Here is an 89,662-nt window from a genome sequence, read left to right on the forward strand (position 1 = left end):
GGTCAGCCGCGCAGCATGCCGCGCAGGACGTACTGCATGATCCCGCCGTTGCGGTAGTAGTCGGCCTCGCCGGGGGTGTCGATCCGGACGGTGGCCTCGAACTCCACCTTCTCGCCGTTCTCCTTGGTGGCGCTCACGTGCACGGTCCGGGGCGTCGATCCGTCGTTCAGCGCGGTGACGCCGGAGATGTCGAACGTCTCGGTGCCGTCCAGCTTGAGCGATGCCGCCGACTCGCCCTGCGGGAACTGCAGGGGCAGGACGCCCATGCCGATCAGGTTGGAGCGGTGGATCCGCTCGTAGCTCTCCACGATCACGGCCTTGACGCCGAGCAGCGCGGTGCCCTTGGCCGCCCAGTCGCGCGAGGAGCCGGAGCCGTACTCCTTGCCACCGAGCACCACCAGCGGTGTGCCCGCGGCGGCGTAGTTCTCCGAGGCGTCGTAGATGAACGCCTGCGGGCCACCCTCCTGCGTGAAGTCGCGGGTGTATCCGCCGGACACGCCGTCCAGGAGCTGGTTGCGCAGCCGGATGTTGGCGAACGTGCCGCGGATCATCACCTCGTGGTTGCCGCGGCGGGATCCGTAGGAGTTGAAGTCCTTCTTCTCCACGCCGTGCTCACGCAGGTACTGCCCGGCGGGGGTGTCCTCCTTGATGGAGCCTGCGGGGGAGATGTGGTCGGTGGTCACGGAGTCGCCGAGCAACGCCAGGACGCGCGCCCCGGAGATGTCCTGCACCGGTGCCGGGTCGGGCTCCATGCCCTCGAAGTACGGGGGCTTGCGGACGTAGGTCGACTCCGGGTCCCAGGCGAAGGTGCTGCCCTCGGGCGTCGGGAGCGAGCGCCAGCGCTCGTCGCCCGCGAAGACGTCGGCGTAGTCCTTGGTGAACATCTCCTGGCTGATCGCGCCGTCGATCGTCGTCTGCACGTCCTGGCCCGACGGCCAGATGTCGCGCAGGAACACGTTGTTGCCCTGGGGGTCCTGGCCGAGGGGCTGGGCCTCGAAGTCGAAGTCCATCGTGCCGGCGAGCGCGTAGGCGATCACCAGCGGCGGGGACGCCAGGTAGTTCATCTTGACGTCGGGGTTGATCCGGCCCTCGAAGTTGCGGTTGCCCGAGAGCACCGAGACGACCGAGAGGTCGGCCTCGTTGACCGCGGCGGAGATCTCCTCGGACAGCGGCCCCGAGTTGCCGATGCACGTGGTGCAGCCGTAACCGACCAGGTGGTAGCCGAGCTTCTCGAGGTACGGCCAGAGGCCCGCCTTCTCGTAGTAGTCGGTGACGACCTTCGAGCCCGGTGCCATCGACGTCTTCACCCACGGCTTGACGGCCAGGCCCTTGTCGACGGCGTTCTTCGCCAGGAGCGCGGCGCCCAGCATCACCGACGGGTTCGACGTGTTGGTGCACGAGGTGATCGAGGCGATCACGACGGCACCGTGGTCGAGCACGAACTCGCCGCGGTCGGAGGTCTTGACCGTGGTCGGGCGGGACGGACGGCCCTCCCCGCCGTTCGCGGCCGAGTGCACCACCGGCTGGTCGTCATCGTCGTCGGAGAAGGCGAGCGCGGGCGCGTCACTCGCCGGGAAGGACTCCCGGCCGGCCTCGTCCACGTGGTTGTGCGCGAGGGGCTGCGGCTCCGCATCGTCGGTGTAGTCGTGCACCGACTTGCGGAACGAGGACTTCGCGTCGGTCAGCTCGATGCGGTCCTGCGGGCGCTTCGGCCCGGCGATGGACGGGACGACCGTGGACAGGTCGAGCTCGAGGGTCTCGGAGAAGACCGGCTCCCGGGACGGGTCGTGCCAGAGGCCCTGCTCCTTGGCGTAGGTCTCGACGAGGTCGATCTGCTCGTCGGAACGGCCGGTGAGCTTGAGGTAGCGGACGGTCTCCTCGTCGATCGGGAAGATCGCCGCGGTGGAGCCGAACTCCGGGCTCATGTTGCCGATGGTTGCGCGGTTGGCCAGCGGGACCGCGCCGACGCCTTCGCCGTAGAACTCGACGAACTTGCCCACCACGCCGTGGCGACGCAGCATCTCGGTGATCGTCAGCACGACGTCGGTGGCGGTGGCACCGGCCGGGATCTCACCGGTGAGCTTGAAGCCGACCACGCGGGGGATGAGCATCGAGACGGGCTGGCCGAGCATGGCCGCCTCGGCCTCGATGCCGCCGACGCCCCAGCCCAGCACGCCGAGGCCGTTGACCATCGTGGTGTGGGAGTCGGTGCCCACGAGGGTGTCGGGGTAGGCCTGGCCGCCCCGGGTCATGACCACGCGCGCGAGGTGCTCGATGTTGACCTGGTGCACGATGCCCGTGCCCGGCGGGACGACCTTGAACTCGTCGAACGCGCCCTGGCCCCAGCGCAGGAACTGGTAGCGCTCCTTGTTGCGCTGGTACTCGAAGTCGACGTTGCGCTCGAAGGCGTCCGGGCGGCCGAAGATGTCGATGATCACCGAGTGGTCGATCACCAGCTCGGCGGGAGCGAGCGGGTTGACCTTGGCAGGGTCGCCGCCCAGCTCGGTCACGGCCTCGCGCATGGTCGCCAGGTCGACGACGCAGGGGACGCCGGTGAAGTCCTGCATCACCACGCGGGCGGGGGTGAACTGGATCTCGGTGTCGGGCTCGGCGGCGGGATCCCAGTTCGCCAGCGCCCGTACGTGATCGGCGGTGACGTTGGCGCCGTCCTCGGTCCGCAGCAGGTTCTCCAGCAGAACCTTGAGGCTGAACGGGAGGCGGTCGGCACCCTCCACCGCCGCGAGCCGGAAGATCTCGTGATCCGCCCCGCCTGCGTGGATCGTCCCTTTCGCTCCGAAGCTGTCCGTGCTGGCCACGTCGTTGTCCTCCTGCGGTGGTGGGCGCTTGGGATCTCGCGCTGGATATCTCTGTGCCTCGGGTTGTCCGGAGTCTCGCGCACCGACAGGTCCTCGGCGCAGCGACCCCGCTCGCCGCAAACAGTACGCTTGTCCTGCTAGCCGGTCGAGTCGCGGGGTTCGTCGCTCGACCGGGTGAGTTTCCGGGATCGTCGCGCCCTGAGCGTGCCGTCCTGTTCCTCCGTGTGGTCGTTGTTCGTGGCGATGCGCGTGTGGCTACCCGTTTCTGGGCCGTTCGGGTGGCACAGTGCGCTCGCTTCTGGAGCACGACGACGGAACGGGGGCGGCTGCCGTGCGGTACCGATGTGCGCCGCGCCCGTGCTCGGCGCGGGACGAGGGCCGCAGGCCGTCGCGGTGGCGGAGCCGTGCCGTCGTCCTCGTCGTGTTGCTGGCCCTGGTCGGCGGTGGCACGTCCACAGCGATGGCCCAGCCCACCCCGCCGCCACCGCCCAACCCGAGCGACGACGAGCTTCAGCGCAGCCGGAGCTCGGTCGCCGAACGGGCGGGTGAGGTCGGCCGACTGACGGCCCAGCTCGCGGATATCGACAGCCGGACCGACGACCTCCAGGCCGCGCTGGCCGCCCAGCGTGAGACCGCCGAGGCCGCGCTCGTCGTCCTGCAGACCGCGCAGGACGCGGCGGCGGCTGCGTCGCGGCGCGCTGACGCGGCACGGATCGAGACCCAGGCCGCGTCCTCCGCGATCGATCAGGCACGCGCCCGGCTCGACGAGTTCGTCACCGCGACGTACCAGCAGGGACTCGACGTCGGACCGCTCGGCCTGCTCACCGACTCCACGAGTCCCGAGGATCTCGTCGCGCGGGCCGAGTTCAACGACCTGATCGCCCGGTCGCAGCTCGCAGCACGGGACGGGCTGGAACGCGCCCGGGTCGCCAAGGCGAACGCGGACTCCGCTGCCCGGGCTGCGCTCGACGAGGCGCGCGCCCGTGAGTCCGAGGCACAGACGGCGAAGGCGGCCGCCGACGCAGCCTTCGCCGCTGCTACGGCGGCCGCGCGGGAGCAGGCGGCGCAGCTCGCGGCGGTAGCAGCGGAGCGCGCGGAGGTGCAGCGCCGCCTCGATGCCGCCGAGTCGGCGGACGCCGGACTGCGTCAGCAACGTGCCCGGTTCGACGAGTGGCAGCGGCGGCTGGCGCAGGAGCAGGCCGCGCGGGACCGGGCTGAGCGCAATGCCGCCACGGCCAGGCTCGGGGGCGCCGGCCCGGCCGTCGGGGGCAGCGCCGCGGTGCGGCGCGTGATCGACCGCGCGATGTCGCAGATCGGCGTGCAGTACGTCTGGGGCGGTGGCACCGGGCGCGGCCCCAGCAGGGGGATTCCCGACGGTCTGGGCTCACCGCTCGATCGGGTCGGGTTCGACTGCTCAGGCCTGATGCTCTACGCGTTCAACGGCGCGGGGGTGTCGTTGCCGCGGGTGAGCCGCAACCAGTTCAACGCGGGCCGGAAGGTGCCGATCTCCGACCTGCAACCCGGCGACATGGTCTTCTTCCAGAACCCGGGCGCACCGATTCACCATGTGGCCCTGTACATCGGCAACGGGAAGATGATCGAGGCCCCGTACACGGGGGCGAGCGTCCGGGTGGTGCCATTGCGCACCAGAGGCCTGCTGCCGCAGGCCACGCGAGTGTTCTGAAGCGGCGGGGGAGTCGGCGATGACGATCGTTGTTCGGGCGGAGCTACGTATCCGTTCGGGAAGGCGTGAGGAGTTCGTCAGGGCTGCGGCGGCGCTGGCCGTCGCAGCGGGGGAGGAGGGCGAGACCCTCCGCTACGACTGGTACGGCTGTCCCGACCCGCACGAGTTCGTGGTCATCGAGGAGTACACGGACGCGGACGCGGCCGTGGTGCACAACCAGCACTGCGCGGTGCTGCTGGCGGGGATCGCGGAGCTCGCGGACATGACCGCTGTCCATCTCCACGGCGAGGTGGGGCCCGATCTCGAGAAATGGGCGCTGGAGCGCCCCTTCGCGCACGTTCATCGCCCGCTGCGGCTGGTGCCGTAGGGCTCACGAGAACGCACGAGCGCGCTGGTTGGAGCCCTTATGTCAATGAAACATTGACGCCAGCAAATCGTCCTTCTTTCATTGACCACCCGAAAAGCCCAGCTCAGACCCGAAACGCCGACGCAGGCCTGCGTCGGGTCACGGACTGTCGTGGGGGAGAACCGCGTGGCAGGATCGATCGGCCCACCGGGCGGCCGGGGGAGCCTCAGCGCTTGCTGCCGGACTCGTAGGGCGGTGCGCGCCGGACGTCCGGGTTCACCGTCGTCTCACGCACGCCGGAGTGGGATGGCGTGGTGAGTGTGCAGGAGTCCGTCCCCAGCCCCGCCCACGAAGGTGAGCGGCTCGAACGCGTCGTCTTCGAGATCAAGCGCGTGATCGTCGGCCAGGACCGGCTCGTCGAGCGGATGCTCGTCGGCCTTCTGGCCAAGGGCCATCTGCTGCTCGAGGGTGTTCCGGGCGTCGCGAAGACGCTCGCGGTCGAGACCGTCGCCAAGGTCGTCGGCGGCACGTTCGCCCGGTTGCAGTTCACCCCCGACCTCGTGCCCGCCGACATCCTCGGCACGCGCATCTACCGGCAGGGCCGCGAGGAGTTCGACGTCGAGCTCGGGCCTGTCGTGGCCAACTTCGTGCTCGCCGACGAGATCAACCGCGCGCCGGCGAAGGTGCAGTCGGCGATGCTCGAGGTGATGGCGGAGCGGCATCTCTCGATCGGTGGCAAGACGTTCCCGATGCCCGATCCGTTCCTCGTGCTGGCCACGCAGAACCCGATCGAGAACGAGGGCGTCTATCCGCTTCCGGAGGCGCAGCGCGACCGGTTCCTCTTCAAGATCATCGTCGAGTACCCGGGTGTCGAGGAGGAGCGGGAGATCGTCTACCGGATGGGCGCGGAGCCGCCCGTCGCGCACCAGGTGATCGACCCCACGGAGCTCCAGCGGCTGCAGAAAGTGGCCTCGCGGGTGTTCGTGCACCACGCGCTCGTGGACTACGTCGTGCGGCTCGTGGTGGCCACCCGGATCCCCGCCGAGCACGGCCTCACCGACATCGCCGGCTGGGTGTCCTACGGTGCCTCGCCGCGCGCCACCCTGGGCATCGTGGCCGGGGCGCGCGCTCTCGCGCTGGTGCGCGGCCGTGACTACGTGCTCCCGCAGGACATCCTGGACGTCGCCCCCGACGTGCTGCGCCACCGGCTGGTGCTGTCCTACGACGCCGTCGCCGACGGCGTTCCGATGGACCACATCATCTCCCGGGTGCTGGCCACCGTTCCGTTGCCGCAGGTCACCGCCCGGCCGCAGCACGATCCGGGTGCTCCGTCGGCGCCGTACAGCCCGGCCGGCAGCTCGACGTGACAGCTGCGCAGCCCACCGCCGAGCCGACGCGGCGGCCGCCGATCGCGCCGCCGTCGTTCCGTGACGGGCGGATCGAGGCGGCGCTGCGGACGCTGGAGCTGGCCGTACGGGGGCGGCTCGACGGGCTGCTGCAGGGCAACCACCTCGGCCTGGTCCCCGGGCCGGGCAGCGAGCCGGGAGAGGCACGCAACTACCAGCCCGGCGACGACGTCCGGCGCATGGACTGGGCCGTCACCGCCCGCACCACGGTGCCGCACGTCCGCGAGACGGTGGCCGATCGAGAGCTGGAGACCTGGGTCGTCCTCGACCTGTCCCCGAGCCTGGACTTCGGCACGGCGGCGTGCGAGAAGCGCGACCTCGCGATCGCGGCGCTCGCCGCCGTCACCCACCTCACCCGAGGTGGCGGCAACCGGATCGGAGTGCTCGTCAGCACGGGGGAGCAGACGGTCCGCATCCCCGCTCGCGGCGGACTCGGCCACGCCCGCGCGATGCTGCGTCGCGTCGCCCGCACCGAACGAGCCCCCGAGGGCACGCGTGGCGACCTGGCGGCCGCGATCGAGCAGCTGCGGCGTCCGCCGCGACGCCGTGGCCTGGCCGTCGTCATCTCCGACTTCCTCGGCGAACCTGATTGGGAACGTGCGCTGCGTGCGCTCTCGAACCGACACGACCTGCTGGCCGTCGAGGTGCTGGATCCACGCGAGCTGGAGCTGCCCGACGTCGGCACGGTGGTGCTCGCCGACCCCGAGACCGGACGTCAGCGTGAGGTCGTGACCAGCCCACTGCTGTGCCGGGAGTTCGCGGCAGCGGCGGCCGAGCATCGGGAACGGGTGGCGGCTGCACTGCGCCGTTGCGGCGCCGCGCATCTCACGCTGCGCACCGACTCGGACTGGATCGCGGACATCGTGCGGTTCGTCCTGGCCCGGAAACGTGCCTGGTCGGGGGGTGGACGGTAGATGTTCACCCACCCCTGGTGGCTGCTGCTGCTCATCGTTGTGGGCGCGCTCGCCGCCGGTTACGTGCTGCTGCTGCGCCGGCGCCGGCGCGACACCGTCCGGTTCACCAACCTGGAACTGCTCGACCGAGTGGCCCCGAAACGCCCGGGCTGGTACCGGCACGTCCCGGCCGCGGCGATGATCCTGGCGCTGGCGGTTCTCACCATCGCGCTTGCGGGGCCCCAGGCCGAGGCGCGAGTGCCTCGTAACCGGGCCACGGTGGTGCTGGTGATCGACGTTTCGCTGTCGATGCAGGCCACGGACGTCGAGCCGAGCAGGCTCGCCGCGGCGCAGGCAGCCGCGAAGGCGTTCGCCGATCAGCTGACACCCGGGATCAACCTCGGGCTGGTGTCGTTCGCGGGCACGGCCGCGGTGCTCGTCTCGCCGACGGTGGACCGGGAGCCGGTCAAGCGCGCGGTGGACGGGTTGAAGCTCTCGGAGTCGACTGCCACCGGCGAGGCGATCTTCGCCGCGATGCAGTCGGTGGAGACGTTCTCACAGGCCATCGCCGGTGCGGCGGCGGATGGTCCGCCGCCTGCGCGGATCGTGCTGATGAGTGACGGCAAGCAGACGGTGCCGGGTGGCGTGATGCCGGAGGAGGAGCCACGCGGCTCGTTCACGGCGGCGCGCGCGGCCGCGGAGGCCGGGATCCCGGTCTCCACGATCTCCTTCGGCACCGACTACGGCTCGATCGAGATCAACCCCGGCGAGCGCACGCCGGTGGCAGTGGACGACGCGTCGATGCGGAAGATCGCCGAACTGTCCGGCGGACAGTTCTTCACGGCGGCCACCGAGGACGAGCTACGGCAGGTGTACGCCGAGCTCGGCGAGCAGATCGGTTACGAGGTGCGGCGGGTCGACACGAGCAGACCGTGGCTCGCCGGGGGAGCGTTGCTGCTGTTCGCCGGTGTGGGCAGCGGCCTGGCCCTGGGCCGTCGCTTCCCGTGAGCCTCGCCCGCGACGAAGTGGCGGCTCGCGCACGTGACCGGGGGCCTCGCGGAACCTCCGCGAGGCCCCCGGTTCCGACGCGCCAGTCGCCCGGTTTCCGCGGGTCGGGGCACTGCCCATAGGGTGACCATCCGTGGGACGCAGCGTGCTGGTGACCGGAGGCAACCGCGGTATCGGGCTCGCGATCGCGACGGCGTTCGCGGCGCAGGGCGACCAGGTGGCGGTGACGCACCGCAGCCCCGTCGAGGGGTTGCCGGGGGAACTGCTCCCCGTCCAGTGCGACGTCACCGACGCGGCTGCGGTGGACGCGGCGTTCACCGAGATCGAGGACAAGCACGGCCCCGTCCAGGTGCTCGTCTCGAACGCCGGGATCACCGACGACGGGCTGCTCATGCGGATGAGCGAGGAGTCGTTCACACGGGTCGTCGACGCCAACCTCACCGCCGCCTACCGCGTCGCCAAGCGCGCCTCCCGCGGCATGCTCAAGGCGAAGAGCGGCCGCATGGTCTTCGTCTCGAGCGTCGTCGGCCTCTCCGGAGGCGCCGGGCAGGTCAACTACGCCGCATCCAAGGCCGGTCTCGTCGGGCTCGCCCGGTCCGTCGCGCGTGAGCTGGGTTCGCGCGGCATCACGGCCAACGTGGTGGCGCCGGGGTTCGTCGACACCGATATGACCCGCGCCCTGTCCGACGTGCGGCGTGCCGAGATCCTCGGCCAGATTCCCCTCGGGCGTTACGCCAGCGCCGAGGAGGTGGCCGCCACCGTCACCTGGCTGGGCTCGGAGAACGCCGGATACATCACCGGCGCTGTGATCCCGGTCGACGGCGGCCTCGGCATGGGCCACTGAGCCCACCCGCTCCCCGAAACACGGAAAGGCTGCCATGGGACTGCTCGAGGGCAAGCGCCTCCTGATCACCGGTGTGATCACCGATGCGTCGCTGGCGTTCCACGCCGCGAAGATCGCCCAGGAACAAGGCGCAGAAGTTGTGCTCACCGGCTTCGGACGGATGCGGCTGGTGGAGCGGATCGCGCAGCGGCTGCCGAAGCCTGCGCCGGTGGTCGAGCTCGACGTGTCGGACCAGTCGCAGCTCGACAGCCTTGTCGAGCGGGTGTCGCCGTATCTCGGTGAGTCGTCCGAAGTGGACGGTCCGAAGCTCGACGGCGTGCTCCACTCCATCGGCTTCGCCCCGGCCTCGTGCCTGGGGGAGGGCGCGTTCATGAACGCGCCCTGGGAGGACGTGGCCGCGACGATCCAGGTGAGCGCCTACTCGTTCAAGTCGCTGTCCACTGCTCTGCTGCCGCTGCTGGGGCCGGGCAGTTCGATCGTCGGAATGGACTTCGACAACAGGCAGGCCTGGCCCGCCTACGACTGGATGGGCGTGGCCAAGTCCACCCTCGAGTCGGTCACCCGGTACCTGGCGCGCGACCTCGGGCCGAAGGGCATCCGCGTCAACCTCGTGGCCGCCGGACCGGTGCGCACCATGGCCGCGAAGTCCATCCCCGGCTTCTCCGCGTTCGAGGACGCCTGGGACGGCCGTGCGCCGCTGGGCTGGGACGTCAACGACCCGGTCCCCGTCGCGAAGACCGTCTGCGCCGTGCTGTCGGACTGGCTGCCGGTCACCACCGGGTCGATGGTGTGGGCGGACGGCGGGTTCCACGCCATCGGTGTGTAATCGGAGCGTGCGAGAACAAGCGGACGCGCTGCTGGTCCTGAGCTTCGGCGGCCCCGAGGGGCCCGACGAGGTGCGGCCCTTCCTGGAGAACGTGGTGCGTGGCCGTGGTGTCCCGCCCGAGCGCCTCGACGCCGTCGAGGAGCACTACCGGCACTTCGGCGGCGTGAGCCCACTCAACGCCCGTAACCGCGAGATCATCGCGGCGCTCCGGCAGCGCACCGACCTGCCGGTCTACTTCGGCAACCGTAACTGGCATCCGCTGGTCGAGGACACGGTCGCCGAGATGGCGCGTGCGGGAGTTCGTCGCGCGCTCGTTTTCGCCACCAGCGCCTACGGGGGGTACTCGGCGTGCCGACAGTACGACGAGGACATCGAGCGGGCGCGCAAGGCGGTGGGAGAAGGGGCACCGGAGATGGTGAAGCTGCGTCAGTTCTTCGACCACCCCGACTTCATCGCCGCCAATGCCGACGCCGTTCGGTCGGCGGCCGCGAGCCTGCCCGCCGACGTCCGTGACGCCGCTCGGCTCGTCTTCACCGCCCACTCCGTGCCGGTCGCCGCCGACGTCGCGGCAGGGCCGCCGGAGGAGGGCGGGCACCGGTACTCGCGGCAGGTCGGCGAGGCCGCCCGGTTGGTCGCGGCGGAGCTGGGGGTCGAGGAGTTCGACGTGGTGTGGCAGTCGCGGTCCGGTCCGCCGCAGGTGCCGTGGTTGGAGCCGGACATCGTCGACCACATCGAGGCGTTGCACGACCGTGGCGTGCCCGCGGTGATCGTGTCTCCGGTCGGGTTCGTGTCCGACCACGTCGAGGTGGTGTGGGACCTGGACACGGAGGCGAAGGAACGCGCCGCCGAGCTGGGTATGGCTTTCGCCCGGGCGGCGACGGCCGGACCGGACCCACGGTTCGCCGACATGGTGGTGGAGCTGATGGCGGAGCGCCTGCACGAGGCTGCTCCGCGGCACCTGGGCGAGGTGTCAGGGGGTGGGTGCACGGTCAACGGGGCCCCGTGCGCGGTCGACTGCTGCGTTCCGACCCGGAGGCCGGCGCGCCCGGCGTGAACGAGCCGCGTACGAAGGGTCCGCTCGGCCGATAGGTCGGGGCGAACGCGCCACTCGTCCGAGTGCGGCGCGGGAGTCTCAGGCCTGCTCGGGCACGGCGGTGTAGGCGGCGCCCGAGCGGTCGGCCATTCCTCTGGCCACGCCGGCGTCGGCGCCACCCGCGATGTCGGCAGCGCACCAGGCGTCAGCGGCCGACATCAGGAACCGTCTGCCGTCGTCCGTGGCGAACCAGGCCTCGACCTGCGCGGGGTCGGCGCTGCCGCCCGACGAGAGGTACAGGAAGAGCCCCAGGAACGACATGTCCCAGCCGATGCCGGCGGCTCCAGGGCCGAACTCGGTCCAGTGGTCGTTGCCGATGTGGAAGACGTGCTCGAGCTCGAACCGCGTGGATGCCTCGGAGACCGCCGTGAGCCGGACCTCGATCCAGCTCACGGAACCCTCGTACTCCCAGGTGGCGGAGAACCCGTGGGGCGGGTCGCAGCGCTCGACGGTGCCACCGGCGTTGCCCTCCAGCTGGTAGCGCCCGCCCAGACGCAACTCGCCGGTCACCGGGAGGAACCACCGCGCCAGGCGCTCCGCGGTGGTGCAGGCGTCCCACAGGTCGTCGAGGTCGGTGGCGTAGGTCTGGCTGATGGTGGTAGCGCGGCCCTCGCCCTTGTCGAGCATCCGCGCGCTGACCGTGCGATCCACGGCCTTGATCTGCTGGGTGGCGTCGATCATCGAGTAGTCCTCTCTGCAACGCGGAGACAGATCAGGCCTGGTCGGGCACCGCGGTGTAAAAGGCCGTGGCGCGGTCGGCGGCGGCGCGGGCGGCTGCGGCGTCGGTACCTGCCGCTGTGCTCGCCGCGTACCAGGCGTCACTGGCCGATGTGAAGAACCGCCTGCCCTCGTCCGTGGCGGACCAGGCCTCGAACTCCGACGCGTCCACCTGCTCGCCTGACGCGAGGTGCAGCGCGAGCCCCATGACCGCCCCGTCCCAGCCGATGCCGACCGCGCCCGGGCCGAACTCGGCCCAGCGTTCGTCGTCGACGTGGGCGATGTGCTCCAGCTCGAACCGGGTGCGGCCGTCGGGCACCTCGGTGAGCCGGACCTCGATCCAGCTCACCTCGCCGGCGAACTCCCAGGTGGCCGCGAAACCGTGCGGGGGATCGCAGCGCTCCACGGTGCCGCCTGCGTTGCCCTGCAACTGGTAGCGACCGCCCACGCGCAGGTCCCCGGTAACCGGCAGGAACCACCGGGGGATGCGCTCGGCGTTGGTGCAGGCGTCCCAGAGATCGTCCAGATCGGCGTTGTAGGTCTGGCTGATGGCGACGACGCGGGCCTCGCCCGCCTCGAGCGTGCGCGTGCCGACCGTGCGCTTCACGGCGTTGATCTGGTGGGTGACGTCGATCATGGGTCGGTCCTCTCGTCGGCCTCGCGGATGCGGCGCTCGCGCCGCCCACGGGCCAGTTCGGTGGCGAGCGCGTCCAGGTGGGGAGTCCAGAAGCGCCGGAAGTGGTCGAGCCAGGTGTCGACGTCACGCAGCGGCTCGGGCCGCACACGGTAGAGCCGGCGTGTCCCTTCGGGACGGACCGAGGCGAACCCGTTGTCTCGCAGTACCCGCAGGTGCTGGGAGACGGCGGGCTGGGAGATGCCGAACTCCTCCTGGATCGCGGCGCTCACCGCTCCGGAGGTCATCTCACCCCCGGCGAGCAGCTCCAGGATCCGCCGGCGGACCGGGTCGCCGAGGACGTCGAACGCGTGCACGCCGGGAAAGATAGCAGCGACCACTTATATAAGCAACGGCCGATAAAGCCTTGATCGAGTGGTTCTACGCCGACGGTGTGCTGACGTAGGTGAGGAAGGCGGATCCGCTCGCCAGGACGGTGTGGTTCGCGAGCTGCCAGTGACGGGGATCGAATGCGGTGTCCCGCGAGAAGAGCGGGATCCCCGTACCGATGGTCAGCGGTCCGAGTTTGATGATCAACCGGTCGATCTCCGGGTACAGCGCTCCGGCGAGCTCGCTCCCGCCGCTCAGCCAGATGTCCTTCCCGTCCTCCTGCTTGAGTTCCCGCACCTTCGCCACCGGGTCGGTCGCGACCACCTCGACGTTCGGGTCGGGGCTCGCGGCGAGCGTCCGGGAGAACACCAGGTGGCGCAGGTGTGGGTACGCGTCGGTGATCCCGGCCTTCAGCCCGATCTCGTAGGTCCGGCGCCCCTCGAGGACGGTGTCGAAATGCGTGCCGTCGGCGGTGATGGACAGCGCCGTGCGGGCCGGCCCGGGGAGGATCTCCGGGAGTTCGGTGGCGAGGTGCTGGATGTAGTCCTGGGCGATCGGCCAGAAGCCGTCGGGGCCGGTGGGGTCGCTTCCGTCCGGTCCGGCGATGAACCTGTCGATGGTGGACGCGATGCAGTACACGAGCTGGCGCAAGGTTCTCCCTCTGTATCACTACGGATGATGTACTCTGCTTGCAGTGATTCGAGTTTGCACTGCACCTGCAGTGGTGTCAAATCGCCGTCCTGGAGACCTCATGCGCCAGAACCCCGCTCGCCGGGTTGCCCTGCTCGATGCCTCGATCGAGGTCCTGGCCCGCGAAGGGTCGCGCGGGCTGACCTTGCGGGCCGTCGACAAGGAGGCCGGTGTCCCCACCGGTACGGCCTCCAACTACTTCGCCAACCGCGCCGAGCTGCTCGGTCAGGTACTGAGACGCACGCGGGAGCGCTTGACTCCCGACCCGGCGGACCTGGCGGACACCATGAAGACAGCGCCGTCGCGAGAACTCGTGAAGACGTTGCTGTGCCAGCTCGTGGAGCGCATGCGCCGGGAACGCAACACCCACCTGGCCATGATGGAACTGCGCCTCGAGGCCACGCGACGCCCCGAGCTGCAGGAGGAGCTGACCCACTTCTCCATCGCCGAGCTCGACGCCAACATCGGCTTCCATCTCGACAACGGCCTGCCCGGCGACCGCACCGGAGTGGTCCTGCTGTACCTGGCCATGCTCGGACTGATCGTCGACGACCTGACCGTCCCCGACCTTCTCACGCCCCACGGTCTCGACGCCCTGATCGACGCGATGGCGACGCGTCTGCTCCCCGAGCGCTGACGGGCGGGGCGCGCCTCAGGAGGGGGCGGGCGCGGCCGCGATCGCGGCGGCCACCAGGTCGGCCGCGGTGCTCGCCCGGGTGCGCCTGCCGCGGTCGTAGTGCTGGGTGGTGGCGATCGTGGCGTGTCCGACGTCGGCCTGGACGTACTGGATGCGGGCGTCCTGCTCCAGCGCGATCGTCACGTAGGCGTGCCGCAGCGCGTGCGGGTGCACGCGGTCGGCGACACCGTCGAACGCCGGGCCGGCCTGGGCCGCGATGCGGCGCAGCAGCGTATAGAGGTCGACACGCGAGCAGCGGCCCTCCTCACGCGTTGCGAGCATGGGCGCGTCACCGGCGCCGGTGCGGCCACGCCGGGCGGGCACGGCGGCGTCACGGACGCGGTCGCGCTCCGTCAGATAGGCGGTCAGCGCGTCGCGCACGAGGTCGGTGACGTAGACCTCCCGGTGCAGGCCGCCCTTGCCGAGCACCCGGAGCACGTCGTCTCCTCCGCTGCGGTAGAGATCGCCCCGGTCGAGCCCGACCACCTCGGAGATCCGGAGTCCAAGCGTCAGCAGCGCCACCATCGCCACGGCCCGCAGGGCGTAGAGACGAGCGAGCCGCGGGCTGCGCGAGTACGGCAAGCGGGCCGCCGTGAGGAGCAATGCCTTGAGCTGCTCGGCTGTGAGCCGCACGGTCGGGGAGGCGTCCCGGGCGGTGGACGACAGCCCCAGCCGGGCCCGGTTGAGCGCTGCCGGATTCGCCGCGACGACGCCCGTCTCGGCCAGATGCCCGTAGAGCGCCGACAGCGTCGAGAGCATCCGCTGCCGGGTGCGTCGCTGCGCGCCCGCGGCGTCGAGCGCGTGGAGCCAGGCCTTGACGTGCCGGGCCGTGGCGTCGCGGGGGTCGAGGGCCTGCCGGGCGCACCAGCGGAACCAGGCCAGGTCGTGGAGCGGTCCCGCCTGCGCCGGAGGTGGCGCGCCACGGCCGGCCTCGCGGGTCGGTGCGCCGCCGATCGCGTCGACCCAGGCGATGGGCAGGCCGAGCGCATAGGCGTACGTCCGGCGGGTGCCGGCGTTCGCGTACTGCCCGAGCCAGTCGACGAGCTGGGCGCGCAGCACCTCGGGATCGGCGACGCCGGGCCAGTCGGTGGCATCCGGCGTGACGAGCGCCGGGACGAAGCGATGGCCGGCGAGTGCTTCCAGGACGACCAACGGCTCCGACGCTGCCACCGGTGGAGAGTAGCGGCGCGAGCGTCAGGCCGGTTCGACGGTGATCTCCAGCCAGCCGTGGTCGGTGCGCCGGAACCCGTCGGCCGTGTCGGTGAGGTCGCGGCCCCGCACCTTCCCGGAGGGGGTGCGGGGGAGCGCGTCGACGAAGGCGATCACGCGGGGCACCTTGTAGCCGGCGAGCTCGGCCCGGCAGCGTTGCTCGATGTCCGCCGGGGTGAGGCGTACGGCGTCCTCGGCCACCACGACGGCCTTGACGCTCTCGCCCCACTCGTCGTCGGGCACCCCGACGACGGCGACCTCGCGCACGCCGGTGAGCCCGCGGATCGCCTCCTCGATCTCGGCGGGATAGACGTTGATCCCGCCGCTGACGATCACGTCCTTCAGCCGCCCGACGATGTACACGTAGCCGTCCTCGTCCTGGTAGCCCAGGTCGCCGGTGCGGAACCAGCCGTCGCGGAAGGCTTCTTCGGTGCGTGTCGGGTCACCGAGGTAGATCGGTCCGCTCAGGAGTCCGCGCTTGGCGATCTCCCCGACCTCGCCCTGGGGCCGGAACCCGCCGTCCGGGTCGAGGATGGCCACCTCGGCCCGGAAGAATGCGCGGCCGCAGGACTCCGCCTTCGGCCCGCACGGGTCCTGCATGTTGACGGTGACGTAGGCCATCTCGGTGCCTGCCAGGAACTCGCCGATGCGGGCATGGGGGAACGACTTGGCGAGGCGGCGCTTGAGGGTGCCGCCCGCCCGCGCGCCGGAGGTGAGCACCAGCCGCAGGGAGTTGGTGTCGACGTCGCCGTCTGCGCTCTCCAGTGCGTCGGCGAGCCGGTCGAAGATCACGGGCGCGCCGGGGAGCACGGTGGGCCGGTCGCGGCTGATCGATTCGAGCGTCCGGCGCGGGTCGAACCGGCGATGGATGTTCAGCGTGCCGCCGACGTAGAGCTGCTGGAGCGCGAAGGTGAACCCGAGGCCGTGGAAGAGCGGCCCGACCACCAGTTCGACGTCGTCGGGGCCGATGCCGAACTCGACGCTCATGTCCGCCCAGCCCTGCACGGTGGCGCGGTGAGGGATGACGCAGATCTTCGGCGATCCGGTAGTGCCGCTGGTGAGCGCGAGCCGGAACGGCGCGCTCTCGTCCACATCGGGCAGAGCCGCACCTGCCGGGTCGACCACGACGTCCTCGTAGCGCCGGACGTCCTCGGCGAGCGCGTCCAGCGGAAGATCGGGCTCGCCGCGCAGTCGAGCCACCGCCAGATCTCCGGCCGGCACGCCGTTCCCTGCCGGGCCGAGCGCGTCGAGGACGTCGGTGACGAGCGCCTTCGCCCCGGTCACCCGCACGGCCCGCGCCACCTCCCCGGGAACGAACCGTGGGCTGATCGGCACGATCGGGCATCCGGCCATGCCCAGCCCGTACATCAGCTCGACGTACTCGATCCGGTTGCCCGCGTAGAGCGCCACCGGGTCACCGCTGCGCAGGCCGGAGCGTGCCAGCCCGGCGGCCAGTCCTGTGGCGCGGTCGTCGAGCTCGCTCCACGTGAGGCTGCGTTCCCCCTCGACCACGGCGACCCGATCTCGGGTTCTCGGGTTGGTCGCGTGCAGCCGCGGCACGTCGCCCACCCGGAGCGCCTGCTGGTACGGGTCCGTCAGGATGGCCACTCGTTCCTCCCCGCTAGCCGTGGAAGTCGGGCGCTCGCTTCTCCAGGAACGCCGAGAGGCCCTCCCAGGAGTCGTCGCTCTGGGCCAGCCAGGACTGGCCGAGCCGCTCGACGTCTCGTCCGGTGTGGGGGTCGGTGCCCTCACACATGTTGATCACGTGCTTCGCGAGCCCGATCGCCCTCGGCGCGCCCTTCATCAGGTCGACCGCCAGTGACTCCACCTCGGCGGCGAGCGCGTCCGCGGGCACCACCCGCGAGACCAGCCCCATCGACCCGGCCTGCTCGGCGGTGTACCCCCGGCCGGTCATGACCATCTCCTTGAGCCGTTCGACCCCGATGAGACGGCTCATGCGCGAACACGCGCCGGATGCCGGAATGACCCCGATCCTGATTTCAGGGAGGACGAACGTCGCGTTCTGTGCGGCGATACGGAAATCGCACGACACCGCGAGTTCCACGCCCCCGCCCGCACACGGCCCGTTGATCGCCGCGATCACGGGCTTCTCGAGGTTCTCGACGTCGTCGAAGGTGGCGTGGTTGGTCCGCACATAGGAGCGGTAGCTGTTGCCCGGCAGTCCTCGCTGCCACCGCAGGTCGTTGATGTCGCGCCCGGCGCAGAACCCACGTCCCGCCCCGGTGATGACGACCACCCGTACCTCGTCGTCGAACGTCGCCTGCCACACCGCAGCCCGGAGTTCCACCAGCATGCGCCAGTCGAACGCGTTGAGCCGCTCGGGCCGGTCCAGCGTGATCCAGCAGATCCCGGCGGTGCCGCCGGTGTGCATGCGGACCCGCTCGAACTGCTCAGGGGTCACGTAGAAGGGGGACCGGGGGATCTGTGATCCACGGTGGCCATTACCTGAGGTCACGTGATCGCCCGGGCGAGTTGCAGAACGTATTGATCACGGGACGGACGCTAACCGCATTTCGCAAGGTCGGCACCGCACGGTGGGGAATGGCACACGATCGGCCGAGTCGACGATATGCACGGCGGCGCGTGACGTGCGGGAGTCGCGCAACTTGCGATTGGCGTGAAAATGTAAACATCCGATGCGCCGCTTTTGTGGATTGTCGGGCTCGGGACCCGTCATCCGGAGTTGCGGTCTCCGTGCGGGTCGAGCAGGTCGGTCGGCACCGGCGTGGACCGGCGCCACCTGGCGAGCACGGCGTCAGGTGCGCCGATGTGGGCGAGTTTGCGCAACGCCACCGCGAGGGCGGCGCGGCCGGGCGGATCGGTGGGGTGTGGCCCGGCCGCAGGCCCGTGACCGGCCCGGACAGCGGCCCGCACCGCCGTGGCGATCTCTTCCTGGGCGGGGTCGCCGTAGCGGGCCAGCAGGGCCTCGAAGGCGGCGAGCCGCGCAGGGTCGAACGGCCGCGGCAGCCCGGCGCGGTCGGTGAGCGGGTGCGGCGGATAGAGGTACGCGCACGGCACCCACCCGTCCGGGACCGGGACCGTCGCGCCGTGCGATCGCCCGGCCCGCATCAGCGCGGGCAGCAGGTGGGTGTGCGGGCCGTCGGGGGAACTGCCGCTCGGCTGCGGGATCGCGGCGTACACCTCGACCCTTCCGAGCGCGGTGTCGAACACGCGATGCGGCCCCACCGCGACGAGCGTGGCCGCGAGCGCCGAGCCGGGCTCGAACAGCGGACGGCCGCAGCCGGCGCGCAGGATCTCGAGCAGGTCGGGGTCGGCCGTGCGGACGCAGGCGTCCACGGTCGGCGTGCCGAGGCCGAGGTCGAACACCACGGCACCCGCATCCTGCGACCGCAGCGGCTCGGGGTCGGCGCCGAGTTCGGTGACCACCCGCCTGCCGGCGCGGTAGGCCCGTTCGACCGGCAGGCACAGGGCAACGGCGTGGTTCCAGTGGTCGTCGGGACCTGCCGGTGTCTCGTAAGCGAGGGGGCGGCACCCCGGCGGAACGGTGATGCGGATACCGCCACGATCCGTGGCAACAGCGCCCGGGGTGCGCACGGCGGGCTCGTCCGGCGAGCGCACGAACTCGGCGAGTGCGCCCGGCGTGCCCATGCTCCAGCCGGACTCGGCATCGTCCAAGTACTGCTCGACCACTGCGTGTACGTCCGGTTCGGCACGTTCCTGCATGTACCGAGGATGCCACCCCGTCGTCCGTCGCGGGGCGGTCTTGCGCAGAACCGGTTTGTGTGGCGGGCTGACGACTCGCGGGGGAGATGTGTCAGAAGCTCCTGATCAGTTCTATTCAGCCTCGACCACGACGAAGGCACTCGTCCGCGAATGGTAAAGATTTCCCCTTTTATTGCCATGAGTCCCGCACCCTTTCTTCCGATGATCACAGTGCGGAAAGGGGAACGAACGTAGGAATCTTGTTAACATCGGCTCCATGCCGAGCACAGTCGTTTCGCCGGACGGTACGGAAATCGGATTCGAGACCGTCGGCGATGGGCCGCCGATGCTGCTCGTCCACGGCGCGGCCGCCGACCGGAACCGGTGGGCGCCGGTCCGGGAACAACTGGCGCGCCACTACCGCGTCCACATGCTCGACCGGCGCGGCCGGGGGCTCAGTACCCGGGAGGCGCCCGCGTACGACATCTGGCGGGAGGCCGAGGACATCGCCGCGGTCGCGGAGTCCCTCGGCGGGGACGTCTTCGTCGTCGCGCACTCCTACGGCGCGCTCTGCTCCCTGCACGCGGCCCAGATCACCGGCGCGTTCGGCAAGCTGGTGGCCTATGAGCCGCCGCGGCCCGAGCCCGGCGGATTCGTGGTCCCGCCCGAAACCCTGGCCCGGATGCGGGCCGCCGGCGACGCGGAGGAGATCCTGACGATCTTCCTGCGCGAGGCGCTCCAGCTGCCGCAGTCCACTGTGGACGGGATGCGGGAAACGGACATCTGGCGGGCGCGGGTGGCCGCGGCGCACACGATCCCACGCGAGCTCGAGAGCGTCGAGGCCTTCGTCGCCGACGAGCGGCTGGGCAAGATCTCGGTGCCGGTGCGGCTCTTCGCCGGTACGGAAAGCCCGGTCTACCTCCGGCTGGCGGTGGACGCGGTTGCCGAGCGGGTGCCCGGCGCGGACGTCGTGCCGATGCGGGGCCAGGCGCACCAGGCGATGGACTTCGATCCGGAGCAGTTCGTCGCGGCGGTGCGGGCCTTCGAAGCGGCCTGAGCGCCTGCAGCCCGCCGGGATCCTGCAGTACGTTCTCGAAACCGCCGAGCAAGTGTTCCGTGAAGAGTCGGACGACGAGCTCGCCACGGCTGCAATGGCCTTCGTCGTGGACCCTCGGCTCCCGGGCATTCCGCGCATCATCCGCCCACAACGTTGTGACACATCGACGCGGCGGGGCCTTCGCTGGTGAGACCCGTCCTTCGAACGAGAATCAACCGAGGGAGACGGATGGCACGACGAATGACGGGCAAGGTCGCGCTGATCTCCGGCGCGGCCCGCGGGCAGGGACGCAATCACGCTGTGCGTCTCGCCGCGGAAGGCGCGGACATCATCGCCTTCGACATCGCGGCCCCGGTCCACGCCCAGGGTGCACCAGCGGCGTCCCCGGCCGACCTGGCCGAGACGGTGCGCCTGGTGGAGGAGCTGGACCGCCGCATCATCGCCACCCAGGCCGATGTCCGCGACGCGGACGCCGTCGACGGGCTCGTCGAGCGCGGCGTCGCCGAACTCGGGGGCCTTGACGTCGTGGTTGCCAACGCCGGCATCCAGGGCATTCCGGGTCCCGTGGCCCGCATGACCTCCGCGGCCTGGCAGACGGTGATCGACACCAATCTGACCGGGGTGTTCCACACGGTCCGTCCCGCGATCCCCCACCTCATCTCGCGCGGGAGTGGAGCGATCATCATCACCAGCTCCTCCATCGGACTCCGGTCGGTACCGAACCTGGCTCCCTACGGCGCCGCGAAGGCAGGCCTCACCGGGTTGATGCGCACACTCGCGCTCGAGCTGGCGGAGCACTCGATCCGGGTGAACTCGATCAACCCGACCACTGTCGGCACGCCGATGCTGCTCAACCCGATCAACTTCACGCTCTTCCGACCTGATCTGGAGAACCCGACGGAGGAGGACCTCCGCCCCATCTACCAGTCCCTCAACGCATTGCCGGTCGCCTACGTCGATCCCGACGACATCAGCAACGCCGTCCTCTTCCTCGCCTCGGATGAAGGGCGCTACATCACCGGCGTCGCACTTCCTGTTGACGCTGGGTACGCCGTGAAGTAGCCCGTGACTGCCGAGCACCGATCGTCACGATGTGGGTGGGCCGCCGGGATCGTCGATTCCGGCGGTGCGACGGATCGTGGCCAACAGGGCCGCGGTCGCCGCGCTGAGGCGTCGGCCCGCTGGCACGGCCACCGATGTCTCGTAGTACGGAACGTGCCGGCGCACAGGGACGAGAACGATCCCGGGTGCCCCGTCAACCACCGACGCCATGATCATCCCCGCGGCCAGCCCGTTGCGGACGAGGTCGAGCACGGTGGTGGCGTCGTTGATCTCGTAGGTCACCTCGCGCGACACTCCGGCCGAGGCGAAGGCCTGGTCGTTCGCATCACGCACACCCCAGCCTGGCGGGAAGTCGACGAACACCTCGTCCCGCAGCTCCGTGAGATCCACCGACTCGCGGTTGCTCAGACGATGCGAGGTCGCCACGGCCAGCAGGATGGGCTCGCGCGTCAGGTGCGTGACGGTGAGGCCGGGCACCCGGCGCGTCGGCAACGAGACGAAGGCCAGGTCGAACCGGCCGTCCCGCACCCGCTCGGCGTTTCCGGGCGAGCCGCCTGCGTACCGAATCTCGATCGTGACGTGCGGGTACTGGGACCGGAACGAGGCGAGCACCTCCGGCAGGCTCAGCACGCGCATTGCCTGCAGGACCCCCAGCGTGACGGTGCCCCGCAGGCCGCCGGAGACCTGCTCCACCGCCTCTCGCGCCGCCGCAGCGGCCGCGAGCGTGGCGCGAGCCTCGGGCAGCAGCGCACGCCCGGCCTCCGAGAGCTTCACACCGTGGTGGGTGCGCTCGAAGAGAACGGCTGCCAGCTCCTTCTCCAGACTCCGCACGGCGGCCGAGACGGCCGACTGCACGATGTGCAGCCGTGAGGCCGCGCGGGTGAAGCTCGCCTCGTCCGCAACGGCCACGAAGGCACCGAGGTGTCGCAGTTCCACGCCCTCGACCGTATCTCGATTCGCGATCGCGACCAGCGTGCTCGTTCGTTGCTGCGGCTGGCCTCAGGCTCGCACGCTGGACTTATGACCTCTGATCGCATGGAAGTTCCGGTTGCGGGGCGCGCGATGAGCCGGCCCAGCTCGCCCGATGTGGTTGTGGTCGGGGCCGGACTCGCGGGTCTCTACCAGATGCACCGCCTGCGGAGACTTGGGCTGAGCTACCGGGTGTTCGAGGCCGGAAGCGGCATCGGGGGCACGTGGTTCTGGAACCGCTACCCCGGCGCCCGCTGCGACGTGGAGAGCCTGCAGTACTCCTACTCCTTCTCCGAAGAACTCGAGCAGGAATGGAAATGGACCGAGCGCTACCCCACCCAGCCGGAGATCCTGCGCTACATCGAACATGTCGCACAGCGCTACGACCTCCACCGGGACGTCGAGCTCGACACCCGGGTGACGTCGGCGGTGTGGGACGGCGAGCGCTGGGCGATCACCACGGACCGGCCCGAGACCGTCTCGGCCCGCTACGTCATCTACGCCACCGGCTGCCTGTCCCAGCCCAGGGAGATCGACATCCCCGGGCTGGACAACTTCCGCGGAAACGTCTGGTCGACAGCCCGCTGGCCACACGACGACGTCGACTTCACCGGCCGCCGGGTCGCGGTGATCGGCACCGGCTCCTCCGGGGTCCAGTTGATCCCGGTGATCGCGCAGCAGGCCGCCGAGCTCACCGTCTTCCAGCGCACGGCCAACTACATCATCCCCGCACGCAACGCACCCCTGTCCCCGCAAGCGCAGCAGGAACACAAGGCGAACTACCCCACCCACCGCCGGCTCGCCCGCGAATCGCCCGCCGGCCTCCTGGGTGTACAGGGCCAGACCTCGGCACTGGACGCCACCGCCGAGGAGCGTCGGCAGGCGTTCGAGCAGGCCTGGAGCACCGGTGGGCTCACCGCGCTGCGCGCCGACTACCACGATCTCAGCCTCGACCCGGCCGCCAACCGGACCGTCTCCGACTTCCTCCGCGACAAGATCCGCAGCATCGTGTGCGACCCCGAGACCGCGGAGGCGCTGGCGCCGTCGGACCATCCGTTCGGCACCAAACGGCCCTGCCTGGACACCGGCTACTTCCAGACCTACAACCTCGACCACGTCCGACTCGTCGACCTGCGCACCACCCCGATCACCACCATCACCACCCACGGCATCCAAACCACCGACCAACACATCGAGATCGACGACCTCGTCCTCGCCACCGGCTTCGACGCCATGACCGGAGCCCTCCTCGCCATCGACATCCGCGGCAGGCACGGACTGCGACTGGCCGACGCCTGGGCCGACGGCCCCACGACCTACCTCGGACTGCAGATCGCCGGCTTCCCCAACATGTTCACCATCACCGGACCCGGCAGCCCCTCAGTCCTCAGCAACATGATCGTCTCGATCGAACAACACGTCGACTGGATCAGTGACTGCCTCACCCACCTCAACGGTCAGGTGATCGAAGCCTCCCCACATGCCCAGCAGCGCTGGGTCGCCCACGTGGCCGAAACGGCCGACCAGACCCTGATGAACCACGCCAACTCCTGGTACGTCGGCGCCAACATCCCCGGCAAACCACGCGTCGTCATGCCCTATGTCGGCGGGGTCGGCCGGTACCGCGCGATCTGCGACAAGGTCGCCGCCGCAGGGTACGAGGGCTTCGTGCTGACACCGCCCGAGTAGGACCGCCACCGGAAAAGTTGAAACCGAAGGTGCCTCGCCGGTGTTCCTTTCGCTGTATCGCCCGCTCGTGGCGGTCAAGCCGGGCACACCAGGAAGGACCACATCATGAACACCGACGCTTCGACACCCGTCGTGTCTCCGCTCGCTCCTGAGCAGACGACCGACCCTGCCGATCGGACGCCGCCGCTCACCGCGGAGGCCATGGCGGCAGCGCTGCATGCTGCCCACTACGCCGTGCTGACCTACGAAGGTCCGATCGGCGAGCTCATCAGCAGGGAGCTGCGCAACTACTCGGAGAGCGGGGTGCAGCAGCCCCCGACGGCCATGGGTCCTCGACTCGTCGCGGCGATGCAGCGACAGGAAGCACGTCAACCGCTGCCTCCGGCGCCCAGCTGGACCCATCTTCCGGCGCAGTACATCCCCGGTAGCGGCCTGAGGTGGCGCTATCGCTCGGTCGCTGATCTCGGCCAGCCGGCCACCGACGCACGGCGAAGCCTCGGCGGGTAATGCTGATCCTGCCTCGGGCGCGGCGGGTCCGAGCGTCGATGCGGGCATGCCTCCGAGCGGACTCACAACCGCAATCCGGGGCTTGACCATGCCGTAGCGGCACAGTGTGAGGTGGCGCTGCAGTCGAGGAAGGAGACGGCGTGGCCTGGAGTACCCGCGAGATCGCCGAGTTGGCGGGCACCAGCCTCCGGGCGGTGCGCCACTACCACGAGGTCGGGCTGCTCTCCGAGCCCGAGCGGCGCGCCAACGGCTACAAGCAGTACGGCGTCACGCACCTTGTCCGGCTGCTCCGGATCAAGCGGCTGGTCGACCTCGGTTTCTCCCTCTCCCAGATCGCCGCCATGGGCAATGACGACGACCACCCGGAGAAAGCCCTGCGCACCCTCGATGCCGAACTCGCCGCCACCATCGAGCGCCTGCAACGGGTCCGGGTCGAGCTCGGGCTCATCCTGAAGCGGGGCACACCGACCGACCTGCCAGCGGAGTTCGCCTCGGCCGCCGCCGGAGCGGCGATGTCCGACGCCGACCGCTCGCTCGTCGTCGTCATGACCCGCGTTCTGGGACCACAGAGCCTTCAGGCCTACGCGGACATGCTGCAGGACACGCCTACCGATCCGACGGATCGCGAGTTCGACGACCTGCCCGCCGACTCCGACGAACGGACGCGCCAGAACCTTGCCGAGCGAATAGCGCCCCACATCCGCAACATCTACGCCAAGCATCCGGGACTCGCGGCACCACACACCGACGCCCGAGGCGGGGACCGCTTCGTCACCAAGACCGCCGGAGCAGCCATTCGAGAGCTCTACAACCCGGCACAGATCGACGTCATGCGGCGGATCCACGCACTGCTCGCGGACACACCCGACGAGTCCATCCCAGGCGGATCCGCCCTGGCCGTTGACGATGATGGTCGATGACGAGGCGATCGACGGTCGCGCGACCGGTCACCGATGAGCTGAGGATCGCGCGCCGGCCGCGGGGGCGGTGTCAGCCGGGCGACACCGTGCACGGCCGGACCCGCACATGCGCCCGCTACGCCGGGGCAGAGGTGTCCCGGCGGCTGCCGAGGTGCTCGGCGAAGTGCCGTTCGATCGCGCGGTACAGCCGGACCTGGTTCCCGGGGTTCTCGAAGCCGTGCCCCTCGTCCTCGGCGACGATGTACTCGACGGGGACGCCGCGGCCTCGCAGGGACTCGACGATGTTGTCGGACTCGGCCTGGACCACGCGCACGTCGTTGGCACCCTGGGCGACCAGCAGCGGGGTGTGGATCCGGTCGACCATCGTGATGGGTGAGCGGGCCATCATGTCGGCCTCCTGGGCAGGGACCTCGGGGTCGCCGACGTAGCGGTACCAGCTGTTGGCGTTGTAGGGCCTGGTGAACGGCGGCAGGGTGCGCATGAAGTTCGCCAGGTTCGAGATGCCCACGTAGTCGACCGCGGCGGCGAAGTAGTCGGGGGTGACCGTGACGCCGACGAGCGCCGCGTAGCCGCCGTAGGAGCCGCCGAAGATGCCGATGCGGGCCGGGTCGGCGTAGCCCTGCGCCACCGCCCAGTCGACGGCGTCGATCAGGTCGTCGTGCATCTTCTCGGCGAACTCGCCGATCGCGGCGGTGGTGTGTCGTCTCCCGTAGCCCGTGGAGCCGCGGAAGTTGACCTGCAGCACCGCGTAGCCGCGGTTGGCCAGGAACTGTGCTTGTGGGCTGTAGCCCCATGTGTCGTGGAACCACGGTCCGCCGTGCACCAGCAGCACCAGGGATAGGTCCCGCGGTTCGATCCCGACCGGCAGCGTGAGGAACGCGTGCAGCGGCAGCCCGTCGCGAGCGGGGAAGTGGACCGCCGTCATCGGGGCCAGGTCGGCCGGGTCCAGGCGTGGGTACGGGCGGAACAGCCGCCGGCTCTCTCCCGTGCCATGGTCGTAGAACCAGGTCACAGCCGGTTCGCGGTCGTGGATGAACGTCGCGACCCACCGCTGCTCGCTCTCGTCCGACGACAGCGTGCCCAGCACTCCTTCGGAGAGCTTCTCCAGTGCGGCGTAGACCTCGGCGAAGTGTGGGTCCAGCACCTCGATCCGGGGCCGGTCGCCGACGAAGCGGGCCGCGATGACCTCTCCGGTGCGGCGGCTGGTGAACACGGTGGGCGGCAGCACGCCGGGGGCCATCGTGCCCAGGATGCACAGGCTGTGCCCCTCCACGGCGGCGACCACGGTCTCCGCACCGGACTCCCGGTCGATGCGGACCAGGCGCAGGTCATCGGAGTCTTGGTAGGCACCGACCAGCATCCCCTTCCCGTCGGGCGTCACCAGTTGCGGCTGCACGCCCACGGGATGCTCCGCGCCGCCGATGCGGCGCAGGAGGCGCACCTCTCCGGTCTCGGGGTCGATCGCGGAGAACTCGTAGGCGCCGTCCTCGGTCAGCCGCGAGGAGAACGCCGCCTCGCCGTTCCGATCGAGCAGGACGTTGCCCGTCGGCTCGGTCTGCTCCAGGTGCAGTGTCGTCTCGCCGGTGGCGACGTCGATCCGGAACACGTCGATGAACATCGGCCGCCGGTTCATCCAGACCAGCACGCTTCCCGGCACCGGTGGCATCGGCTCGGCGCCGAACACGCGCGATCCCGGCGGCATCGGTGTCAGGTCGACCGCCGGCTCGTCCGGCGCGTCCAGGTCCACCCGGTAGAGGTGCCAGTCCTCGTTGCCGTCGGTGTCCTGCATGTACAGCAGCCAGCGCGGGTCGTCGGTCCAGTAGTAGGTCGTGATACCGCGCCGGGCGTCGTGCGTGACGCACACCGCGTCCTCGTGCTCCTCGTCGGCGCCTCGCACCCACACGTTGCGCCGTCCGTACTTCGGCGCCAGGTAGGCGATCCTCGTCCCGTCCGGCGAGATCGACGGAACGGCGAACTCCGGGTCGGCGAAGAACTCCTCGACGTCGATCAGGTCGGGGAGGGGCCCTCGAGTCGGTACCGCGGTCATCCAGGCTCCAATCAGGGGGCGGGCGGCGTCGTATGTGGACGGTGCGCTCAGCGTCGAGCGCACGGATGGCGGGCTCCGTCCGGTGGACGACCTGCCGTGCGGATCCGACGCAACACCGTGCCGTTGCGGCACAGTCAACCTCGGTATGTCCGATTCACACTGTTGGGGTAGTTCGGGTCCTACGACGCGGCGACGAGGCGCTCTCGGCTCCGGCTCGGACCGCGAGCCGTCGCCCGCGCCGTCGCGCCTGCCCTCGGGGACCCGCTGGTCGGTCGGGCCGAGGTGGGGCCACGGCTCCCGGACGGCTCGTAGGTGACCGGCGCGGCGCCGAAGGGCACCTAGTGCTGGTGGCCCGGTTCGTTCACTGTGAGCACACGCCACGGGGCAGGGAAGATTCGCCATTTCCCGTTGATATATACCAGGCCGTCGAGTATTACACCGTAGGTTTGGCCCGGTGCGACGAAAATGATCTCGTAGAAGGTCAATCCCGGTTTGAAATGCGATGCTATCGCTCGGTAGCCGCCCGGAAACTGGGGCGCGGCACCCGTTCCGGCTGCGAGCTGCTCGCTCGTTGCCGTCTCGACTCTGAACTCGGTCTGGCCCGGCGCAGGGCCCACGACCCACGACGGCTTCGCCCAGAATGCGTCGTAATGGAGCCGCGCGTCGGGGAGTCTCTCGTCATTGAAGACGGCACCGTAGTCTTCATCTGTCGGTTGGAGAGTCAGGGTGAGGGCTAGCGGGTTCGCGTCGGGCTTCATGAATTCTTCCGCGATCATGCGAACCCCCTCGGGAGGGCCCGGATAGCTCTCCAGTTCCGGACCCCGGCATCCAGTCACGATGAGACTGAGGATGCCGAGGAGTGCCGCCATGACCAGCGACGGAGCCCACTGCGAGCCGCGGCCGAGGCACCGAGATCCGGCCGCGGCTTGATCGTCTATCACCGTGCCTCCCTGCAGTCGCTCAGTAGGAGGTCGCGCGTCGATAAGCAGTGTTTCGGTCGTCGTCGATTGAGTATGCATCAGCGCGGCTGCGGCCGGCTTCGTCCGCGTGCGTGGTGGAGATGGAGCCGTCCTTTGGTCCATTCGTCGTGCTGCTCGGTCGGCGCAACGCCGACCAGTCGGCTCAGCGCGTCGCGATTCGGGAAGTGCTGACCGCGTCGGTGTGCCAGCGGATCTCCAGATGTAGCGATCACAGGGGATTGTCCGGCGAGATCCGGCGCCACACCTCTCCATGCCCCACCCAATGTCAACACATCGGTGCGGGAGCTACGGGGTGCTCTACCGCCCGGGTGTCGGGGCAGCGCCTATCGCCGCGGCAGGTCCGAGTGGGACCAGGGGCTGAGATGGGCCGTCGCGGGTTCGGGAGCCGCAGATCGGCGGCAGCTCCCGAACCCGCGACGGGCAGAGATGCCCACGTTCAGCTGACTACTTCCCCGAGGGACGATGACGACCGTAGGTACGGACCCCTCCACCCGCACCTTCAGCCAAGCATCGCTCCGCGTCGGCAAGATGGAAGCTCACAGGCTCTGCGCCGACGCAGGTGTGGGCACCGACCCGGAGCCCTGAGTGGGCCGCAATGGGCGCGAGCCCGCTCGGTGGGCACCTCGGGTGACATGCGCACCTACGTAGATGTGGAGTCGATGAGGCGGACTATCCAGGCCATTCGGTTGCCTCTACGCCCATCCAAGCTGCCGCATGGTGATCCCATCGTTCCAAATCTTGGTCACGTGGTGGATCTTGTCGCCGTCGAAGTCCATGACATAGACATATTCAGACTCGGTGCTCTTTCCGGTCGGTGGCACCGGGCCGCCTTCGCCGGTGTGTGTCGCGCGGAAGATGCTGAACACCACAACGTTGTCGTGTGTCTCGTCGACTGCGAACGACCGCACATCAGGCTTGCCATCGGGCAATATTGTGAACAGGCCCTTCATGAATTCGACGTAAGTCTCCAGTGATTTCATGCCGTCCAAGTGGTCGGCCTGGGCGGAGAAAGTTGCGCCGGGGTGACAGTACTGCTCACACGCCTGCCAGCCCTTCCCGGTGTCGCACGCAACGAAGAATCGCTCGGCGGTGACTCGCATTGATGTCATTGGTCTGTCCCCTTCGTCGATCGCGCGCCCCATGTACATTGGGCGACGGTTTCTGTGGCTGTCCATTTTTCGTATTCCTCCGAGTCGATTCCACCCGGTGGCCTTCATGGTCCGCGTGACGCCGCATATTGACGTACGGCGCGGGCGCACACTTGTCATAACTTCCGCAATCCCCGCAGGATTCGCCCCAGTGGGACGCCTGCGCGTAGCGCGCGACGTAGATTGGGCTGCAACACGCTGAGGTTGCCGAGCACGAAGTAGCGCACGCCGTAGTCGCGCCATTCCGCGGCCTGATCGACGATGTCGTCAGGGGTGCCGGTCAAGAAGGCCGCTTCCATCAGCTTGCGAGGCACCGCGGCCGCGGCTGCCAGCACGTCAGCCGCATCGAGCGTCTGTGGAAGCACGTCGGAGAACCCTGCGAAGTCGTCGCCGAACGGGTGTCTGACGCCGTGGCGCGCCCAGAAGTCCGCGGAGATGTTGAGCGCGAACGATCTTGCGATGTCGGAGTCCAGCACGGCGTCCACGTCGTCGCGGGACCGTCCGGTGATGATGAACAGCCAGGTCGCGGGAAGAATGCTCATCGGATCGCGTCCGGCATCGGAGGCCGCGGAGCGGACCACATCCAGGCGGTTCGCGTAATCGTCCGGAGTCTGCGGGAAGCCGGGAAACCACGCGTCGCCGTAGCGGCCGGTGATGCCCAGCGTCCGGGGTCCGTGCGCGGCCACCCAGATCTGCGGCCATCGCCCGCGATGCGGGGGGACGTCGAACACCGCGTTGCGCAACGGGAAGTGCGGCGAGTCGCGAGTGACGAGCTGTCCCTGTGAGTTCCACAGCGCTCGGATCGTGGCGAGCGCTTCCTCGAGCCGGCCGACGGGCCGGTGCCAATCGACACCGTAGGGTTCGTTACCTTCGCGTTCCCCGGCGCCGATGCCCAAGATGGCCCGACCCCGGGTGAGCAAATGCAAAGTAGCCGCAGCCTGCGCGGTGACGGCCGGATTTCGGCGGCCCGCGTCGGTCACGCCGATACCAAGACGCAACCGGCCGATCCGGTTTCGGGCCGCAAGGTGGCCAAGGATCGTCCACGGCTCCAGATAGGCGTCGACCTTCGGCACTACCCGGGCAATTCCGAGGTTTTCGGGGGTCGCGATGGCTCGCGCCAGCAGGGAATTGAGGTGATCGGGTACCCACAGTGAATCGATCCCGCTGGACACCGCGGTCAGGTAATTTGCCTTGATCAACGCGGTTGGCGACAGGGTGGTGTTCAGTGGGTCGCTTGCCAGCCCTACCTGGATCTTCTCCGCCATCGCGGATCAGCCTTTCATGTCAGGACGTCCTGTCCGACGTCACATGCGAAAGAAGCGGGCGCCGTCCGGCAGCGGAAAGCGATGCACGGCCGGGAATGCGAGTCCGAGATGCGGCGGTCGACGGCTACCAGTCCGTCCTCGTGGGCCGGGCGCACGTTCATGCCTCCTCCTTGTTGTCGGGTATCCGGGGCTTTCGGTCACCCCGGAGGATTCGGTACGACGGCATTTTGGTCACGACGGTGCTGGAGCCGGCGAAATGGCGAGCGCAACGATTGGGTACGCCGTTCGCGCCGAGCCCGATGTCGAAGTAGAGCTTCGGGCGGCGGCCGCGCAGTACCAGAGCCCACCCCATCCCGGCCAGGGCGACTGCGCCGAACGTCAGTGGGACGACCCAGGTCGGCTCGGAGCCGGGTTGGACGCCGAACAGCGTTGCGATGTTCGTCAATGCCAGGTACGTCATGATCAGCAACAGCGCTGAGCCGATGATCGGGGCGCCGATGCGGTGCCAGGCATCTTCGCCGTTGGGGTGGCGGGCGAAGTAGCCGATGATTGCGATTGAGGTGAGCGTGATGAGTAGCAGCACGCCGATGCTGCCGCCGGTGCCGCCCCAGAAGAAGAGCTGGATCAGGGGATCCCACCCGGCTGCCGCGTACAGGGCGATGACGATCAGACCGACCGCGGACTGGGCGAGTGAGCCGTTCCTGGGTGCGCCGGTGCCGGGCACCGTTCGGCCGAACCGGCGCGGCAGGACACCTTCGCGGCCGAGGGAGAACGTGTACCGGGCGCTGATGTTGTGGAACGAGATCATCGCTGCCAGCAGCGAGGTCAGGAACAGGACGTGACCCAGCTGTAACGCGAGGTCGCCGACCCGCGCCGAGGCGACGTCGAAGAACAGATCCGGACCCTCCGCCGCGGCCCGGTCCAGCACATGGTTGCCGGCCGCGGAGATCATCGCCCAGGACGCGAACGCGTACAGCACGGCGATCAGCGCGATAGCGAGGTACGTGGCGCGGGGAACGGTGCGGCGCGGGTCGCGCGACTCCTCGGCGTAGACCACCGACTGTTCGAACCCGACGAAACCGGCGATGGCCATGACCAGTAGCGCGCCGGCGCCCGGGCCGACCAGGCCGTGCGCGTTGAGCGGCGCGGACGAGGCATGGAATCCCGAGACGAAGATGTCGGCGACGCCGAACACCACGACCAGCAGGATCTCGGCAACGAGCAGGGTGGCCAGAACCTTCCCGCTGACGGCGATGTCACGCACGCCCAGCACGGCGACGACCACCCAGCCGATCAACGCCAGAACCCACCACTGGACATGCAGTCCGAACCACTGCGCGATCAGCGGGGCGGCGATAGCGCCGAAGCCGCCGTATGAGGCGCACTGGAACATGTTGTAGGCGACCAGGGCGACCCAGGACGCACCGACACCGACCGGACGGCCGATGCCGCGGGAGATGAACGCGTAGAACGCGCCGGTGTTGGCGATGTGTCGGGCCATCGCCACGTAGCCGACGGAGAAGATCCCGAGAACGACGGCGACGGTGAGGAACGCGATAGAGATGCTGAGCAGGCCGGTGACCGCGAGACCGGTCGGTACGACGCCGGCGACGACGGTAAGTGGCGCGGACGCCGACATCACGAAGAACAGGACGGCGGCGACCCCGAGGCGGTTCTTGGCCAGCGCGGTCGAGACCTGACCGGAGCCTCGGGACTCGATGAGGGACAACGGCTTCTCCGAGAGGTAGGGGCTTGGGGAGGTCGCGGATGCGGCCCCTGGTTCTGCAACGGCACGATCAGCGTGCAGCCGCCGCACATGGACGGGGCTTGCAGTGGCGCCGAGCTGCTGACGCGTGGTCCCGAGGGAAACAGCCTCGCGAGCGAGTACTGCCGGTATAGCCCGGATTGCGGGAGCCGCCAGACGCCACGCATCCGAAGAAGAATCCCCTTCATCGTCGAATAGGTGAATCCGACCTGCGTCGCGTGTGTGAACTGTTGCGCTGGACTGCACGGCGCCGGCCGGAGGGCCGTACTGACGGAGCCGCTGATCACCTGCTCGTCCGCCACTGAAGTCCCTTCATCCGCGCGCTAGAACGCTCGCTCTAGTGGAGAAGCTACATTTGTGGGCTCCGGCTTGGCAACGTCGGTTCGCAGGAATTTTCGCTCCGCGATGCGGCGCTCCCACATTTTTGCGCGGTTCAGGCAAAAATGGGTGAAATAGTGCATCTGGTCGTACTTCGTGAGGGACAGGTCCGCTGCATCGAGGAACTGGGCTGGCTGTCGATCGCAGCCCGGCCACCATCGGCGGACGACTTCCTGTACACCTCAGCGCGTCGGGCAAGTCCCTGCTGGCCATGCCGACGTCCAGGAGAAGGCTACGAGGGAATGACTGGAGGAGCGGACGGGGAATGTGGATCATACGCCCAGCCCACGACTCTGGAACATGTGCGGCGAACCGGCGTCGTGGTGGACCTTGAGCAGGCGGACTGCGGAATGAACCGCGTTGACGAGCCCGTTCTGCTCGCTGGGTGGGCGGTTGCTGCCGTTTCGGTGGACTTCTCGCACCGTAGGGGCTTAGGTCGGCGCTGTTCGGGAGGTGTGAAGCGGCCAGGGTGTGCCTTCCCGCACGAAGGTGCCCTTCGTCGTATCGGAGGGTGAGCGGGCGCGGGTAAAGTCGGCCCCATGCGAGCACGGGTCGAGGGTCTCCGTTCCGATGGTGCAGAGCTGCATGATTCGGACGCGGCGACGTCCTCGCGCGACCTGATCCTGGATGCCGCCGAGAAGCTGATGGGGAAAAAGGGCTACGCCGCCACGCCGATCTCTGCGATTTGTAAGGAATCCGGGCTTCCGGTCGGGTCTGTCTACCATCACTTCGGCAACAAGGCGGGGATCCTCGCGGAGGTCCTCAACCGGGGGACCCGTCGCCACTTCGCCGCGATGGCCGATGCCGCCAGGGACGAGTCGGAGCCCGAGTTACGTATGTGGCGCTATTACGAGCAGGCGCCGAAGCTATTGATTGAAAATGTCGACATCATCCGGATCCTGTTTGCGGCGATCCAACAGTCGCCTGATTCGAGCGTCGCTGCTCACGCTCACGCGGCTGTCGAACTCGCCGCATCGATCCTTTGTACGCTCATCGAGCCCGTCGCAACGCTGCGCGGGGTGCCGGATCCAGCGGCCACCGCGTTGCGCCTCGCCCACGCCACGATCACCTACACGTGGGGGGCGGTGCTCACAGCTGGATACGACCTCGAGCGCATGACAGCACAGATGGCGCCCTTGTACGACCTCGTGCGGGGGGCCATCCAGGTCGAGGCGATCGAGGCGGGGATGGCTGCGGACAACCCGGAGCCTCAGCGATGATCGGCACGGGGCGGTGGTCGGGCCCGCCGACAGACTGCTCGATCGGTTCGGGCAGCGGCGGCGCAGCGCCTCGGTCCTCAGTCCAACATCGTGGGTGAGGCGGCCGCCGCCTCCTTGTCGAAGACGCACAGCGCCCACATCACGACCACGCTCAGCACGATGCCGATGATCGACAGGCCGGGGTGGTGCGACAGCGACATGAAGCTCACGACAATGCTCACCAGCGTCAGCAGAATCCCGATCAGGCGTCCCCACAGCTGCCCCGTGATGACCGCCATCCCCGCGAACGCCACCAGCACTCCGACCAGCAGGTGCACCCAGCCCCAGGCGACGGTGTCGATCGAGAAGACGTGGTGGACCCCCTGGACCGCGACCTCGTGGCCGACGAGCGCACCGGTGCCGGTGACGATGTGCAGAACGCCCAGCACGATCATGGTGAGACCGGCGAACCGGGCGAGTCCGGTCGCCCACAACGTCGATGTGTCTCGCGGCGCCTGCGGCTCGGTGGTCATCCAGGTGCCCTTCCTGTGCGTGGTCCCGGCCGGGTGTCCCGACCGTGACGAGCGTTGTCGCGGGCGCCGCGGTCGTCGTCACCCCTGCTGGGTGAGGGCCCTGCGCCCCGCAATGCGCCCCGTGCTCAGCCGCCCGCGGGAACGCGCGAGCATCAGGCTCATCGAGAGTGTTGCCGGTTCTGCAGCTCCCGCCCGTGCACGACGATCGCGTAGATCACGATGACGTCGACCGCGATCAGGATGGTCGACCACACCGGGTACGCGGCGATGAAGGCCAGGTTCACCACCGCGCTCACGATGGCGATGACAACCCCGACGACGCGCGCGAGCATGTTCCCCGCCAGGAGCCCGAGCCCGGCCGCAACAGCGATCACGCCGATTGCGACGTGTAGCCAGCCCCACGCGGTGTAGTCGACGTTCACGACCAGTCCCTCCGCACCGACCAGGTAGTAACCCCGGTCGAAGATCGCGACAAGACCCTCGATCACCTGGAAGAACCCGAGCAGGATCAGCATGAGTCCGGCGAAGACAACCCAGCCGACCCAGCCGCTGATCGCATCCGCAGTGTGCGTCGCGGAGTGACCGGTCGAGGCGGAACCCGTCGTGGGTCGGTAGGCCTCGGTCATGACGTTCTCCTCTCTGTGCATGCGGGATGGATGGTTCCGTGGGTGGTGGCCCCTGACCTCATCCGCAACGGGCGAGTGATGTCAGAGGGGGCATGACACATCACAGAACGCAACCAGGAAACTCCTACCGGCCACAGGTTCAGGGCCGCGGATGCGAACCGGGGCGCCAGTTCACCCCGAGCGTGCCCCGCGCCGCTGCGATCCCACTGCGGCCGCCGCCGCGGCCACGCAGGATGTATGCGAAGCCCACCGCGATGATCCCGCCGGCCACCGGCCCGACCAGATAGGCCCACCACGACGTCCAGTCGCCGAGCACCAGGGCGGGCCCGAGTGAGCGGGCCGGGTTCATCGACGCGCCACTGACCGGAGCCCCCCAGAGTCCGGCCAGCGCGATGTAGCTGCCCACACCGATGGCGGCCAGCGGCCCGATCTGCTGCGCACCCGAGGCAGTACCCAGGATCACGCTCACCAGGCCGACCGTCAGGACAAGTTCCCAGAGCATCGCCGTGGTCGTCGAAATGCCGGCACCGGGCAAGGTCAGGCCCGCGTCGCCCTGCTTCCCTATCAGCGCCCACAGCACGATCGTCGCGAGGACGGCGCCAACCAGCTGGGCCACGATGTACGCGGGCACGCGCTTCCACGGGAAGTCGCCACGCAGCGCGAAGGCAACGCTCACGGCTGGGTTCAGATGCGCGCCGGAGACCGTCCCCATGAAGAGGATGATGGCCGCCACCATCAGCGCCGGCGCCACCACGCGCGCGCCGGACGGAACCGCGTCGCCACCGAAACGGGCGTTGACCATGCCACCGCCGACGGCGACAAGGACCAGGAAGAAAGTGCCCAGCACCTCGGAGAACAGGCGCCGACCCTCGTAGTGGTCGTTCCAGAAGTCGAACTGGCTGGCCACCGAGTTCGGTTGCCCTATTGATCGCAGAGCGACCTCGGTGTGCCGCTCGGCATCCTGCTGACCAGGCTCCGTTCGCCTGGCTAGCTCATCTGGTTGACTGGTCATCTCGCACCCTTCGCCGGCCTCGCTTGGCATGGACACCTGCAGGCGTGCGGGGTAGTGCCTCGAGCAACATCACAGAAACGCCTCGGAAACCGCATTATGGTCCCCCGAGACGGTGAGGTCCACGCCGAGATCTGACTGGTCATACGATCATCGTGCTAGCCACCGGCGACCGCCGAAGAAAAATCCGGAGCAGCTGGTGTCCGTGCGTTGGAAATCTTCGCGAGCAGATACCCTCCACAATCTTTGTCCAGATGAATGTTGTCGAGTTGGATGTCAGTCCTTGATCCGTAGAATCAGACAAATCGAACCAATCGGAAACCGGCCCAACCGTGGCGGCGTCACCGTCGACGGCGCGCCCGCTCGTCCCGACAACCAGGCTCGGAGCGCGCATCCCGTGCAGCTCGTGCACCTGCTTCTCGCCGAAACACGTTCGGCCGGCTGTCCTGCGGGTGAGCCGCGGGGTCACCGGGCTGGTGGTCCTGACAGGTCGGCTCGTGCGGCCCCATTTCACGCCCCCGGGACGAGGCTTGGAGAACGGCCCTTCTGAACAATCGCATCTGCGCCGTGGCGCGGGGCTGCAACGGCCGGGATGGCAACGTTGGTGGGTGGCCCGGCGAGGCGTCGGTGGGCGGACCCCGGCGAGAATGTGGATCTCGTCCAGATGCGGGCCTCATCAGGAAGCGGTGCGCAGGCAGACTGCAGAATAGCCCCCGGTGAGCGAGCAGCCAGTGGAGGAGCACACCGATGTCATTGTTGAGGTTCGATCCGTTCGCGGGTTTTGATCGGCTGACGCAACAGATGATGGGGGAGAGGCAGGGACCCCGGTCCATTCCGATGTCGGCCGTCCGCAGGGGCGATCAGGTCGTCGCCTATTTCGATCTGCCGGGGGTCAGCGCCGAGGACGTGGACATCACCATTGAACGCAACATCGTCACGATCCGCGCGGAACGGCGTCCTGCCCGCCAGGAGGACGACGACGTGATCGTCGACGAGCGCGCCTACGGGATCTTCACCCGGCAGGTGTTCCTCGGCGACAGCATGGACCTGAACAAGATGACCGCCGACTACGCCCGCGGCGAGCTGTGCCTCACCATCCCGGTCTCCGAGAAGGCCAAGCCTAGGCGGATCGAGCTCCAGACCAGTGACCAGGAACCGCGGCAGGTCACGGCAAGCGCCACCGAAGGTGGCGCACGCTAGACGAGGTGAATGGAGCACGCGGCGGGGGCTGGGCGAGGCGCTGGGGACCTTGCCGCTGCTGCGACGCATGCGCGGTTGTCGGCTCGGTGATGACTCCGCTGGGCTGCTCGAGTCAGCCGCGAGTTCCGCTATCCGATGTATGTCCGGGCCTCCGGTAAGACTCGCCCGGCCGTGATCGAGTAATGGCGCTGAAGCAGAATCCAGGTCGTACACGACACCGCGGAAACGTGGGGCATCTCGTGCGCGAACGCCACTCCGGCGACTGCCGCAATCTCGGGTTCACCACTTACACCGGCACGGTGACCGCGGCGGATGACTGGGGGAGCCGCAAGATCACCTTCTCGGTCTTCGCCGCTGCCCACCGCAGGGAGGACACCATGAGCGTCCCGCGCGCGATCCATCAGAGCCTGCAGGTTCCGGTCGCCGGTGTCCTACTCGAAGCCGACCTCGGGGTGCCCCGAGAGTCCACGCGCGGAGCGGCGCTGTTCGCCCATGGCAGCGGCAGTGGTCGGTACAGCTCGCGGAACCGCCATGTCGCCGACGAGCTCAACCGGTCCGGCTTCGTCACGGTGCTGGCCGGCTGGGCGGCGGATAGTCCCAGGACCGGCCTCGGTGTAGGCCCTGTTCGGAGCCAGCTCCGGCGCCGCGGCCGCGCTCATCGCCGCCGCGAACCGGCCGAACACCTGCCCATTGTCTCCCGCTGCGGACGCCCCGACCTTGCCGAGACTGGTTCCTCCGCCACTTCCGGCCGCTCCCCCGCGGTGAAAACGATGGCTGACGCGACCCGGAACCCGGTTCCACGAGCAATCAGAGCAGATCTCGGCGTGCGTCTCGCCCGCCGCACCACCACCACACGGGGATGGAAAGGTCATGGCAGTCAAATTGAACCAGAGGGCGTATGACCACGCGCGGGATCTGATCGTGGCGGGCAAGTACGTCATCGACGACCGTGATGCATGGAGCGAGCACCAGCCATCCACACGGCAGGAAAACGACTTCATTCAACAGCGCGGCATCGGCGAGTACGCCAAGTGGCACCTCGGGATCGACGGTCGAGAAGACGAAGACAAGAAAGGCCGCTACAAATTCCCCTACGGCGACTTCGAGAAGGTCCACCGCTGCGGACTGCTGGCCGCCGAGTCGCGCGCCGGGCAACGCAACTACTACGACGTCGAGCTCGCAGTTGCCCACCTGCACGGCATGCTCGAGGCACTTCACCGGACCGCGTAGACGCAGATGCAGGCCCGGACGGCATCCGATATGGCGGTCCCGCCACGCGGACTCCTGGCGCGCATCGTGGGCGTCGTCGATGTCGTCCAAGACGCCATTTACGAGGTCATCACGATTCTGCTCGCGGTGCACACAGCTACCTGCGCTGGCGCAACGCCAACGCCCGCCATCCCGACGTCCTCGCGGCCCAACGCCGGGAACGAACCCGGGTCCGCAGCGAACGCCAACAACGCTGGGGCCCACCCGAGCCAGCCACATGATCAACACGGCGAACGTATGTGGTCAATGCACTAGACGCCTGCTATGAGCACGTCAATGGAGTGGAGCGCGCCGCCGACGGGTACCTCGACGTCTGCAGCCGACCCCTCGCAGGAGGACATGATGGGCCGAGCCGGCAAGAATCCAGCGGACGACGCCGCGGCCGGCCCGACGACGTCCGCCGACGGCCGCTCCAGCACCCGGGGTGCGCGCGGTCGCGGCCGCCTGGACGTGTTCGAGCACATCGACGACATGCGGGTGATCGACGACGCCGACGACGACCCGGTGCTCATCGGTCCGGACGGCGAGCCGGTCGAGACATGGCGGGAGGGTTACCCGTACGGCGAGCGGATGTCCCGGGCCACCTACGACAGGTTCAAGCGGCCCCTGCAGATCGAGCTGCTCAAGCTGCAGTACTGGGTGAAGGACACCGGGCAGAAGATCGTCATCCTGTTCGAGGGCCGCGACGCCGCGGGCAAGGGCAGCACGATCAAGCGGTTCATGGAGCATCTGAACCCGCGCGGGGCACGGGTCGTGGCGCTGGCCAAACCCTCCGAACGCGAGGCGACGCAGTGGTACTTCCAGCGCTACATCGCCCACCTCCCCGCGGGCGGGGAGATCGTTCTGTTCGACCGCAGCTGGTACAACCGCGCAGGCGTCGAACGGGTCATGGGCTTCACCGATCCCCGGGACTACATGGAGTTCCTGCGCGAGGTGCCCGAGCTGGAGCGCATGTTCGTCCGCAGCCACATCCATCTGATCAAGCTCTGGTTCTCGGTGTCGCGCGGCGAGCAGCGGACCCGGTTCATCATCCGCCAGATCGACCCCGTCCGGCAGTGGAAGCTCAGCCCGACCGACCTCGCCTCGCTCGACAGATGGGACGAGTACACCGAGGCGAAGGAGGCGATGCTCTTCTACACCGACACCGCGGACGCGCCTTGGACCGTGATCAAGGGCAACGACAAGAAGCGCGCCCGGCTCGAGGCCATGCGCTACGTGCTGAGCCAGTTCGACTACCCGGAGAAGGACGCCGAGGTCGTGGGGAGGCCGGACCCGCGCATCGTGGGGTCCGCGATGGCTCTGTTCGAGGCCGACGAGCGGCCCCACCGGTTCCCACCGCTTACGCTGGGTCACGACCAGCATTGATCCCCGGAGAAGGCCCTCCGGCCGCGGAGAGGCGGCGCGGAGGGCATTCGTCGTGCGGCCCCTTCGTCGTGCCGCGGGTCAGCTCGCCGACATCTGCGGCTTGAGGACGACCTTCGTCCAGCCGTTCTCGCGAGCGTCGAAGGCCTTGTACGCTTCCGCGGCGCGTTCGAGTGGCAACTCGTCGGACACGATCCACGATGGTGTGCACTTGTTCTCGTGGATGAGGCTGCGCGCGTCGTTCATCGGCGTGCTGGCCATCGCGGCGGCGTGGACCGAGCATCTGCGCCAGCACCTCGAGCGCGGCACCGCGATGGACCGTGACGCCGAGGAGGGGGCGCGGCGCCTCATCGCGCCCGGGACCCGCACGCAGAAGAGCTGAGGACCGGACGCGACGGGACGCGGTTCACGCGTAGGCAGGCCCGCGCAGCGTCAGCCACGGCGGCTCCCGGTAGCGGTTCTCGAAGTCGTCGACGAAGCGCTCCCCGTTCATGAACCCCCAGCTCGATGCCACGCCGGCCACGCTGGTCCACCCGGCGTCCGCCTGCTCGAACTCACGGCGTGCGCGTGCCAGCCGAACCGAGCGCAGCTCTTCGGCGGGTGAGAGGCCCCGGTGGCGGCGGCAACATTGGAGCAGAGCGGGCACGCTCACCCCGGCGACGTCGGCGAGCTCCGCGACCGTGTAGGGGCGCCGTGGGTCGGCCTCGATCAGGTCGATCATCCGGCGCACCGGTCCGGGACCCCACGAGTGCACCGGCGCATCGAGCTCGTCGCGGTACTCGTGGTCGAGGGCGAGGAGCAACCGGGCCACCAGCGTCTCCTGAGCCGCGGCGGCCAGCAACGGGTGACGCAGCAGCGGCGACACGACCAGCAGCCGGATCAGATCGGCCCAGGCTCGACCGGCCGGGCTCCGCAGATCCAGGCTCACGGCCAGTTCGGGCGGCCGGCGAACCGTGTGGCCGAGCCGGCGCTCCAGCACGTCCTGCAGCTCGCTCGTGTCGATCGTGACCGCGTAGCAGGAGAAATGCTCCCCGCATGACATGCCGATATCGGTCTCGGGCCGGACCACGACCGCCCGGCCCGCGTCGGCGCCGAGCGAGCCCGTCCGGTGCGTGACCTCGACCGCCCCGTTCAACGGGACCGCGACGGTGTACCCGGCCGCCTCGCCGGGCAGCCGAACGTGCGTCGCGTGGTCGCATCGGATCCTGCGGACGCCCACCGGATGGGGCGTCGCGTCCGACGACGGCACCTCATCCACGACGACCTCCTGGGATTCGTTCACGGATTGTCCTCCGCCTCGAACAGCGATGCAGTGATCCGACGGAAGGTGGGCCGGCCGGAGCACCCGTCGGTTCTCGTGATCCTGCGCCACGTGCGCGCCGGCGCGAACCGTCACGGCGGCACCAGGTCGGGTCCGTCAACTCGTCCCGGCAGCACAGCTTCGGTAGCGGGTTGCGGAGCCCGTCCACGTCGAGGTCGGAAGGAGGAGGATGTCGTTCACACGGTCGAGCGGAGGCGACCACTGCAGTGCGATGGGCACCGCGTCCGGCAACCCGGTGGTCGCCACCGGAACCTTCACGCTCCGGGTCGTGATCCCCGGCCGGTCGGAGTGGTCCACCTGCTTAGACCTGGAGGCGTCCGTGGACGGGCAGCGGATCCTGCAGCAGCGCCACTGCGGCGAACCGGTCGACGGCGGCCCGGCGGCCCAGCGCATGCAGGCCTGGCGGCAGTCCAACCCGCGGATCTCCACTCCCGACCCCGTGCTCTGCGGGGCGATGGAGGCCGGCGCGCGATCTCGATGCACTGCGGATCGAGGACCCCGAGCATTCCGACTGCCCTGTGCCCGGACGCGCGACTGGTCGGGGCCGACGGCCACGACCAGTCGACGGTGATCTCCTAGAGCAGCATCCGGAACAGGTTGAACCCGCGCTCCCAGTGCTCGGTCGACGGGTTCGTGACATGGGGGTCGACGATCCGGAACGACCGGGCCAGCGCGATGCTGATTCCCCCGAAGACCTCGGGGAGCATGTCCTCGGTCTCCTCGCTGAACGTCACGTCGGCGGGGGGCCGGCGCACCGCGCCCCGCAGCAGCTGCCGGATCTCGTCGGCCTCGTCGAGCTTGTCGAACTCGCGCATCAGCTCCTGCAGGCCCTTCGTGATCGGCAGGTCCTGCGGGGCGATGACGTCCCGGCCGTTCCAGCTGGCGGAATTGCGGCCGGCGATCGCGATGTCGTCGATCTTCTGGTCGACGAACTCCCGGAACCGCCGCAGATCGTCCTTGTCGACGTCCACACGCCCCGCCGAACGGAAGAACCGCTTGAACACCGGAATCCCGGTCACGTCGGCCATGCCTTCTCCTCTGAGCCCATGTCACCGTGTCGTCGCCAGGTGCTCGTGCACCAGGCGCACCGCCATGGCGCCCTCGCCCACCGACGAGGCCACCCGCTTGATGGATCCGCTCCGGACGTCCCCCGCCGCGAACACGCCCGGCAGGGTGGTCTCGAGGAACAACGGGCCGCGTCCGTCGGTCTCCTCCGCGGCCCGCGCACGGCCCGCGGCCGATCCGGTCAGGATGTAGCCACCCGAGTCGAGGGCCACCGACTCCGGGAGCCACGACGTGCACGGGTCACCACCGATGAACACCATGAGGTCGCGAGCGGGCAGGCGCTGCCGCTCCCCGGTCGCGGTGTCCTCGACGACCACGGCCTCCAGCCTGCTGTTCTCGCCCTGAAGCTCCCGGACCTCGGTGTGCAGGTGCACCTGGATACGAGGATCGCGGATGATCCGGTCGGCGAGGTAGCGGGACATCTGCTCGTCCAGCCGGGGCTCCCGGACCACGAGGTGGACCTCAGCGGCGTGGTCGGCGAGGAACACGGCCGCCTGTCCCGCCGAGTTGCCGCCACCGATGACCACCACCGGGTCACCGACGCACTGCTGGGCCTCGATCGGCGTGGCCGCGTAGTAGACGCAGGTGTCCTCGAACTCCTCCATCCGAGGCACCGGAAGCCTCCGGACCCGCACCCCGGTCGCGACGATGACGGAGCGCCCCAGCACCTCACCGCCGTCGGCGAGCCGCAGCGCGTACTCGCCGTCGCGCTGCTCCAGGCCCACGACCTCCGCCGGCACGGTCCGCCTGGCACCGAACTTCTCGGCCTGCAGCGCCGCGCGCTCCGCGAGCTCGCCCCCGGAGATGCCGGCGGGGAAGCCGAGGTAGTTCTCGATCCGCGACGTCCGGGCGGCCTGCCCGCCCGCGGCGATGGCCTCGAGCACCCCGGTGTCGAGGCCCTCCGACGCCCCGTAGACCGCGGCCGCGAGCCCCGCGGGTCCGGCGCCGACGATCACCAGGTCGCAGACCTCCTCCTTCGCGTCGAGCTCCCGCAGCGAGAACATCGCAGCCAGCTCGGCGATGGACGGGTTGCGCAGCAGCCGGTTCTGGTACAGCACGACCGGCGTGTCCTCGGGGCCCACTCCCAGTTCTCGGAGCAGCCGCTCGGCCGACGGATCGGTCTCGAGGTCGACGAACCGGTGCGGGAGGCGGTTGCGGGCGGCGAACTCGCGCAGCTTCCGCGTGCCGGCCGAGTACCGGGACCCGACGATCCGGAACCCGATCCCCTCACCGAGGGCCAGCGACCGCCGTATCAGGTAGGCACGCAGCACCTGGTCGCCGAAGGCGGGGTCGGCCGCCGCATACGCGCGGAGGCGGTCGGCCGGGATCGCGAGCACCTGCCCCGCGTCGACGACGACACTGGTGAAGAACGCGACCTGCCCGGTCAGCACACCGAGCTCGCCGAGGAAACGCCCTGATCCGTGCACGCGGGCCACCCGCTGATCGGGGCATCCGAACGCCTCGACCACCGCGACACGGCCGGAGAGAACAACGTAGAAGATGGTCTCCGGCTCGCCCTCGGCGATGAGCACCTCGCCGCGCGACGTGGGCCGGCGTTCGCCCAGCGTCTCCAGGGACCGGATCCGCGACTCCTCGAGCCGGGGGTACCCCCCGGAGAGGTCGGGGGTCTCGCCGTGCGGCACGTTCGCGAGCAGCTCCTCGACTCCGTGGCTGCCGCCCGGGGTGGTAGGGGCCGTCATGCCAACGCCTCGTCGACGTAGCACCACCGCCAGTTCTCGCCCGGCTCGAACGACCGGACGATCGGGTGGCCCACGAGCCCGGCATGCGCGCGGGCGTGCCGGTTCGGCGAGGAGTCGCAGCACCCCACGTGCCCGCAGGTCAGGCACAGCCGCAGGTGTACCCACGGCGACCCGATCCGCAGACAGTCCTCGCAGCCCTCCGGAGTGCGCGGCACGACGTCGTCGCGGACGAAGGCCAGATGCGGGTCGGGTCCGACACGGCCCCAGGCAGCGGTCACAGCGAGCCTCCATCCGACGCCCGTCCGAACAGCAGCGCCAGCCCGATCCCGAGGAGCCAGGAGTCCTTCGCCAGCGCGATGCCGTCCTTGCTCGGGAACGGGGTGCTCGGCCTGCGCATCCCCGGGGTCTTCACGTAGAGCCCGAGCAGCGCTGCGGCGTATGCGGTCAGCCCGGCGCCGGCCAGCCTGCCGGGGACGAACGGCGCCAAGAGGATGGTGCCGAGCGCGATTTCGCCGGCCGACACCGCTTTGACGAACTGTGCCGGCTCGATCGACTTGACGACCGGATAGGTGCCCGCGGTGAAGTCGTGGAGGTACTTTGCCGTCGCCTCGTCGGCGTCCCACTTGGACACGCCCGCGTCGAGCATGTAGGCGCCGGTCGGCAGCCGCAGCGGCAGCTGCCAGAGTCTCCCGCGCACGCTCATGATCTGCCGTCCTCCTTCGGCCGCAACGCCTGGTCGAGCCAGCTGCGTAACGCCTGCACCGGTGCGGCGCCGGCCTGGCGGGCGACCACCTCCCCGTCGTGCATCACCAGCAATGTCGGCACCGCGCGCACCTCGAAGCGCTGCGCCAGCCGAGGCGCGGCGTCGATTTCGACCTTCACCAGCTTGATGTCGCCGGCCCGTTCGGTGGCCAGCTGCTCCAGCGCGGGGCTCACCATCCGGCAGGGCCCGCACCACGTCGCCCAGAGGTCCACCACCACCGGGACCGGGGACCGCTCCGCGACCTCGGCGAAGTCGTCGTCGCCCGCGTCGGCGACCCACGGCAGGAGGTTGTGGCAGTTCCCGCACTTCGGCACGCTCTCGCCCACGGCGGGCACCCGGTTGCGCCGCCCGCAGTGCGGGCAGGCGATCACACTCGTCCGCGGGGTGACCGGGGCGCTCACGACTGCGCTCCCGCCATCTGATGGATGACGACGATCTGGTCGCTCTCGACGACGACCCGCAGCGTCGAGCCGTCGATCGCTCCGTCGCGCAGGAGGGCCCGGGCGATCCGGGTCTCCAGCTCGCGGGCGATGAACCGGCGCAGCGGCCGGGCACCGTAGACCGGGTCGTAGCCCTCCCGCGCGATGAAGTGGCGGGCCTCCTCACCGACCTCGAGCGTGATGTCGCGGTCCGCGAGCCGGGCGCGCAGCTCGGCGAGCATCAGCTCGACGATGTTCTCGATCTCGCCCAGGGTGAGCGGGGTGAACAGCACAGTGTCGTCGACCCTGTTGAGGAACTCGGGCCGGAAGTGACCCCGCAGCTCGGCCAGCACGAGATCACGGGCCTCGGGCTTGAGCTGGCCGTCCGGGGTGACGCCGTCCAGCAGGTACTGCGACCCGATGTTCGAGGTCATGATGATCACCGTGTTGCGGAAGTTGACCGTGCGGCCCTGCGCGTCGGTGAGCCGCCCGTCGTCGAGCACCTGCAGCAACGTGTTGAACACGTCCGCGTGCGCCTTCTCGATCTCGTCGAAGAGCACCACGGCATACGGACGCCGTCGCACGGCCTCGGTGAGCTGCCCGCCCTCCTCGTAGCCGACATAGCCTGGCGGGGCACCGACCAGCCGCGACACCGTGTGCCGTTCCTGGTACTCGCTCATGTCGATCCGGACCATGTTGTCCTCGGAGTCGAACAGCGCCTCGGCAAGCGCCTTGGCCAGCTCCGTCTTCCCGACGCCGGTCGGGCCCAGGAAGATGAACGAACCGGTCGGCCGGCGGGGGTCCTTGACCCCGGAACGGGCCCGGATGATCGCGTCGGCGACGGCCTGCACCGCCTCGTCCTGGCCGACGACGCGCTGGTGCAGCACCTCATCGAGACGCAGCAGCTTCTCCCGCTCCCCTTCGGTCAGGCGGGACACCGGGATCCCGGTCCACACCGAGACGATCTCGGCGATCTCCTCGGCCGTGACCACCTCGCGCAGCAGCCGGTGCTCGCCCTGCTTCTCGGCGAGCCGCTGCCCCTCCGCCTCCAGCTTGCGCTCCAGCTCGGCGAGGCTGCCGTAGCGCAGCTCGGCCGCCCGGTTGAGGTCGTAGGACCGCTCCGCCTCCTCGATGTCACGGCGCACCTGCTCGAGCTCCGCCCGCAGCTCCTGCACCCGCCTGATCGCCTGCCGCTCCGCGTCCCACTGGGCGCGCATGGCGTCGGCCTGGCTGCGCAGATCGGCCAGCTCCTTGCGGAGCTGGTCGAGCCGGGCGATCGATGCCGGGTCGTCCTCCTTCGAGAGCGCGGCCTCCTCGATCTCCAGCCGCATCACCTTGCGTGTGATCTCGTCCAGCTCGGCAGGCATGGAGTCGATCTCGGTGCGCAGCCGGGCACAGGCCTCGTCCACGAGGTCGATCGCCTTGTCGGGCAGGAACCGGTCGGTGAGATAGCGATGGCTCAGCGTCGCCGCAGCGATCAGGGCCCCGTCCAGGATCCGGACGCCGTGGAAGACCTCGAGCCGCTCGCGCAGCCCGCGCAGGATCGACACCGTGTCCTCGACGCTCGGCTCGTCGACGTGGACGGGCTGGAAGCGGCGCTCCAGGGCGGCGTCGGACTCGATGCGCTTGCGGTACTCCTGCACCGTCGTCGCGCCGATCATGTGCAGCTCGCCGCGGGCGAGCATCGGCTTGAGCATGTTGCCGGCGTCCATCGCTCCTTCCGCGGCGCCGGCACCGACCACGTTGTGCAGTTCGTCGATGAACAGCAGGATTCGACCGTCGGCCCCCTTGACCTCGGCCAGCACGGCCTGCAGCCGCTCCTCGAACTCACCGCGGTACTTCGCACCGGCCACGAGCAGGCCCATGTCCAGGGCGAAGACCGTCCGGTCGCGCAGGCCCTCGGGCACGTCACCGTTCACGATGCGCTGGGCAAGGCCCTCGACGATCGCGGTCTTGCCGACGCCGGGGTCGCCGATGAGCACGGGGTTGTTCTTCGTCTTCCGCGACAGGATCTGCACCACGCGGCGGATCTCGGCGTCGCGGCCGATCACCGGGTCCAGACGGCCCGAACGCGCCGACTCGACCAGGTCGATGCCGTACTTGACCAGCGCCTCGTACGTGCCCTCGGGCGTCGCCGAGGTGACGCGCTGGTTGCCCCGCACCCTGGTCAGGGCGGAGAGGAACGCGTCGCGGGTCACGCCGTGCTTGGCGAGCATCCGCCCGGCCCCGGTCGCGGAACCCTCCTCGGCGAGCGCGACGAGCAGGTGCTCGACCGAGACGTACTCGTCCTTCATCCGGCGGGCCTCACGCTCGGCGGCGTCGAGCACCCTGGCCAGCCGCTGGGTGACCGTGACCTGCCCCGGCTGGGTGGCCGGGCCGGTGGTCCGCGGCTTGCGGGAGAGCTCGGCCTCCAGGTCGGTGCGCAGGCCCCCCTCGTCCACACCCATGGCGGCGAGCAACCGGGGTACCAGCCCCTCGGTCTGGTCGAGCAGCGCGAGCAGCAGGTGCTCGCCGTCGACCTCGGTGTGGCCGGCCCGCGTCGCGAGATCCTGCGCGGCCGAGAGCGCCTGCTGGGACATCTGGGTCAGGCGGTTCAGGTCCATTGCGTGCTCCGCGTCTGGTCGCTGTCGGTGGGCTCGGTTCCGGGCGGGCGCACGGGTTCGGTGTGCCCCCGGATGCGCAGTTCGGTCTCCAGCTCGGTGATGCGGTCGAGCAGGTCGACGACGAGTCCGAGCGCCGCGTAGTTGAGCGGCAGTGCGGCCCGCAGCCTCTGCATCCGGGCGACGGTGGCCGCCTGTGACCTGGTGAACCACAGGCATCCGTCGGCATCACGCGCGGCCGGGACCAGGCCGAGCGCGACGAACCGCCGGACGAGGTCCGGATGGAGACCGCAGAGCCGGGCGAACTCCTCATGGCGCAGCCGGTCGCTTCCTGCTCCCCGCGACCGCCGGCGACGGACAGGCAGATAGGGCACGGTCATCGGCTTCCCCTCCTCCGCTCGGAACCGGGGCGGCGTGGATCGAACGTGGACGCCGCGGCCAGCTCGGAGAACAGCTCCCGCTCCCGGTCGGTGAGCCGGGACGGCACCATGATCTTGACCTCGGTGTAGAGGTCACCCGGCTTGCCGCGGGGGTCGGGCATGCCCTCCCCGCGCAGGCGCAGCCGTCGGCCGCTGGAGGTACCCGGCGGGATGGTCACCTTGGCCTCCCCGTCGGGTGTCGTGACCGGGATGTCCGCCCCGAGGGCGCCCTCCCACGGCGACAGCGGCAGGTCGACCACGATGTCCTTGCCCTCGACCCGGAACCGGGGGTGCGGCAGCAGGCGAACGATGAGATAGAGATCGCCTGCCTGGCCGCCCCCCATCCCGCGGCCGCCCTCGCCGGACAGCCTGATCCGCTTGCCGTCGGTGACACCGGGCGGGACCGTCACCGTGTACGTGCGCGGGCCGTCCGGCCCGTTGAGCGTGATCTGCCTGCGGCCGCCGCGGTACGCCTCCTCCACGGTGAGCTGAAGCTCCGCCTCCTGGTCGGCGCCCCCCACCGGGCCTGCGCGGCCCCGGCCGCTGCCGAACATCCCACCGAGCAGGTCCTCGATGTCGACGCCCCCGAAGCCGCCGCCGAAGTCCCGTCCGCCGAAATCGGGACCGTCGCCGCCACCCGTCGACCAGGTGTAGCTGCGACCGCCGCCCCCGCCGAAGGGCGATCGGCCCGCGCCGGCACCGACGCGCTCCTCCCAGTCCTCCGGGACCTGTCGGAAGTCGTCGCCGAAGCGGTCGTAGCGCTTGCGCATCTCCGGGTCGGACAGCACCTGATAGGCCTCGTTGACCTCCTTGAACCGCTCCTCGGCGCCAGGGTCTCGGTTGACATCGGGGTGGTTCTGCCGGGCCAGCCGCCGGAACGCCTGTTGCAGCTCCTCGGGGCCCGCGTCGCGCGACACCCCGAGCGTCTCGTAGTAGTCGCGGGCCATCTGCTAGCCCTCCGAACTCTGCGCCACGGTCACCGATGCCGGCCGTAGCTGGCGGCCCGGGCCGCCGTAGCCGGGCCTGACGACCTCGGCCACCGAGCCCGCGGCAGCCCCACCGCCGTTGGGCTCAACCACACCCACCACCTCGTGGCGGCTCGGGTCGAACGGCACCCCGGTCTCGTCCTCGCGGCGGTACCCGAGCCCGGCCAGCACGGCCAGGGCCTGCTCGCGCAGGGTCCGGATGCCGTCGACGATCGACTCGGGGTCGGCGTCGGCGTACTCGAGGGCCCGGTCGATGGTGTCGAGCACCGGCAGGAACGCCGAGGCGACGAGCTCTCGCTCGGCTTCCCGTTCCCTCCCGAGTTCGCGGGCATACCGCTTGCGCAGGTTGTCCAGGTCCGCGACGGCCCGAAGCCAGCGATCCTCCAGCTCGGCCGCGTCCGGCCCGGGTCGGCCCTCGGGCCGATCGTCCGGGGACCGTGCCGGGGCGGCTGATCCCGTGGCCCCATCCGTTCCGGTCCGTTCCTCCGGCGTCGCCGTGTCGTCCTGACCGGTGGTGGCGCGTGCTGCCGTCCGGCCGGGCATCCTGTCCGGTGCGTGTTCGGTCATAAGTGCGCCTCAGCTACGGTCGAACTCGGCGTCGATCACGTCGTCGTCGGTCTCGGTCCCGGCGCTCTCGCTGCCACCCTGTGCGCCCCCGGGGCCGCCCGCACCGGCCGACACAGCGCTCAGCCCGGCGAACACCTGCTGGAGCTCGGCGGTCAGCTCGCGCACCCGGTCCAGCGGCGCCTGTTCCTCCACCGCCCGCCGGGCCTCCGCCACGAGCATCTCCGCGCGGGCCCGTTCGTGCGACGGCGCGGCGTCGCCGAGCTCGTCGAGACGGCGCTGCACCTGGTAGGCGACGCTGTCCAGCTCGTTGCGCGCGTCGACCTCCTGGCGCAGCTGCTGGTCCGAGCTCCGGTTGCGTTCGGCCTCCTGCACCATCCGATCCACATCGGCGGAGTCCAGGTTGGTGCTCTCCGAGATCGTGATGCCCTGTTCCGCACCGGTGTCCTTGTCCCGAGCGGTGACGTTGAGGATCCCGTTCGCATCGATGTCGTAGACGACCTCGACCTGTGGTTCACCCCGCGGGGCCGGCCGGATGTCCTCGAGCCGGAACCTGCCAAGCACCCGGTTGTCGGACGCGCGCTCACGCTCGCCCTGCAACACCACCACGTCGACGGCGGGCTGGTTGTCCGCCGCGGTGGAGAACGTCTCGCTGCGCCGGACCGGGATCGTCGTGTTGCGGTCCACGACCCGGGTCATCACGCCGCCCTGAGTCTCCACGCCCAACGACAGCGGGGTGACGTCGAGCAGCAGGACGTCGGACACGTCGCCCTTCAGCACACCGGCCTGGATCCCCGCACCGACCGCGACGACCTCGTCGGGGTTCACGGTCATGTTCGGTTCCTTGCCACCGGTGAGGCGGCGAACCAGGGCCTGCACCGCCGGGATGCGGGTCGAGCCGCCGACGAGGATCACCTCGTCGATGTCGTCGGCCCCGACCTTGGCGTCCGTCATCGCCTGCTTGACCGGGTCCATCGTGCGTTCCACGAGATCGCGGGTGAGCTCGTCGAACGTCGAGCGCATCAGCGTCATCGTGAGGTGCTTGGGACCGTTGGCGTCGGCCGTGACGAAAGGCAGGTTGACCTGGGTCTGCGAGACCGAGCTCAGCTCGATCTTCGCCCTCTCCGCGGCCTCGTAGAGCCGTTGCAACGCCTGCGGGTCCTTCCGCAGGTCGATGCCGTTGTCCTTCTGGAACTGCTCGGCCAGGTGGTCCACGACGCGCCGGTCGAAGTCGTCGCCGCCGAGGTGCGTGTCACCTGCGGTGGCCCGTACCTCCACCACACCGTCGCCGACATCGAGGATGCTGACGTCGAACGTGCCGCCCCCGAGGTCGAACACCAGCACCGTCTCGTGCTGGCGCTTGTCCAGCCCGTAGGCCAGCGCCGCCGCGGTCGGCTCGTTGATGATCCGGAGGACCTCGAGTCCCGCGATCTTCCCGGCGTCGCGAGTGGCGGTCCGCTGGGCATCGTTGAAGTACGCCGGCACGGTGATCACGGCCTCGGTCACGCGCTCGCCGAGGTGGCGCCCGGCATCGTCGGCGAGCTTGCGCAGGATCAGCGCCGAGATCTCCTCCGGGGCGTACAGCTTGTCGCGAACCTTGATCCGCGCGTTGCCGTGCTCGTCCGGCACCACGTCGTAGGTGACCTGCTCGGCCTCCTCCTCGACCTCCTCGTATCGGCGGCCGATGAAGCGCTTGACGGAGTAGATCGTTCCCTTGGCGTTGAGGATCGCCTGCCGGCGGGCCAGCTGACCCACCAGCCGCTCCCCGTTGTCGGTGAACGCCACCACCGACGGCGTCGTACGCGAGCCTTCGGCGTTGGGAATGACGTCGGCCTCGCCCCCCTCCCAGGCCGCGATCACCGAGTTGGTCGTTCCGAGATCGATACCGACAGCGCGGGGCATGTCAGACCCCCGTCGCGAGCAGTCGGACCGCTTCGTCGGCCACCTCGTCGTCGACGACCACCTCGAAGCGTTGCGGGCGCATCATCATCACGGAGGCGAAGTCGCGGCGGCCGCCCTGCAGGGCATAGATGACGACGCCGACGATCGCGCCGATGACGGCCCCGATGATCAGGCCGTACAGGGCCAGCAGCAGGCCCGCGATCAGCGGGTTGACCCAGCTGAAGATCCCGAACAGCCACCCGATCAGTGCGCCGGGAACAGCGCCGCTCAGCGCGCCGCGCCACGCGGCCCGCGGGTAGTCCATCCTGCCGGTGACCTGCTCGACGGTCTGCAGGTCCTGACCGATGATCGCCACCCGTTCGACCGGGAAACCCAAGTCGGAGAGACGGTCGACGGCCCGTTCGGCGTCCTCGTACCTGGCGAATGACCCGATCGGCCGCCGGGGCCGCAACCCCGGGTCGGCCGGGCCCTCGGGGGACCATGCGCTGCTGGCTACCCGGCCCTGGGGGCCGGCTGCCTGCCTTCCGGTGTCGCGTGGCTCCTCGATCATGACAACCTCCCGATCAGACGGTGGTCCGGTCGGCCGCCGAAGCGGTCTCCGACCCGGTAGTTGCGCTGGACGCGGCGCCGTGCTGGGGCGCACCCTCGGACGTGTCGGCGGTACCGACCTGCACCCGGCGCGTCTCGGTCGCCTCGCTCACGGGGATCCTCAGGGTCAGCACGCCGTCACGGGTGTCCCCGGACATCCGGTCTGAATCGAGGTTGTCCCCGAGGAACAGCTGGCGGGTGAACTCGCCATGTGGCCGCTCGTCGATGATGACCTCGTCGCCCTCCTGGTGCGCGGGCGCGCGGCGGGCCCGCACGCTGACCACATTGCGCTCGACCGTCACGTCGATGTCTTCAGGATCGACACCGGGCACATCGAGAAAAACAAGGAATTCGGCGCCCCGACGCAGCGCGGCCATGGGCATGCTGCGCGTTGCACGGGCACCGACGGAAAAGGCCTGATCGGCCAGCCGTTCCAATTCGCGGAACGGATCGAATCGCATCAGAGTCACAGAGTTCCTCCTGCCGGGTCGGGCAACCGAGCTTCGCCAACCGTCGCACCGCTCCTGGCGCGCGGCATCGGTCCGCCGGATGCAACCTCGGTTGGGGTACTCGGCCCACCAGGTCCATCGACCCCCCGCGACCTGCGCCGTCCCGGGGCACCGCTCACCCCTTGTCGATTGCCTGCGACCGTGTGCAGGGCGACCTTGGGCGGGCGCCCCGCAACCGGTGACACACATCGCCGCCGCGGAAATTCATGCCGAGGGACCAGACGCTTTTCCGGTCACACCCCGGGTCCGCCGGGTCGACCGGTTCAGCTGCCCTTCTACTCCTCGGGTCCAGTCGCATATAAACTGGCGGCTCGGCATTGTTCGTCCGGACCGAATATCGCCGAGTATCGGAGAGATGATGATTCTGGTGACGGGAGCGACGGGCCAGGTGGGCCTGCGCCTGGTCGAGGAGTTGAACGATGCGCGCGTCGCCGTGACGGCCATGGTCCGCGCCGAGGCGAAGGCTCTGGACCTGCCGCCCTCGGTCGACCATGTGGTGGCCACGCTCGACGATCCACCCCCTGCGGAAGTGCTGCGCGAGTTCGACCGCGTCTTCCTCATGAGCCCCTCGCACGAGGAGCAGGCCGAACTGGAGATGGGGTTCGTGGACGCCCTCGTCACCGCCGGGCACCGGCCACGTGTCGTCAAGCTCGCCGCTGACGGGTTCCAGAAGCCCGACTGCACTGTGCGCTTCAAGCGCAGCCACCGTCAGATCGCCATGCATCTCGAGCGGACCGGCCTCCCCATCACCTACCTGACGCCGAACCTGTACATGGAGAACCTGCTCTCGGCGACGGACACGATCCGGGAGCGGGTCTGATCCTCGTGCCGGCTGGGCCGCGTCGGGTTCTCGGCGGTCAGCGACGTCGCGGCAGTGGCCGCGCGGGCACTCACAGACGGCGACCCGCCGGACATCCAGGTGATCACGGGGCCGGAGGCGCTCGACTACGCCGATGTCGCCGCTCGGGTCTCCACCGTCTTCGCCCGCCCAGGTCGACTACGCCGACATCCCGGCCGAGGAGGCCAGGTCGATGATGCTGACGACGCTTCTGAGCTCAGATCTAGGCGAGGAACAACCGCTCGAGCCCAAATATCTTGAGTTGTTCGAGTACGTCCTTGCGCCCGTCGCACGTCAGCGCCAACTCGACGCCCTGCAGAAGGCAGTCGTCCTGCATGCGACGGAGAATCACCAGTCCGGTCGAACCCAGCAGGTCGACCAGGGAGGTCCACGATCAGTCGTACCGGGCGGTCCACCAGCTCTCGACGAAGTGCCCGTTCCAGATCCGCCCCCGTGAAGGCGTCGATCCCGCCGAGGACGTGGACGACTTTCGTCACCGGACCGTGCACCACGAGGCCCGCGGTGGGCACCGGCCTGAGAGGGCGGGTTCGACGCAGTCCGGTGCATCAGCCAGGGCGTACCGGGCACATCGACGGGTCACGACGACCCCGCGGCCGCGGAGGGGTCAGGACGGCTGCGCCAGGTTGGTCACGAGGTTGATGGCCACGGCCAGGATGCCCGTGCCGAAGTAGTAAGAGAGCAGGGCGCGAGTACGCCTTCGACCTGGAGCTATACAAGCTGCGCCACGCCGTGGAGTGCGGGATCGACCGCCTCAAGTGGCATCGGGCCGTGGCGACCCGGTACGACAAACTCGCCGTCCGCTACGAGGCGACCGTCCACGTCGCAGCCATCAACGACTGGCTCTGAGCCCGCTTTTCAACAACGGCCTAGGGTGCACGTTTCAGTTCATTTGATCGTTAACCCGGGCGTGCCGCTGAGAACGGTCCAAGAGACAGGCCCTTGCCCCGGCTGTGCAAAGCCTGCGAGAGCGCGCTCATGCTGATGTCGACGATCGTGCGGAGCTGCTTCTGGCTCGCTCGGGCCCTGCTCATCACGGCCAGCGACTGGTTGACCGCCGTGATGTGAGTGGCGTAGTTCTCGGCGTCGCCCTCGGCCAACTCCGCGGTGTTCAAGGCGGTCCGCAGCCGCGCACGCTGAAGCCCCACAGCTTCGATCGCACGCGTGGCGATAGCGGGGCTCAGTACTGGTGTCGCCATCGCGGTCTGAGCGACCAAACATCCGTCCGGCACGTCGGGGTCGGCGATGCGCTGGAGGGTGACCTCGAAAAACGCCTGGATCGCCCGCAGCGGTTCCCCGGGTGCTCCGGAGGAAAGCGCCTGTTCGTACCTGTTTCCATACCGGACGGCGTAGCGGTCCAGGCAGCGCAGGTAGAGCGAGTCTTTGTCGCCGAACGAGGAGTAGATGGAACTTCGGTTCAATCCGGTCGCCCTGGAGAGGTCGTCGAGCGAGGTGTCGGCGTACCCGGCCCGCCAGAACTGGACCATCGCCGCGTCGAGCACGATGTCCAGGTCGAACTGCTTCTTCCCGGCCATCCCGCATGCACCCCGTTCTTGAGCCAGTCCATCGTGGCCTTGCCCATCCTATCTTGAACTGGACAGTCCAAGATGCGTTTAGACTCGAGGCATGGTCGACACCACCATCGCCCCGAACCGCTCTCCCGACCAGAACCACGTCCCAGGGCTGCCGCTGCGCGACCTCGCGGGCTTCACCCACCGCTGGGTCGACGCGGAGGGAATCCGGCTTCACGCCGTGGAAGGGGGTCGGTCGAGCGGCCCCACCGTCGTGCTGCTCGCCGGATTCCCGCAGACCTGGTGGGCTTGGCACAAGGCTATGCCGCGCCTTGCCGAGCGCTTCCACGTGATCGCGATCGACCTGCCGGGACAGGGCCACTCCGATCGTCCCCAAGGGGGCTACGACACTCACACCGTCGCTTCGCGCGTCCAGGCCGCGCTGATCGCGCTCAACGTGCCGAAGTACTGGCTCGTCGCCCACGACATCGGGGCCTGCGTCGCCTTCTCGCTCGCCCTGAAGTACCAAGACCGCCTGCACGGCGTCGCCCTGCTCGACGCCGGCATTCCGGGAATCACCCTCCCGGACGCCATCCCAACGGATCCCGAACGGGCCTGGAAGACCTGGCACTTGGCATTTCACCTGGTGCCCGAACTGCCCGAGACGTTGATCACCGGCCGCGAGCGTGACTACGTGGACTGGTTCTTGAGGGTCAAGACACTGGCCCCGAACACGTTCGACAGCGCCGATATCGACCACTACGCCGCCGCCATCGCAGCCGAGGGAGGGCTGCGAGCGTCTCTCGCCTACTTCCGCGACGCCGCGGAATCAGCGCGCAAAAACCAGGACGCTCTCGCTCCCGGACGCGGGCACTTGACCATCCCGGTCCTGGGAATCTCCAGCTCCCACGGCTCGATCCCCGACATGGCCGCCTCCATCAGCCCCTGGGCAGAGAACGTGACCGGCGTCGTCATCCCGGATGCCGGGCACTTCATTCCCGACGAGCAGCCCGACGCAACTGTCGACGCGCTGACCGCGTTCATCGACCACGTGCGTGTCGGGTAGAGCGTGTCAGGGAGTTTCGCCAACACCAGATCCTCCGCACCCTCGCCGAACTAGCAGTACCAGCAGTACTAGGGGTGTTTGGAAGGTCACGTCGTGGGCTCGACCGACCGCCCGAGGACCGCAGGGACGTAGAGCTCGAACAGCGGCAGGTGACCGGCAGCGGAGGCGGAAGCTCGTACGTAGGTCCGGCGCGAAGCGGAGCGCAGCACCGGAACGCAGGAGAGCGGACCACCATCGGCAAGACACGGCAACCGCCGAGCCCACGACGACAGCTTTCAAACACTGCCTTGGTGCCCTCTGTGCCCATTGGCCAGCTGATCCTCCACACCCTGACCAGGGCGGTCGCGGCGGCCACCGACCAGCCGGTCGACGGCGCCAGCTCAGCTGCCACGAGGGCTGCTAGAACGCCCGCGACGACCCCTGCGGCGAGGGAGAGCAGCACCCAGGCTGCTCCGCGACGGGATCCCGGACGACGTCCGGCTGGTCGGGATTCGGTCGGCCCGCGGAGTTCCTCGACGAGGACGGCTGCTACGACCTGCTCGCCGTGGTGTCGGACTTTCCTGGTGCCCCGGCTCGACGCGCACGTGGTGTTCCTCCCCATGGAGCGCAACGATCTCCAGCACTCGCACTCGGAGTTGTCCTGCATGACCGAGCCGGCCGCGGGCGCATCCTGCACGACCTGTTCCAGCCGGGGGAGGTGCCGCCCCGATGGACCACCTGGACCTCGTGGTCGGGATGCGGTTGCACTTCCTGATCTTCGCCGGAATGAAGGGAGTGCCGTTCCTGCCGGGTGCCCTATGCCGGCAAGGTCTTCGACTTCGCCTGCGCCACGGGAGCTCCCGTGCTGGGGGAGTGGCTCGCAATCACGCCAGGCCCCTGCTGGCGGACATCGACCGGCTGTGGGACGAACGCCCCGTCCGCATGGGCGTTCTGCAGGAGCAGGTGGCGGCGCTGACCGCGCGACAGAGAAGACACGGGAGCGGCTCGGGCAGCTGCTGGACGAGCTCGACCCGCAACCGATGGTCGCGGAGGTCGGGGAGAGCGGGTGGCCCTGATGCCACCGCTGCCGGAGCCTGATCACCCCGCCGAGATCACCCTGCCGCCCCGCACCGCCCAGCTCGCCACCAGCACCGACGTACTCGTCGTCGGTGGCGCCCCGGCCGGGATCAGCGCCGCCATGGTGGCGCCCGAGGCCGATGCCGAGGCGGTGCTGGTGGAGCGCTACCGATTCCTCGGCGGCAACGCGCCCATCAGCTGGGACGAACGGGGGACAGGTATCGTCGAGGCTCTCGCGCTGGGTACCCCGTTGTCGGTGACCGGCGCGGCTGCCTACCCGAACTCGTGGAGCACGGGCGCATCGGTGCATGCAGCTCTACACGGAGGTGCTGGCCCCGCCGCAGCCAGGTCGGGCTCCGGACGGGTGTAGGTCAGCTCGAATGAGCCATCCTGATCATTGCGCGGTCACCCTCGGTGGCGCGATTCCCCCTTCTCCCTGAGTCCATGGGGAGGCACTCCTCGCGGATTGGATTTTCCGACCTCGGCTGCAACCTCCGACGAGTAGCGTCTCGTGCGTGCCCTTCGGAGTGCCGTCGCTGTATCGAGGTGCTAGATGGACGGTCAAGAGCTGATCGACTCGACCCGGGAGCAATTGTCCAAGCTCTCGAGAATTTTCGCGCTGTCGATGGTGATGTTCGACCGTACTGACGAGACGGAGATCATCCAGTTCGCGGCCGATTCCGTCGCTGCCTTGGCCGCGGTCCGTACCGAGGGCGCCTATCTGCGCCGCGACGATCTGACGCGTGTCGGCGACGGCAGCACCGAGCTCCAGTCGCGGCTCCGCTCCCTGTCGGGGTCGGACGGCCCGGTTCAGGTCGCAGGCGCCCCTTGGGCCTGGGCCTTCGCGTTGCGGGCCGTCGGCGTCCATGCCGGCTACCTCGTCGTCACCGCGGACGCCGAGCCGGCCGCCGAGGAGCAGTACCTTCTCGGGACGCTCGCCCAGCAGGCCGGTGCCGCTCTGAACAGCGCCCGGCTCAGCCGGAACGAACGGAGGACCACGGCCGAACTGCGATGCCTCAACGACCGGCTCAGGGTGCTGAACGAGCAGCTGACCACCGCTGTCTCCGGCCTCGAGCGACGACGTCGCGCCTACGAGCGGATCACTGCCGTGGCTGCCTCCGGCGCGGGCGAGGCGGGAATCTGCAGCACGCTGCATGACCTGACCGGACTGCCGGTCGCGATCGAGGACAATTTCGGCAACCTGATGGAGTGGTGCGGTCCGGGCCGGCCGACGCCCTATCCGCGAACGTCGCCACGCCGTCGGTCCGAGCTGCTCACGGCCGCCCGGCGTAGTGGACGTCCGATCCGCCAGCGCGACCGGCTCATCGCGCTGGCCCAGCCCCGCAACGAGGTGCTCGGCGTACTCGTGCTGATCGACCCGGATCACCGGGCCGAGGAACACGATCTGTTCGCCCTCGAACACGCGTCGGTCGTCCTTGCTACGGAACTGGCTCATCGCCGCGCTATGGCCGAAACCGAGCTGCGTCTTCGTGGCGACCTCGTCCATGATCTGCTCACCGGCACCGACGACGAGAGCGCCCGGTTCCGCTCCAGCGCGCTGGGGCACGACCTGTCCCCACCACATCGCGTATTGATCATCCAGTGGCCGGGCGCCACGAGCAGTGAGGTGGTGGCTCGCACGGTCGAGCGCGTGGCGGCCACGATGCTGGAAAATGGCGTGCTGCTGAGCCAGCGGGCCGGCGCGGTGGTCGTACTCACCCCGAGCCCGGGATGGGACGGCATGCGGCGCTGGCAGGAAATGTACCGCTCGATGAGGACAAGGCTTCAGAACGAGGACGGTGCAATCGGTGTGGGCGGGGCGGCCGACGTGCCGTCCAGGCTCCCTCAATCTTACTCCGAGGCTACCCGAGCCCTTCGCATCCGGCAGCAGTCGATGGAGCCCAACGGCATCACCGTCTTCGACAACCTCGGCATCTACCGTCTCCTGGCCACCGGCGACGGCGAACACGACCGCGAGCTCCGCGAGTTCGTCCGCGAATGGCTCGGCGCGTTGGTCGACTACGACGCGGCCAACCGCTCCGACCTTGTCACCACGCTGTGGCAGTACTACGAATGCGGCGGGAACTACGACATGACGGCTCGCGCACTCACGATCCACCGGAGCACATTGCGGTATCGGCTCAGGCGGATCCGTGAGCTCACCGGCCGCGAGCTCAGCGACGTGGAGACTCGGCTGAACCTGCATGTCGCCACGAGGGCATGGCAGATCCTCCGAGGGGCGGACTGAACTGCACCTCATGAGGTGTGCACAGCGCGCCATCTGAAGGACCGTCACCACGGACGGCACCGGCGCGAACCTTCGGTTGAGGAACCGCACTGGACACACGCTGTGACACAGCGTGCAGAAGTGAACCCGAGGAGCTGGGCAATGGACCTCGATGTCGGAGGGTCAGACGCGGGGGACCTCGACTGGGGGCCTGCACCCGTGCTGTCCCCATCGGTGAATAACCGATGAATGCGCTTCGTGGAACGCTGGCACGATGGGATCGACCTGATGGCCGTTGTCGGCTTCGACGGCCATTTCATTTGGCTGAACAGCGCGAGCGCGGATTGGATCGGCTGGTCCCAGGCGACCATGCGTTGCGTGGACTGGTGGGAGTTTTGCCACCCCGAGCACCAGGACAGCCTGGTCACCATCGCCGAAGCCCTGATGAACAGCGGAGAGTTCACGGGTGTGCCGGTCCCCGCGCCTCGTGCCGACGGTAGGTACGGCTGGCTGATGTTCGACTGCATCGGCGACCCGGGGAGTGAGCGGATGTTCGGGGTTGCCAGGCCGACCACCCCGGACCGGCAACAGAGCGAGCAGATCGCCGTCGGTGAATGGTGCCTTGGCCTCGGGGTTCACGGCAGATCACCGGACGGCAGGCCTTCTCGGGCTGCCTGCCGACACCCCGGTCTCGTTGAACGACCTGCTCGAACACGTGTGCTGGGGGAACTCCGACAAGGTCGCCGTCAGCTCAGTCACACATCGCGTCATAAGCGATCAAAGAATCGAGCCACTGCTCCACGCGCCGAGGGCAGGTCGCTGGAGAACATCGCCACCCCGCTCACCGCTGAGGAGGCCGACCCCGACCCCCAGCGGGGCGCCATCCAGGCGGCCCGTGAGCCCGCCCGCACGACCGAGGAGGAGCGTCGGACGGCGCGCGAGCGGAACATGCGGATCCTGCGGCGCGCCGCCGAGCGGGCCGCGGATGAGCGGCACGGGTTGCGGGCGGTCCGGCCCGGCCCCGGTTTCGCGTTCTACTCACCTGGCCAGATCGGCACCGCGGGCACGACGAGCCGCTGGGTTGGCCGGTTATGCCGGCGGGCGTTTCTGGGGTCTCGGCCGCTTCCGCCGGGCGTTGCGATACGCGGTGGATGAAGGTCGCGTGCAGCGGCTGTCACGCGACAGCTACGGCCCACCCCGGGGTCGCGGCACCACTCGACGCGCCGACGCCGGCCGACGGGGGGACGCCGCAGGCGGCGCTACCAAATAGATGCCGCATCCGGCCACCCATGCTTGCCGCGGTGGCCGGACGCGGGTAGCCGTCAGGGTTTGAGGACGATCTTCTCGCAGTTGTCCTGCTTGTTCTTGAAGATCTCGAAGCCGCGTTCCGCCTCGTCCAGCGCCAAGGTGTGGGTGATGATCCGGGTCGGATCGATCTCTTCGCGCTCGATGCGCTGCAGCAGCGGCTTCATGTAGCGCTGCACGTGGCACTGCCCGGTCCGCAGGGTCAGCGACCGGTTCATCCACGCGCCGGCGGGGAACTTGTCCAGCAGACCGCCGTACACGCCGATCACCGAGACCACGCCGCCGCTGCGGCACGACAGGATCGCCTGGCGCAGCGCGTGCGGGCGTTCGGTCTCCGACCGTAGGGCCTGCTTGACCCGGTCATACGCGGCGATGTGCGCGCTGCCGTGGGTGGCTTCCAGGCCGACCGCGTCGATGCACTTGTCCGGCCCGCGCCCGCCGGTCAGTTCCAGCAAGACGGATCGCACGTCGACCTCGTCGAAATTCACCGGCGTGTGACCCGCCCGTTCCGCCATCTGCAGCCGGTAGGGCTCCTTGTCGATGGCGATGACTTTCGCGGCGCCGAGGACCCGGGCGCTGTCCATGGCGAACTGGCCGACCGGGCCGGCGCCCCAGACCGTCACCACGTCGCTGGGCTGGATGTCGCACATCTCGGCACCCATGTAGCCGGTGGGCAGGATGTCGGAGAGGAATAGGACCTGCTCGTCGGTCAGCTCGGACTCGATCTTCAACGGACCGACGTCGGCGAACGGCACCCGCGCGTACTGTGCCTGACCGCCAGCGAAGCCGCCGGTCAGATGTGAATAGCCGAAGAGCCCGGCGACCGGGTGTCCGAACATCTTCTCCGCGATCCCGGCGTTGGGGTTGGAGTTCTCGCAGCAGGAGTACAGCTCGGCGGCGCAGGCGCCGCACGCGCCGCAGGCGATCGGGAACGGCACGACGACCCGGTCCCCGATGCGCAGACGATCCGGATCGACGCCCGGGCCGACCTCGATCACCTCGCCCATGAATTCGTGACCCATGACGTCGCCGTCCTGCATCGTGGGCACGTACCCGTCGACCAGGTGGAGGTCCGAGCCGCAGATCGCGGTGGAGGTGATCCGTACGATGGCATCGCGCATGTTCAGGATCTTCGGGTCCGGCACGTCACGGACCTTGACCTTGTTGCGGCCCGCCCAGGTGTTCGCCCTCACGCGTCCGCTCCCTTCGCGAGCTCGGAGTCCGACAGCGGTTGCGCAGGACGCTGCGGGAACTCCTTGCGCGCCCGCTTGCCCCACGGGGCGCCGTCGGACCGGACCACCTCGCCGGTCTCCAGCATCTGCTTGAGCCGGCGAAGGTCGTCGTCGAGCTGCTGGTGTGGTTCCTCGCCGAAGTACTTGGCGACCGCCTTGCCGACCGCGCCGCCCGGAATTTCGTACATCAGGACGACGTGCACCTCGGTGCTCACACCGTCCGGGGCAGGCCCGAACCGGACCGTACCGGCGTTCGGCACGTCGGTGCTCCCGGTCGACCGCCACGCGATCTTCTCGGTGGGCGCCTCGTCAATGACCTCCGCGTCCCACTCGACGTCTTTGCCGAACGGGGCGCCGGCGACCCAGTGGCTCGTCCGGTCACCGGTTGCGCGGACCTCCTCGAGATGCGCCATGAACGTCGGGAGGTTCTCCAGATTGCGCCAGAACGCGAAGACCTCCGGCGCGGGTTTGCGGATGGTAGTCGTGGCCGTCAATTCCATGGATCCTCCTGTGCGTGAGCCCCGCCCCACTGGCACGGAGCCGATCTCCTTGGCTCGGGTGGCCTGCCAGGCGGTCAGCAGGTCCAGCACCGTGATCCCGACGACGGCGCAGTACCGACGAGCCGCCGGCGGCTGCGCCCGACACGGTGGGCGATGGCCATCCGGCGCGAGGTCAGGTCCGTCGGGTCGCCCACGGCCGGGTCCACGCCCAGGGCGCCCTTCCGTCGGCTCGACAAGAGCCCGGCCGCTTGTACCGACTCCTGCGGCCCGACGATCGGCACCACCGACCGGAACCTCCGGGAGTCGTCCACGCCGCTGATCCGGCGCACGGTGTCCCACACCCGCCAGCTGTGCCACACCCGGACCAGGACTCGTCCAACCGAGCCCTCGGCCCCGCCGCTGCACCTCGTCCTGCCTTGCCCTGACCGCCTCCCGGCTTGAGTAACGGGCAGCCTCCGTACCGAGCGCACCCTGTCGAACGTCCCGGTGCACTGCGACCCGGAGCGCTCGAGGGGGGTACCCATCGGGAATCCGCCTAAGCCGCGGATCGACGACTGCGGGGGCGACGACACCCGCCGATCCGCGTAACGGCGTCCGGACGGCACCAAGCAGACCTTTCGATTGATCGGAGGAGCATCCCGGGTAGACCGAGGCATGTACGCCTGGACCGAGGAACGCCGGCGCGGCGATCGTGCCCGGCTACCGGTGATGAGCTCATGACCCACAGTGAAGAGCACCGCCTGGAGATCGTCGTCGGGCTGGTGGCGACCCCGCCGGACCACCCGGCCCAGGTCGCCCGGCGGCTCACCGCCGAACTGGCCGACCGGCTCGCCGAGCGGGTGAACGCCGACGTGCGTTGGACCGTCCAGCAAGGCTGGGGTGACGTGGCGCCGCGCCGCGACGGCGGCGCCGAGGTGCTGCTGGACGATCTTGCCCGTCGGCGCGCCGACGAGAAGTGGGACGTCGCGGTCTGCCTGACCGACCTGCCGCTGCACGCCGATGGGGTGCCGCTGGTCGCGCAGACCTCCGCCCAGCGCCGAGTCGCGATCGTGTCTCTGCCCGCGCTGGGGCTGCGCCAGCTACGAGCCGTCCGCGCGATCGTTCCTGATCTTGTCGGCCGGCTGCTCACCGACTCTTCCGACGAGCGGGTGCCCCCGGCCGGTTGGGAACCGACCGAGTTGACCAGCCGGGTCCCCGCCATCGGCAGGACGGTCGGCGAGGGCGATGCCGGGGAAGTGCGCTACGTCGCCTCGCGGCTGATCGGCCGGGTGCGGCTGCTGATCGGAATGGTCCGCGCAAACCGCCCGGGACGCGCCTTGCTGGGCCTGTCCAAGCTGCTGGTCGGCGTGCTCGGCACGGCAGCGTTCTCGCTCACCACCTCGACCATATGGCAGGTGGGCAATGCGCTCGGCGGACTCCGCCTCGCCGTGATCATGCTGCTCGGGTTGACCGCGCTGGTGGCCTGGCTGATCGTCGCGCACGATCTGTGGGAGAAGCCGGACCGGGAGACACCAGCCGAGCTGGCCCGGATGTTCAACGTGGGCACGATCCTCACCCTCGCCCTGGCCACGGCGGTGTCCTATGTGGTGCTGTTCGCCGGGACGCTGCTCGCCGCAGCGCTGCTGATCGACACATCCGTGCTGGAACAGACCCTGCGGCGGCCGGTCGATGTCACCGACTACCTGACACTCGCCTGGATCATCAGCTCGCTGGCCACCGTCGGGGGAGCGATCGGCTCCGGGCTGGAGGACGAGGAGACGGTTCGGGCCGCTGCCTACGGCTACCACCCCGAACCCGGCGGCTGGAAGGACCAGAAAGACCGGTAACCCGACCGCAGGGTAGGCGCACCCCCTGAGCCACGACCGAACCGCTGGCCAGCGCCACCAACCCGCGTGCCGGGGTGCTCCGCTCGCATGCCGGCTCTTCCTCCGATCGCCCGCTCCAGACGGGCGGGTCTCGTCGTGGAACCTGCGTGACCGTCGCCGTCGACAGCCGCGCACCGGGCATCGGGAAAACGCACGCCTCCGGACGCACCCTCGTGTGGTTCGCCGGCCACCTGCTGCAGGCCCGCCGCCGGGCGACCAGCACCGACTGAGTCCGTCGCCCGGCCGTAACCCCTGGCACAGGAGGTGGTGCCACCGCTGTCGCGCCGCATAGCCTGAGATTCCTCTGCGGACCGGTGCCCTAGTGCTCCCCGCTCCCGCCCGCCCGGTCCGCGCGGATCGTCGAGGAGAACGCGTGACCGCTCGTTACCCGCTGGTGCCGGTGCCGTGCAAACACTGCCCTGCCACCCGGCGCCTCGGCGCCGTCCACCACCAGCCCGGCTGCCCCGCCGACAGCGCGAACCTCGCCTTTTTCGGGCACCCGGACCTGATGGAACTCGACCTGCACCTCGCCGACTTCTACCCCGAGGCGTAGCCAGAGCCCGGCCCTTTCGTAGTCCGGGCACCTGCCAGGTCGGAAGCCGAAGGGGTGCGGAGCGCGATGCCGCCATCAGACGTCGATTCGGCCTGATCACGCAGTGCGTGGTCCAGCCAGCTGCGCAGGGCCGGCGCCTGTATCTCACCGTAGCGTCGGGCCACCACCTCGCCTCTGCGCAGCACCATCAGCGTCGGAATGCCGCACACGTGGAAGCGCCGTGACATCCGGGGCGCGGCCGCGACCTCCACCTCCACCACCTTGATCTCCCCGGCCCGTTCGGCGCCCAGCCGTTGAACGACCGGTCGCACCATGCAGCTCAGCCCGCACCAGCTCGCCCACAGGTCCACGAGCACCGGCACCGACACCTGCTCCGCCACGTCGGCGAACTCGTCGTCGCCGGCACCGGCGATCCACGGCAGGGCCTGGTGGCACTTCCCGCATCTCGGGACACCCGTGGCGACGGCGGCCACCCGGTTGCGCTGCCCGCAGCGCCGGCAGGTGACGATGCGCCTGCCTTGCGCGCCCCCCGCGTCGTCGTCGAGGTGGAGCGCCGTGACCAGCCACTGGAAGGCGTCCTGCAGGCGCACCAGCCAGGGATAGTCGGACACGTCGAGGACCTCGTGGTCGTCCAGAGCCATCGGCTGATCCTCCCCACAGGTTCTATGCAGCGACGGTCGCATCACCAGGGCACGTCGTGCATCGGTCCGCAGGCTGCAGTCTCGCCCTCCGTTCTCGGCCCGGCAGGTCCGTCCCGGAGGTCACCTGTGGGGCCTCTCCGCCGAGAACCCGGCTCACCCCGGCTGGCTCCGCCGGGTGGATTGCGGGCGGGTTTCTGGTCCCGTCAGGCCGACGAGCGGCGTGGCCCGGCTCCGGGAAGGTCGCGGTGCCGGCGCAGCGAGCGCCGCGGCGACCACAACGGCCACAGACGAAATGGGGAGCGACTCATGGGCTCGGAACTGCAAGGCAAGACGATCGCCATCCTGGCGACCGACGGGGTCGAGCGCGTGGAGCTCGAACAGCCACGGGGAGCCCTCTACGGCGCAGGCGCGCGGAGCGACCTGCTCTCGATACACCCGGGCGAGATCCAGGCCCGCCAGTTCGACATGGTGTCCGCCGGGACGTTCCCGGTGGACCGGCAGGTCTCCGACGCGAGCGTCGACGACTACGACGCCCTGCTGCTCCCGGGCGGGACCGTGAACCCGGACCAGCTGCGCATGAACCACGGCGCCGTGGAGTTCGTCAAGGCGTTCGTCGCCACCGGCAAGCCGGTGGCAGCGATCTGCCACGGCCCCTGGACGCTGGTGGAGGCCGATGTCGTTCGGGGGCGCCGGTTCACCTCGTGGCCGAGCGTGCGGACCGACCTGCGCAATGCGGGGGCCGAGGTCGTCGACGAGGAGGTGGTGATCGACGGCCAGTTCACCACCAGCCGCTCGCCTGCCGACCTTCCAGCGTTCTGCCGGGCGATCGTCGAACAGTTCGCCGGTGCTCCGGTGTCGCGCTGACGTCACTCCGGCCACCCCCTGATGCGTTAGCCGGCCGGCAGGGGCGGTAATGGGAAGCGGAGCGTGGCGGCGCTCAGATGATCGCGCAGCCGCGTCTCCGCCACCACATGCTCGACGCTCCCGCCCTCGTCGATGACTGCCTGTACGAGCTCGTCGACGACATCCGGAGTCCTGCGCAGCGGGTTGTCGCAGATCGGGCACCGGTCGCCCGAGGTCGCCATCCAGCCGTCGTCGGCACAGACCACGCCTGGCCGCATGACCTCGTCGTGGATCAGGAGCAGATCGACCGCGGCAGTGGCGCCGGCCCACAAGCAGTCGTCGAGACCCACGGCGGCGAGCCCACCAGCAGCATGCTTCTCCAGGGCCTCCGTCACCAGCCGCTCCTCCTCCGTCCGCTCGTAGCGGTCGACGACCTCCTGCGCGCGGTCCCGGATCGTCCCGAGGTCCTCCTCGCGGGGGTGCACCTGGAACGTCCCGGCGACGCGGTCACGTACCTCTCGCGGCAGATGGTCCAGGACCTCCGGGATCTCGTGCTCGTGGCCGCCGACGGCAACGATGTCGAACACGCGCCGGCGGAGATCCTCGGCCAGCCGCTGCGCGACGGCGCGGTAGTGCCGCTTCGCCAGCAACTCGGCCTTGTTCCTCGTGGCGACCTCGCGCATCCCGTACGCGTAGTCGGGCTTGCGCAGCGCCCGGTCCCGCAGCTTGCCGCGCTCGACCATCTCGTCCTGGTAGAGGTCCCAGAAGCGGGCATGCGCGCGGTCGACCACCACGACACGACAGCGGTGGTACTCGTCGAGCACCGCCACCAGCGGACGGACCCACGGCGTCGCGTCGACCACGAGGCGGTCGCGAACCGGGCGCGGCAGCTCGACGACCTCGAACAACCCCCGCCCGGAGCACGAGAAGAACGCGACGGCCTGCGGGCGGAGGTGCTCCTCCGTCACGGCCTCCGTGATGCGTTCCACGTCCCCGCGCAGGGACAGCCGGGCCTCCCGGTCCAGGTCGGGGTCCTTGGTGAGCAGGCGGGCCTCGTGGAGCACCCCGTCCACGCGGCTCGGGAAGGCGCGGCGGTCGTCGGGGTCGATGCCGACATACACCGACAGCACCGGCAACCCGTCGCCGTCCATCCCCAGGATGCGGTCGACCGTCTCGACCTCGAGCATCGCCGTCCTCCTCAAGAGACCGGAAGCTCGCCGAGCGTGACAGTGATCGTGAACGGTTCTGCCGCCGGCGGCCGCGTCCCCGTAAGTCGAACGGCGTCGCCCGGACGACGTGAGGCGATCTGCGTCTGCAGGTCCTGCGCGGTCCGGATCTCCTCGCCCTCGAAACGGGTGATGAGGTCGCCGACACGCACGCCGGACTTCGCGGCGGGCCCATTCGGGTCAAGGGCGGCGACGCCGACCCCGATCGGCTGCCCCTGGTCGTTCGTGACGGTCAGCCCGGTGATCCCGAGGGCCGCGCGTCCCGAGTTGATCACGCGCCCGTGGTCGATGATCTGCTGGGCGAGGTCGCTCGCGATGTCGCCGGGGATCGCGAACCCGATCCCGGCTGCCACCCCGCCGATGCCCTGGTTCACGGCGGCGACCGAAGGGATGCCGACGACCTTGCGGTCGAGGCTGACGAGCGCGCCACCGCTGTTGCCGGGGTTGATCGGAGCACTCGTCTGGATCGTCTGACGGAGCACGGTCCCGGGGAAGCCGATCTGCGGCTCCGGCGGCTCCGAGACGGTCCGGCCCAGCGCCGAGACGACACCCTGCGTCACGCTGCTCTCCAACCCGAGCGGGCTGCCCATCGCCATGACGATGTCGCCCACCTGCAGGTCACGAGCCGCGCCGAACTGCGCGGGCACCAGGCCGCCGGTGTCGTGCACCTTGATCACCGCGATGTCCTCGGGCGGCCAGGAGTACACGAGCGTCGCCGTCCGCACGGCGCTGCTGTTCGCGAACCTGACCTCGAACGCCTTCCCCGTACCGACGACATGCGCGTTGGTCACGATGTGCCCGTCGCGGTCGAAGACAACGCCGGACCCCACCGATCCCGGCTGGCTGATCTCCACGACCGAGGGCAGGACGGCCTGAACGACCCCGGCGAACTCCTCCGACAACCCCTCCGCGATCCGCGGGGCGGGCGCCGTGTCGTCGCGGCCGGCGCACCCGGCCAGGGCGGCCGTGGCCGTCAGGAGCAGCGTGAGGACGAGAGCCCACGCCGAGCGCGCACCCGGATCCGCACGGCGAACAGGTCGCATCGGTCCGCCTCCTCGGTCTCGGGACGAGTGTCGGCTCCCGCTCGTCGGCAGCACGGACGTTGCCAGCACCAGCAGGGCGTAGTGCACAGCCCAGCAGGACGAACTGCGGGCATGTGGCCGTCCCGGCAGGGCAGCACGGGACGCTCCACCGTCGGCGCCGGTCGGAGGAGCACGGCGACGAACGCGGCGACGAACGCGGCCGGCTCCCGCAGGACGATCGAGTGTCGCGCCTATCTGAACCGGCGCGGGATCACCGTATGGCGGGTCGCCGCGGCGAAAGGCCCCTCCTCGGTCGTCGCCATATGCAAACGCCACGACGCCCAGCAGCACACGGGCGGTGGCAGCGACGCGCGGTCAGGCTGATATCCAAAGTCTTCGAACACAATCACTGTGAGGACGGCTGGGGCCTCGGGAAGGATGGAAGACTGCGCCGCAAGCTCTCGGCGAATTCGTCGCTCGAGAACTCCAACCAGAGCATGAGCAGTAGCAGCACGAGGCCGATCTGGGCGCTGACCTCGATGTAGGCCCTCGAGCTCGGGACGAGCGAGAGGCCGCCGTCGCCGATGGCCAGTCCCGCCAGGAGGTACAGCGGCACAGGTGTGAGCGACAGCCGGTGCGCGATCGTGCCGAACACGCTCAGCACGATCAGCAGGATGCCCAGCTCGAGCAACAGCGCGACCGACGGGGACACGTTCGGTCACCGAGCGCGCGCCTTCGCCCGGGGGCGCAGGTGCGCGCGGAACCAGTCGCGGCACATCTCCGCCAGGACCACTTGCGCCCTCGGCTCGTCGATCACGTGGCCTACGTCGTCGAGCACAGCGATTCGGGTGGGGCCGGCGATGCGGTCCGCGGCGTCCTCGTTGCGGGCGCGTAACTGCGCGTCGTACTCGCCCACGACGAGTAGGGTCGGCGCCCGCGCGATGAGGAGGAACTCGCCTGCGAGGTCCGGCCGGCCCGTCGGCGAGACGACCGCCCGCACCCAATCCGGCCTCGCCGCCGCGGCGATCAGGCATGCGGCTGCGGCGGCGTGGGCGCCCAGGACGCCGCCGGGAAGGCTCGCGGTCGCATGATCGGACGCCAACCGGTCGATCATCGCGATCGTGCGCACGCCCAGGAGGTTTGCATCGAACCGCAGCTCTGCTGTCGCGGCATCGATCCGCTGCTCCGCTTCTGTGAGCAGGTTGACCCTGACAGTGGCAATCTGCGCCGTGCTGAGCTCGTTCGCCACGCGCACATCCCGCTCGTCGTCGTGGCTGCCCCCTGGCCCCCGCGCGAAAAGCACGAGCCCGGTTGGGTTCGGGGGCATCGCGACGTATCCGTTGAGGTCGAGGCCGAGGATTTCGAAGGTGCGGGATTGCGGTACGGCCGTCATCGTAGGGACTGTCCTCGACCGGACCGGTCCTGGCACGGACCTGGCATGGCCAGGACGGGCACTCGATTCCCCCTGCGGGCACCGTTGCGGTCTCGATCGCGCACGGGGTGCAGGACAGCCCGGAGGGCGCTGTATAACTGGTTGCGGCGCTCCTTCGGCCATTCGTAGGCCTGTCCGATCTGCTTCAGAATGCCGTTCGTCTTCGCAGGCGTCGAGTCGAACGTAACGAGTCCCGTGGCGCTCACATCGGTTCACCTTCGCGGAGTCGACGGCTGGGTTCCGGCCTCCACCGTGACCGATCGCTCGGATAGCCTGCCCCTGGCAGGTAACGATTCCGGCGGCCCATTGCCCTCCCGGAAGGATCGGCTGATGCCTCCTCCTGCGGGACCGAAGGAATCGGAGGAAATCCGTCCTGGCGGGCCAGCGCGCCGGGCGGCTACCGGTGCGACGGTGGTGTATGAACGTAGCCGCGCACGATGAGCGCCACGCGCTGCTCGAGGAGCTGGAGCTGCTGCGGACGCGCAGGCGCGAGCTCGAGGAGAGTCTCGTGTCCGACGATCACCGGCCGCACGACTTCGGCGAGCAGGGAGAGACAACCGAACTCCGGGATGAGATCGACTGGGTCGACCGCCGTATCCGCGACCTCGCGCACTACCTCTGGGAGGCGGGGCGGCCCGAGGGGGACACGTCCGAGCGGGTCGGCCTCTACAGCGGGGTGACGCTTCGCTTCCCCGACGGCTCCTGCGAGACCGTACAGGTCAGCCGCTTTCCCGACGAGGACGTCCCGGTCGTCACGCCCGAGAGCCCACTAGGGCGGGCGCTACTCGGGGCGCAGCCGGGCGAAGAGGTCGCCTGGACGGCGCCAGAAGGGCGACTACATGCCCGCGTCGAGCAGGTCCGCCGTCCCCTGTAGCCGCCCTCCGGACGGCCGCCGGTGTGCGTGATCACGGCGCCTGATGGCCGCCGCGCTCGGCTGGGCGAGAAGGCCCGCCGTCACGAGTTCGACATCGTCGCCGTCGGCGGCCACGCGCACCGACTGTGTGGGAGCTCGTAGCCGGGACGTTCGCGGTCCACTCCCGCGAGGACGACCTTGGGGGAATCCGCAGGAGCGCCGAGCAGGTGGTGCACCGGTACGAGGAGGCGGAAGAGCGGCAGCGGCTGGTCGCCGAGACGCTCGAAAGGAGCCCTGCGGGGGGTCGAGCGGTGGTCGGGCTGAGGGACCCTGGCCTGTGGGCGGGTGCTACCGCAGCGGTAGGCCAGCTGCTCAACCAGGACGGGGTCGTGCTCCAGGGCACGGTCGGCTCGTAGCTGCGCTGGACCGCCTCCCTGGCCGAGCCGACGAGCTTGCCGCTCGCTTCCGACACCAACGCGTGCGTCTCAAGCGCCACGGCATTCTCGCGGATCGACCGCGAGCAAACTCGAAGCCGCCGCAGCTTCGCGCCCGACTGTCGACCCTGACCGAATCCTTCGGACGCTCCAGGCGGAGCCAGAGTGTTGCCCGCCAGACCGGACCGCAAACGACGCTTGACCTGACAGGTTCGACCGGACCGGGCAAGTCGGCGGCATCGGGATCGGCCCGGGAGGGCGACGGCCTTCCCCGAGGTTAGCCCCGCGGGACCCGTTCGACGTCCCGACCGCGCTGAGATGGTGGAATGAGCCGTCCACCTCGGGAGCCCGGTCATGGCCGATCACGCGAGGACCGTCAGGCAAGAGCGTTCGACGGTGGTGCAGTGTCCGCACTGCGGGAAGCACAATCGAGTTCCCGCGGTGGGTGACGGGGTGGCCAAATGTGGCAACTGCCGCAGCGCCCTGCCTTGGCTCACGGATTCAGGCGACGACGCCTTCACCGATGTGGCGGAGCGAGCGCCGCTGCCGGTCCTAGTCGAGCCGCCCTTGTTCTCAAAGGCGTTATCGGTCAGTGAGGTCGGCCATCGGTGCCGCGCTCGTGCTCGGGGACTGGAGGGGCGGTGACCGCGGGGTACCGGGTTCCTGGCCGCGTCATGGATTCGCACGTCGCGTCGATCCGTGACGTCGTCTCTTGTACCCCGCAGTGGTGCGAGGAGTGCATGCGCATGGGCACGCCGTGGGCGCACCTGCGGTTGTGCCTCACGTGCGGTCACGTCGGGTGCTGCGACTCCTCGCCAATGCGGCACGCGCGGGCGCACGCCGGCGTACTCGGACCCCGGGAGAACTGGCGCTGGTGCTACGTCGAGGAGGCCTTCGCGTGACGGGACCCCAGCATCGGGAGGCGCCGTGCGACCGCAGGACATGATGACGTTCGAGGAGGCGCGCAACCGGGCGTACGAGCTGCTCGGTGACGTCCGTGACCTCCTCACCGCCGAGTTCGAGCCAGGCGGGGTCCCGACCGGACTCGTCGCCGCAGCCGCGGCGGAAGCGCTGCGGCACATCAGCGCCGCCGAGGACGCGCTGGACCGGACAGGACTCGAATGAGGACGCACCCGGAATCCGCTGCACGAGGCCGGCCACCGATCGAGGCGGCCGACGAGGGTCCGCTCGACCCGCACGTCCTCGTCGTCATGGGCGCGACCGGCAACCTCGCCCGGCGCAAGCTGTTCCCGGCGTTGTTCCACCTCTGGCATCTCCACCTGCTGCCCGAGCGTTTCCGCCTCATCTGCTCCAGTCGCACCGCGCCGGGGACCGAGGATGCCTTCCTTCCGATGGTGCACGCGGCCATGGAGGTCTACCGGGGGACGATCGACGACCTCGCGTGGCAGGAGTTCGCCCGGCGGATCAGCTTCGTGCCCACGTTCGAGGACGACGGAGCCGCACTGGAAAGGGCCGTGGCGGAGGCGGCCAAGGAGCTGGGCAACGACTGCGAGATCCTGTACTATCTCGCGGTTCCACCGTCAGCGACGGAGAGCGTAGTCCGTATGCTCGGCACGTTCGACGTGCCCGGTTCGGCGAAGATCGTCCTCGAGAAGCCGTTCGGCAAAGACGTTGAATCGGCCCGCAGGCTCAACGAGACCTTGCATGACTTCTTCGAAGAGCGCCAGATTTACCGGATCGATCACTTCCTCGGCAAGGAAGCCGTGCAGAACATCCTTGCGCTGCGCTTCGCCAACGGGATCTTCCAGCCGGTGTGGAACTATCAGCACATCTGCTACGTCCAGATCGACGTGCCGGAACAGATCGACATTCAGGGCCGGGCGGAGTTCATGGAATCGACCGGCACATTCCGGGACATGATCTCCACCCACCTGTTCCAGTTGCTCGGCTTCGTGGCGCTGGCCCCGCCGGCACACATGGACGCGGACTCGTTGCATCATGAGATGATCAAAGTTTTCCGCGCGATCCGCCCCATCGATCCGGAGCGCGTCGTGTTCGGCCAGTACGACGGGTATCGCGACGAAGCTGGTGTCGATGAGGCCTCGACCGTGGAGACGTTCGTCGCTATGGAGGTCTACGTCGACGACTGGTACTGGATCGGCGTCCCCTTCTACCTGCGAACGGGGAAGGCGCTCGCCGAGGGCCGGCGCACGATCACGATCGGCTTCCGGGAACCGCCATTGAAGATCTTCCCCGGGGACGTAAACGACACCTGCAACGAACTGGTCCTCGAACTCACCGACGACCCGACGATCTTCGCCGACGTCCGGGCTAAGGTGCCCGGCGCCGCGTTCAGGCTCGGTCGGGGCAGAATGCGGCTGGCCCTCGTCGAGGCGTTCCCGGAAGCTGAGCCGCTCGAAGCCTACGAGCGCCTGATTCTTGATGTCATGCGCGGCGACTCGATGTTGTTCATCAGTACGGAACAGGTCGAGTTGCTATGGCTCCTGTGCGACCCGTTGCTGCGGAACCCCCCGCGGCCGATGCATTACCCACGCGGCTCGTGGGGGCCGAGAGAGGCCTTGCGTCTTCCCGCCGAGCATGGGTGGCGTTTGCCCGACTCATAGCGACCGGGTGCGTTCGGCCAACGGAACGCCGTCGCCCCGCGTTCATCGCGCACACTATGAAAATGATGAATCCGCGAGGCGAACACAGTCAGGAGAACGCGCACGCCGCGAGCAATCGCACCGGCGCCGGCAACCGCCGTCGCCTTGAGCAATCCGCGACGCGAAAAGCCGTTCATGGTCGGTGTCCTCTCGTCCGCCTACGAGCGCAAATCATTCGGCATCGTGGGCACGTCCACCGCGGCGAGGCCGTAGATGCCGCCACGATGCCGACTGCGACGGCCAGCACGGTGATGGAGCGGCTCGTCATCGGGTGCGGCTGTCGGCCTGGTTCGTGGTCTGTGGCCGGTCGGGTGGGTGGCGGCGCGGGCGCAGGGTGCGGGCGCCAAGCCACACGCCCAGGGGAGTAGGACCGCGGCGATGAGGAGACGGAACACCCGAGGGCCGGGCACGAGGAACACCCGGATGAGCGTGCCGATCACCACGTCGGGCAGGGTTCCAAGCACGAGCAGCCGGGTTGTCGGGCCGGCGACCCGGCTGTCGCGCCAGTAGCGGATCAGTGCTCCGGGGCCGGCGACGCCGCTGAGCTGGACCGGCAGCAGGAACACCCACGACCGCGATCACGACCCCTGCCGCGAACCCGATCACACCCGTGGTCCACGACATCTCGACGCCGGTCCCGGGAATCACACTCGCAGGCTCTCCCGACGACTCTCCCCGGGACCGTCGTGCGCGCCGGTCGCACCGTGAATGCTCGTCGCGGCGGCGCGCGGTCAGTACCCCGACTTTGCGCTTCGCAGAGGATTGGCGGGTGTCTCGACGAGCAAGTTCGTCGACTTGGTAACCCCGACGGCGACAACGCCAGGCGCCACCCCTAGCTCGTTGACCGCCTCGGTACCCATGAGCGACACGACGCGGTGCGGCCCGCACTGCATCTCCATCTTCACAACGATCCGGTCGGCATCGACAGCGGTCACCAGGCCGAAGGCGACCGCGCGATCGGGATCGAGCGCTTCGAGGTAGCCGCCTGCCCGCCCCTCGCCGCCGCTCCAGCGCGTGCACCTTCCGCATGACGTCGGGCCCGCGGACGACCGAGTCGGCGCGTCGCTGTCCAAACCAGGCGCAGCTCCTGCGGCAGCGACCCCTCGAGGGCTGCTGCCCGGACTGTGTCACTAGCCCTTCGAACCTGTCTCGTCTAACGATTCGCCGAAGTTCGCCCTCGTTCACGGCTGGTCGCACCGGCCGTATGGGGAAGGAGCCGAGTACGTGGCGCCACCGATGCGGCTCGTGGTGTCAAGCCCTCCGATCGCGGATGACCGATGGGTCACCCGGGTGCTGCGCTCCTGCCGAGCCAACTACGAGCAGTGAGAGGTGAAATTTGTGTAAGAAACCTGTGGGCAAGATGACTGAGCCACTGTCAAGTGCACTGAGCCACGGTCGGGGAGGGCGGCGCCTGCCAGCAGCGCCGGAATCAGTCCGAGCGCGTAGGTGGCGAACGCCAGTGAGACGAACATATCGGGCAGGTGTGAGGTGCTGCGGTAGACGAGCAGGAGTGTAACTGGTTCGCACCCCAGCGACGGCGAGCATCGCGACCGCGGCACGCATCCACGGCGCCGGCCGTCCCGGACCTGATCCCATGCGGGCCAGCTTGACGCTGCGGTCCGCCGAAATTCGGAATGTTGAGTCCAACGTCCGCTGCACTGCCGACTCCACATTGGGAGCCAGCTACGCAAAACCGTCAACCAATGATGCCTCGTCAACGGCAAGTGATCGAGACGAATCGGATGATAAGCGCGAAAACTGTCTAGCGAGTATCGGACTTCAACCTCGCGAATACTGGACCAAAGAGTTCGGCCTGGTTAGCTTGGTAGGGACTGCGGCGCCCCGCCGGACTGCAGGCCGGTGGGACTGCGCCGGCGCATTCCAACGGGAATGCGCCGCAGGCGAGCCACCAGCGACATCGCGCCGGGCCTGGTATCGGTGCGCCCTATCGGCGTCGATAGCCGCTACGACTCCGAGGCCAGTTCACTGCAGTACCGCGCCTGGCGAGATAACCGGAGCCAGATCCACCTCCGCAGGAAATAAGGGTAAATGACCGAGGCGACCCTGACCCGAGTGGCTCGTGGATTGGCAGACCCTTTGGGTGCGTCGATGTCGAATGAGGAGTGCGGGGCACTCGAGGGCGCGGCTCACCGCTGTCCGGGCCGCACCGCATCGCAGTTCAACCAACACGAACGGGAGACCGAAATGTCCGAGTCCTTCCCACTTCCCACCAAGCCTGAAGACATGGTCGCGGCGCTGGTTGAGCGATTCAACTCCGGCAAGGTCGACGAGCTGATGCCCTTGTACGAGCCGGAGGTCATGCTCGTCAAGCCCGACGGGCGGACCGTCACCGGTCACGCCGAGATGGCCGCCGATCTCAAGCACTTGGTCAGTTTCGGCCGACTGAAGGCCAACACGCGCCACGTGTTCACCAACGACAACATCGCCGTGATCATTCTGGACTGAGCAATTGACGGCACCGGTCCCGACGGCGAACACGTGCACTTCCATGGCACGGCAAGCGATGTCCTGCGCCGCGGCGCGGACGGAGTCTGGCGCTACCTGATCGACAACAACCAGGGGACGGCCGTGCGGCAGCCCGCCTGACACGTGTGCGCAAGCCGTCGTACTCGGGAAAAATCGGGCGGATGTGGCCGAACAGGCTTCTGACCCGGGGATCTTCGGGCTCTGGCGGGAGGTTGCCGGGTGGTCGCTGCGGTGTTCGCCGGCGAGGGGCTGGAGAGCCTGCGGCGGTTCCCGCAGACCGGCCGGGAGGCGCCAGCAGGACGGGTGCCCGTCATGAGCGTTCTGGATTCGATTCGGAGCATTGCCTGCACAGTCCTGGCGTCGCAAAGCTGCAAGCTGCTCCAGATCCTGCCGACGAACTACTCACCCCGCCGCGGCCCAACCCGGCCGCGACAATGCACGACAGAGGAAGAAATCAATGTCCCGTATCCCACTTCCAGCAGGCCAGGAAATTCCCGACGCGTCATCGCCCGTGCTGAAAGCGATTGAGAAGCAGCTGGGTTTCATCCCGAACATGCATCGCGCGCTGTCCCTCAGCCCGGCCGTACTCAACGGAGTGAATGGTCTTCAGACCGCGCTCAGCCGCACCCTCGACGCGACCACCAAGCATGGCATCGCGCATGCGGTCACCGAAGTCAACGGCGGCAGTTATTGCAAGGCGATCCACACGTTCACCGCCACGAACTTCGGTCGAATCTCAGCGGAGGAGATCGAGCTCTTCCAGCAGGGCCGCGCCTCCGACCCCAAGCGGAGCGCGGCCGTGGCCTTCGCCAAGAAGGTGATCGAAACTCACGGCAAGGTGAGCGACGCTGATCTCGATGCAGTCAGGAAGGCCGGCTACAAGGACTCTCAGATTCTCGAGATCGTGGCGCTGACGGTCCAGTTCTCGATGACCAACTTCCTGAACAATGTCATGGATACCGACGTTGACATTCCGGGGCCGTCAGCCACCTAGCCGGCGACCGGCTCGATTGTGGCGGGTGGTGTGCTGGCGGGAACGAAGGGCGCCGTATACGGCGGGGTGCCGCAGTGGCTGACGCAGTTCGTCTCCCCGGTGGGCAAGATGGGCGGCATCCTGGTCGCGCCGATGGCAGTGTTCTGGGTGGTCTTCGCCATCTGCTCGCCGCGTGGAGCGGTACCGGGGACCCGAACATCGGAGACCAGTACCTGTTCCTCACGATCGCAGCGGTCATCGTCGGCGGAACGTCCCTGGTCGGAGCGATCGGTGGCTACTGGCGCACCGTGGTCGGGTCGCTCATCCTCATCGTGCTGACCACCATCCTGGTCGGCCACAGCTTCGGCGCGTCCACCCAGCAGCTACTTCTCGGCGTCGTGATCCTCGCCGTCGTGGGCACCTACGGGCGCGACCGCCCACTGCGGGACCGCCTCTAACCCCAGCAAAGAAGACAAGAACCAAAAGCAAGAAGGAGCAGAACGGATGCGCAGGATTCTCATCCGCGGCGGGACCGTGATCAGCGTCGACGCCGCGGTGGGCGACTTCAGGGTCGGCGACGTGCTCATCGAGGGCAACAAGATCGTCGCGGTGGGCGCCGACCTGTCGGATGAGCACGCCGACGAGGTCCTCGACGCCGAAGGCATGATCGTCATGCCCGGCTTCGTCGACAGCCACCGTCACCTCTGGCAGACCGGCACCCGCGGGGACTCTATGGACCAGGTCTTCCAGAACCTGATCAAGAGCCAGTGGCCCATGATCGCGGCACATTTCACGCCGGAAGACGTCTACGACTGCGCACTGGCCGGCGCCGCCGACGCTCTCGACCGGGGCGTCACCACCGTCCTTGACTGGTGCCACGTCATCAACACCCCGGACCACGCCGAAGCCGACATCCGCGCGCTGCGCGACAGCGGCATCCGCGCGCTGTTCGCCTACGGCTCGTCCATGACCCGCAGGCTGAACGAGTTCAAGGGCGTCATGGAGGCCGGCGACGTGTGGCAGCACGCTCGGCAGGTGCGGAGGCAGTTGTTCACCGACGCCGAGGACCGTCTCACCTTCGCCCTCGGCGTACAAGGCCCCGAGGTGACGACAATGGAGATCACCGCCGCCGACATCGCCGTTGCGCGCGAACTGGGCGTCCCGATGTCGATGCACGTCGGCACGCCGGAAGGCCGCCCCTCGTCGTCTGACCAGTCGATCAAGAAGCTCGCCGAGGCCGGCCTGCTCGGTGCCGACATGAACTTCGCGCACTGCTGCGCGACCACCCCCGCCGAGTTCGAGCTGCTCGCCGCAGCGGGCGGGACGGCCACAGCCTGCCCGTCCGCCGACATGGCGATGGGCATGGGCACCCCGGCGATGGGCCGGATGCGTGCCGCCGGGGTGCGGGTGGCACTCGGCACTGACTCGGTGATCGCCGCGAGCGGCGACATGTTCGACGAGATGCGCGCCGCGCTGTGGGCGGAGCGCGCCGTCCAGGCGCAGCGCGTGTACGCGACAGGCAGCGAGGTCATGCACACCGCCGACCTGCGCTTCTCCACCAAGGACGCGCTCGAGGCGGCGACGATCAATGGCGCGCACGCCTGCTGGCTGGCCGACCGGGTCGGGTCGCTGACCCCGGGCAAGCGGGCCGACGTCATCCTCGTCCGGGCCACCGACTCCAACCTGTGGCCGGTCAGCGACGTGGTCGCCACTCTGGTCGGCTGCGGCAGTGGGCTGAACGTCGACACCGTCCTCGTGGACGGCGAGTTCGTCAAGCGCGACGGCCAGCTCACCCGGCTCGACATCCGCGAGGTCCGTGCCGGGCTCGCCAGGTCCCGTGACCGGCTCTACGCGACGGACAACTACCCGGGCATCCGCCCGCTCATGGCTAGCGCCGGTAACGGCGAGACGAGGAGCTCCTGACATGCCGGGCCGCGGTGGTCCGATCGGGAGGAGGATCTCCGGTCCAGAAGTGGTACCCATTTCTGCGATCGCTTTGGGCCCTACTACGGGACCGATTGCTAGTTAGCGTGATCGGCATGGAGCCAGTCACCGCGAGCGCGGACGCTGGTGCGCCTGCGGGTGCGTGAGATCGAACATCCAAAGCCGCTCGGTGCCGGCTACGGACGTTCGGGAAACGAGAGGAGCAAGAGCATGATCGACGCCGATATGCGGCTGATCGTGGCGGCCGCCAAACTCACCTTCGTCGCCACGGTGCGCCCTGACGGGTCGCCCAACCTTTCGCCGAAGGGATCGGTGCGGGTGTATGACGACGAGCACCTGGCATTCATGAACATCGCCTCGCCGGGGACGATCGCCAACCTCACTGCGGAGCCGCGCATCGAAATGAACTCGGTGGACGTCCTCCGGCGCCGGGGCTATCGGTTCACCGGAACCGCGGCGGTTCATGGTCCCGGGACGCCGGTTTACCAGTGGTTGCACGCCTGGCTGCTCGATCTGAACGGACCGGGTTATCCCGCGCACGAGGCTGTCCTGGTCCACGTCGATCAGGCTCAACCGATCACGTCACCTGCTTACGCCTTCGGCGGTGCGGAGGAATCCGCGCTCATCGCCGAATGGTCCGCGAAGTACCAGGTCGTTCCTAGTGAAGGGGAGAAGGTGTGATGCGTGCTGCTGGAGTGCGTGAGTTCGGTGGTCGGGTCGAGTTGCTCGACCTTCCCGACCCCCGTGATCCCGGTCCGGACGAGGTCGTGATCGAGGTCGCTGCGGCCGGCGTCGGCAACTGGGACGACATTGTCCGCACCGGTGCGTGGAATGTCGGGCTGACACCGCCGATGGCGCTCGGCGTGGAGGTCGCCGGCACGGTGATCGCGGTCGGCTCGCGGGTCACGGGTCTTCGGCAGGGCGATGAGGTTCTCGGTCACCCGCTGCAGCTGCGTGAACAGGGTTGCTGGGCGGAGTACGTCGTGGTGGATGCCGCTCTGGTCGTGCGGAAGCCTCTGGGCGTGTCGTGGGAGGTCGCGGCGGCGTTCCCGGTGCCCGCGCTGACCGCGCAACAGGTCCTCGCCGACTCGCTCAAGCTCGCCGAGGGCGAGACGCTGCTCGTGCACGGCGCCGGCGGGACGACCGGTGGGCTGATCGTGCAGCTTGCCGCCCTGCGTGGGGCACGGGTCATCGCCACCGCCGGACCGTCCAGCGTCGATCGGACAGCGCAGGCCGGAGCGGCCGAGGTGCTCGACTACCACGACAGCGGGTGGCCCGAGCGCGTCCGCGAGCTGACCGGTGGCGTGGGCGTCGACGCCGCCGTCAACACCGTCCGCGGTGGGAGCACGGACACCGTCCTGGCGGTGCGGGACGGCGGTCGGATGGCGACCATCACCGGCGATCCGCCGGCGGACGATCGCGGCATCAGCGTCGCCGACGTCTATGTGCGCCCGGACGCCGCTCAGCTCGCGGAGCTCTGTGCGCTGCTGGGGGATGGGCGGCTGAGCCTGTCGGTCGGCGCCGCGCTGCCGCTGGTCGAGGCGGCGACGGCGCTGGAGCGCGTCATCGCGGGCGCCAGCGGTGGTCCGGTAGTGCTGCTCGTCTAGCCGCGCGTGCCGAGCAAGGACCCGGCCTATGGCGGCAATGCCGCCGCCATCGGGCGAGGATCACCTACGGCGCAAACGCCTGGGATTCTTGTTCCTGCTCGGGACTGGCGTGGGAAACGTGATCGGGTTCGGGCTGGTGATTTGCATGAATGTATGTGGCATCGATCGGCAAGCCTCCGCCGGCCATCAGTGGTTTGGCGCAGCAGCGCGCCCGACGGTCGTGGCGATACATTCTCGTCTGGCCCGGTGCCTCTGCACAAAATTATAATGGACGCAATATCGTCCACAGAATGACACAGAATGTGGCGGCGAGGACTGGATGCAGGGAGGTGCCTGATGAAGGCGATTGTGGTGACGGATGAGGCCGCGGGAACGGCCGGGATGACGCTGGTGGAGCGGCCCGAGCCGAAACCGGCGATAAACGACGTCGTTGTTCAGGTTCATGCGTCGGGATTCACCTCGGGTGAGCTGACGTGGCCCTCGACCTGGACCGATCGCGTCGACCGTGACCGAACACCGTCGATTCCCGGGCAAGAACTGGCCGGAGTGGTCACCGCCCTCGGCTATGGCACGACGGGGCTGTCAGTGGGACAGCGGGTGTTCGGCCTCACGGACTCGTATCGCGGCGGAGGGCTGGCGGAGTATGTGGCGATCGAGGCACGCAACCTCGCACCGCTGCCGGGCGACGTCGAGTTCACGGTGGGCGCGAGCCTGCCGATGCCGGGTCTGACCGCGTGGCAGGGACTGTTCGAGCACGGCCGCCTTCAGGCGGGGCAGAGCGTGCTCGTGCACGGCGCGGCCGGCTCAGTCGGATCGATGGTGACTCAGCTCGCACGTGAGTTCGGCGCGTACGTCATCGGCACCGGACGCGCCGTCGACCGGCAGAAGACGCTCGATTTCGGCGCGATGGAGTTCGTCGACCTTGAGAACGACACTCTGGAAGACGTCGGCGGCGTCGACCTGGTGTTCGACGTCATCGGCGGCGACATCCAAAGGCGGTCTGCAGGCGTGATCCGGGCCGGAGGAACGCTGGTGACCATCGCCGGCCCGCCCGAGGCGCGGCCCGCGGACGGCCTGGCGGTCGACTTCGTTGTCGAGGCCGATCGTGCCCAGCTGGGTGAGATCGTCCGGCGGGTGCGTGACGGGCGGCTGCTGACGAACATCGGCAACATCGCAACCCTCGACGATGCCGTCGCGGCCTTCAATCCGACCGAGCGGATCAGCGGGCAGACGATCATCCGCGTTCGTCCGTGAGGCCTTGAAGACAGCGAGCGGTCCTGCCCTCCTCGTGGATCAGCGTCAGCCGCGTGGCCAGGGCGGTGAGGGGTCGATTGCGCCTCGTCGTAGTCGGCGCGTGCACCCGGATCGGGCCCGGCCCCGTCGGGTAGCAGCGGCGGAGGTTGCCGGTCCTGATGTACCCACCGGAACCAGCCGTCCTTGGTCGCCAGCGGTTCGTCCGGCGGCGGGTCATACGGCTCCAGGGGCGACGTCATGGCCATCGCCGGGCCTCGGCGTGCGCGTCGAACACCCAGAACGGGATCACCACGCCCATCTCGTCATCCGTGTTTCCCGGCTCCTGCGTGGCCTCACCGCTGGCCTGGTTGTCGCCGGCCGCGTCGACATACATCTCGTTCGGGGAAAGTCGCCGGCCGGTGTCGGGGCCGACCAGCCCCTCGTGCAGGCGGGCCTGCCAGCCGGCGACGAGCCACTCGTCGAGCAGCTCCTGAAACTGCGCCAGTGACCAACATGCCTCGGCGGCGACGTCGTGGCCGCGATCCGTGGCGGCGCGGCCGGTGTAGCCGGCCACGTGCTGACAGAACAGGGTGTTGATCGAGCCGAGGGTGCGCTCGATGACGCTCTTGTCGGTCGGGGTCCGCGGCCGGGCCGGCTGCAGCGAGATCCCCAGGACCTCGCACGAGCGTCGGAACGTCTCCGCGCAACCCCTCGGCCGGGTACCGATGCCGCATCCGCTGCACCGTCCTCGGGCTGGTCGCCATGCCCGCGGCGGACAGCTGCGCCGCCTTCGCCGCCTCTCGCTGCCGCACCAAGCGCTGCTGCGAGTCGAGCTCCGGGCGCGGCAGCGCCTCCGGCGGCGCGCCGGGCGGCAGGCCGGTGCCCACCTCCACGACGTGGCGTTCCCACGCCCGCACCAGCTCGACCACGTCCGGCGGAAGGTCATCCAGCAGCTGATTAGCCAGCGCCGGCCCGCCAGTGCCGCCGACGGCACCGTGGCTGCCCCGCTGTCAGCTCTCAGTAGGGCTGGCGAGGCAGCGAGGCCGTGAGCTGGCCTTCGCCATGTTGATTGAGAGACCGCTCGGAGTCCCGCGACCTGGTCGTCGTGCTGGCAAGCAAAGTTGATCCAGTGCTTCAGCACCGGGATGAGCTGTGCCGGAATGTTGCGACTCAGCGTGGTGTCGGCGAGAGGGCGAGCGAGCCCGTCGTCGAAGCGTCGGGGAGCAGCGGGCGGCTGTTGGGGGGCGCGCTCGCCAAGGGTGGGGAGGACTGGGCTGATCAATCCGTCGTCTACTACCGGTGTTTCGGCCCGCGCCTCCTATTGCCTTCAGGGCTTCCGCATCGGCGGACCATTTGGGCGGCATGGCGCGCTGCTCAACGACGCTCCTTCGCTTATGCAGTCGAGGAAGCCTTCCTGGGAGGCGAGCTCGACCCAGGCCGTGGGATCACCGTCGACGCAGTGCATGGTTGAGATCGAGGCGGTCACCTCATCGGAGAGCGCATTGATCAAGTACATGGCGTTGTGGAAGGAGTCATGGGCAGTGGCCGAATCCAGCGAGGCCGGAGGCAACCCTATCGGGTCCACGACGGCGGTCCATGCCCCCAGCGGAGAGCGGTGGTAGTCGACGAGCACGAACAGAAACTCGCCTGGGTCGAACGCATCCTTCGGTATGGCTGAGGTGGGAGTCGGCCCGCGGCCTTTGCGGCGGGTTGATTGGCTGGTCACGTCAGCAGCATCATGTCCCCGGCCTCTTCGCAGCGACCGACACGCTACGCGCCTGGTGGATCCACACTGTAGAGAACTCGTTACGAACCGAGCCGGTTTCCCGGTCGTTGTCGGACCAACTGAGCCAGAACGGGCAGTCCCCGGCGGCCCACACCCCGGGCACGGAGGTGGCCATGGTGTCGTCGAAGGTGGCACGGTCGTGAGTCATGTCGACAGCCCTGTCGCCCACGGCGGGAGGCGCCCGTGATCCCTCGAGCAACGCGGCCGAGGCCGCAGCGTTATCGCCTCGTCGCCGCCCGTCCAGCGGCGTTGATGTGCCGACCAGAACCGACAGGGGCCGCCGGTACGCTGCCCAACGTGACCGAGCCGTCCGGGACCTGGCAGCGCGCGGTGGTGCTGGGGGCGCACGTGCGTGAGCTGGCCAAAGCGGCCTCAGCGCAGCGGACAGGACGCGGCTGCGGCTCGTGTGCTGGGTGACGGTGCCGATCCCTTACCTGTCAATTCAGCGTGTTGAGATTTCTGCGAGCTGACCAACGCTGAGCGAGTCGCTCTCGCGCGCAGGCCCGTGCAACCATGGCACTCGCAACAGCGATGAAGATCATTGCGGAGCCCGAACTCGGCCGCTCCAACCGTGTTCGCCACGCGGTCCAGTAGCTCGAGCACCTTCGGCTTGTCCGTGTCGAAGAAAATGAGCGCGTACTGCGCCGCGTACTCCAGCGTCCTCGAGGAGGGTTCCTCCTGTTGCTCTTACCCGCTGCGCCGGGTCGGGTCGCGGTGTCGAAGCAGCTCGCCAGCTTGTCCACTCAGTCGTAGTGGGTGTGGCGGGGTGCGGTGATCGCGTTGTCCAGCCGCAGGCGCATGGCCGGGTGCATGGTCAACTCGCCGATGTCGGCGAGGTCGCACCAGCCGGCAGCGTCGGTCTCGATCCCGTCCGGCCGCGGCGGTCCGCTGTCGGGCTTGGCGGGGACGGCGTGGAAGCACAGCGCGAGTTGCTGGTGGATGCTGCCGTCGGGATCGACCAGGACGTGGCTGGGATCGCTGTAGACCCCGGACAGCGTGGTGAGCTCGATCGTGATCCCGGATTCCTCGGCGACCTCGCGAAGCACAGCTTGGCGGGCGGTCTCGCCGACTTCGATCCGTCCTCCGGGGAGCTCCCAGTTGCCGTCGTCGATGCGGCGAACCAGCAGGACTTGCCCGGCGGCGTTGCGGGCTGCCGCAAACGCGGCCGGCAGGAGGTCGTGCGGGTGCGGGGCACTCGCATCCTGGTAGTACTCGTAGAGCCGGACCACGTGCTGATTGTTGGGTTACGGGCTCGGTACCGGCAAGCGGGCGATGCCCGGGAGCGGCACGGCCGATCAACTCGCTGTGGCTGGCCAGGCTGCGCGACTTCGAGGGCGGCGCTGACCGGCATCAAGAGCTGCTTCGTCGTCGCCACGGGTGGCGGGATCCCCGTGGTCCTCGGTCTGCTGCCTGTGCTGGGCCGGGTCATGAACGCCATCCTCCAGCCCCTCTCCTCGGCGGTGCGGGCATCGTGCTGTTCGGTTCCGTCGCGGCGGCCGGCATCCGCACCCTGAGCCGGGTGAACTTCACGAACTCGAACGGGATGATCGTGGCGGCGTCGATCGGTGTCGGGATCATCCCGATCACCGTGCCCGGGGTCTACAACCACATTCCCGAGTGGCTGGCGACGATCTTCGTGTCCGGGATGCGACGGCGATCTTCGCCGTGCTGCTGAACCTCGTTCAACCACTTCTCGAAGACCGACGAACCGGTGGCGGCCGAGCACTAACAGCCGGCGCCGGCTGGAGGAAACGGAAGGTGGCTTTCGGTGCGGTGGACGTACCGAAAGCTACTTTCGGTACATTGGGGCCGGCCGAGGACAATGCTCGCATGACCGCCATCGACGGGGTCACCCCTGCGCCGGACGACACCGCCGCCGGAGGCGGCGACCCCACACCCTCCGGGCACGTGATCGTCTACGGCGTGCGCGGCGTCGGGCTGCGCACCGTCGAGCACCTGCAGGCCGTCGGCGTCGACACCGTCGCGGTCGCCGCCGGGCCCGACGACGCTGATCCCGTCGCGGACGCCCTCCTCGCGCGCTGGGGTGTGCCGCAGGTGACCGGCCGTACGCGGGAGGCGCTCGCGGCCGCGCGGCTCGACACCGCCGCCGCGGTGATCTGTGTCCCCGACGACGACCTGCGCAGCATGGAGACCGCCCTGCTCGTCCGGCGGGTCCGGCCGGACGTGCGGCTGGTCGTCCGCATGGGCAACTCGGCCGTGGGTCGGGCGCTGGCCGAGGCCGCAGGGGAGGACAGCGTCCTGGACGTCGCCGCCCTCGCCGCACCCGCGGTCCTCGAGGCCTGCCGGGGCGCCCGGCCCCGCCGGATGGTGCTGGCCGGGCAGGCCTTCCTCGCCGCGGACCTGATCGTCGACCGGCCCGCGACACTGCGCGAGCTCTACGGCGAGCTGGCGCCGATCGCGGTGTCCCGGGATGGGACGGCGACGATCGTGTCGCCGGGTCGCGACACCGCCGTGCGGCCCGGGGACAGGGTGACGGCCATCGGCACACCCGCGGAGTTCGCGGCCCGGCACGTCCCCGACCTTCCGCTCGAGCCGGACGAGCGGGCCCGGCACGCCGCCGGCGTCCGCTCGGCCGGCGGGGCCCGCGCCGTCGAGCTGGAGCAGTACGGCGGGGCCCCCGACCTGCGCACGCTGCTGCGCTCGCTGCGCGCCGAGGCCGACCGCCCGCTGCGGACGATGCTGCTGACGCTGCTGGGCCTGGCCGTGCTGTCGACCGTCGTGCTGCGGCTCGGGTACGTCAAGGCCGACGGCTCGCACATGACCGTGCTCGACGCCGCGTACTTCACCGTGGAGACGATCGCCACCGTCGGCTACGGCGACTTCTCCTTCGCCCAGCAGGCGACGTGGCTGCGCGCGTTCGCCATCGCGCTGATGTTCTGCGGGGTCGCGCTTTTCGCCGGCCTGTTCGCGCTGCTCACCGACCTGCTGGTGAGCACCCGACTGACCCGGTCGTTCGGGCGTCGTCGGGCCGCGACGACCCAGGACCACGTCATCGTCGTCGGGCTGGGGTCGATCGGGCTGCGGGTCGTCCACGACCTGCTGGCCGACGGCAACCGCGTGGTCGTCGTCGAGCGCGACCCGGACAACCGCCACCTCGGCCAGGTCCGCGCCCGGGGCGTGCCCGTCGTGATCGGCCACGCCACCGACGCGGCCGTGCTCGCCGATGTCAACCTCGGCGCCGCGGTCGCTGTTGCCGTGCTCACGGGCAACGACCTGGTCAACATCGAGACCGGGCTGGCGGTGCGCGACCAGCTCGGCGACCGCTGGCCGGACGTCCCGGTGGTGCTGCGGGTGTTCGACCGCGATCTCGGCGCGGCGGTCCACGAAGCTTTCGGCTTCCGCTACGTGCGCTCGACGGAGGCGCTGGTGGCGCCGTGGTTCGTCGACGCCGCGCTGGGCCTCGGTGTGCTCGGCACCTTCCACGTCGGCCAAGACGCCTTCCTCGTGGGTCGCCTGACCGTCGCCCCCGGCGGGGGCCTGGACGGGATCGCGATGCAGGAGCTGTCGGCCCGCACCCGCGTGATCGCGATCCGCCGCGCCCGCACCGGGGAGATCGAGAACCCGCCGCGCAGCGGCACCCGGTTCGCCGCGGGAGACGAGGCGTATCTCGTCGGGCCGTACGAGGAGCTGCTGGAGGTCTTGCGTCGCGACTAGATGTACTCGGCCAGGACGTTGGTGACCGGCGGGCCGGAGGGACACGCCGGGGCCGGGTTGTTGTAGACGGGGAGAACCTCCGGCTGGAAGCCGGGGCCGGTGGGCGATCTACGAGGACGCCGTGACCATCGCCGGGAAACGCAAACGGTACCCGGTGCTGACGCTGCGGCGGGGGTGTTCGTGCAATCCTCCGCCCCGCCCGCCCGCCCGCCCGCCCGCCCCGCCCGCCCCGCCCGCGCCGCGGCCAGCGCCCGGCCCGACCCGCCGGTAGGCGCATCCTGGCCGCACTGGCCCCGCTCCGACTGATCCCCGCAGGCCACGGCCAGCAGCTATCTAGCACGGTGCGCACCACCAGGCGCAGAGCACGACGACGACCGCGTCGCGGACGAGCACCGTGCCCAGGAACCAGTCGGTGGGCAGGCCCTTCTTGTCGGTGCCGAGGTAGCTCGGCATCGTCGCCGGCCAGACCAGGGTGTCGACCACCATCCAGCCCAGCAGCAGCCGTCGCGGCGGTATTGCGAGCACCGCCAACGGCACCAGCCACAGCGAGGCTCCACACCTTGTTGACCACCAGGAACGACGCCACCACGAGGAAACACACCGGCGCCAGCCGGGGCGGGCGCGGGCTCCCCAGCGCAAGCACGGTGATGGCGACCAGGCAGGCCGCGAAGACCGCGGCGCTCACCGCGTTGAGCACGACCGGTGCCTCGTTCGGCGGCAGGTCGTCGTCGAAGCCGGGCCAGCCGCTGAAGTGCGACACGATGTTGTACAGCGACTCGGGGTTGGGTCCCCGGTCCTGGTTCAGGCTGAAGAACTCCCGCCACCCCGCGGTCCATACCAGCGCCACGGGCAGGTTGACGGCCGTCCACGCGATCGCGGCGTCGGCGACGGTGCGGACCGCGGTCCCCACCGCCCGACCCCTGGAGGCGACCAGGACCACCGGCAGCAGCAGGAACAGCGGATACAGCTTCACCGGGCCGCCGACGCCGAGCAGGACGCCGGCGAGCCATGGGCGAGCGCGAGCAGGCCGGTCGTCGCGGCGGCGGCGGCGGCGAGCGTGTCGGGATCGCCCGGGCCCTGCTGGTATACTCCCCGGGGTTGTTGCTCGACGAACCCACCGTCGGGCGTCTAGCCCACCGGACACCGTTATGATCATGCTGATCCGGCATGCGGAGAAACCTCCGCACCCTTCCGCTATCCCGCAGGGCGTCGACCTTGACGGCCAGGAGGACGCGCACAGCCTCACCGTCGTCGGCTGGATGCGCGCAGGTGCGCTTGTCGAGTTGTTCTGCCCCTCCCGCGGCGACTCACCCGCGGAGCTGAGACGGCCCGACACCATCTACGCCTCCGCCTTCGACGCCTCCGTCCACGGCGGCGGTCACAGCAAACGCTCAATGCAGACCGTCCTCCCGCTTGCGGCCCGCCTCGGCCTGGTGGTCGTCAAACGCTATGCCGTCGGTGACGAGGCCCACCTCGCAAAAGAGATCAGCACCCGCCCCGGCGCCACCCTTGTCGCCTGGCACCACGAAGCCCTCCACAGCATCGTCCACCACCTGGGCGAGGTGCACCCAAGCCCACCCGATCACTGGCCGGCCGACCGCTTCGACCTCATTTGGACCTTCACCCCCGACGGCCAAGGGTGGCGCTTCGCCCAAATCCCGCAACTCCTGCTGCCTGGCGACCTGCCCCACCCCATCGCTGCCCGCCCGACCCTGGCCGAGACATGACCACCGACACCAGATAAGCAGTGCACAACGTCCTACACACCGGTGCCTACCTCACCACGTTCGCTGGCATCGAGGGTCGTTCTTGACGGCGCGCTGCCCGCTCCGCGCGGTGCAGAAGCTGCTCAGGTGAGACGACCGCACCGTAGGGCTCGGCCGGGTCGCCGGCGGCCTCCTCGGTGGGCGCACCTCCCACGGCCGCGGCGCGCGGGGCCCTCGCGTAGCGAGGCGGAGTGGCGGATGCGCAGCGCGTGCGCGTTGTCGGGTGCCA

91 protein-coding genes and 1 pseudogene are annotated in these 89,662 nt (G+C 69.3%); 46 read left to right on the forward strand and 46 right to left on the reverse strand.

The genetic code is table 11. From position 1 onward, the window contains the following. Positions 1–2 precede the first annotated feature (2 nt). On the reverse strand, positions 3–2,816 hold the full coding sequence (locus tag ABD743_RS14085; protein WP_344722484.1) for an aconitate hydratase: 2,814 nt from the start codon (positions 2,814–2,816) through the stop codon (positions 3–5). 286 nt (positions 2,817–3,102) lie between these two features. On the opposite strand from ABD743_RS14085, the gene ABD743_RS14090 reads away from it, so the two are divergent. The 8 genes from ABD743_RS14090 to ABD743_RS14125 all read left to right on the forward strand — a co-directional run bounded on the left by ABD743_RS14090 (position 3,103) and on the right by ABD743_RS14125 (position 10,877). Then, complete coding sequence (locus tag ABD743_RS14090; protein ID WP_344722485.1) at positions 3,103–4,500, forward strand: C40 family peptidase; 1,398 nt, start codon at positions 3,103–3,105, stop codon at positions 4,498–4,500. Between the two features lie 19 nt (positions 4,501–4,519). Further along, the gene (locus ABD743_RS14095) at positions 4,520–4,867 is read left to right on the forward strand and encodes a putative quinol monooxygenase (protein ID WP_344722486.1); all 348 of its coding nucleotides are present in this window, start codon (positions 4,520–4,522) and stop codon (positions 4,865–4,867) included. Positions 4,868–5,160: 293 nt separating this feature from the next. Beyond that, positions 5,161–6,213 (forward strand): AAA family ATPase, encoded by a 1,053-nt coding sequence (locus ABD743_RS14100; RefSeq protein ID WP_344722487.1) that lies wholly within the window; start codon positions 5,161–5,163, stop codon positions 6,211–6,213. Then, a complete protein-coding gene (locus tag ABD743_RS14105; protein WP_425566925.1) occupies positions 6,210–7,166 on the forward strand; it encodes a DUF58 domain-containing protein in 957 nt (318 codons plus the stop codon). The genes ABD743_RS14100 and ABD743_RS14105 overlap by 4 nt, the downstream gene beginning before the upstream one ends. Continuing rightward, positions 7,167–8,153 (forward strand): VWA domain-containing protein, encoded by a 987-nt coding sequence (locus tag ABD743_RS14110; RefSeq protein ID WP_344722488.1) that lies wholly within the window; start codon positions 7,167–7,169, stop codon positions 8,151–8,153. A gap of 133 nt (positions 8,154–8,286) precedes the next feature. Continuing rightward, positions 8,287–8,997, forward strand: a complete 711-nt coding sequence (gene fabG, locus ABD743_RS14115) for a 3-oxoacyl-ACP reductase FabG (RefSeq protein WP_344722489.1) — start codon at positions 8,287–8,289, stop codon at positions 8,995–8,997. A gap of 34 nt (positions 8,998–9,031) precedes the next feature. Continuing rightward, positions 9,032–9,823 carry an enoyl-ACP reductase FabI gene (gene fabI / locus ABD743_RS14120; RefSeq protein WP_344722490.1) on the forward strand — a complete coding sequence of 264 codons (792 nt, stop codon included), beginning with the start codon at positions 9,032–9,034 and terminating at the stop codon, positions 9,821–9,823. A 7-nt stretch (positions 9,824–9,830) separates the two neighbouring features. Beyond that, positions 9,831–10,877, forward strand: a complete 1,047-nt coding sequence (locus ABD743_RS14125) for a ferrochelatase (RefSeq protein ID WP_344722491.1) — start codon at positions 9,831–9,833, stop codon at positions 10,875–10,877. 78 nt (positions 10,878–10,955) lie between these two features. Here ABD743_RS14125 and ABD743_RS14130 read toward each other — a convergent pair whose 3' ends face one another. From ABD743_RS14130 to ABD743_RS14145, 4 genes are all read right to left on the reverse strand, one after another. Continuing rightward, complete coding sequence (locus tag ABD743_RS14130; RefSeq protein ID WP_344722492.1) at positions 10,956–11,597, reverse strand: SRPBCC family protein; 642 nt, start codon at positions 11,595–11,597, stop codon at positions 10,956–10,958. Between the two features lie 31 nt (positions 11,598–11,628). Beyond that, positions 11,629–12,270: an SRPBCC family protein gene (locus ABD743_RS14135; RefSeq protein WP_344722493.1), complete on the reverse strand. Its 642-nt coding sequence runs from the start codon at positions 12,268–12,270 to the stop codon at positions 11,629–11,631. Next, positions 12,267–12,623: an ArsR/SmtB family transcription factor gene (locus tag ABD743_RS14140; RefSeq protein WP_344722494.1), complete on the reverse strand. Its 357-nt coding sequence runs from the start codon at positions 12,621–12,623 to the stop codon at positions 12,267–12,269. The genes ABD743_RS14135 and ABD743_RS14140 overlap by 4 nt, the downstream gene beginning before the upstream one ends. Before the next feature lie 64 nt (positions 12,624–12,687). Beyond that, positions 12,688–13,287: a dihydrofolate reductase family protein gene (locus ABD743_RS14145; RefSeq protein ID WP_344722495.1), complete on the reverse strand. Its 600-nt coding sequence runs from the start codon at positions 13,285–13,287 to the stop codon at positions 12,688–12,690. A gap of 100 nt (positions 13,288–13,387) precedes the next feature. Between ABD743_RS14145 and ABD743_RS14150 the strand changes: the two genes are divergently transcribed. Then, the gene (locus ABD743_RS14150) at positions 13,388–13,963 is read left to right on the forward strand and encodes a TetR/AcrR family transcriptional regulator (protein WP_344722496.1); all 576 of its coding nucleotides are present in this window, start codon (positions 13,388–13,390) and stop codon (positions 13,961–13,963) included. Positions 13,964–13,978: 15 nt separating this feature from the next. Here ABD743_RS14150 and ABD743_RS14155 read toward each other — a convergent pair whose 3' ends face one another. From ABD743_RS14155 to ABD743_RS14170, 4 genes are all read right to left on the reverse strand, one after another. After that, positions 13,979–15,172: a tyrosine-type recombinase/integrase gene (locus tag ABD743_RS14155; RefSeq protein ID WP_344722497.1), complete on the reverse strand. Its 1,194-nt coding sequence runs from the start codon at positions 15,170–15,172 to the stop codon at positions 13,979–13,981. A 24-nt stretch (positions 15,173–15,196) separates the two neighbouring features. Then, complete coding sequence (locus tag ABD743_RS14160; RefSeq protein WP_344722498.1) at positions 15,197–16,819, reverse strand: class I adenylate-forming enzyme family protein; 1,623 nt, start codon at positions 16,817–16,819, stop codon at positions 15,197–15,199. Between the two features lie 13 nt (positions 16,820–16,832). After that, positions 16,833–17,633 carry an enoyl-CoA hydratase/isomerase family protein gene (locus ABD743_RS14165; protein WP_344722499.1) on the reverse strand — a complete coding sequence of 267 codons (801 nt, stop codon included), beginning with the start codon at positions 17,631–17,633 and terminating at the stop codon, positions 16,833–16,835. A gap of 272 nt (positions 17,634–17,905) precedes the next feature. Beyond that, entirely contained in the window at positions 17,906–18,916 is a 1,011-nt protein-coding gene (locus ABD743_RS14170; protein ID WP_344722500.1) for a DUF6925 family protein, read from the reverse strand. Between the two features lie 256 nt (positions 18,917–19,172). Between ABD743_RS14170 and ABD743_RS14175 the strand changes: the two genes are divergently transcribed. Further along, entirely contained in the window at positions 19,173–19,952 is a 780-nt protein-coding gene (locus ABD743_RS14175; RefSeq protein ID WP_344722501.1) for an alpha/beta fold hydrolase, read from the forward strand. Positions 19,953–20,180: 228 nt separating this feature from the next. Beyond that, positions 20,181–21,014, forward strand: a complete 834-nt coding sequence (locus ABD743_RS14180; RefSeq protein WP_344722502.1) for a mycofactocin-coupled SDR family oxidoreductase — start codon at positions 20,181–20,183, stop codon at positions 21,012–21,014. A gap of 24 nt (positions 21,015–21,038) precedes the next feature. Here the strand turns inward: ABD743_RS14180 and ABD743_RS14185 are convergent, their stop codons facing one another. Then, the gene (locus ABD743_RS14185) at positions 21,039–21,950 is read right to left on the reverse strand and encodes a LysR family transcriptional regulator (protein ID WP_344722503.1); all 912 of its coding nucleotides are present in this window, start codon (positions 21,948–21,950) and stop codon (positions 21,039–21,041) included. Positions 21,951–22,034: 84 nt separating this feature from the next. On the opposite strand from ABD743_RS14185, the gene ABD743_RS14190 reads away from it, so the two are divergent. From ABD743_RS14190 to ABD743_RS14200, 3 genes are all read left to right on the forward strand, one after another. Next, entirely contained in the window at positions 22,035–23,672 is a 1,638-nt protein-coding gene (locus tag ABD743_RS14190; protein WP_344722504.1) for a flavin-containing monooxygenase, read from the forward strand. A gap of 105 nt (positions 23,673–23,777) precedes the next feature. Next, the gene (locus ABD743_RS14195; RefSeq protein ID WP_344722505.1) at positions 23,778–24,179 is read left to right on the forward strand and encodes a hypothetical protein; all 402 of its coding nucleotides are present in this window, start codon (positions 23,778–23,780) and stop codon (positions 24,177–24,179) included. 140 nt (positions 24,180–24,319) lie between these two features. Next, positions 24,320–25,099, forward strand: a complete 780-nt coding sequence (locus tag ABD743_RS14200; protein ID WP_344722506.1) for a helix-turn-helix domain-containing protein — start codon at positions 24,320–24,322, stop codon at positions 25,097–25,099. Between the two features lie 115 nt (positions 25,100–25,214). Here the strand turns inward: ABD743_RS14200 and ABD743_RS14205 are convergent, their stop codons facing one another. The 5 genes from ABD743_RS14205 to ABD743_RS14225 all read right to left on the reverse strand — a co-directional run bounded on the left by ABD743_RS14205 (position 25,215) and on the right by ABD743_RS14225 (position 32,268). Continuing rightward, positions 25,215–27,146 carry a S9 family peptidase gene (locus ABD743_RS14205; RefSeq protein WP_344722507.1) on the reverse strand — a complete coding sequence of 644 codons (1,932 nt, stop codon included), beginning with the start codon at positions 27,144–27,146 and terminating at the stop codon, positions 25,215–25,217. Between the two features lie 338 nt (positions 27,147–27,484). Next, positions 27,485–27,922, reverse strand: coding sequence for a hypothetical protein (locus tag ABD743_RS14210; protein WP_344722508.1), 438 nt, complete (start codon positions 27,920–27,922; stop codon positions 27,485–27,487). A gap of 896 nt (positions 27,923–28,818) precedes the next feature. Then, the gene (locus ABD743_RS14215; RefSeq protein WP_344722509.1) at positions 28,819–29,301 is read right to left on the reverse strand and encodes an ester cyclase; all 483 of its coding nucleotides are present in this window, start codon (positions 29,299–29,301) and stop codon (positions 28,819–28,821) included. Between the two features lie 89 nt (positions 29,302–29,390). Then, positions 29,391–30,539 (reverse strand): LLM class flavin-dependent oxidoreductase, encoded by a 1,149-nt coding sequence (locus tag ABD743_RS14220; RefSeq protein WP_344722510.1) that lies wholly within the window; start codon positions 30,537–30,539, stop codon positions 29,391–29,393. Positions 30,540–30,696: 157 nt separating this feature from the next. Further along, on the reverse strand, positions 30,697–32,268 hold the full coding sequence (locus tag ABD743_RS14225; protein ID WP_344722511.1) for an APC family permease: 1,572 nt from the start codon (positions 32,266–32,268) through the stop codon (positions 30,697–30,699). 953 nt (positions 32,269–33,221) lie between these two features. Between ABD743_RS14225 and ABD743_RS14230 the strand changes: the two genes are divergently transcribed. After that, entirely contained in the window at positions 33,222–33,902 is a 681-nt protein-coding gene (locus ABD743_RS14230) for a TetR/AcrR family transcriptional regulator (protein WP_344722512.1), read from the forward strand. A 77-nt stretch (positions 33,903–33,979) separates the two neighbouring features. Here the strand turns inward: ABD743_RS14230 and ABD743_RS14235 are convergent, their stop codons facing one another. The 3 genes from ABD743_RS14235 to ABD743_RS14245 form a co-directional block, all read right to left on the reverse strand. Further along, on the reverse strand, positions 33,980–34,414 hold the full coding sequence (locus ABD743_RS14235; protein WP_344722513.1) for a DUF7144 family membrane protein: 435 nt from the start codon (positions 34,412–34,414) through the stop codon (positions 33,980–33,982). 158 nt (positions 34,415–34,572) lie between these two features. Continuing rightward, entirely contained in the window at positions 34,573–35,040 is a 468-nt protein-coding gene (locus ABD743_RS14240) for a DUF7144 family membrane protein (RefSeq protein ID WP_344722514.1), read from the reverse strand. A 139-nt stretch (positions 35,041–35,179) separates the two neighbouring features. Continuing rightward, positions 35,180–36,052 (reverse strand): MIP/aquaporin family protein, encoded by an 873-nt coding sequence (locus tag ABD743_RS14245; protein WP_344722515.1) that lies wholly within the window; start codon positions 36,050–36,052, stop codon positions 35,180–35,182. Between the two features lie 744 nt (positions 36,053–36,796). Between ABD743_RS14245 and ABD743_RS14250 the strand changes: the two genes are divergently transcribed. From ABD743_RS14250 to ABD743_RS14270, 5 genes are all read left to right on the forward strand, one after another. Further along, positions 36,797–37,249 (forward strand): Hsp20/alpha crystallin family protein, encoded by a 453-nt coding sequence (locus ABD743_RS14250; protein ID WP_344722516.1) that lies wholly within the window; start codon positions 36,797–36,799, stop codon positions 37,247–37,249. 182 nt (positions 37,250–37,431) lie between these two features. After that, a complete protein-coding gene (locus ABD743_RS14255) occupies positions 37,432–38,151 on the forward strand; it encodes an erythromycin esterase family protein (RefSeq protein ID WP_344722517.1) in 720 nt (239 codons plus the stop codon). Beyond that, positions 38,120–38,479, forward strand: coding sequence for a hypothetical protein (locus tag ABD743_RS14260; protein ID WP_344722518.1), 360 nt, complete (start codon positions 38,120–38,122; stop codon positions 38,477–38,479). Before ABD743_RS14255 ends, ABD743_RS14260 begins: the two co-directional genes overlap by 32 nt. A 303-nt stretch (positions 38,480–38,782) precedes the next feature. Beyond that, entirely contained in the window at positions 38,783–39,883 is a 1,101-nt protein-coding gene (gene ppk2 / locus ABD743_RS14265) for a polyphosphate kinase 2 (protein WP_344722519.1), read from the forward strand. A gap of 208 nt (positions 39,884–40,091) precedes the next feature. Further along, the gene (locus tag ABD743_RS14270; protein WP_344722520.1) at positions 40,092–40,262 is read left to right on the forward strand and encodes a hypothetical protein; all 171 of its coding nucleotides are present in this window, start codon (positions 40,092–40,094) and stop codon (positions 40,260–40,262) included. Positions 40,263–40,286: 24 nt separating this feature from the next. On the opposite strand, the gene ABD743_RS14275 is transcribed toward ABD743_RS14270, so the two are convergent. After that, the gene (locus ABD743_RS14275; protein WP_344722521.1) at positions 40,287–41,162 is read right to left on the reverse strand and encodes an AraC family transcriptional regulator; all 876 of its coding nucleotides are present in this window, start codon (positions 41,160–41,162) and stop codon (positions 40,287–40,289) included. 208 nt (positions 41,163–41,370) lie between these two features. Here ABD743_RS14275 and ABD743_RS14280 point away from each other — a divergent pair, with 208 nt between their 5' ends. Then, complete coding sequence (locus tag ABD743_RS14280) at positions 41,371–41,772, forward strand: hypothetical protein (protein ID WP_344722522.1); 402 nt, start codon at positions 41,371–41,373, stop codon at positions 41,770–41,772. A gap of 4 nt (positions 41,773–41,776) precedes the next feature. On the opposite strand, the gene ABD743_RS14285 is transcribed toward ABD743_RS14280, so the two are convergent. Genes ABD743_RS14285 through ABD743_RS14340 form a run of 12 tightly spaced genes read right to left on the reverse strand, consistent with a single transcriptional unit; the run spans position 41,777 to position 52,668 of the window. After that, entirely contained in the window at positions 41,777–42,229 is a 453-nt protein-coding gene (locus tag ABD743_RS14285) for a DUF1931 family protein (RefSeq protein WP_344722523.1), read from the reverse strand. 21 nt (positions 42,230–42,250) lie between these two features. After that, a complete protein-coding gene (locus ABD743_RS14290) occupies positions 42,251–43,966 on the reverse strand; it encodes an FAD-dependent oxidoreductase (protein WP_344722524.1) in 1,716 nt (571 codons plus the stop codon). After that, entirely contained in the window at positions 43,963–44,244 is a 282-nt protein-coding gene (locus ABD743_RS14295; RefSeq protein ID WP_344722525.1) for a UBP-type zinc finger domain-containing protein, read from the reverse strand. Before ABD743_RS14295 ends, ABD743_RS14290 begins: the two co-directional genes overlap by 4 nt. Continuing rightward, positions 44,241–44,669 carry a hypothetical protein gene (locus ABD743_RS14300; RefSeq protein WP_344722526.1) on the reverse strand — a complete coding sequence of 143 codons (429 nt, stop codon included), beginning with the start codon at positions 44,667–44,669 and terminating at the stop codon, positions 44,241–44,243. The genes ABD743_RS14295 and ABD743_RS14300 overlap by 4 nt, the downstream gene beginning before the upstream one ends. Beyond that, entirely contained in the window at positions 44,666–45,130 is a 465-nt protein-coding gene (gene trxA, locus ABD743_RS14305; RefSeq protein WP_344722527.1) for a thioredoxin, read from the reverse strand. The genes ABD743_RS14300 and trxA overlap by 4 nt, the downstream gene beginning before the upstream one ends. Then, positions 45,127–47,751 (reverse strand): ATP-dependent chaperone ClpB, encoded by a 2,625-nt coding sequence (gene clpB, locus ABD743_RS14310; RefSeq protein WP_344722528.1) that lies wholly within the window; start codon positions 47,749–47,751, stop codon positions 45,127–45,129. Before clpB ends, trxA begins: the two co-directional genes overlap by 4 nt. Then, on the reverse strand, positions 47,742–48,128 hold the full coding sequence (locus ABD743_RS14315; protein WP_344722529.1) for a chaperone modulator CbpM: 387 nt from the start codon (positions 48,126–48,128) through the stop codon (positions 47,742–47,744). Before ABD743_RS14315 ends, clpB begins: the two co-directional genes overlap by 10 nt. Next, positions 48,125–49,114: a DnaJ C-terminal domain-containing protein gene (locus ABD743_RS14320; protein ID WP_344722530.1), complete on the reverse strand. Its 990-nt coding sequence runs from the start codon at positions 49,112–49,114 to the stop codon at positions 48,125–48,127. The genes ABD743_RS14315 and ABD743_RS14320 overlap by 4 nt, the downstream gene beginning before the upstream one ends. Before the next feature lie 3 nt (positions 49,115–49,117). Then, positions 49,118–49,720, reverse strand: a complete 603-nt coding sequence (locus ABD743_RS14325; protein WP_344722531.1) for a nucleotide exchange factor GrpE — start codon at positions 49,718–49,720, stop codon at positions 49,118–49,120. 9 nt (positions 49,721–49,729) lie between these two features. Next, positions 49,730–51,619 (reverse strand): molecular chaperone DnaK, encoded by a 1,890-nt coding sequence (gene dnaK / locus ABD743_RS14330; RefSeq protein WP_344722532.1) that lies wholly within the window; start codon positions 51,617–51,619, stop codon positions 49,730–49,732. A gap of 1 nt (position 51,620) precedes the next feature. Further along, positions 51,621–52,169, reverse strand: coding sequence for a general stress protein (locus tag ABD743_RS14335; protein WP_344722533.1), 549 nt, complete (start codon positions 52,167–52,169; stop codon positions 51,621–51,623). Positions 52,170–52,182: 13 nt separating this feature from the next. Further along, positions 52,183–52,668 (reverse strand): Hsp20/alpha crystallin family protein, encoded by a 486-nt coding sequence (locus ABD743_RS14340; protein WP_344722534.1) that lies wholly within the window; start codon positions 52,666–52,668, stop codon positions 52,183–52,185. A gap of 415 nt (positions 52,669–53,083) precedes the next feature. Here ABD743_RS14340 and ABD743_RS14345 point away from each other — a divergent pair, with 415 nt between their 5' ends. Next, positions 53,084–53,536 (forward strand): NAD(P)H-binding protein, encoded by a 453-nt coding sequence (locus ABD743_RS14345; RefSeq protein WP_344722535.1) that lies wholly within the window; start codon positions 53,084–53,086, stop codon positions 53,534–53,536. A gap of 935 nt (positions 53,537–54,471) precedes the next feature. On the opposite strand, the gene ABD743_RS14350 is transcribed toward ABD743_RS14345, so the two are convergent. Beyond that, on the reverse strand, positions 54,472–55,107 hold the full coding sequence (locus ABD743_RS14350) for a TetR/AcrR family transcriptional regulator (protein ID WP_344722536.1): 636 nt from the start codon (positions 55,105–55,107) through the stop codon (positions 54,472–54,474). A 91-nt stretch (positions 55,108–55,198) separates the two neighbouring features. Between ABD743_RS14350 and ABD743_RS14355 the strand changes: the two genes are divergently transcribed. The 5 genes from ABD743_RS14355 (at position 55,199) to ABD743_RS14375 (ending at position 60,587) form a co-directional block, all read left to right on the forward strand. Next, positions 55,199–56,149: an alpha/beta fold hydrolase gene (locus ABD743_RS14355; protein WP_344722537.1), complete on the forward strand. Its 951-nt coding sequence runs from the start codon at positions 55,199–55,201 to the stop codon at positions 56,147–56,149. Positions 56,150–56,857: 708 nt separating this feature from the next. Continuing rightward, on the forward strand, positions 56,858–57,226 hold the full coding sequence (locus tag ABD743_RS14360) for a hypothetical protein (protein WP_344722538.1): 369 nt from the start codon (positions 56,858–56,860) through the stop codon (positions 57,224–57,226). Continuing rightward, positions 57,204–57,575: an FAD-dependent oxidoreductase gene (locus tag ABD743_RS14365; protein ID WP_344722796.1), complete on the forward strand. Its 372-nt coding sequence runs from the start codon at positions 57,204–57,206 to the stop codon at positions 57,573–57,575. Before ABD743_RS14360 ends, ABD743_RS14365 begins: the two co-directional genes overlap by 23 nt. A 183-nt stretch (positions 57,576–57,758) precedes the next feature. Beyond that, positions 57,759–59,453 carry a PucR family transcriptional regulator gene (locus tag ABD743_RS14370; protein ID WP_344722539.1) on the forward strand — a complete coding sequence of 565 codons (1,695 nt, stop codon included), beginning with the start codon at positions 57,759–57,761 and terminating at the stop codon, positions 59,451–59,453. A 228-nt stretch (positions 59,454–59,681) separates the two neighbouring features. Further along, positions 59,682–60,587 (forward strand): PAS domain-containing protein, encoded by a 906-nt coding sequence (locus ABD743_RS14375; RefSeq protein ID WP_344722540.1) that lies wholly within the window; start codon positions 59,682–59,684, stop codon positions 60,585–60,587. 167 nt (positions 60,588–60,754) lie between these two features. On the opposite strand, the gene ABD743_RS14380 is transcribed toward ABD743_RS14375, so the two are convergent. The 3 genes from ABD743_RS14380 to ABD743_RS14390 all read right to left on the reverse strand — a co-directional run bounded on the left by ABD743_RS14380 (position 60,755) and on the right by ABD743_RS14390 (position 62,828). Beyond that, on the reverse strand, positions 60,755–61,930 hold the full coding sequence (locus tag ABD743_RS14380; protein ID WP_344722541.1) for a zinc-dependent alcohol dehydrogenase: 1,176 nt from the start codon (positions 61,928–61,930) through the stop codon (positions 60,755–60,757). Beyond that, positions 61,927–62,463 carry an SRPBCC family protein gene (locus tag ABD743_RS14385; protein WP_344722542.1) on the reverse strand — a complete coding sequence of 179 codons (537 nt, stop codon included), beginning with the start codon at positions 62,461–62,463 and terminating at the stop codon, positions 61,927–61,929. The genes ABD743_RS14380 and ABD743_RS14385 overlap by 4 nt, the downstream gene beginning before the upstream one ends. An 80-nt stretch (positions 62,464–62,543) precedes the next feature. Next, entirely contained in the window at positions 62,544–62,828 is a 285-nt protein-coding gene (locus ABD743_RS14390) for a hypothetical protein (RefSeq protein ID WP_344722543.1), read from the reverse strand. A gap of 357 nt (positions 62,829–63,185) precedes the next feature. Between ABD743_RS14390 and ABD743_RS14395 the strand changes: the two genes are divergently transcribed. The 3 genes from ABD743_RS14395 to ABD743_RS14405 all read left to right on the forward strand — a co-directional run bounded on the left by ABD743_RS14395 (position 63,186) and on the right by ABD743_RS14405 (position 64,887). Continuing rightward, the gene (locus ABD743_RS14395; RefSeq protein WP_344722544.1) at positions 63,186–64,295 is read left to right on the forward strand and encodes a 5,10-methylene-tetrahydrofolate dehydrogenase; all 1,110 of its coding nucleotides are present in this window, start codon (positions 63,186–63,188) and stop codon (positions 64,293–64,295) included. Positions 64,296–64,441: 146 nt separating this feature from the next. Further along, positions 64,442–64,564 (forward strand): hypothetical protein, encoded by a 123-nt coding sequence (locus ABD743_RS14400; RefSeq protein ID WP_344722545.1) that lies wholly within the window; start codon positions 64,442–64,444, stop codon positions 64,562–64,564. A 143-nt stretch (positions 64,565–64,707) separates the two neighbouring features. Continuing rightward, on the forward strand, positions 64,708–64,887 hold the full coding sequence (locus ABD743_RS14405; RefSeq protein WP_344722546.1) for a hypothetical protein: 180 nt from the start codon (positions 64,708–64,710) through the stop codon (positions 64,885–64,887). Here ABD743_RS14405 and ABD743_RS14410 read toward each other — a convergent pair. After that, positions 64,872–65,528 carry a thioredoxin family protein gene (locus ABD743_RS14410; RefSeq protein WP_344722547.1) on the reverse strand — a complete coding sequence of 219 codons (657 nt, stop codon included), beginning with the start codon at positions 65,526–65,528 and terminating at the stop codon, positions 64,872–64,874. The genes ABD743_RS14405 and ABD743_RS14410 overlap by 16 nt on opposite strands. A gap of 306 nt (positions 65,529–65,834) precedes the next feature. On the opposite strand from ABD743_RS14410, the gene ABD743_RS14415 reads away from it, so the two are divergent. Further along, on the forward strand, positions 65,835–66,392 hold the full coding sequence (locus ABD743_RS14415; protein WP_344722548.1) for a type 1 glutamine amidotransferase domain-containing protein: 558 nt from the start codon (positions 65,835–65,837) through the stop codon (positions 66,390–66,392). A 26-nt stretch (positions 66,393–66,418) separates the two neighbouring features. Here ABD743_RS14415 and ABD743_RS14420 read toward each other — a convergent pair whose 3' ends face one another. From ABD743_RS14420 to ABD743_RS14435, 4 genes are all read right to left on the reverse strand, one after another. Further along, positions 66,419–67,558, reverse strand: a complete 1,140-nt coding sequence (locus tag ABD743_RS14420) for a baeRF10 domain-containing protein (protein ID WP_344722549.1) — start codon at positions 67,556–67,558, stop codon at positions 66,419–66,421. A gap of 11 nt (positions 67,559–67,569) precedes the next feature. After that, entirely contained in the window at positions 67,570–68,640 is a 1,071-nt protein-coding gene (locus ABD743_RS14425) for a S1C family serine protease (protein WP_344722550.1), read from the reverse strand. A 385-nt stretch (positions 68,641–69,025) separates the two neighbouring features. Further along, positions 69,026–69,331 (reverse strand): cation:proton antiporter domain-containing protein, encoded by a 306-nt coding sequence (locus tag ABD743_RS14430; protein ID WP_344722551.1) that lies wholly within the window; start codon positions 69,329–69,331, stop codon positions 69,026–69,028. A 6-nt stretch (positions 69,332–69,337) separates the two neighbouring features. Further along, positions 69,338–70,012 carry a dienelactone hydrolase family protein gene (locus tag ABD743_RS14435; RefSeq protein WP_344722552.1) on the reverse strand — a complete coding sequence of 225 codons (675 nt, stop codon included), beginning with the start codon at positions 70,010–70,012 and terminating at the stop codon, positions 69,338–69,340. Between the two features lie 457 nt (positions 70,013–70,469). On the opposite strand from ABD743_RS14435, the gene ABD743_RS14440 reads away from it, so the two are divergent. The 5 genes from ABD743_RS14440 (at position 70,470) to zwf (ending at position 73,923) form a co-directional block, all read left to right on the forward strand. Further along, the gene (locus ABD743_RS14440) at positions 70,470–70,925 is read left to right on the forward strand and encodes a GreA/GreB family elongation factor (protein WP_344722553.1); all 456 of its coding nucleotides are present in this window, start codon (positions 70,470–70,472) and stop codon (positions 70,923–70,925) included. Positions 70,926–71,050: 125 nt separating this feature from the next. After that, a complete protein-coding gene (locus ABD743_RS14445; RefSeq protein WP_344722554.1) occupies positions 71,051–71,320 on the forward strand; it encodes a hypothetical protein in 270 nt (89 codons plus the stop codon). 758 nt (positions 71,321–72,078) lie between these two features. Further along, positions 72,079–72,240: a ubiquitin carboxyl-terminal hydrolase family protein gene (locus ABD743_RS14450; RefSeq protein ID WP_379659153.1), complete on the forward strand. Its 162-nt coding sequence runs from the start codon at positions 72,079–72,081 to the stop codon at positions 72,238–72,240. Positions 72,241–72,265: 25 nt separating this feature from the next. Next, positions 72,266–72,463, forward strand: coding sequence for a hypothetical protein (locus ABD743_RS14455; RefSeq protein WP_344722555.1), 198 nt, complete (start codon positions 72,266–72,268; stop codon positions 72,461–72,463). Then, the gene (gene zwf / locus ABD743_RS14460) at positions 72,460–73,923 is read left to right on the forward strand and encodes a glucose-6-phosphate dehydrogenase (protein WP_344722556.1); all 1,464 of its coding nucleotides are present in this window, start codon (positions 72,460–72,462) and stop codon (positions 73,921–73,923) included. Before ABD743_RS14455 ends, zwf begins: the two co-directional genes overlap by 4 nt. 770 nt (positions 73,924–74,693) lie before the next feature. Here zwf and ABD743_RS14465 read toward each other — a convergent pair. Further along, positions 74,694–75,035 (reverse strand): hypothetical protein, encoded by a 342-nt coding sequence (locus ABD743_RS14465; RefSeq protein ID WP_344722557.1) that lies wholly within the window; start codon positions 75,033–75,035, stop codon positions 74,694–74,696. Positions 75,036–76,011: 976 nt separating this feature from the next. Here ABD743_RS14465 and ABD743_RS14470 point away from each other — a divergent pair. The 7 genes from ABD743_RS14470 (at position 76,012) to ABD743_RS14500 (ending at position 82,227) form a co-directional block, all read left to right on the forward strand. Beyond that, positions 76,012–76,428, forward strand: coding sequence for a YybH family protein (locus tag ABD743_RS14470; protein WP_344722558.1), 417 nt, complete (start codon positions 76,012–76,014; stop codon positions 76,426–76,428). A gap of 478 nt (positions 76,429–76,906) precedes the next feature. After that, positions 76,907–77,443 carry a carboxymuconolactone decarboxylase family protein gene (locus ABD743_RS14475; RefSeq protein WP_344722559.1) on the forward strand — a complete coding sequence of 179 codons (537 nt, stop codon included), beginning with the start codon at positions 76,907–76,909 and terminating at the stop codon, positions 77,441–77,443. A gap of 74 nt (positions 77,444–77,517) precedes the next feature. Further along, a complete protein-coding gene (locus ABD743_RS14480) occupies positions 77,518–77,880 on the forward strand; it encodes a hypothetical protein (protein ID WP_344722560.1) in 363 nt (120 codons plus the stop codon). A gap of 46 nt (positions 77,881–77,926) precedes the next feature. Further along, positions 77,927–79,345, forward strand: coding sequence for an amidohydrolase family protein (locus ABD743_RS14485; RefSeq protein ID WP_344722561.1), 1,419 nt, complete (start codon positions 77,927–77,929; stop codon positions 79,343–79,345). 231 nt (positions 79,346–79,576) lie between these two features. After that, positions 79,577–80,047 (forward strand): pyridoxamine 5'-phosphate oxidase family protein, encoded by a 471-nt coding sequence (locus tag ABD743_RS14490; RefSeq protein WP_344722562.1) that lies wholly within the window; start codon positions 79,577–79,579, stop codon positions 80,045–80,047. Continuing rightward, the gene (locus ABD743_RS14495; protein WP_344722563.1) at positions 80,047–80,973 is read left to right on the forward strand and encodes an NADP-dependent oxidoreductase; all 927 of its coding nucleotides are present in this window, start codon (positions 80,047–80,049) and stop codon (positions 80,971–80,973) included. Before ABD743_RS14490 ends, ABD743_RS14495 begins: the two co-directional genes overlap by 1 nt. Before the next feature lie 336 nt (positions 80,974–81,309). Then, positions 81,310–82,227, forward strand: coding sequence for an NADP-dependent oxidoreductase (locus ABD743_RS14500; protein ID WP_344722798.1), 918 nt, complete (start codon positions 81,310–81,312; stop codon positions 82,225–82,227). Positions 82,228–82,462: 235 nt separating this feature from the next. On the opposite strand, the gene ABD743_RS14505 is transcribed toward ABD743_RS14500, so the two are convergent. The 3 genes from ABD743_RS14505 to ABD743_RS14515 form a co-directional block, all read right to left on the reverse strand. Beyond that, on the reverse strand, positions 82,463–82,780 hold the full coding sequence (locus ABD743_RS14505) for a hypothetical protein (protein WP_344722564.1): 318 nt from the start codon (positions 82,778–82,780) through the stop codon (positions 82,463–82,465). 753 nt (positions 82,781–83,533) lie between these two features. Continuing rightward, complete coding sequence (locus tag ABD743_RS14510; protein ID WP_344722565.1) at positions 83,534–83,932, reverse strand: hypothetical protein; 399 nt, start codon at positions 83,930–83,932, stop codon at positions 83,534–83,536. Positions 83,933–84,735: 803 nt separating this feature from the next. Next, positions 84,736–85,221, reverse strand: a complete 486-nt coding sequence (locus ABD743_RS14515) for an NUDIX hydrolase (RefSeq protein ID WP_344722566.1) — start codon at positions 85,219–85,221, stop codon at positions 84,736–84,738. Between the two features lie 242 nt (positions 85,222–85,463). Here ABD743_RS14515 and ABD743_RS14520 point away from each other — a divergent pair, with 242 nt between their 5' ends. After that, the gene (locus ABD743_RS14520; protein WP_344722567.1) at positions 85,464–85,667 is read left to right on the forward strand and encodes a hypothetical protein; all 204 of its coding nucleotides are present in this window, start codon (positions 85,464–85,466) and stop codon (positions 85,665–85,667) included. Positions 85,668–85,822: 155 nt separating this feature from the next. Further along, the gene (locus ABD743_RS14525; protein ID WP_344722568.1) at positions 85,823–87,667 is read left to right on the forward strand and encodes a potassium channel family protein; all 1,845 of its coding nucleotides are present in this window, start codon (positions 85,823–85,825) and stop codon (positions 87,665–87,667) included. A 333-nt stretch (positions 87,668–88,000) separates the two neighbouring features. Here ABD743_RS14525 and ABD743_RS14530 read toward each other — a convergent pair whose 3' ends face one another. After that, positions 88,001–88,204 (reverse strand): hypothetical protein, encoded by a 204-nt coding sequence (locus ABD743_RS14530; protein ID WP_344722569.1) that lies wholly within the window; start codon positions 88,202–88,204, stop codon positions 88,001–88,003. Positions 88,205–88,250: 46 nt separating this feature from the next. After that, a pseudogene (locus tag ABD743_RS14535) lies at positions 88,251–88,823 on the reverse strand (glycosyltransferase 87 family protein); the annotation flags it as partial. Between ABD743_RS14535 and ABD743_RS14540 the strand changes: the two are divergent. Next, positions 88,816–89,394, forward strand: coding sequence for a hypothetical protein (locus ABD743_RS14540; protein WP_344722570.1), 579 nt, complete (start codon positions 88,816–88,818; stop codon positions 89,392–89,394). The pseudogene ABD743_RS14535 and the gene ABD743_RS14540 overlap by 8 nt on opposite strands. The last annotated feature ends 268 nt before the right edge of the window (positions 89,395–89,662 follow it).

It is taken from the genome of Pseudonocardia yunnanensis, from assembly GCF_039534065.1.
Taxonomy (GTDB): Bacteria; Actinomycetota; Actinomycetes; order Mycobacteriales; family Pseudonocardiaceae; genus Pseudonocardia; species Pseudonocardia yunnanensis.

Bases quoted from the DNA above. Each gene is read 5' to 3' on its own strand.
- ABD743_RS14230 (WP_344722512.1), top strand. From the start codon at position 33,222: ATGCGAGCACGGGTCGAGGGTCTCCGTTCCGATGGTGCAGAGCTGCAT.
- ABD743_RS14395 (WP_344722544.1), top strand. From the start codon at position 63,186: ATGACCCACAGTGAAGAGCACCGCCTGGAGATCGTCGTCGGGCTGGTG.
- ABD743_RS14130 (WP_344722492.1), bottom strand. From the start codon at position 11,597: ATGATCGACGCCACCCAGCAGATCAAGGCCGTGGATCGCACGGTCAGC.
- ABD743_RS14220 (WP_344722510.1), bottom strand. From the start codon at position 30,539: ATGGCGGAGAAGATCCAGGTAGGGCTGGCAAGCGACCCACTGAACACC.
- ABD743_RS14495 (WP_344722563.1), top strand. From the start codon at position 80,047: ATGCGTGCTGCTGGAGTGCGTGAGTTCGGTGGTCGGGTCGAGTTGCTC.
- ABD743_RS14525 (WP_344722568.1), top strand. From the start codon at position 85,823: ATGACCGCCATCGACGGGGTCACCCCTGCGCCGGACGACACCGCCGCC.
- ABD743_RS14235 (WP_344722513.1), bottom strand. From the start codon at position 34,414: ATGACCACCGAGCCGCAGGCGCCGCGAGACACATCGACGTTGTGGGCG.
- ABD743_RS14320 (WP_344722530.1), bottom strand. From the start codon at position 49,114: ATGGCCCGCGACTACTACGAGACGCTCGGGGTGTCGCGCGACGCGGGC.
- fabI (WP_344722490.1), top strand. From the start codon at position 9,032: ATGGGACTGCTCGAGGGCAAGCGCCTCCTGATCACCGGTGTGATCACC.
- ABD743_RS14285 (WP_344722523.1), bottom strand. From the start codon at position 42,229: ATGGCCGACGTGACCGGGATTCCGGTGTTCAAGCGGTTCTTCCGTTCG.
- ABD743_RS14425 (WP_344722550.1), bottom strand. From the start codon at position 68,640: ATGCGACCTGTTCGCCGTGCGGATCCGGGTGCGCGCTCGGCGTGGGCT.
- ABD743_RS14250 (WP_344722516.1), top strand. From the start codon at position 36,797: ATGTCATTGTTGAGGTTCGATCCGTTCGCGGGTTTTGATCGGCTGACG.
- ABD743_RS14215 (WP_344722509.1), bottom strand. From the start codon at position 29,301: ATGGACAGCCACAGAAACCGTCGCCCAATGTACATGGGGCGCGCGATC.
- ABD743_RS14205 (WP_344722507.1), bottom strand. From the start codon at position 27,146: ATGACCGCGGTACCGACTCGAGGGCCCCTCCCCGACCTGATCGACGTC.
- ABD743_RS14315 (WP_344722529.1), bottom strand. From the start codon at position 48,128: ATGACCGTGCCCTATCTGCCTGTCCGTCGCCGGCGGTCGCGGGGAGCA.
- ABD743_RS14485 (WP_344722561.1), top strand. From the start codon at position 77,927: ATGCGCAGGATTCTCATCCGCGGCGGGACCGTGATCAGCGTCGACGCC.
- clpB (WP_344722528.1), bottom strand. From the start codon at position 47,751: ATGGACCTGAACCGCCTGACCCAGATGTCCCAGCAGGCGCTCTCGGCC.
- ABD743_RS14210 (WP_344722508.1), bottom strand. From the start codon at position 27,922: ATGATCGCGGAAGAATTCATGAAGCCCGACGCGAACCCGCTAGCCCTC.
- ABD743_RS14240 (WP_344722514.1), bottom strand. From the start codon at position 35,040: ATGACCGAGGCCTACCGACCCACGACGGGTTCCGCCTCGACCGGTCAC.
- zwf (WP_344722556.1), top strand. From the start codon at position 72,460: ATGAGGACGCACCCGGAATCCGCTGCACGAGGCCGGCCACCGATCGAG.
- ABD743_RS14370 (WP_344722539.1), top strand. From the start codon at position 57,759: ATGGACGGTCAAGAGCTGATCGACTCGACCCGGGAGCAATTGTCCAAG.
- ABD743_RS14540 (WP_344722570.1), top strand. From the start codon at position 88,816: ATGATCATGCTGATCCGGCATGCGGAGAAACCTCCGCACCCTTCCGCT.
- ABD743_RS14290 (WP_344722524.1), bottom strand. From the start codon at position 43,966: ATGACGGCCCCTACCACCCCGGGCGGCAGCCACGGAGTCGAGGAGCTG.
- ABD743_RS14135 (WP_344722493.1), bottom strand. From the start codon at position 12,270: ATGATCGACGTCACCCACCAGATCAACGCCGTGAAGCGCACGGTCGGC.
- ABD743_RS14095 (WP_344722486.1), top strand. From the start codon at position 4,520: ATGACGATCGTTGTTCGGGCGGAGCTACGTATCCGTTCGGGAAGGCGT.
- ABD743_RS14435 (WP_344722552.1), bottom strand. From the start codon at position 70,012: ATGACGGCCGTACCGCAATCCCGCACCTTCGAAATCCTCGGCCTCGAC.
- ppk2 (WP_344722519.1), top strand. From the start codon at position 38,783: ATGAGCACGTCAATGGAGTGGAGCGCGCCGCCGACGGGTACCTCGACG.
- ABD743_RS14255 (WP_344722517.1), top strand. From the start codon at position 37,432: ATGGCGCTGAAGCAGAATCCAGGTCGTACACGACACCGCGGAAACGTG.
- ABD743_RS14340 (WP_344722534.1), bottom strand. From the start codon at position 52,668: ATGCGATTCGATCCGTTCCGCGAATTGGAACGGCTGGCCGATCAGGCC.
- ABD743_RS14475 (WP_344722559.1), top strand. From the start codon at position 76,907: ATGTCCCGTATCCCACTTCCAGCAGGCCAGGAAATTCCCGACGCGTCA.
- ABD743_RS14360 (WP_344722538.1), top strand. From the start codon at position 56,858: ATGGACCACCTGGACCTCGTGGTCGGGATGCGGTTGCACTTCCTGATC.
- ABD743_RS14470 (WP_344722558.1), top strand. From the start codon at position 76,012: ATGACCGAGGCGACCCTGACCCGAGTGGCTCGTGGATTGGCAGACCCT.
- ABD743_RS14300 (WP_344722526.1), bottom strand. From the start codon at position 44,669: ATGAGCGTGCGCGGGAGACTCTGGCAGCTGCCGCTGCGGCTGCCGACC.
- ABD743_RS14170 (WP_344722500.1), bottom strand. From the start codon at position 18,916: ATGCAGGAACGTGCCGAACCGGACGTACACGCAGTGGTCGAGCAGTAC.
- ABD743_RS14450 (WP_379659153.1), top strand. From the start codon at position 72,079: ATGCGCATGGGCACGCCGTGGGCGCACCTGCGGTTGTGCCTCACGTGC.
- ABD743_RS14175 (WP_344722501.1), top strand. From the start codon at position 19,173: ATGCCGAGCACAGTCGTTTCGCCGGACGGTACGGAAATCGGATTCGAG.
- ABD743_RS14415 (WP_344722548.1), top strand. From the start codon at position 65,835: ATGGGCTCGGAACTGCAAGGCAAGACGATCGCCATCCTGGCGACCGAC.
- ABD743_RS14490 (WP_344722562.1), top strand. From the start codon at position 79,577: ATGATCGACGCCGATATGCGGCTGATCGTGGCGGCCGCCAAACTCACC.
- ABD743_RS14190 (WP_344722504.1), top strand. From the start codon at position 22,035: ATGACCTCTGATCGCATGGAAGTTCCGGTTGCGGGGCGCGCGATGAGC.
- ABD743_RS14325 (WP_344722531.1), bottom strand. From the start codon at position 49,720: ATGACCGAACACGCACCGGACAGGATGCCCGGCCGGACGGCAGCACGC.
- ABD743_RS14335 (WP_344722533.1), bottom strand. From the start codon at position 52,169: ATGATCGAGGAGCCACGCGACACCGGAAGGCAGGCAGCCGGCCCCCAG.
- ABD743_RS14110 (WP_344722488.1), top strand. From the start codon at position 7,167: ATGTTCACCCACCCCTGGTGGCTGCTGCTGCTCATCGTTGTGGGCGCG.
- ABD743_RS14260 (WP_344722518.1), top strand. From the start codon at position 38,120: ATGGCAGTCAAATTGAACCAGAGGGCGTATGACCACGCGCGGGATCTG.
- ABD743_RS14375 (WP_344722540.1), top strand. From the start codon at position 59,682: ATGCGCTTCGTGGAACGCTGGCACGATGGGATCGACCTGATGGCCGTT.
- ABD743_RS14350 (WP_344722536.1), bottom strand. From the start codon at position 55,107: ATGGCCGGGAAGAAGCAGTTCGACCTGGACATCGTGCTCGACGCGGCG.
- ABD743_RS14195 (WP_344722505.1), top strand. From the start codon at position 23,778: ATGAACACCGACGCTTCGACACCCGTCGTGTCTCCGCTCGCTCCTGAG.
- ABD743_RS14150 (WP_344722496.1), top strand. From the start codon at position 13,388: ATGCGCCAGAACCCCGCTCGCCGGGTTGCCCTGCTCGATGCCTCGATC.
- ABD743_RS14180 (WP_344722502.1), top strand. From the start codon at position 20,181: ATGGCACGACGAATGACGGGCAAGGTCGCGCTGATCTCCGGCGCGGCC.
- ABD743_RS14500 (WP_344722798.1), top strand. From the start codon at position 81,310: ATGAAGGCGATTGTGGTGACGGATGAGGCCGCGGGAACGGCCGGGATG.
- ABD743_RS14365 (WP_344722796.1), top strand. From the start codon at position 57,204: ATGCCACCGCTGCCGGAGCCTGATCACCCCGCCGAGATCACCCTGCCG.
- dnaK (WP_344722532.1), bottom strand. From the start codon at position 51,619: ATGCCCCGCGCTGTCGGTATCGATCTCGGAACGACCAACTCGGTGATC.
- ABD743_RS14245 (WP_344722515.1), bottom strand. From the start codon at position 36,052: ATGACCAGTCAACCAGATGAGCTAGCCAGGCGAACGGAGCCTGGTCAG.
- ABD743_RS14440 (WP_344722553.1), top strand. From the start codon at position 70,470: ATGAACGTAGCCGCGCACGATGAGCGCCACGCGCTGCTCGAGGAGCTG.
- ABD743_RS14355 (WP_344722537.1), top strand. From the start codon at position 55,199: ATGGTCGACACCACCATCGCCCCGAACCGCTCTCCCGACCAGAACCAC.
- ABD743_RS14410 (WP_344722547.1), bottom strand. From the start codon at position 65,528: ATGGCTCTGGACGACCACGAGGTCCTCGACGTGTCCGACTATCCCTGG.
- ABD743_RS14280 (WP_344722522.1), top strand. From the start codon at position 41,371: ATGTCGTTCACACGGTCGAGCGGAGGCGACCACTGCAGTGCGATGGGC.
- ABD743_RS14420 (WP_344722549.1), bottom strand. From the start codon at position 67,558: ATGCTCGAGGTCGAGACGGTCGACCGCATCCTGGGGATGGACGGCGAC.